109 protein-coding genes and 4 tRNA genes (1 of these 113 cut by a window edge) are annotated in these 114289 nt (G+C 61.3%); 70 read left to right on the top strand and 43 right to left on the bottom strand.

Annotated elements, in window-relative coordinates:
• Window positions 1–457 carry the 5' portion of a hypothetical protein gene (locus ABR989_RS07245; RefSeq protein ID WP_428127034.1) on the bottom strand. The gene continues 98 nt to the left of window position 1, outside the view, so the window shows 457 of its 555 coding nt (coding positions 1–457); its start codon is at window positions 455–457; the stop codon falls past the left edge of the window.
• Between the two features lie 140 nt (window positions 458–597).
• On the opposite strand from ABR989_RS07245, the gene ABR989_RS07240 reads away from it, so the two are divergent.
• Window positions 598–2043, top strand: a complete 1446-nt coding sequence (locus ABR989_RS07240; RefSeq protein WP_428127032.1) for an APC family permease — start codon at window positions 598–600, stop codon at window positions 2041–2043.
• 33 nt (window positions 2044–2076) lie between these two features.
• Here the strand turns inward: ABR989_RS07240 and ABR989_RS07235 are convergent, their stop codons facing one another.
• The 7 genes from ABR989_RS07235 to ABR989_RS07205 all read right to left on the bottom strand — a co-directional run bounded on the left by ABR989_RS07235 (window position 2077) and on the right by ABR989_RS07205 (window position 7302).
• Complete coding sequence (locus tag ABR989_RS07235; protein WP_428127029.1) at window positions 2077–2763, bottom strand: hypothetical protein; 687 nt, start codon at window positions 2761–2763, stop codon at window positions 2077–2079.
• Between the two features lie 80 nt (window positions 2764–2843).
• A complete protein-coding gene (grxD, locus tag ABR989_RS07230) occupies window positions 2844–3176 on the bottom strand; it encodes a Grx4 family monothiol glutaredoxin (protein ID WP_428127027.1) in 333 nt (110 codons plus the stop codon).
• Window positions 3177–3185: 9 nt separating this feature from the next.
• Window positions 3186–3431, bottom strand: a complete 246-nt coding sequence (locus ABR989_RS07225; RefSeq protein ID WP_428127025.1) for a BolA family protein — start codon at window positions 3429–3431, stop codon at window positions 3186–3188.
• Window positions 3432–3564: 133 nt separating this feature from the next.
• The gene (locus ABR989_RS07220) at window positions 3565–4158 is read right to left on the bottom strand and encodes a class I SAM-dependent methyltransferase (RefSeq protein ID WP_428127023.1); all 594 of its coding nucleotides are present in this window, start codon (window positions 4156–4158) and stop codon (window positions 3565–3567) included.
• Between the two features lie 104 nt (window positions 4159–4262).
• Entirely contained in the window at window positions 4263–4904 is a 642-nt protein-coding gene (locus tag ABR989_RS07215) for a TlpA disulfide reductase family protein (RefSeq protein ID WP_428127021.1), read from the bottom strand.
• Window positions 4901–6040, bottom strand: coding sequence for a thiolase family protein (locus ABR989_RS07210; RefSeq protein ID WP_428127020.1), 1140 nt, complete (start codon window positions 6038–6040; stop codon window positions 4901–4903). Before ABR989_RS07210 ends, ABR989_RS07215 begins: the two co-directional genes overlap by 4 nt.
• Before the next feature lie 59 nt (window positions 6041–6099).
• A complete protein-coding gene (locus ABR989_RS07205; RefSeq protein ID WP_428127017.1) occupies window positions 6100–7302 on the bottom strand; it encodes a CaiB/BaiF CoA transferase family protein in 1203 nt (400 codons plus the stop codon).
• A 278-nt stretch (window positions 7303–7580) separates the two neighbouring features.
• On the opposite strand from ABR989_RS07205, the gene ABR989_RS07200 reads away from it, so the two are divergent.
• Entirely contained in the window at window positions 7581–8375 is a 795-nt protein-coding gene (locus tag ABR989_RS07200) for an enoyl-CoA hydratase/isomerase family protein (RefSeq protein WP_428127015.1), read from the top strand.
• A 76-nt stretch (window positions 8376–8451) separates the two neighbouring features.
• On the opposite strand, the gene ABR989_RS07195 is transcribed toward ABR989_RS07200, so the two are convergent.
• The 9 genes from ABR989_RS07195 to ABR989_RS07155 all read right to left on the bottom strand — a co-directional run bounded on the left by ABR989_RS07195 (window position 8452) and on the right by ABR989_RS07155 (window position 16407).
• Entirely contained in the window at window positions 8452–8814 is a 363-nt protein-coding gene (locus tag ABR989_RS07195) for a phage holin family protein (RefSeq protein ID WP_428127012.1), read from the bottom strand.
• Window positions 8815–8847: 33 nt separating this feature from the next.
• Complete coding sequence (locus ABR989_RS07190) at window positions 8848–9132, bottom strand: hypothetical protein (RefSeq protein WP_428127011.1); 285 nt, start codon at window positions 9130–9132, stop codon at window positions 8848–8850.
• Window positions 9095–9436, bottom strand: a complete 342-nt coding sequence (locus ABR989_RS07185; RefSeq protein WP_428127008.1) for a hypothetical protein — start codon at window positions 9434–9436, stop codon at window positions 9095–9097. Before ABR989_RS07185 ends, ABR989_RS07190 begins: the two co-directional genes overlap by 38 nt.
• A gap of 17 nt (window positions 9437–9453) precedes the next feature.
• Window positions 9454–9693, bottom strand: coding sequence for a hypothetical protein (locus tag ABR989_RS07180; protein WP_428127006.1), 240 nt, complete (start codon window positions 9691–9693; stop codon window positions 9454–9456).
• A 233-nt stretch (window positions 9694–9926) separates the two neighbouring features.
• Window positions 9927–10124: a Thivi_2564 family membrane protein gene (locus ABR989_RS07175; RefSeq protein ID WP_428127003.1), complete on the bottom strand. Its 198-nt coding sequence runs from the start codon at window positions 10122–10124 to the stop codon at window positions 9927–9929.
• A 166-nt stretch (window positions 10125–10290) separates the two neighbouring features.
• The gene (locus ABR989_RS07170; RefSeq protein WP_428127000.1) at window positions 10291–10437 is read right to left on the bottom strand and encodes a DUF3309 family protein; all 147 of its coding nucleotides are present in this window, start codon (window positions 10435–10437) and stop codon (window positions 10291–10293) included.
• Window positions 10438–11248: 811 nt separating this feature from the next.
• Window positions 11249–11884 carry a hypothetical protein gene (locus tag ABR989_RS07165; protein WP_428126998.1) on the bottom strand — a complete coding sequence of 212 codons (636 nt, stop codon included), beginning with the start codon at window positions 11882–11884 and terminating at the stop codon, window positions 11249–11251.
• A 57-nt stretch (window positions 11885–11941) separates the two neighbouring features.
• Complete coding sequence (gene mgtA / locus ABR989_RS07160; protein WP_428126996.1) at window positions 11942–14653, bottom strand: magnesium-translocating P-type ATPase; 2712 nt, start codon at window positions 14651–14653, stop codon at window positions 11942–11944.
• A 50-nt stretch (window positions 14654–14703) separates the two neighbouring features.
• Complete coding sequence (locus tag ABR989_RS07155) at window positions 14704–16407, bottom strand: carbohydrate porin (protein WP_428126994.1); 1704 nt, start codon at window positions 16405–16407, stop codon at window positions 14704–14706.
• A gap of 688 nt (window positions 16408–17095) precedes the next feature.
• Between ABR989_RS07155 and ABR989_RS07150 the strand changes: the two genes are divergently transcribed.
• From ABR989_RS07150 to ABR989_RS07140, 3 genes are all read left to right on the top strand, one after another.
• Entirely contained in the window at window positions 17096–18256 is a 1161-nt protein-coding gene (locus ABR989_RS07150; RefSeq protein WP_428126992.1) for an acyl-CoA dehydrogenase family protein, read from the top strand.
• Window positions 18257–18297: 41 nt separating this feature from the next.
• Window positions 18298–19005, top strand: a complete 708-nt coding sequence (locus ABR989_RS07145; protein WP_428126990.1) for a TetR/AcrR family transcriptional regulator — start codon at window positions 18298–18300, stop codon at window positions 19003–19005.
• A 219-nt stretch (window positions 19006–19224) separates the two neighbouring features.
• On the top strand, window positions 19225–20400 hold the full coding sequence (locus ABR989_RS07140; protein WP_428126989.1) for a hypothetical protein: 1176 nt from the start codon (window positions 19225–19227) through the stop codon (window positions 20398–20400).
• A gap of 521 nt (window positions 20401–20921) precedes the next feature.
• On the opposite strand, the gene ABR989_RS07135 is transcribed toward ABR989_RS07140, so the two are convergent.
• Window positions 20922–22571, bottom strand: coding sequence for an Rne/Rng family ribonuclease (locus ABR989_RS07135; RefSeq protein ID WP_428126987.1), 1650 nt, complete (start codon window positions 22569–22571; stop codon window positions 20922–20924).
• Between the two features lie 310 nt (window positions 22572–22881).
• On the opposite strand from ABR989_RS07135, the gene ABR989_RS07130 reads away from it, so the two are divergent.
• Both ABR989_RS07130 and smc read left to right on the top strand, forming a co-directional pair.
• Window positions 22882–23481 (top strand): HNH endonuclease, encoded by a 600-nt coding sequence (locus tag ABR989_RS07130; RefSeq protein ID WP_428127150.1) that lies wholly within the window; start codon window positions 22882–22884, stop codon window positions 23479–23481.
• Window positions 23482–23673: 192 nt separating this feature from the next.
• Window positions 23674–27201 carry a chromosome segregation protein SMC gene (gene smc / locus ABR989_RS07125; protein WP_428126985.1) on the top strand — a complete coding sequence of 1176 codons (3528 nt, stop codon included), beginning with the start codon at window positions 23674–23676 and terminating at the stop codon, window positions 27199–27201.
• Window positions 27202–27278: 77 nt separating this feature from the next.
• On the opposite strand, the gene ABR989_RS07120 is transcribed toward smc, so the two are convergent.
• Window positions 27279–28127: an SDR family NAD(P)-dependent oxidoreductase gene (locus tag ABR989_RS07120; RefSeq protein WP_428126983.1), complete on the bottom strand. Its 849-nt coding sequence runs from the start codon at window positions 28125–28127 to the stop codon at window positions 27279–27281.
• 254 nt (window positions 28128–28381) lie between these two features.
• On the opposite strand from ABR989_RS07120, the gene ftsY reads away from it, so the two are divergent.
• The 9 genes from ftsY to ABR989_RS07075 all read left to right on the top strand — a co-directional run bounded on the left by ftsY (window position 28382) and on the right by ABR989_RS07075 (window position 34473).
• Window positions 28382–29608, top strand: coding sequence for a signal recognition particle-docking protein FtsY (ftsY, locus tag ABR989_RS07115; protein WP_428126980.1), 1227 nt, complete (start codon window positions 28382–28384; stop codon window positions 29606–29608).
• Between the two features lie 47 nt (window positions 29609–29655).
• On the top strand, window positions 29656–29904 hold the full coding sequence (locus ABR989_RS07110) for a cell division protein ZapB (protein WP_324095023.1): 249 nt from the start codon (window positions 29656–29658) through the stop codon (window positions 29902–29904).
• Between the two features lie 2 nt (window positions 29905–29906).
• A complete protein-coding gene (locus ABR989_RS07105; RefSeq protein WP_428126978.1) occupies window positions 29907–30179 on the top strand; it encodes a cell division protein ZapA in 273 nt (90 codons plus the stop codon).
• A gap of 255 nt (window positions 30180–30434) precedes the next feature.
• Entirely contained in the window at window positions 30435–31151 is a 717-nt protein-coding gene (locus ABR989_RS07100; protein ID WP_428126976.1) for a 5-formyltetrahydrofolate cyclo-ligase, read from the top strand.
• Window positions 31072–32631: a ribonuclease Y gene (gene rny / locus ABR989_RS07095; RefSeq protein WP_428126974.1), complete on the top strand. Its 1560-nt coding sequence runs from the start codon at window positions 31072–31074 to the stop codon at window positions 32629–32631. Before ABR989_RS07100 ends, rny begins: the two co-directional genes overlap by 80 nt.
• 96 nt (window positions 32632–32727) lie before the next feature.
• Complete coding sequence (locus ABR989_RS07090) at window positions 32728–33267, top strand: ferritin family protein (protein WP_428126972.1); 540 nt, start codon at window positions 32728–32730, stop codon at window positions 33265–33267.
• 58 nt (window positions 33268–33325) lie between these two features.
• Window positions 33326–33401, top strand: a tRNA-Gln gene (locus ABR989_RS07085).
• Between the two features lie 40 nt (window positions 33402–33441).
• Window positions 33442–33516: transfer RNA gene (locus ABR989_RS07080), tRNA-Glu, on the top strand.
• 591 nt (window positions 33517–34107) lie between these two features.
• Window positions 34108–34473, top strand: coding sequence for a GNAT family N-acetyltransferase (locus ABR989_RS07075; protein ID WP_428126970.1), 366 nt, complete (start codon window positions 34108–34110; stop codon window positions 34471–34473).
• 208 nt (window positions 34474–34681) lie between these two features.
• Here ABR989_RS07075 and ABR989_RS07070 read toward each other — a convergent pair whose 3' ends face one another.
• A complete protein-coding gene (locus ABR989_RS07070; protein ID WP_428126968.1) occupies window positions 34682–35887 on the bottom strand; it encodes a tyrosine-type recombinase/integrase in 1206 nt (401 codons plus the stop codon).
• A gap of 371 nt (window positions 35888–36258) precedes the next feature.
• Window positions 36259–36813 (bottom strand): hypothetical protein, encoded by a 555-nt coding sequence (locus ABR989_RS07065; RefSeq protein WP_428126966.1) that lies wholly within the window; start codon window positions 36811–36813, stop codon window positions 36259–36261.
• 72 nt (window positions 36814–36885) lie between these two features.
• On the opposite strand from ABR989_RS07065, the gene ABR989_RS07060 reads away from it, so the two are divergent.
• A complete protein-coding gene (locus ABR989_RS07060; RefSeq protein WP_428126965.1) occupies window positions 36886–37140 on the top strand; it encodes a hypothetical protein in 255 nt (84 codons plus the stop codon).
• Between the two features lie 163 nt (window positions 37141–37303).
• Here the strand turns inward: ABR989_RS07060 and ABR989_RS07055 are convergent, their stop codons facing one another.
• Window positions 37304–38170, bottom strand: coding sequence for a YihY/virulence factor BrkB family protein (locus tag ABR989_RS07055; RefSeq protein WP_428126962.1), 867 nt, complete (start codon window positions 38168–38170; stop codon window positions 37304–37306).
• A 239-nt stretch (window positions 38171–38409) separates the two neighbouring features.
• Window positions 38410–39366, bottom strand: a complete 957-nt coding sequence (locus tag ABR989_RS07050) for a TIGR03560 family F420-dependent LLM class oxidoreductase (protein ID WP_428126960.1) — start codon at window positions 39364–39366, stop codon at window positions 38410–38412.
• Between the two features lie 57 nt (window positions 39367–39423).
• Here ABR989_RS07050 and ABR989_RS07045 point away from each other — a divergent pair, with 57 nt between their 5' ends.
• Window positions 39424–39582: a hypothetical protein gene (locus ABR989_RS07045; protein WP_428126958.1), complete on the top strand. Its 159-nt coding sequence runs from the start codon at window positions 39424–39426 to the stop codon at window positions 39580–39582.
• Between the two features lie 10 nt (window positions 39583–39592).
• Here the strand turns inward: ABR989_RS07045 and ABR989_RS07040 are convergent, their stop codons facing one another.
• Together ABR989_RS07040 and ABR989_RS07035 are read right to left on the bottom strand one after the other, a co-directional pair.
• Window positions 39593–41047, bottom strand: a complete 1455-nt coding sequence (locus tag ABR989_RS07040) for a coniferyl aldehyde dehydrogenase (protein ID WP_428127148.1) — start codon at window positions 41045–41047, stop codon at window positions 39593–39595.
• 37 nt (window positions 41048–41084) lie between these two features.
• Window positions 41085–43487, bottom strand: a complete 2403-nt coding sequence (locus tag ABR989_RS07035; protein ID WP_428126956.1) for a glycoside hydrolase family 3 N-terminal domain-containing protein — start codon at window positions 43485–43487, stop codon at window positions 41085–41087.
• Window positions 43488–43706: 219 nt separating this feature from the next.
• Between ABR989_RS07035 and ABR989_RS07030 the strand changes: the two genes are divergently transcribed.
• The 6 genes from ABR989_RS07030 to ABR989_RS07005 all read left to right on the top strand — a co-directional run bounded on the left by ABR989_RS07030 (window position 43707) and on the right by ABR989_RS07005 (window position 49376).
• A complete protein-coding gene (locus ABR989_RS07030; RefSeq protein ID WP_428126955.1) occupies window positions 43707–45959 on the top strand; it encodes a molybdopterin-dependent oxidoreductase in 2253 nt (750 codons plus the stop codon).
• Window positions 45959–46420 carry a winged helix-turn-helix transcriptional regulator gene (locus ABR989_RS07025; RefSeq protein ID WP_428126953.1) on the top strand — a complete coding sequence of 154 codons (462 nt, stop codon included), beginning with the start codon at window positions 45959–45961 and terminating at the stop codon, window positions 46418–46420. Before ABR989_RS07030 ends, ABR989_RS07025 begins: the two co-directional genes overlap by 1 nt.
• A gap of 476 nt (window positions 46421–46896) precedes the next feature.
• Entirely contained in the window at window positions 46897–47232 is a 336-nt protein-coding gene (rbp, locus tag ABR989_RS07020) for an RNA-binding regulator (RefSeq protein WP_331961655.1), read from the top strand.
• Window positions 47233–47393: 161 nt separating this feature from the next.
• Window positions 47394–47717, top strand: coding sequence for an RNA recognition motif domain-containing protein (locus ABR989_RS07015; RefSeq protein ID WP_428126950.1), 324 nt, complete (start codon window positions 47394–47396; stop codon window positions 47715–47717).
• Between the two features lie 195 nt (window positions 47718–47912).
• Window positions 47913–48086, top strand: a complete 174-nt coding sequence (locus ABR989_RS07010; RefSeq protein WP_428126948.1) for a hypothetical protein — start codon at window positions 47913–47915, stop codon at window positions 48084–48086.
• Window positions 48087–48386: 300 nt separating this feature from the next.
• Entirely contained in the window at window positions 48387–49376 is a 990-nt protein-coding gene (locus ABR989_RS07005; RefSeq protein ID WP_428126947.1) for an alanine racemase, read from the top strand.
• 269 nt (window positions 49377–49645) lie between these two features.
• Here ABR989_RS07005 and ABR989_RS07000 read toward each other — a convergent pair whose 3' ends face one another.
• The gene (locus tag ABR989_RS07000) at window positions 49646–50110 is read right to left on the bottom strand and encodes a hypothetical protein (RefSeq protein WP_428126944.1); all 465 of its coding nucleotides are present in this window, start codon (window positions 50108–50110) and stop codon (window positions 49646–49648) included.
• A 126-nt stretch (window positions 50111–50236) separates the two neighbouring features.
• Here ABR989_RS07000 and def point away from each other — a divergent pair, with 126 nt between their 5' ends.
• The gene (def, locus tag ABR989_RS06995) at window positions 50237–50782 is read left to right on the top strand and encodes a peptide deformylase (protein ID WP_428126942.1); all 546 of its coding nucleotides are present in this window, start codon (window positions 50237–50239) and stop codon (window positions 50780–50782) included.
• 17 nt (window positions 50783–50799) lie between these two features.
• On the opposite strand, the gene ABR989_RS06990 is transcribed toward def, so the two are convergent.
• Window positions 50800–51090: an FtsB family cell division protein gene (locus ABR989_RS06990; protein WP_428126939.1), complete on the bottom strand. Its 291-nt coding sequence runs from the start codon at window positions 51088–51090 to the stop codon at window positions 50800–50802.
• Between the two features lie 240 nt (window positions 51091–51330).
• Between ABR989_RS06990 and ABR989_RS06985 the strand changes: the two genes are divergently transcribed.
• The 5 genes from ABR989_RS06985 (at window position 51331) to ABR989_RS06965 (ending at window position 55868) form a co-directional block, all read left to right on the top strand.
• The gene (locus ABR989_RS06985; RefSeq protein WP_428126936.1) at window positions 51331–52284 is read left to right on the top strand and encodes an ABC transporter ATP-binding protein; all 954 of its coding nucleotides are present in this window, start codon (window positions 51331–51333) and stop codon (window positions 52282–52284) included.
• Between the two features lie 46 nt (window positions 52285–52330).
• A complete protein-coding gene (locus ABR989_RS06980; RefSeq protein WP_428126935.1) occupies window positions 52331–53167 on the top strand; it encodes an ABC transporter permease in 837 nt (278 codons plus the stop codon).
• Window positions 53149–54585 carry a Gldg family protein gene (locus ABR989_RS06975; RefSeq protein WP_428126933.1) on the top strand — a complete coding sequence of 479 codons (1437 nt, stop codon included), beginning with the start codon at window positions 53149–53151 and terminating at the stop codon, window positions 54583–54585. The genes ABR989_RS06980 and ABR989_RS06975 overlap by 19 nt, the downstream gene beginning before the upstream one ends.
• Window positions 54582–55127 carry a DUF4340 domain-containing protein gene (locus ABR989_RS06970; RefSeq protein WP_428126932.1) on the top strand — a complete coding sequence of 182 codons (546 nt, stop codon included), beginning with the start codon at window positions 54582–54584 and terminating at the stop codon, window positions 55125–55127. Before ABR989_RS06975 ends, ABR989_RS06970 begins: the two co-directional genes overlap by 4 nt.
• 171 nt (window positions 55128–55298) lie before the next feature.
• A complete protein-coding gene (locus ABR989_RS06965) occupies window positions 55299–55868 on the top strand; it encodes a hypothetical protein (RefSeq protein WP_428126929.1) in 570 nt (189 codons plus the stop codon).
• Window positions 55869–55937: 69 nt separating this feature from the next.
• Here the strand turns inward: ABR989_RS06965 and ABR989_RS06960 are convergent, their stop codons facing one another.
• The 5 genes from ABR989_RS06960 to meaB all read right to left on the bottom strand — a co-directional run bounded on the left by ABR989_RS06960 (window position 55938) and on the right by meaB (window position 61206).
• Complete coding sequence (locus ABR989_RS06960; protein WP_428126926.1) at window positions 55938–56306, bottom strand: hypothetical protein; 369 nt, start codon at window positions 56304–56306, stop codon at window positions 55938–55940.
• A gap of 253 nt (window positions 56307–56559) precedes the next feature.
• Window positions 56560–56636, bottom strand: a tRNA-Met gene (locus ABR989_RS06955).
• A gap of 155 nt (window positions 56637–56791) precedes the next feature.
• Window positions 56792–59188, bottom strand: coding sequence for a spermidine synthase family protein (locus tag ABR989_RS06950; RefSeq protein WP_428126925.1), 2397 nt, complete (start codon window positions 59186–59188; stop codon window positions 56792–56794).
• 244 nt (window positions 59189–59432) lie between these two features.
• Window positions 59433–60152 carry a metallophosphoesterase family protein gene (locus ABR989_RS06945; protein WP_428126922.1) on the bottom strand — a complete coding sequence of 240 codons (720 nt, stop codon included), beginning with the start codon at window positions 60150–60152 and terminating at the stop codon, window positions 59433–59435.
• Window positions 60153–60165: 13 nt separating this feature from the next.
• Complete coding sequence (gene meaB / locus ABR989_RS06940; RefSeq protein WP_428126919.1) at window positions 60166–61206, bottom strand: methylmalonyl Co-A mutase-associated GTPase MeaB; 1041 nt, start codon at window positions 61204–61206, stop codon at window positions 60166–60168.
• A 124-nt stretch (window positions 61207–61330) separates the two neighbouring features.
• Here meaB and ABR989_RS06935 point away from each other — a divergent pair, with 124 nt between their 5' ends.
• The 8 genes from ABR989_RS06935 to ABR989_RS06900 all read left to right on the top strand — a co-directional run bounded on the left by ABR989_RS06935 (window position 61331) and on the right by ABR989_RS06900 (window position 70453).
• On the top strand, window positions 61331–61762 hold the full coding sequence (locus tag ABR989_RS06935; protein WP_428126916.1) for a hypothetical protein: 432 nt from the start codon (window positions 61331–61333) through the stop codon (window positions 61760–61762).
• 10 nt (window positions 61763–61772) lie between these two features.
• Window positions 61773–62684 carry a 4-(cytidine 5'-diphospho)-2-C-methyl-D-erythritol kinase gene (locus tag ABR989_RS06930; protein WP_428126913.1) on the top strand — a complete coding sequence of 304 codons (912 nt, stop codon included), beginning with the start codon at window positions 61773–61775 and terminating at the stop codon, window positions 62682–62684.
• A 292-nt stretch (window positions 62685–62976) separates the two neighbouring features.
• Window positions 62977–63052: transfer RNA gene (locus ABR989_RS06925), tRNA-Gln, on the top strand.
• Between the two features lie 64 nt (window positions 63053–63116).
• Window positions 63117–64076 (top strand): ribose-phosphate diphosphokinase, encoded by a 960-nt coding sequence (locus ABR989_RS06920; RefSeq protein ID WP_428126910.1) that lies wholly within the window; start codon window positions 63117–63119, stop codon window positions 64074–64076.
• 27 nt (window positions 64077–64103) lie between these two features.
• Window positions 64104–64829: a 50S ribosomal protein L25 gene (locus ABR989_RS06915; RefSeq protein ID WP_428126907.1), complete on the top strand. Its 726-nt coding sequence runs from the start codon at window positions 64104–64106 to the stop codon at window positions 64827–64829.
• Window positions 64830–64940: 111 nt separating this feature from the next.
• The gene (gene dnaE, locus ABR989_RS06910) at window positions 64941–68414 is read left to right on the top strand and encodes a DNA polymerase III subunit alpha (protein ID WP_428126905.1); all 3474 of its coding nucleotides are present in this window, start codon (window positions 64941–64943) and stop codon (window positions 68412–68414) included.
• Between the two features lie 71 nt (window positions 68415–68485).
• Window positions 68486–69808: a GTPase HflX gene (hflX, locus tag ABR989_RS06905; protein WP_428126903.1), complete on the top strand. Its 1323-nt coding sequence runs from the start codon at window positions 68486–68488 to the stop codon at window positions 69806–69808.
• Window positions 69809–69832: 24 nt separating this feature from the next.
• Window positions 69833–70453 carry a CDP-alcohol phosphatidyltransferase family protein gene (locus ABR989_RS06900; RefSeq protein ID WP_428126901.1) on the top strand — a complete coding sequence of 207 codons (621 nt, stop codon included), beginning with the start codon at window positions 69833–69835 and terminating at the stop codon, window positions 70451–70453.
• A gap of 33 nt (window positions 70454–70486) precedes the next feature.
• On the opposite strand, the gene ABR989_RS06895 is transcribed toward ABR989_RS06900, so the two are convergent.
• The 4 genes from ABR989_RS06895 to ABR989_RS06880 form a co-directional block, all read right to left on the bottom strand.
• Window positions 70487–71659 carry a CaiB/BaiF CoA transferase family protein gene (locus tag ABR989_RS06895; RefSeq protein ID WP_428126899.1) on the bottom strand — a complete coding sequence of 391 codons (1173 nt, stop codon included), beginning with the start codon at window positions 71657–71659 and terminating at the stop codon, window positions 70487–70489.
• A 268-nt stretch (window positions 71660–71927) separates the two neighbouring features.
• Entirely contained in the window at window positions 71928–72758 is an 831-nt protein-coding gene (locus ABR989_RS06890) for a hypothetical protein (RefSeq protein ID WP_428126896.1), read from the bottom strand.
• Between the two features lie 21 nt (window positions 72759–72779).
• Complete coding sequence (locus tag ABR989_RS06885) at window positions 72780–73598, bottom strand: carbon-nitrogen hydrolase family protein (protein ID WP_428126894.1); 819 nt, start codon at window positions 73596–73598, stop codon at window positions 72780–72782.
• A 186-nt stretch (window positions 73599–73784) separates the two neighbouring features.
• Window positions 73785–76937 carry a choice-of-anchor D domain-containing protein gene (locus tag ABR989_RS06880; protein ID WP_428126892.1) on the bottom strand — a complete coding sequence of 1051 codons (3153 nt, stop codon included), beginning with the start codon at window positions 76935–76937 and terminating at the stop codon, window positions 73785–73787.
• Window positions 76938–77492: 555 nt separating this feature from the next.
• Between ABR989_RS06880 and ABR989_RS06875 the strand changes: the two genes are divergently transcribed.
• Window positions 77493–78479: a glycosyltransferase family 2 protein gene (locus ABR989_RS06875; protein ID WP_428126890.1), complete on the top strand. Its 987-nt coding sequence runs from the start codon at window positions 77493–77495 to the stop codon at window positions 78477–78479.
• A gap of 84 nt (window positions 78480–78563) precedes the next feature.
• Here ABR989_RS06875 and ABR989_RS06870 read toward each other — a convergent pair whose 3' ends face one another.
• Window positions 78564–79832: an oligosaccharide flippase family protein gene (locus ABR989_RS06870; RefSeq protein WP_428126888.1), complete on the bottom strand. Its 1269-nt coding sequence runs from the start codon at window positions 79830–79832 to the stop codon at window positions 78564–78566.
• Window positions 79833–80101: 269 nt separating this feature from the next.
• On the opposite strand from ABR989_RS06870, the gene ABR989_RS06865 reads away from it, so the two are divergent.
• Window positions 80102–80359, top strand: a complete 258-nt coding sequence (locus ABR989_RS06865; protein ID WP_428126887.1) for a transposase — start codon at window positions 80102–80104, stop codon at window positions 80357–80359.
• Here ABR989_RS06865 and ABR989_RS06860 read toward each other — a convergent pair.
• The 4 genes from ABR989_RS06860 to ABR989_RS06845 form a co-directional block, all read right to left on the bottom strand.
• A complete protein-coding gene (locus ABR989_RS06860; protein ID WP_428126886.1) occupies window positions 80329–81186 on the bottom strand; it encodes a methyltransferase domain-containing protein in 858 nt (285 codons plus the stop codon). The genes ABR989_RS06865 and ABR989_RS06860 overlap by 31 nt on opposite strands.
• Window positions 81187–81199: 13 nt before the next feature.
• Complete coding sequence (locus tag ABR989_RS06855) at window positions 81200–81391, bottom strand: hypothetical protein (RefSeq protein WP_428126884.1); 192 nt, start codon at window positions 81389–81391, stop codon at window positions 81200–81202.
• Between the two features lie 44 nt (window positions 81392–81435).
• A complete protein-coding gene (locus ABR989_RS06850; protein ID WP_428126882.1) occupies window positions 81436–81687 on the bottom strand; it encodes a hypothetical protein in 252 nt (83 codons plus the stop codon).
• A gap of 571 nt (window positions 81688–82258) precedes the next feature.
• Window positions 82259–83119, bottom strand: coding sequence for a class I SAM-dependent methyltransferase (locus ABR989_RS06845; RefSeq protein WP_428126880.1), 861 nt, complete (start codon window positions 83117–83119; stop codon window positions 82259–82261).
• A 242-nt stretch (window positions 83120–83361) separates the two neighbouring features.
• Between ABR989_RS06845 and hemE the strand changes: the two genes are divergently transcribed.
• The 9 genes from hemE to ABR989_RS06800 all read left to right on the top strand — a co-directional run bounded on the left by hemE (window position 83362) and on the right by ABR989_RS06800 (window position 93048).
• A complete protein-coding gene (hemE, locus tag ABR989_RS06840; protein WP_428126878.1) occupies window positions 83362–85335 on the top strand; it encodes a uroporphyrinogen decarboxylase in 1974 nt (657 codons plus the stop codon).
• A 4-nt stretch (window positions 85336–85339) separates the two neighbouring features.
• The gene (hemH, locus tag ABR989_RS06835; protein WP_428126876.1) at window positions 85340–86266 is read left to right on the top strand and encodes a ferrochelatase; all 927 of its coding nucleotides are present in this window, start codon (window positions 85340–85342) and stop codon (window positions 86264–86266) included.
• Window positions 86267–86309: 43 nt separating this feature from the next.
• On the top strand, window positions 86310–87728 hold the full coding sequence (gene hemG, locus ABR989_RS06830; protein WP_428127146.1) for a protoporphyrinogen oxidase: 1419 nt from the start codon (window positions 86310–86312) through the stop codon (window positions 87726–87728).
• A 21-nt stretch (window positions 87729–87749) separates the two neighbouring features.
• Window positions 87750–89009, top strand: coding sequence for a DNA polymerase IV (dinB, locus tag ABR989_RS06825; protein ID WP_428126875.1), 1260 nt, complete (start codon window positions 87750–87752; stop codon window positions 89007–89009).
• A gap of 64 nt (window positions 89010–89073) precedes the next feature.
• Complete coding sequence (locus ABR989_RS06820; RefSeq protein ID WP_428126873.1) at window positions 89074–89550, top strand: MarR family winged helix-turn-helix transcriptional regulator; 477 nt, start codon at window positions 89074–89076, stop codon at window positions 89548–89550.
• Window positions 89551–89634: 84 nt separating this feature from the next.
• A complete protein-coding gene (gene leuC, locus ABR989_RS06815; RefSeq protein ID WP_428126871.1) occupies window positions 89635–91050 on the top strand; it encodes a 3-isopropylmalate dehydratase large subunit in 1416 nt (471 codons plus the stop codon).
• Between the two features lie 69 nt (window positions 91051–91119).
• Window positions 91120–91725, top strand: coding sequence for a 3-isopropylmalate dehydratase small subunit (leuD, locus tag ABR989_RS06810; RefSeq protein ID WP_428126869.1), 606 nt, complete (start codon window positions 91120–91122; stop codon window positions 91723–91725).
• A gap of 67 nt (window positions 91726–91792) precedes the next feature.
• Entirely contained in the window at window positions 91793–92011 is a 219-nt protein-coding gene (locus tag ABR989_RS06805) for a hypothetical protein (RefSeq protein WP_428126867.1), read from the top strand.
• A gap of 35 nt (window positions 92012–92046) precedes the next feature.
• Window positions 92047–93048, top strand: coding sequence for an RluA family pseudouridine synthase (locus ABR989_RS06800; protein ID WP_428126865.1), 1002 nt, complete (start codon window positions 92047–92049; stop codon window positions 93046–93048).
• 30 nt (window positions 93049–93078) lie between these two features.
• Here the strand turns inward: ABR989_RS06800 and ABR989_RS06795 are convergent, their stop codons facing one another.
• Window positions 93079–93546: a GNAT family N-acetyltransferase gene (locus ABR989_RS06795; protein ID WP_428126863.1), complete on the bottom strand. Its 468-nt coding sequence runs from the start codon at window positions 93544–93546 to the stop codon at window positions 93079–93081.
• A 403-nt stretch (window positions 93547–93949) separates the two neighbouring features.
• Here ABR989_RS06795 and rho point away from each other — a divergent pair, with 403 nt between their 5' ends.
• The 20 genes from rho to ABR989_RS06695 all read left to right on the top strand — a co-directional run bounded on the left by rho (window position 93950) and on the right by ABR989_RS06695 (window position 111437).
• Window positions 93950–95341 carry a transcription termination factor Rho gene (gene rho, locus ABR989_RS06790; protein ID WP_428126861.1) on the top strand — a complete coding sequence of 464 codons (1392 nt, stop codon included), beginning with the start codon at window positions 93950–93952 and terminating at the stop codon, window positions 95339–95341.
• Window positions 95342–95436: 95 nt separating this feature from the next.
• Window positions 95437–95766, top strand: a complete 330-nt coding sequence (locus tag ABR989_RS06785) for a hypothetical protein (RefSeq protein ID WP_428126859.1) — start codon at window positions 95437–95439, stop codon at window positions 95764–95766.
• 92 nt (window positions 95767–95858) lie between these two features.
• Window positions 95859–96641, top strand: coding sequence for a 30S ribosomal protein S2 (gene rpsB, locus ABR989_RS06780; protein WP_428126856.1), 783 nt, complete (start codon window positions 95859–95861; stop codon window positions 96639–96641).
• A 104-nt stretch (window positions 96642–96745) separates the two neighbouring features.
• On the top strand, window positions 96746–97366 hold the full coding sequence (gene tsf, locus ABR989_RS06775; RefSeq protein ID WP_428126853.1) for a translation elongation factor Ts: 621 nt from the start codon (window positions 96746–96748) through the stop codon (window positions 97364–97366).
• A gap of 61 nt (window positions 97367–97427) precedes the next feature.
• On the top strand, window positions 97428–98177 hold the full coding sequence (gene pyrH / locus ABR989_RS06770) for a UMP kinase (protein WP_428126851.1): 750 nt from the start codon (window positions 97428–97430) through the stop codon (window positions 98175–98177).
• 2 nt (window positions 98178–98179) lie between these two features.
• Entirely contained in the window at window positions 98180–98737 is a 558-nt protein-coding gene (gene frr / locus ABR989_RS06765; protein WP_428127145.1) for a ribosome recycling factor, read from the top strand.
• 27 nt (window positions 98738–98764) lie between these two features.
• Window positions 98765–99568 (top strand): undecaprenyl pyrophosphate synthase, encoded by an 804-nt coding sequence (uppS, locus tag ABR989_RS06760; RefSeq protein ID WP_428126849.1) that lies wholly within the window; start codon window positions 98765–98767, stop codon window positions 99566–99568.
• On the top strand, window positions 99555–100343 hold the full coding sequence (locus ABR989_RS06755; RefSeq protein WP_428126847.1) for a phosphatidate cytidylyltransferase: 789 nt from the start codon (window positions 99555–99557) through the stop codon (window positions 100341–100343). The genes uppS and ABR989_RS06755 overlap by 14 nt, the downstream gene beginning before the upstream one ends.
• A gap of 58 nt (window positions 100344–100401) precedes the next feature.
• Complete coding sequence (gene rseP, locus ABR989_RS06750; RefSeq protein ID WP_428126845.1) at window positions 100402–101754, top strand: RIP metalloprotease RseP; 1353 nt, start codon at window positions 100402–100404, stop codon at window positions 101752–101754.
• Window positions 101726–102547: a tRNA (adenosine(37)-N6)-threonylcarbamoyltransferase complex dimerization subunit type 1 TsaB gene (gene tsaB, locus ABR989_RS06745; protein WP_428126843.1), complete on the top strand. Its 822-nt coding sequence runs from the start codon at window positions 101726–101728 to the stop codon at window positions 102545–102547. Before rseP ends, tsaB begins: the two co-directional genes overlap by 29 nt.
• A complete protein-coding gene (locus ABR989_RS06740) occupies window positions 102508–102738 on the top strand; it encodes a DUF465 domain-containing protein (RefSeq protein ID WP_428126840.1) in 231 nt (76 codons plus the stop codon). Before tsaB ends, ABR989_RS06740 begins: the two co-directional genes overlap by 40 nt.
• Window positions 102739–102777: 39 nt before the next feature.
• Window positions 102778–103308: an acetolactate synthase small subunit gene (ilvN, locus tag ABR989_RS06735; protein WP_428126838.1), complete on the top strand. Its 531-nt coding sequence runs from the start codon at window positions 102778–102780 to the stop codon at window positions 103306–103308.
• Window positions 103309–103341: 33 nt separating this feature from the next.
• The gene (gene ilvC / locus ABR989_RS06730) at window positions 103342–104358 is read left to right on the top strand and encodes a ketol-acid reductoisomerase (RefSeq protein ID WP_428126836.1); all 1017 of its coding nucleotides are present in this window, start codon (window positions 103342–103344) and stop codon (window positions 104356–104358) included.
• A gap of 6 nt (window positions 104359–104364) precedes the next feature.
• Window positions 104365–105063 (top strand): phosphatidylserine decarboxylase, encoded by a 699-nt coding sequence (locus ABR989_RS06725; protein ID WP_428126833.1) that lies wholly within the window; start codon window positions 104365–104367, stop codon window positions 105061–105063.
• The gene (gene pssA / locus ABR989_RS06720; RefSeq protein WP_428126830.1) at window positions 105060–105995 is read left to right on the top strand and encodes a CDP-diacylglycerol--serine O-phosphatidyltransferase; all 936 of its coding nucleotides are present in this window, start codon (window positions 105060–105062) and stop codon (window positions 105993–105995) included. The genes ABR989_RS06725 and pssA overlap by 4 nt, the downstream gene beginning before the upstream one ends.
• A gap of 306 nt (window positions 105996–106301) precedes the next feature.
• Window positions 106302–107870, top strand: a complete 1569-nt coding sequence (locus tag ABR989_RS06715; protein ID WP_428126829.1) for a 2-isopropylmalate synthase — start codon at window positions 106302–106304, stop codon at window positions 107868–107870.
• A 244-nt stretch (window positions 107871–108114) separates the two neighbouring features.
• Window positions 108115–109230 (top strand): 3-isopropylmalate dehydrogenase, encoded by a 1116-nt coding sequence (gene leuB / locus ABR989_RS06710; RefSeq protein ID WP_428126827.1) that lies wholly within the window; start codon window positions 108115–108117, stop codon window positions 109228–109230.
• Window positions 109227–110213 (top strand): hypothetical protein, encoded by a 987-nt coding sequence (locus tag ABR989_RS06705; protein ID WP_428126825.1) that lies wholly within the window; start codon window positions 109227–109229, stop codon window positions 110211–110213. The genes leuB and ABR989_RS06705 overlap by 4 nt, the downstream gene beginning before the upstream one ends.
• Before the next feature lie 15 nt (window positions 110214–110228).
• Entirely contained in the window at window positions 110229–110960 is a 732-nt protein-coding gene (gene truA, locus ABR989_RS06700) for a tRNA pseudouridine(38-40) synthase TruA (protein ID WP_428126823.1), read from the top strand.
• A gap of 195 nt (window positions 110961–111155) precedes the next feature.
• Entirely contained in the window at window positions 111156–111437 is a 282-nt protein-coding gene (locus tag ABR989_RS06695; RefSeq protein WP_423947137.1) for an HU family DNA-binding protein, read from the top strand.
• 70 nt (window positions 111438–111507) lie between these two features.
• Here ABR989_RS06695 and ABR989_RS06690 read toward each other — a convergent pair whose 3' ends face one another.
• Window positions 111508–112872: a replication-associated recombination protein A gene (locus tag ABR989_RS06690; RefSeq protein ID WP_428126820.1), complete on the bottom strand. Its 1365-nt coding sequence runs from the start codon at window positions 112870–112872 to the stop codon at window positions 111508–111510.
• Window positions 112873–112996: 124 nt separating this feature from the next.
• Between ABR989_RS06690 and ABR989_RS06685 the strand changes: the two genes are divergently transcribed.
• Window positions 112997–113812, top strand: coding sequence for a BadF/BadG/BcrA/BcrD ATPase family protein (locus ABR989_RS06685; RefSeq protein WP_428126818.1), 816 nt, complete (start codon window positions 112997–112999; stop codon window positions 113810–113812).
• Window positions 113813–114289 lie beyond the last annotated feature (477 nt).

Below are 114289 nucleotides of genomic sequence, written 5' to 3'. Positions count from 1 at the left end.
CCGCGTGATGCTCTTCGCCGCGAATTATCTCGACCGCGCGATGCGCCGCTTCTCCCGCAAGCTTCTTCAGTTCCTCCGATTTGCGCGCCAGCTCCGCGGTCGTCCGCGACAACTGTGACCTCAGCTCCGCAGACTTCTTCGCATACTCCGCCCTGAGCTCCGCCATCTTGGCAATCGCCTGCTGGCGGGCCGCGTCGCGCTTGCTGGCGTCGCCCAGCGCCGACCTCAGATCCGTGGCGAGCTTGCGTCCCTGCTCGCGCAGCGCCGCAATCTGCGATGCCAGTCGCATGCGGGCCTTTTGCGCCTCGCTCTTGACGCGGGCTTCGATCTTTCGCGCCCTGGTCTCGCGTTCGAGCTTGACCCGCAGCATCTTGACGGTCTTGCGCAGTTGCTCGAGTTGCCTGAACGCGGGATTCACAGCCTTCTTCCGTTTCGCGGTCTTTTTCTTTGTCGGCATCCGTCGCCTCCCGTTGTAAAGCGTTTTCCTGGAACCAGTGCTAGCTAAGTCCTGTTTGCAACTAAGATCAACGAGGACTCAAAGCTGAATTTTTCCGGGCTGGTTTTTCCACACGACGCTAGTGCTACCATGCGTTCGCCATGGCGACCACCGTACCCGGACCTGCCCCTTCCTCCGAGCACTTGAAGCCGGGTCTTTCACTCTTCGACTCCGTGACCTTGGTGGCCGGCTCGATGATTGGCTCGGGCATCTTCATCGTTTCTGCAGATATCACCCGTCAGGTCGGTACTCCCGCCGCGCTGCTGATGGTCTGGTTGGTGGCGGGCGTGATGACCATTGCGGGGGCGCTCGCGTACGGCGAACTCGCCGCGATGATGCCCCAGGCGGGCGGGCAATACGTCTATCTGCGCGAGGCCTACGGCGGAATGTGGGCGTTCATGTTCGGATGGACGCTGTTGCTCGTCATCCAGACCGGCACGATCGCGGCCGTCGCAGTCGCGTTTGCGCGATTCGCGGGCGTTATGTGGCCCGTGCTCGGTTCGAACCTCTGGATCGGCGCCGGCGGCGCCGGACTGTCGGGCGAGCGCGCGGGCGCGATCGTTGTGATCGCGGTCCTCACCGCGGCCAATCTGCGCGGCCTCAATATGGGCAGGTGGCTGCAAAACTCCTTCACCACGGCCAAAATTCTCTCGCTATGCCTGATAGTCGTGGTCGGATGCCTGATCGCGCCGAATCCAGTTGCGATTCGCGCCAATTTCGGCAGCCCGACCGCATTCCTCGGCGCCGGTCCCATGTCAATTGCTGGTGCGGGCGTGTTCGGCGCCGCGATGGTGGGTGCGCTCTTCTCAGCCGACGCATGGGCGAGCGTCACCTTCGCGGCGGCCGAGGTCCGCAATCCCAAACGCGATCTTCCTCTGGCGCTTGCCTTTGGAACCGGCGTGGTGATTGCGCTCTATATCCTCACCAACGTCGCCTATCTCTGTGAGCTGCCCGCGTCGGGAAATGCGGACGCAGCGAGTGTAGTGGGGCGCGGAATCGCGCATGCATCCAGCGATCGCGTAGCCGCCGCGGCGATGCAAGTCGTGTGGGGCGGCGCGGGCGCGAAGATCACCGCAATCCTCGTGATGATCTCCGGCTTTGGATGCGCCAACGGACTGATCCTCACGGGTGCGCGCGTGATTTACGCGATGTCCCGGGACCGGGTCTTCTTCGCCGCCGCCGGACGTCTCAATCGCGCCAGCGTGCCCGCCGTCGCGCTGGTGATGCAGGGGATTTGGGCGGCGGTTCTAACCTTGTCTGGCACTTATTCCGAACTCCTGGATTACGTGATCTTCGCGCAGTTGATGTTTTACGTGCTGACAGTGTCGGCCGTGTTCGTGCTGCGCCGGCGGATCCCAGGCACCCTGCGTCCGTACCGTGCGTGGGGTTATCCTCTGGTGCCGGCGCTCTACGTCGTCGCGGCCTCGGCCTTGATGGTCGATTTGTTGATTCTGAAGCCCCGCTTCACTTGGCCGGGATTGCTGATCGCGCTGAGCGGCGTGCCGATCTATTACTGGACGACCGCCCGCTCCCGGGTAATTCAATAAGCCTTACCCCGGTGCAGGGACCGGGGCCCCTGCTCACCTGTTGACGTCGGGAGTCGAATTATCGGTGCTTTCCTGCGTCGTGGCGATCGGCGCCCCCGCCTCCGCGCAGTCGGATTGCGACAGTTTGCCGCTGCGGAACTCCCGCACAATTGTGGTCAGGATGTACGCGCTACGCTCGGGCGACTGATTGCCGGCGAGTTTGAAGAATTCAGCCGCGTTGTGCGCCGCTTCGGTCGCATCGTGGTCGTTCTTCGGCATTCCGTAGATCTGAAATACCTTGCACAGCGATTCGATTCCATCCTTGCGGTCGCCTTCGGTAGCCGGAACGCCGGAACTTTGAGCCGAAGGCGCATTTTCGCTCGTTCCGCTCGTCGCACCACCGAGGCCGCGCCACAGTACGCGAACGAAGAGAAAGATCAGAAGCAACACGACCAGCGCGGCGATCGATCGTCCTGCCCTCTGGGCGGGTGAAAGCTCGCTCCACGGAATTAACTCGAATCCGCCCTTGCCCTTGTCCTTGTCGCCGTCGCTTGGGGGTGGCGGCGGCGGCGTGTGGATCACCGGCGTGCGAATTTCCGGCTTGAACGGCTGCGGAGACGATCCGCGTATCGGCGGCGAAGAAATGGGATTGCCTGTCGGTCTCGCCAGCGGAGTCGCACAGTAACCGCAGAATACCATGCCCTCCGCGTTATCTTTGCCGCATTGCCTGCATGCAGCCATCAGATCACCTTGGCTTCATTACCAAATTTCCGCGCAACCAGTGAACCAGTGAGAAAGTGAAAAAGTGAACCTGGCCCCTGCTACTGATGCGCCGTCGCCGCGAGCACCGCCTTCACCATCGGCTCCAGCTCGCCCGTCTCGTGCATCTCGCGAATAATATCGCAGCCGCCGACGAACTTGCCGTCGATATAAACCTGGGGAATCGTCGGCCAGTTGCTGTAACGCTTGATCGCGTCGCGCAGTTCGGGATCGCTGAGCACGTCGGCGGTCGCGAACGGCACGCCCAACTGCTCGAAAATAGCAACCGTCGCCGCCGAGAAACCGCATTGCGGAAAGCTGCGGTCGCCCTTCATGAAAATCATGACCTTGTTTTCTTTGACTGCCGATTCGATTTTTTCGATTATGTCCGCCATTTGATTCCTCTACCTTCGGTTCTGATACTGCGCCGGCGTCAACGTCTTGAGCGTGAGCGCATGCACCTGCACCCGCATCGCGTCGCCCAGCGCCTGATAGACCAGTTGATGCCGCTCGATTAGACCCTTGCCCTCGAAACTTGGGCTCACCACAATCGCCTCGAAATGGTCTCCGCCGCCGGTGTAGTCGCGCACCTCGACCTGCGCGTCGGGAATCCCGCGCGCAATCATCGTCTCAATTTCCTTCGGGTCCATCGCTCAAAAAAAGAGAAAATATATCTCTCGCTCGATTCTGGGCCTTGCTGCGATTCAACCCAGCATCTTAACCCGCATCACAATCGCGAATCCACAAGCAGCGGCCAGCCCCTGCGGTTTCGGTAACTTGAAATTAGCTCCCTGCTTTTCTGAAGTTGATCGTGAATCCGAAGCGCATCGGAAACGTCTCCGCGTGTTCGAGATTCGCCGCTTTGGCAAGCGCGGCGATTTCGCGCTCGGTCATCGCGTCGGGATCGCCGGCAAGCTCGGTGATCGACAGGAGACCGCCGGGGCGGAGTGCGTCGCGCAATTGAGCCACGCAGGCCGCGGCATCGGGGACCTCGCCCAGCACCGCGACCAGAAAGGCGGCGTCGAAGACCTCGCGCGCAAACGGCAGCGCGGTCGCGCTGGCCCGGGCGAAACTGACGTTGGCGACACCCGCCCGCCGGATTCGCGCGCGTGCCTTCTCCAGCATCTCGCGTTGCAGGTCCACCAGGCACAGATGACCGCTGGGAACGCGGCGTGCAATGGAAACGCTGAAAAACCCGGGACCGGGGCCCAGCTCCAGCGCCCGCGAGTCCGCGCTCAGATGAAGACGCGCAGCCAACTCGCGCGGCGAGAAGATCAGATTGCGCAGCGGATTGAGCAGAATGAAGGCGAGCTGATGCGGGTACGTGCCGCGTCCCTTGAACCGGTCCCAGACCTCGCGCCACCCGCTCGTCGCCATGGAAACCTCACGCAGGTTTACAGGGACCAGCCCCTGCACCTTTCATAGGAGGTAAAATCACACAGGAAGCAACGAAAGCGAAACCCAGTGTGGGTTTCGCTCACTTAGAAATTAATGTCCACGACGTGGCCGTTGCCTTGCTCAGGTTTGCTCGACGAGCCGTGACCCTTGATGCCGTCGAGCAGCAGCTTTGCGTTCGCGCTGATCTCGCCCGGACGGCCTGCGCCTACTATTCGCGAAACCATCTTGCCGTCGGGCCCGAGGAACAGTGTCGTCGGTATCGCCTCGACTCCCATGTTATCGACCAGCCGCCCGTCGGCCAGCGCGATTGGATAATTGATCCGGAACTCTTTGACAAACGGCGCGACCGCACGCAGCCCGTCGCCCTGGATCAGGTCGCACGAGACCCCGATTATCACCAGGCCGCGCGACTTGTTGTACTTCTGGTAGAGCGCGACCAGTTCGGGAATCTGCTTGCGGCACGGCCCGCACCAGGTCGCCCAGAAATCGACGATCACAGGATGGCCCCGGTAATGGCTCAGGTCGATTTCTCTGCCGTCGAGGCCGGGCGCGCTGAAATCCAGGCCCTCATCCACCGGCGACGGGTTCGCTTGCGGCGTGTCGAGCCGCAGCAGGGGCTTGGGCTCTTCGCGCGTCAGGAAATTGAAGTTGAAGAATGCACCCACGATCAGCGCCAGCGCGATTGTTATGGCGAGCGAGCGGATTACCTGTTGCCTGCCGGTCATACCTGCTCGACTACCGTCGCGATACCCTGGCCCATCCCGATACACATCGTCGCCACTCCGAGCGCCACTCCACGCCGGCGCATCTCATGCGTCAAGGTCACCACCAGCCGCGCCCCGGAGCATCCCAGCGGATGCCCGAGCGCGACGGCGCCGCCGTTCACGTTGAGCCGCTGTTCGTCGATCTTGAGTTCGGTGTTGCAGGCGAGGACCTGCGCCGCGAACGCCTCGTTGATTTCGAACAGATCGATGTCGCCGATTTTGAGTCCGGCGCGCGCCAGCGCCTTACGCGTCGAGGGCACCGGACCCCATCCCATTATTTCCGGACGGACTCCCGCCACCGCGGTCGCGCGAATCTTCGCCATCGGTTTGAATCCAAGTGACCGCGCACGCTCCGCGCTCATCAGCAGCACGGCGGCCGCGCCGTCGCTCAACTGCGAGGAGTTGCCGGCCGTCACCTGGCCGTCGGGCTTGAATGAAGGCTTGAGCCCGGCCAGCTTTTCCAAAGTCGTTTCCGCGCGCGGTCCCTGGTCGATTTCCACGACGGCGCCGTCCGGCAGCTTGACCGGCGCGATTTCTTCTTTGAAGCGTTCGCGCGCCGCCACCGCACGCATGTTCGAGCGTAGCGAGAATGCGTCCGAATCCTCGCGCGTGATCTTGTACATCCCGGCCAGCCGCTCGGCCGTCAGGCCCATGAAGAACATGTCTTGCGGGAACATCTCGAGCAGCTTGGGATTGGGCACAATCCCCGATCCCATCGCGACGTGCGTCATGTGCTCGACGCCGCCCGCGATCGCGACTTCGCCCGCGCCGGTCATTATTTCCATCGCTGCGAAGTTGACCGCCTGCAGGCTCGAGCCGCATTGACGATCGAGCGTCGTGCCCGCGACTTCGACCGGCAGTCCCGACAGCAATCCGATCATTCTGCCGACGTTCAAGCCCTGCTCGGCGGTCTGATTGGCGCATCCCCAGACCAGATCCTCGATTTCTTTCGGATCGAGCTTCGGATTTTTTTCGAGCAGTCGGCGGATACAGATCACGCCGAGATCGTCGGCGCGGATGTCCCTGTAGTAGCCCTTGTCCTTGCCGGCTTTGCCAATCGGCACCCGGACTCCATCGACGATAACGACTTCGCGCACGCTGTTCTCCTCCTGCGGCCTTGCGTCGATTCGCGCGGCCGCTAATCGTTAAATTAGACCTATATGATACTACGCCGGCGCAGTTCTGACAGCCGCTGAGAGTCGTAGCCCAGCACGCTTGCCAGCACCTCGTCGGTGTTCTCGCCCAGCTGCGGCGCGCGAGTCGAGGGGATATCGGTGTCGCCATCGACAGCGCTCTTGAGCGGCGAGCCGGGCACGATCAGGCCGTCAAAATCCGGATGCTCCGCGTGCAGGATCATGTTGCGCGCCGCCAGATGCGGATCGCGGGTGACTTCCTCGACGTTGGCGATCGGAGCGCACGGGACCGACGCGTCGGCGAGCAGGCGCAACCAATGCTCACGCGGCCTGGTCGCGAAGATGCGCGCCAGGATGGTCTCAAGCTCGGGATGGTGCGCGGTGCGATCGGAGTTGGTCAGAAATCGCGAATCGTCTTTGAGTTGCGGCATCGCGATCACGTCGCAAAAGCGCAGCCAGATCGCCTCATTGCCGGCGCCCATCACAAAGTAGTCGTCGGCGGCGCGAAACTGTTGAAACGGCGTGATCGACGGATGCCGCGAGCCGAGCCGCCCCGGAATCTTGCCCGACACCGAGTAGCGCGCCAGCGCGTCCTCGAGCATCGCCACCTGGCAATCGAGCATCGCGATATCGATGTGATTACCGACCCCGTCACGATCGCGCACCCGCAACGCCGACATGATCGCAATCACGCCGTACAGCGCCGCCGACAGATCGCCCACCGAGACGCCGCATCGGACCGGCTCGCCGCCCGGATTGCCGGTGATACTCATGGTGCCGCCGAGCGCCTGCGCCACGATGTCGTAGGCGGGTGCGGAAGTCATCGGCCCGGTCTGTCCGAAACCCGAGATCGAGCACAAAATTATCTTCGGATTGGCGGCTTTGAGTTGCGCATAGCCGAGCTTGAAACGATCCATCGTGCCCGGCGAAAAATTCTCGACCACTACATCCGATTTTGCCGCCAGCTCGACAAAGATCGCGGCGCCCTCTTCGATCCGCAAGTCGAGCGTGACGCTGCGCTTGCCGCGATTGACGCTGTAGAAGTAGCCTGAGTCGCCCGACGGCATCATCGGCGCAAAGCTGCGCGAGTCGTCGCCGCAGCCCGGCATCTCAATTTTGATTACCTCGGCGCCGAGGTCCGCCAGATTCATCGTGCAGAACGGACCGGCCAATACGCGCGTCAGGTCCAGCACGCGGACACCGCGCAGCGGCTTTTGATCGATCATCGATGGTTATCCTTGCGCAAGGCCTGCCGGGTCCCGCTGAATGTTCCAGCTATGCCTTAAGCCGAACGGCGATTTCCCGTGCGGCGGTGCTCGACGCATCGTAGCCGACTCAATGAACCGAGAGAATCTTGTCAACTAAAGTTTCCGAAGGCGAAAACAGGCCCGCTCCGGCGCGATCGAAGCACGGCTGGCAGTCTGTGCCGGTGACATCGAAAGTACCACACGCTAGTCTTTCATCGACTGATTTTACTAAAGGTCGGCGACAAAGGATGGAGAACATGGCGGACCAAATCGTTTTGTATGAAACTCGATACCCGGCCGCGATAATCACGCTCAACAACCCGGACCATCGCAACGCCCTGAGTTCCGCAATGATCGACGCTCTCATGGCCGCGATTGCGCGCGCCGAAGAGGATCGGCGCGTGCGCACCCTTGTCTTCACGGGTACGGGTTCCGCATTTTCAGCCGGGATGGACCTCGGCGAGCTGCGCACAATCCTCGACCAGCTACGCATCGACGATTCCGGAAAGGTCTGGGAGGGTGCACTTCGCGGCGAGGCGTTGATCGAGCGCGTATATCGCCTGGGCAAGCCTTCCATAGCCGCCGTCAATGGAATCGCGGTCGGCAACGGCGCCGGCTTCTTGAGTGCCTGCGATTTGGCAGTCGCCGCCGATAACGCACGAATTGGCTACACCGAAATGAAGCACGGGATTCAGGCGGGGATGGTAATCCTCCATCTGATGCGATTGGTGGGTGAACGCGTCGCGAGATATCTGCTGCTCACCGGCGAACTGGTGACCGCCGATCAGGCGAAGGCGCTCGGACTGATCAATAAGGTCGTACCCCCCGGCCAGCTAATGGACTCGGCGCTTGCATGGGCAGATGCGATCGCGATGAATGCGCCAAAAGCGGAGGCCATTACCAAGTCACTGATGTGCAAATTTTCCGGCCAGGCGATAGCCATGACTATGACAGAGTACACCGCAGCGCCCCACATCAGCGACGAAACCCGTTCGGGACTCGAGTCCTTTTTTGATAAGAAACCGGTGCCTTGGTCGTTGAAGCCGTCATGATTTCTGATAGAGGGCGAGGCCCAACACTCCGAGCACGGCGATAATCACACCGACGATCACTATTGGCTTCGTTCGTTTATGACTCCGCGGATTTGAGCCCGGCTGGAGGCCTCATGATTGCGTGAATCGCGATCCCGATTAGCAAGATGGCGCCACCCGCGATTCCGAACGCCTGCCACAGCGGTAGCCATTCATGAAGCAGCAGTATCGCGGCGCACACAATGCATACCGCGCCGCAAATCATCACTGCGGTCACCGTTAGAGTAGCTATTGCATTAACTAGTTGCGTCTCCAGCGCCGCGCCCATGCTGGTCTGCAGCATACGGGCCTCGGACTGAAGGATGCGCGATACATCGTCCACCGCCCTGCTCACCAGCGTCGGCCAATCGTGCAAGGTCTCCGGCGCGCCGTCAGCGGCGTGAGATTGTTTCTCTGTCATAGGATCAGCCGTGCATCTCGTGTTCGCGACGCTTTAACCCTGGTCGTTTGACGCGTGTTTTGAGATTGCGAAGCCGAGCAATGCTGCGATCACGATCGGACCCGCGCCGCGGTTGTTGACGATCGAGCCGAACAGAAAGCCCAACGCCCCAGCCATCAGCGAGGCTCCTACGGGATGGCTCTCGATGACATGATCGGGACGCATCCCGCCTTCCGCGCGTCCAACTTTCGCATTGACCTCGGTCAAGGTGTCGCGCAGGTCCTGGCGCGCGTCGTTGCGTTCAATCTGGATCGCGGAAATCTGTTTTTCCGTCGTCATGTTTTCTATTGCCATGGCTTTCGCCGCGAGCTTTTGCGCGATCCGGGTTCTGGTTGTCGGGATTGTCGGTGACCAGACCGACGATGAAATTGGTGGCGGCCCCGCGCAGCGCGATCCGTCCCACGATAGCCAGTAGCGCAAGCCCGATGCGGCTGTTGAGTCCTCCGCCGAGGATGAATCCTGCTGCGCCGGCTATGGCCAGCGCGGTCAGCGGTTCCTCCCTGACGAATTCGCCGACGTCCCGTTCCCGGCGACGCAGCCTCTCATCCGCATCCGCCGAGATGGCCTCCGCTGAATTATTCACGGCACTCGCGCGCCCGCTCAGGAAATGCGCCGAACGATCCGCGCGGCGAAGTAGCCGACCGCAAACGCGGCTGCGATTGCAAGCCATGGTTCACGGCGCACGAACTCACGCAGGTCCAGGTCAAATCCCTTGTCCTTGACGAATTGCTGTGCCGCGTCGTAGCCCTCTTTGACTGCCTGGGCGGCTTTGTCTGCCGCTTCACGGCCCTGATCCATTGCGGTTCGGACGGTGGAATTTGCGGTTTCTTCGAACGTCATTCTTGTTACCCCTGATTCCTCGGGTTGCTATGCATCGTTGTTTGTTTCGATAGACTCCAGGCGCGAAAATATTTGGCGAGCACCGCGGGAGGGGGGAGTCTCCCGGATGCTCGCCTTTTCGCCCATCGCCTCGCGACGAACGCCGCTCGGCTGCTGGAAGAATGGCCGCTTATGGGGCGGCTGATTTGTTGCTTGCCGATTTACATCCAATTTCATTTGCGGGCGATCGCCGATCACTTCAGCGCCGGCATCTTGAGTCCGGGGATAGCTCCGATCAACCCGAACGTTTGCAAAATCCAAATCAACACAACCACGAACACGACAATGTTGAGTAAACTCTTGATAGCCGCGGCCATCGGGATGTAGCTGTTGATTAGCCACATCACCAAACCCACTACCACCAGGATCACAACAATATTGACTAAAGTCACCCGGGTACTCCTTGGGCACTTTCCGGACTATCACGACCCTAATCTATACGAACTTCTAAATTACGCCTGCGAGGCAAATAGGTCCACCGGACACCCTGCGGCTTAGTTACGTGGGTAACAAAACCCGACGAATTTAATTGATACCTGCCCGGCTCTAACCAAACCGTCAGAGCCCGCCGCGGCCGACCAGCAACCAGATCACCAGCACGACGAGTATGATCGGTACAACACCTCCAGTGGGACCATAGTTATTATAACCATAGTAACCACCGCCGCCTCCGAACAACAGGAGCAAGATAATGATTAATAGCAACATGACATTCTCCTTGGTCTCTTCTCTCTAGATCGACCCACCAAAATCCTCGTAGCGAACTGCGGTTGCGACGTACCCAACGAGTGCTTTACGGGGACGGATACGTCGTGGTGGTCTGCTTCTGTACGGTTCCGTTATTCGTATCAGTCGTTACCGTGGTTGTGCTCTGATTCGGAGGCGCGTAGGGCGCCGGCTGCGTATACGTCCGCTGCACGGTGCCGTTGTCATACTGGGTGGTCGTGGTCGTGCTTGAATTCGCGACCGGCGCCGGCTCCACCACCGGCGGATTCGTTGTATCGTATTCCCTGGTCGTCGTGGTTTCCGTGACATGAGTAGTAGGCGCACAGCCGACTAGCCACACCATCGCAATACCAACACAAATAGCCACTGCGGAATTAGCTGTGTATTTCATTATTCAAGCTCCTTTTAATCTTTTACTCTCTTGCCGGGCGAGATACATCCGTAGGTGCCGTGACCGAGTTAAATTGGGTTATATGAGGAACCAAAGATCGCTTCACGGGGCTTCTCACGGTCATCGCGAACTGATCCGCCGGTCGCCGTCGCCCAGCAGCTCGAGCATCTTGTGATGGTAGCGGGACAACCTCTGGCGGCCGCCCTGGTCGGGATTGTCGAATGCTCGGGTCGGAGCTGATTCGGTAGAAGGCGCGATTGTGGAAGCTCTTTCCCAGGAACTACTCGGTCAGCCATTGCCGCCAGTTAGTCATCAATCTCGGGGCGACGTATGCGTCGAGAGCGACGACCGGTTAATTGGCCGAGAAGCTTCGGGTGAAACCGTTCCTGCCGGTTCTGCTCATTTGCGTCCGCTGGCGCTGATTCGGGCCAGCTCGCTGTCGGCACAGGACTCGCCATTATCAATCCTGGCGATCAAATCGGTGAGGCGCTTCTCCTGCTGTTGACTGGTGGAGCAAAGCGCATATCCATCTAGTGACCCGCTCGGTTTGCTGAAGTCTTGGCCGAGCTCGTTTATACATTCAGGGTTCCCGTCGTGAAGATAGCGTTCCAGCTGCGGCTCGAGGGCTTTGCCTTTTCGCAGCGCCAGGCACTGATAAAGCTTTTCCGCGGGAGCGCCGAGGTAATAGCCGCTCAAGCTGGCAAACATACTGAGAGCTTCCGGCGAATCCATACGATCAAAAAGTAATAGCTCGCTGGTCACGTACTTCATATGGTCGGAATACCCGGTCCTGGGCTGCAGGTTGCGGTCCTGCGCGAAAAGGGCAAGATCCGAAACGATAGCTCGCTTGAGGAGCTCCGCCGTCGATGGCTCGGAAGCGCTGGGCGCAGCCGTCGTCGCAGTGGCCACCGGCGTGGCCTCCGGGACCGGATGATAGTGATACGACCACGACCGCGCCAAAACTGCGGAGATCCCGACCAGCAGGATGAACGATATCACCACCAAAAGCCGAATGGCGCTGGAAAGCGACCGCATGGCCTTAGCGCGCGATCTCGATATAGGCAGTGGCCATTTTCGTTTCAACCCGGCGGTTCAAATCCACCTCTTGCGAACCAGCCATACCTTCACCAGTTGAGTTAACACGACATAAAACAACAGCGTCAGCAGCAGCAGTGGCCAGTAGTGGAATGGAAGAGGCACCAGGCCCAGCCACGGTCCTATCGGGGAAGAAGGCAGCCATACCCCGACCAACATTATTGCCGCGGAAGTCATGATCAGCTGCCAACTGGCACGGCTCTGGATGAACGGTACCTTGTTGGTTCGGATGACATGAATAATCAGGGTTTGAGTTAGCAGTGACTCAACGAACCATCCCGTCTGGAACAAAGCCGCCGCATAAGTCGAGTCCGGATTGGCAAGACTCGCGTGGGCGAAACGGGCGGCCAACTCCGGTGGCGGCGCCAGTCCCAAATCGCCGCACTTAAAGATGAACCACATCATCAGATAGGTCGTATAGTCGAAAACCGAACTGCATGGCCCTATGAAGAGGATGAATCTGGCGATCTCGCTCATCGACCACGGACGGGGCTTCTCGACTTGCTCGGGATCGACCTCATCCGTTGGGATCGGCACTTGTGAGAAATCGTAGAGCAGGTTGTTGGTCAGAATCTTGATCGGCGACATCGGCAAATAGGGCAACCAGAGGCTCGCGCCGAGCACGCTGAACATGTTTCCAAAGTTGGAGCTGGCGCCCATCCGGATATATTTGAGAATGTTGGCAAAGACCTTGCGCCCCTCTATTACACCTTCTTCGAGCACCAGCAGGCTCTTCTCCAGCAAAATTGCGTCGGCGGCCTCCTTGGCGATGTCCACCGCCGTATCCACCGAAATGCCCACGTCAGCGACACGCAGGGCGGGCGCATCGTTGATGCCATCGCCCACAAACCCGACCACCCGTCCGATGCTCTGCAGCGCTCTTATGATGCGTCGCTTATCGAAGGGCGAGAGGCGAACAAACAAGATGGTGCTTTCCGCCGCCGTTGCTAACTCAGCATCACTCATGTTCTCAATCGCTGCGCCCGTCAGCACGTGGTCAATATGGAGTCCGACTTCGCCGCAAATTTTCCGTGATACTAGCTCATTGTCACCGGTTAGGACTTTGATCGTGACGCCGTGCGTTTTCAGGGCCGCGATCGCAGGGGCCGCGGTATCTTTGGGCGGATCGAGAAATGCGATGTATCCTTTCAGGGTCATCTTTTCCTCGTCCTCTTTGCTATAGACCGGCTTGGGCTCACAATCGCGATAGGCGATAGCCAGTACGCGGAAGCCGTCAGCCGATAGCTTGTCGTATTCTTCCTTGAGGTCTTCCAGAATGACTGGATCCATCGGGTAGGTCTCACCCTCGAGCTCGAACTGCGTGCAGCGGCTGAAGACCGACTCCGGCGCTCCTTTGCAGATCAAACGATGACCTCCGGCTGGAGTGGCCACCACCACGGACATCATCTTACGGCTGAAGTCGAAAGGGATCTCATCGACTTTGGAATACTCCGCAATCCGCAGATCCTCATGAAACTCGCCGTGCTGGAGGACCGCGCGGTCGAGAACGTTCTTCAAACCAGTCTGGAAATGGCTGTTCAGGAACGCCAGCTCCAGGACACCTTCGTCTTCCTGCCGGACAACGTCGCAATGTTGCTCGAGTATGACGTGGTCCATTGTGAGCGTGCCGGTCTTGTCGGTGCACAGCACATCCATCGCGCCCAGGTTCTGGATCGAGTTGAGCCTCTTGACGATCACCTTTTTGCGCGACATCAGCATCGCGCCTCTGGACAGGCACACGCTGACGATCATCGGGAGCATTTCGGGGGTGAGGCCGACCGCGACGGCAAGCGCGAACAGAAATGCTTCGCCCCATCGATGCTTGCTGAAGCCGTTGATCAGGAAGACCAGCGGCACCATCACCGCCATGAAGCGGATCATCAACCAGGTAAACCCTGAAATGCCCCGATCGAAGCTGGTCGGCGGCGGCGCCTGCGTGATCGCGCTGGCCATGGTGCCGAGATAGGTTTTCAGGCCGGTCTCTATGACTACCGCGGTAGCCGTACCGCTCTCGACGCTGGTGCCCAGGAAACACACGTTCTTGAGTTCGAGCGGCGACTTTTTGTCGGATGGCTCTGTAAGATCGAACTTTTCAACTGGAAACGATTCGCCGGTCAAGCTGGCTTGAATGAGGAAGAGGTCCTTGCACGACAGGACCCGGATGTCAGCCGGAATCATGTCGCCCGCGGAAAGCTTTACAACATCGCCGGGAACCAGCTCGGCGAGTGGAATCTCGCGCGCACTGCCCTCCCGCACCACGGTTGCGGTGACCCGAATCATCGCCTTGAGCTTTGCGGCGGCCGCGTCCGCGCGCGCTTCCTGAATGAATCGCAGAGAAACCCCTAGCACCACCATAACAACCATCAGGCCGCCACCGACCAGGTCAGACCCGGTCTCGGCTGTTGCGAAAGAGATCACCGCCAGAACTACCAGCAGGATCACCAAGGGATTTAAACAAGCTCTTAACAGCAGCGTTAGCCGCGTGAACCTACGCTCACGAGCTACAACGTTCGGACCGAACACTTCGATCCGATGCTCAGCTTCCTCTTCCGATAGTCCGTCCGGACCGCTCTGGAGTTCAGCCAGCGCCTGGTCCGCTGCAAGCGAGGCCGTTCTGGAAAGCTTGGGCGAAAACTCGGCCAAACCCTTGTCGCGCTTGGGGGCTGGGGTGATGTCTTTCGGCAGAACCGAGCTGGGAAAAGAGGCCATCGCTATCTCCACACAAGCCGTTCGAGTGTTACACTATCCTATCCGGTGCTTCACAATTCGATATGAAGCCGTAAGCCCGGCACTATGACGGGCCCCCGCGCGCGGTTATATCCTGGATTATTAATGTACTGCACATCGAACGCGCCAAACAGTCCGCGCGTGATCGGGAAGTTGTAGTAGGTCTCCATAATCTCTTCCGGACCGTACGACAGATTTCCGTCTCCTAGCAGGAACCCAAGGCCGCCCAGTGCTAGGTATTGCCGATGACGGCGCGATATGCCATTTACGACGAACGCGACTCCCCACTTGTCATTTGGGCGATGCCACCAGTCTCCGCGGACATCCCAGCCGAACAACGCGGTCTGATCGACCTCGGTATAAGCCCACGACTCATGCTGCCCTTCGTTCCAGCCCGCTCGCATGAATACCCTGACCTGTTCGTTCAACTGCTGCTCGAAGTTGAGTCCGACGCCGTACTTAAGCGCCTGGGTTCCGGGGTGTTCCTCTATATTCGGGACCGTGAGTGTTCTGTTCTTCTGGTTCTCGAACTGGTCGATCGCGAAATGGTAGTCGCCCATGTTTGCGTAGTTGGTGAAGCCAAGCACCCGGATCGCTCCAAACTTCCCCGGAATCAAGTGCAGATCGTATTCAAGTTCGTAGTTTTCGGCATGAGCGTTCTGCAGGTTCCACTCGAGGTTGATGCCGTTGGCGACCGTTGGCTCCAATGCCTCGGCAAAACGTGCGGCAAAATCGTGATCATAGTACTCGAGCACGATCGCATAGGTGTATCCACGCGTATCGGCCGCATAGTCCCATGCGCCATTGTTATCGACGGTCCAGTTCATGAACTGTAGGTGGCTGTCGCTGCCGACGGAGTTGAGGTCAAAAAAATCGGGCAGCGACACCTTGCCCACATGAATGTCGATCCGCCGAGCTGGAAGGGTCGTGAGCAATGACAGGGGAGTACGCTCTCCCTCCACGTTCTCGTCGCTCAACCGGATGACCTTGTGTAACCAGATCCGCGCCAGGTAAGGTTCGGCGCTCAATTGCGGATTCCTCACCACGTCGAGATCGACGAAACCCGCAAGCCCAAGTCCCTGGCTGAGGCCGCTCCACCCCGACGACTCCGCATCCAACACCAATTCGGTGCTGTCGTCGAACTGGAATCCGGTGTACACCGTCACGACTCGCGAGACAGATTGCTCCTCGGCGTGATCAAGGCTGTTGGGGCCACTGTACTGCGCATGAAAACGAGGGTGCAGTTGCGCGATAAAGTTAGCCTGCGCCGAGAGCCAAAATGGGCTGGTTTGAGAATGATGAAAAACCGTGTCCTGGTTGTCTGCGCCGTGATTGACCATGTCGTCCCACAGCGATTTGATTCGCGACGCTGCATTCGAGCTCCCAGCGTCCGTGGCGGGAGGCGCAGATGAATCTTCCGGTGTTGTAGCCGGCTGGTTTCCAGAAGTACCTGTCGCGCCGCCTTCAGTGACCAACTTCTCCTTTGCCGCTCGCAAACCCGCCTGGTAACCGGCGTCATAACCAAGATGGTATTCATCTTCCGGCTTGGAGCTGTCGCCCGTGCCGGTTTGCGCTCGCAGCTGAACCGCCGGCGCCAGAAGCACGCAAATCAGCATCGCCAGGCCGGTAGCGGCTGACGCACCTGTGAGGCGGATGGGTAGCAGTGCTCCCGGCTTTCGTACCTCAGACGCTCTGCCTGCTAATCCCGGCCGCTCGATAGGGCTCTGGTTCGGCATCGCGCGCTACCCTCCTTCGCTCACCGTACAGCAACACCAATTGCCACCGCACGGCGGTCGGGTCGTCGGGCTATTGACGGCAACACTTATCCCCGACACAGCGCCTGGGAGCAAATCGATAGTTGGAGCGAGAATCTGCCTTGGGCTTCTAAGAAAAAGAGCCTTCGCTTCGATATGCGGGACTACGACGAAATGGTTACGGATAGCTGCGGCTAGCTTCGACATCTTCCGGCCTCCGTGGCCGGGATGTCGTCGCTACAACGATAACTCGGTCAGGCTGAAAATTCTAAAAATACATAAAGCGGGAAAAAAATTATCTGGTTGGTTGCACCCTGTCAAGAAAAAAACACGTCGAGCTATGCATCTTATCCCCGACGTTGCGCCTGGGAGCAAATCGATAGTTATAGCGAGAATCAATCTCATTCGCGGGCGATCGCCGAACCATGACGGCAATCCCTCTCCGGGCCATCGACGCCTCCGATGGATACGCGTGGATCATTTTCCCTCAGAAGTGGACGGCATCTCCATGCAGGTCGGCGTCTTGCCTGAACCGGTGGGGCAACGCGTTTGACCAAAAGCGTCCCCTGCGGTATAGTGAGTACTCACTAATAAAGGAAAGGCGAGCACAAGGCGCGAGCACAAGGCGTGAGCACAAAGCGCGAGGGTGAAGCCCGCCGGGAGGTCGTCGATGGATTTCAACTATAGCCCCGAAGACGAGGCGTTTCGACGCGAGTTCCGCAACTGGCTCGAGGCAAATGCGCCCAAGGACCAGGAGGGCGGGAACCAGTGGCAACATCGCCTGGCATGGCATCGCAAGATGCACGCCGCGGGATGGGTCGGAATCGGCTGGCCCAAGGAATACGGCGGCCGGGGCGCTACGATCACTCAGCAGCTTATCTACAACCAGGAACTCGCCAAGGTCAATTCGCCGATGCTCGTCAACGGCCTCGGCATCATGCTGGTCGGTCCGACGCTGATGCACTGGGGTACCGACGAACAGAAGAAGCGCCACGTGCCGAAGATCCTCTCGGCCGACGAGATCTGGTGCCAGGGCTACTCCGAGCCCAACGCCGGCTCGGATGTCGCCTCGCTGCAGACCCGCGCCGTCGAGGAAGGCGATTACTTCATCATCAACGGCCAGAAGGCCTGGACCTCCGACGCGCATCGCGCCGACTGGTGTATCCTGCTCGCGCGAACCGACCCCGAGGCCCCCAAGCACAAGGGCATCAGTTATATCCTGGTCGACATGCACAGCCCGGGCGTGACCGTCCGGCCGCTGGTGCAGATAACCGGCGACGCGAACTTCAATGAAGTGTTCTTCGAGGACGTCAAGGCGCCCAAGGAGAACCTCGTGGGCGAGAAGAACCAGGGATGGCAGGTAGCAGTCACCACGCTGATGTTCGAGCGTTCAGGTCTTTTCAACGGGGGCGAGAGACTTGATACGGTGAGAGAGCTGGTGAAGCTGGCGAACACGGTCCATCGCCACGGCAAGTGCGCATGGGAAGACTGCGGCGTGCGCGAGAGAATCGCGCAATTTGCATGCGAGGCAACTGCACTGTTATACACTGGCCTGCGCCAGCTGACCCGCAGGCTCAAGGGATTGCCGCCGGGACCCGAGGGTTCAGTGATCAAGCTGGCGAACAGCGAACTCAACCTGCGGATGAACAGTTACGCGATGGAACTTTTGGGAGCCTACGGACCGCTCGAACCCGACGCACCCCACGCGATCGACCGGGGACGATGGTCATATCGGATGCTGGCGTCGCGCGCATTCACGATCGCCGGCGGCACCAGTGAAATTCAGCACAACATAATCGGCGAGCGCGTGCTGGGGCTTCCGAAAGGCTAACCGATTGGCCGGCCAAGGGCACAGGGAACCATCGAGGCTCAATGCTTGACCGTCGGTCACGCGCGACCCGCGCCGCACGGACTCGGCTATCGGCCGGGGAGCGTGAGCTTCAGATACTCCGCGCCGCGACCAAGGTCTTCGCCCGCTCCAACTATCGGGTGGCGGGCACCGCGGATATCGCTCTCGAGGCGGGAATCGCCGAGCCCACCATCTACAAGTACTTCCCCAGCAAGAAAGCGCTCTTCATCAGGATCCTCAAGCGGATAGGAGAACGAATCCTCGAGATCTGGCATCAGGAGGTTGCGGCCGATAGCGGGAACAGCCTGTCGGCGTTGAGACGGATAGGTCGCGTCTACCTGGAAAACCTGGGAACCCATTCTGATGAGCTCAAGATCCAATTCCAGGCGCTGGCCGAGTCCGACGATCCGGATATCACGCGTCAATTGCAGGAGAATCACAAGGCCTATGTCCGGTTCTTTGCCGCGCTGATCCATCGCGGGCAGTTGGAAGGTGTGGTGCGGGCGGACGTGGACCCCTACTCATCGGGATGGTTTCTCAACGGCTTCGGCTTCACTCTCACATTGGTCCAAATTTTGGGTTTCGATCAACGGATCGGCAAGCGGCAAGTCAGGCGGATGATCGATGCCTATCTGGATTGGCTCGCCGGGCAGGGGCCGTTGGCGGCGGCACGAAGGAAGAATCACCTGCGCGGTGGGCGGCAGGGGCCGCGGCCCCTGCACCCGCAGTGAAAAGACGTGAAAATCTGCGCAACGCATCTTTTCGCGACTACGCGATGGCAGGAGTGAGCAGGGCCGTTGGCACGGCTGGCCAGTGTTAAGAGACGCGCGCCCGCACACCGGCCCGCGCACGAGTAGCGAGGTCGCGCGGGGAAGGGGAAATCATTTGATTGAATGCGGAACCCGCCGTGGGTTCCGCACCTCCTTGGGCAGGGGTGACCCCTGCACCCAATGTTAAGAGAAGATGCGGGCTTCGCCCTGTTAGAAGGGGATTATGTTAGGTTCGAGACCCAAGCGAATATCTGGCATAATCCGACCGTGCCCAGAGTCGGCGATCTGTTTCTCCCGTTTTGGCGTCAACTCACGTCATTCGGGAAATTACTTCTAGGCGCGGTCGCAATGGTCGCAATCACCATCGCGACATACATCGCGGTTTTCATCAGCGACGAAATCCACGCGCATGGCGATCCTTGGTTGGTCAGCGCAACTGAGGCCCTTGTTCAGAGTCCTGAAGCGCGGGGTTATCTGAATAATGGCCTTCGTGTGGCTAGTCAGCATCCCTTCGGATTTTTTCTAATCGCGACATTTGTCGTTGTCGCCCTAAGTGCCGCGGTCAGCGCCTTTCAGGTATGGCGCGCAGTAGGACACGGTGTCGTGAACCTCTCCGAGAACGCTGCACCGACTCCAGCGACGGCGATTTCAGCCCCTGATCCGAATATCCGTTCATCGCTGCCGACTTTCAATCCAATACCCATCAGAGACCAAGAACTCTTTGCTCGTTCCGATTCGCCCATGCTTGAAGACGCTGGAAAGTGGTTACGCAAAATCGAACAGCAATGGAAGGAGTGCGTCGTATCTCTAAAGGCATTTGCTGCACAGTGGAATCAGTACGCGAGCGATTTCCCTGCTATTCAATTCCGAATTGGCATGCTCAAAGATGCCGAGCGCGACGTCGCACGATCGCGTGATGCTGTCGCGGGAGAGTTGGAATCCTTGTTGGAACTATTTGGCGGACCACAAGACCGTCATCCAAAGGAACTATGGGGACCGTTGCGAGATTATGAACGCAAAGCTCTGTATCGCGGTTTTCAGATATTAGGGAAACACTCCATCAATATCGCTTGTAGCGGAAAGACTGACTGCATCAAACGCGCGCAAGAGTTCGCCGAACTCTTTACGCAAGCGGGGTGGACGACAAAATTTTTGGGTTCGAATGCCTATGGGGCAACGGGTGCGAACGCGATTCTAGTGACAGGCAAAGAGGATGATTCCTTGGCACATAATCTGAGCAATCTGCTCCTTGCGATTCTGGGCGGAACAATAACGTCTAAACTAAATATGAGCGTGAACAGCGAGAATGACGTGTTGTTAGTCGTAGGGCCTAAGCCGCCATCAGATTGGCATTAGGCGGAAGCCTTCGGATGTTTACCACGAGCCTGCCGACGTTTGAGTTTCGTTCGACGCTTCGTCGTGATGCCGACTTTCTCAGGGTCAACGCTCAGATCGCCACAATGATAGCCGGGTATTAGCCGCGTGCCTGCGCAGGTTATTTTGGGATAGTGTCCTCGGCGTGTTCCGCCTAGCAGGAGAGCTTTGCGTAACCGGATGCTCGTGCTGAAGCGATACGCGCTGGCGCGCGAGATCCTTCGCTGCGCTCAGGATGACACAAAAAAAGTTCTAACAGGCCGGCCGTGGCGACGGCAGCGCAGTATTAAGCCATTGGCAGGGGACGCGCGCGACAACGGAGCGCGGCGTTAACACTGGGTGCAGGGGTCGCTCCTGCCATCGCGTAGTCGCGAAAAGATGCGCTGCGCAGATTTTCACGTCTTCTCACTGCGGGTGCAGGGGCCGCGGCCCCTGCCGCCCACCGCGCAGGTGATTGTTCCTTTATGTCGCCGACAACGGAGCGCGGTCGGGCAGAAAAGGGGTTAGGCGGCGGCGGGGGCGCTGGCGAGTTCGAACGCGCCGAGTTCGATGCCGTCGTGGGAGCGCAGCACTATCTTGGTCGAGAGCCGATGCTCGAGCGTCTCGAGGTCCTTCGCACCGTTATTATAGAGGTAGCGCGCGACTTCGGGATTGAGCTTGACGATCAGCATATCGCCCGCGGACTTGGAAACCGCCTCGCGCTGAATCCCGCGCAGCACTTCGGCGGCGAGAGTCGGCACCGATTTGACGACGCGCCGCCCGTCGCATCGCGGACACGTATCGGTCAGCAATTTCTCCAGGCTCTCGCGGGTGCGCTTGCGCGTCATCTGGACGAGCCCCAGTTCGGAAATTTTGAGCGCGGAGGTGCGCGCCTTGTCGCGCTTGAGCGCAATCGCCAGCGCGTCGCTGACCTTCTTGCGATCGGCCTCGCGATCCATGTCGATAAAATCAACTATGATGATTCCGCCGATGTTGCGCAGCCTAACTTGGTTTACTACTTCCTCCACTGCTTCGAGGTTGGTCTTGAAGATGGTCTCGTCCTGGCTGCGCTTGCCGACGAAGCGTCCGGTATTCACGTCGATCGCGGTCAGCGCTTCAGCTTGATCGAAAACCAGGTAGCCGCCCGACTTGAGCCATACCTTGCGGTCCAGCGCGCGCTCGATCTGCGGTTCTATATTGAAGCGATCGAACAGCGGCGCGGCCCCGTCATGGAGCGTCACCCGCGCGCGCAGCCGCGGCATATAGTTCTGCACGAACTGTACGATCCGGCTGTAGGTAGTCGGATCGTCGCACCATAGCCGGTCCACCTCGCTGGAAAAGAGGTCGCGCACGATACGCAAGGCCACGTCGAGATCGCTGTAGAGTATCGACGCGGGCGGCATGCTCTCGTTCTTGCGCACAATCGAGCTCCACAGCTTGGTCAGAAAGGCGACGTCGCGCTGGATTTCGCGCCGGCTGACGCCCTCGCACGCGGTGCGCACGATGAAACCGCCCTGCGGCGGCCTGAGTTCTCCCACGTCAGCGCGCAACCGGGCGCGTTCCTCGGCGCTGGCGATTCTACGGGACACTCCGATGTGATTGCTGGCAGGGGTATAGACGAGATGGCGCCCAGGCATCGAAATCGACGACGTCAGCCGCGCGCCCTTGGTGCCCATCGGTTCCTTGGCGATCTGAACCATGATGTCCTGGCCGCGGCGCAACTGCTGCTCGATGGGAAGCCGCGAGCGCTGCGGCGCCTGAGTCCGGCGGCCTCGGCCGCGGCGGCGTCCGCGCGATGGCCGCGCCCTGCTTTCATCGCCGTTGGCGCCGGCGCCGGCTTCGTCAGTGGAGTTCGTCTCGGCTTCGGCAAACTCGTTGTCGCCGATCGGCTCGGTCTCGACATCTTCTTCGCCGATCACTTCCGCCACGATGTTGAGTGCGGAGACTCCGTCGTAAAAATCCGAGACGTGCAGGAAGCCCGCTTTCTCCAGGCCGATATCGACAAACGCCGCTTGCATCCCGGGCAGCACGCGGGTGACCTTGCCCTTATAGATGTTACCCGCCAGTCCAACCTGGCGATTGCGCTCGAGGTAGAATTCGGCGAGTTGGTTATCCTCGAGCAGCGCCACCCGGACCTCGAGTGCGGACGCGTTAATTGCGATTTCTCGTTTCACAGATGGACTCTCTATTCTGGCAAATCCGATGTGATTGCATGTGGAAGAGCGATTGCCGGGAGTTCTCGCGCGGGCATCGCGAGCGATGAAGAAAACGCTCGCGTCCAGTGGGACATCGTTTTACCCTTTGCGTCGACAACTTGCCCACGATCATACGAGGCACGCCCGACCACCGCAAGCAAGCTTGATTAGCGCATCAATAACGGTCTTTTAATCCACCAGTATCTTGACATGGTATCGGGGGGCCGATACTCGTCATGTGATGTCTGCTGCGGCCTTCATGGTTGCGCCCAGCCTCCCGGGAGCGGGCCTGCTCAACAGCAAGGTCCTGATTCTCAATCGCTCGTACCTGCCGGTTCACGTTACGTCGGTAAAACGCGCGTTTGCGCTGCTTTATCAGGGCGTTGCGAAGGCCGTCGATGAGCAGTATCACACGTTTGACTTCGACAGCTGGCGCGACCTGTCGATAGAAATTCAGCATGAGCGGCTGGGGATAGTAAACGGCTTCATCCGGGTGCCGCGGGTCCTGTTGCTGACGGCGTACGAGCGGGTGCCCAAGCGCCACGTGCGATTCTCGCGCTTCAACATCTTCGCCCGCGACGGCAACACATGCCAGTATTGCCACAAGAAATTGCCGCGCACCGAGCTCAACCTGGACCATATCATTCCGCGCTCGCGTGGCGGGATGTCCACGTGGGAGAACATCGTATGCTCGTGCCATCACTGCAATCGCCGCAAGGGTGGCCGCACGCCTGACGAAGCCGGGATGCATCTGTTCCGCAGGCCGCGCCGCCCCGAGTGGACTCCGTTTTCGTCCGAGATGTTCAGCCTGCGGCGGTACCGGGAATGGATGCCGTACCTGTCGCAGGTCGATAGCGCTTACTGGAATACCGAGCTAATCCAGGATTAGTTTTTCACTTTTTTAACACTGGCCTCCCGTGCACGCGGTCTTAATACTGGCCAGCCGTGCCAACGGCCGAGACCCACAATTTACTGGGGTACCTGTCCTGCGACACACGATATGTTGGGGGTGCTCTTGACCCTCTGAGGGTACTTTGGGATAAGCTTGGGAAGGCGGTGGTGTGGTGGAGGCGAAGGCAGCATGCGTCTTAAGAGCCTTGAACTACTAGGCTTCAAGTCATTTCTCGATTCGACGACGATCGGCTTCGCGCCGGGGATGACGGCGGTGGTCGGTCCCAACGGATGCGGCAAATCGAACGTCGTCGACGCGATCCGATGGGTGCTCGGCGAGCAGGCGCCGACGCGGCTTCGCGGCAAGAGCGTCGAGGACCTTATCTACGCCGGCAACGAGTCGAATCCGGCGGCCGGAATGGCCGAGGTTTCTCTGGTGCTGGAGGCCGAAGAAGGCAGCCGGCTTCCCGAGCCGTATGCGGCGCTCAGCGAAGTCGCGGTGACGCGGCGCGCGTATCGCTCCGGCGAGTCGGAATATCTGCTCAACAAAATTCCGTGCCGGTTGAAGGATATCACCGAGTTCTTCATGGCGGCGCAGATTCACAGCCGCGGCTATTCGCTGGTCGAGCAGGGCCGAATCGAGGAAATTATCCAGGCCAAGCCGCACGAGCTGCGCACGCTCGTCGAGGAAGCTGCCGGCTTGTCGCTGTTCAAAGGCCGGCGCGAGATGAGCGAGCGCAAGCTCGAGCGCGTGAAGGAAAATCTTGCGCGGGTGGACGACGTGCTCAGCGAAATCGAGCGTCAACTCAGCTTCGCACGCCGGCAAGCCAAAAAAGCCGAGACCTACAAGGTCGTCAAGGCCGAGCTCGGCGAACTGGAACGTTACGCCGCGGCACGGCGGCTGATCGATCAGCGCGAAGAACTGGCGATACAAACCGGCCGCGACGCGGAGCTGAAGAGCCGGCTCGACAGCGCCCGTACCGGCGCTAGCGCGATACGCGAGCAGGCCGACGCGGCCGCGTCGGCCGCGCAGTCGGCGCGGTCCGAACTGGGCGGTGCTCAGCGCGAACTCGAGAATCTTCATTCCGGCGCTCAGGAACGCGCCCGCACGCGCGGATTTTTGCAGCGGCGGCTCGACGCGACCTCGCAGCTCGAACTCGAGCTGCGCGCGCGCCTCGTCGAACTGGAATCGAAGGCGACGCTGGCGCGCGCGAACCGCGCCGCGGCGGGCGCGATGCTCGCGCGCGAAGTTGCAGCGGGCGGCGGCGACGCCGACGCTGTCCTCAAGGAAATCTCCCTCAAGCACGAAGCTGCCAATCGCGAACTCAAGCAGGCCGAGCGCCGCGGCGAGGAATGCAAGGACGACTTGTCCGACGTCGTTCGCGAGGCGGCGGTAATTCGGGGCAGGCTGGGCGATCTAGCCGGCGAGCGCGCGGAACTCGAAAAACGCCTCGGCGCGACCACGGTTGAAACACCGGCGCTGGCAGCCGCGCTCGAGGCCGCGCGCGAACTGATGCGCGCGGCGGAAGCGGACCTGGAAGCGTCGCGCGCAGCGGCGGCCGAGCTCGAAGGAGCGCGGCGCGAGGCCGCGGAGCGCGAGATCGAGGCGCGCACGGCGCTCGATCATCTGACCGCGCGCGTCAATTCGCTGCGTGGCGTGCTGGGCGCGCGCGGCGAACTTCAATCCAATCTTTCCTCGAACGGCATCGATCTGAGGCTGCGCACGATACTTGAATCGCTCAACGGCGATCGTCCCGCCGTCGACCCTTCGATCCTCAAACAGGTCGTGCGAGCACCGCTTGGGCTGGAGCCGGCTCTCAAAGCCGTGCTTGGCGATCAGATGGACGCGGTGATAGTCGAATCGCCGGACTTCGCGCTCCGCGCAATCGAGATCCTCAAAGAAAATCGCGCGGGCCGGATGGACTTCGTGCAGGAACCCGATGCCGCCGTCGCGGCGCATCCGGCGATCGACGCACCCGGTATCGCGGGACGACTGGTCGAGATGCTCGAATTCGAGCCGCGCGTCCGGCCGGTTGCCGAGGCGATGCTGGGTCATGTGATGCTGGCCGACGACCTGCGTTCCGCGCTGGCGGCGTCGAATCTCAATGGTCACGGGACCGTTTTTGTAACGCGCGACGGCGACCTCGTATGGCCCGGCCGAATGATCAGCGGAGGCAGCGCCGAAGACAATCACGCGGCGGTGGACCTGGCGGCAACTGAAGCGGAGACGCGCGAACTGGCGCGCGCCGAAGAAGAACATCGCACGCGAGTCGGCCAATTCGCCGCGGTGCGCGCTGAACGCGAGCGCGCGGACGCCGAGCTCGAGCAGGGACGGGGGATGGCGCGCGAAGCAGAACGAGTCGCCATCGAGCGTCGCGGCGCGCTGGCCCGCGGCGAACAATCGGTCGCGCTCGCGGAAGCCCACGGCGGCAATTCCCGCCGCCGGCTGAGCGAGCTCGCCGCACTGGTGATCACGTCAAACGCGCGCCTGGAAGAACTGGCGATGGCCGAGCAAGAGGCGCGAGCGCGGCTGGGCGCGATAGCCGGCGAGATCGCGGCGCGGCGCGCGACCGCGGAGGAGATTGGCGCCGTGATGCTCGAAGCGGCCTCCAAGGTGGAGGCGCGCAAGTCGCGGCTCGGCGCGCTCGAAAGCGAACTGGCGCATGCGCGGCGCGAGGCGGGCGATCTGGAAGCGCAGTTCGACGAGCATCGCGCAACCCTGGAACGCTCGCACCTCGAACGCGCCGAGTTCGCGCGCGAACTCGAGACGCTGTCGGCGCAGGACACTGCGGCGCGCGCCCGCGAAGGCGAACTCGAAGCGGAACTTTTGCGCCTGCGCGCGGGTTGCGACGCATCCGAGCGTGCGCTGGAGGGGCGCCGCGCCGACTACAAAAATGCACAGGAGAGCTTGACGGTTCTGGAAGCCGAGGCGACAGAGTGCGGCCTCAAGCGCGAACGCGCCCGCGCGCTCAGCGAGGAGTTGGCGCGCGCGTTCATCGAGAAATTCGGCGCCGAGTTCGACGCGATGGCGGCCGAGATAATTCCCGCCCTCGACGGCAGAATTGCGGCGCATGACGACGCGCGGATCGTCGAGTTGCGCGCGAAGATGGAACGAATCGGCGAGGTGAATCTCGCCGCCGACAGCGAGGTCAAGGAGCTCGAGGAGCGCGCCGGCGTGCTCGGCGCCGAGCGCGCCGATCTGCAGAGTGCGCTCGACGATCTGACCAGGACGATCACGCATCTGAATCGCGAGGCGCGAAAACGTTTCGCCGAGACGTTCGAGGGCGCGGCGAAAAACTTTGCCGAGCTGTTCCCCAAACTGCTGCGCGGCGGCAAGGGCCGGCTGGAATTGACCGACGCCGGCGACGTGCTCGAGGCGGGAGTGAACGTGCTGGTGCAGCCGCCGGGCAAGAAGGTCAAGGAGATCGGGCTGCTGTCAGGCGGAGAGAAAGCGCTGTCCGCGATGGCGCTGATTTTCTCGCTGTTCCTGCTCAACCCGAGCCCGTTCTGCGTGATGGACGAAGTTGACGCCCCGCTGGACGAGTTCAGCCTGGCGGCGTTCACGACGCTGATGGCGGAGCTGAAACAGCGCTCGCAGTTTATCGTGATCACGCACAACCAGCGCACCATGCAGCGCGCGGATCAGATTCACGGCGTGACCATGGATCGTCCGGGCGTGTCGCGGATTATTTCGCTCAGAATCCCGCAAGCGGCGTAAGAAAACAGTGACGCAGCGGCGCGGCGATCATCCGATTGCCGCGCCGCTCTTTTGCGCTCAAAATCTTGGGGCGGCGGCTAGATCAAACTGTAGCCGCTGCCGGTGCGGCCGAATCCGATTCCGACGCCCTTTTCGATCACGCCGTACTGCTTGAGCAGCGGCTGACTGTAGGTCACCAAACCCGTCACCTTGTCGAGCGGTTCGGTGGCGAGAATGAGCGCCGACTGCGCCATCCATTGCACCGGCTCGCCGCTGGGGTCGTCGGGTCCTGTGACCAGATGATGATGAACCGTGCCCGGGGTCGCGACGACTTGCGATGGCGACACGCAAGTTACCGAGATTCCATCGTCGTAAACTTCTTCCGCGAGGCCTTGCGTGAAGCGCTCGAGCGCGGCCTTTTCGGCGCCGTAGCATACGCCGCCGCGAAAGACGGTGGCGTTCTTGTATGGTCCGCGGCCGGGTCCGATCGCCGCGCCTGAAGAAATGTTGACGATCGATCCGGACTTGCGCGGGATCATGTCCTTGAGCACCAGATGGCTCAGCATGAACGGGCCGTGAACGTTGACCGCGAACGAGCGCATCCAGCGCTTGGGAGGGAAATCCTTGACCGGGATGAAGTAGCTCAGCGCCGCGTTGTTCACCAGTACGTCAACCGGTCCGTAGAGCTGGTGCGTTTGCGCGACCAGTTTCTCGCAGTCGGCTTCCGACGAGACGTCGCAGGTGACTGCGGTTGCCTCGCCGCCCGTCTTCCTGATGCCGGCGACGGTGGTCTCAAGCGAGCCTTCCAGTGGATGCTCGCCCTCTTTGAGCGTGCGCGCGGAGCACACCACCCTGGCGCCCTCTTTGGCGAACAGTTCGGCGATTGCCTTGCCGATGCCACGGCTGGCGCCGGTTACGATTGCCACCTTGCCTTTGAGCTTGGGCATTTCCAGATGATCTCCCTTCGTGATCGAGGGTCCGCGTGATTTTGCGATCTCGTCGCGGCCCATATTTCTTATAGCCGGGAACGTAATCGAATGTGAAACCCGCCGTGGGTTTGCAGGGGGTGACCCCTGCACCCAATGTTAAGGCCGCCCGCCGCTGGCGGGCGCTCACTCTGCCAACGGCCTAATACTGCGCTGCCGTCGCCACGGCCAGGGGTCACCCCTGCGGTTTCGGAGCGGGAGCGCGACTGTTATTCTTGGCGCAGAAAAAAATTCTTCAGGATTATTTTTCCGGGCGACGCAACGTGCATCCTTTCGACATCGCGCTCATTCTGATTATCGCCGCCGGCGCCGGTTCGGGCCTGGTTTTCATTGGAGTCCTGATTCAGTGGAGCCTCCGCAAGGCGCGCCCGTCGCGTCCGCCCCGTCTGGAAGCCGAGCTGCCGCCGGCTGCCGAGATCGCGGCTGAACCGACGCCCGAAACCGCCGAGCCGGCCGTCGCTGAGCCGGCGCAATACGTCGCGCCGCCTCCGACGGTTCGCGAACCGGTCAGAATCGGGTTGGGTCTGCGCAAGACGCGCGAAAACTTTCTGGCGCGCATCAGAGCCGCGCTGACCGGAAGCGCAAAGATCGACGACATTTACGAGGGCCTTGAGGAAGCGCTGATTGCCGCCGACGTTGGCGTCGAGGCGAGCATGAAGATTGCCGCCGCGGTGCGCGCGAAGTTGGGCAACGACAATCGCCCCGACGCGATCCGCGACGCGCTCAAGGCTGAGATCGCGACGATCCTGATGTCCGCAGAGCGCCGGCCTGCCGACTCGGGCGATGCGCCGCTGGTGATCATGCTGGTCGGCGTCAACGGCGTGGGCAAAACCACGACGGTCGCGAAACTCGCGGCCCGGTTCAAGGCCGAGCGCGGCAGCGTGATCGTTGCCGCGGCAGATACGTTTCGCGCGGCCGCAATCGAGCAGCTCGAGGTATGGTGCGATCGCGCCGGCGCCGACATCATCAAGCAATCGCCGGGATCGGATCCCGCTGCGGTCGCCTTCGACGCGGTCAAAGCCGCGGTCGCGCGAAAGACGCGCACGGTCCTGATCGACACGGCGGGGCGCCTTCAAACCAAGGTCAACTTGATGGAGGAGCTCAAGAAAATTGCCCGCATAGTCGCGCGCGAGTTGCCCGGCGCCCCGCATGAGACGTGGCTCGTGCTCGACGCCAATACGGGCCAGAATGCGCTCAGCCAGGCGGCGATTTTTGGCGACGCAGTGCCGCTTACCGGAGTGGTGCTGGCAAAGCTCGACAGCACGGCGAAGGGCGGCGTGGTGGTCGCGGTCGCGGATCGGCTTAAAATTCCGGTGCGGTTCGTGGGACTGGGCGAGGCGATCGAGGATTTGCGCGAGTTCGACGCGCGTGAGTTTGTCGATGCGCTGTTTGCAAGTGACGGCGCAAGGGAGCAGAGTGCCAGCGGTTCTTATGCAGCTTGACAGGTCAGTTAATCGAAAATTAAACTAAAAGTAGAAGATTCTTTCTCATGGCGACAGATGTATTAAAGCAATTAGACGAGCGGATTCAGGCTTCCGTGGCGCGCATCCACCAATTGCGCAAGGAAAATGAGCAACTCGCCCAGAAACTCGCGGAAACCGAAAAACGCTATGCCGATGCCGCCGGCCAGGTGAAGCAGTTGAACGCCGAGCGCCAGCAGCATGAAAACGAGCGCAACGACGTGCGAAGCAGGATCGAAAAGATTCTCACCCGCTTCGACGGGATCGATCTTGGCTGAAGATGAAGGGCGTCAACGTCCAGATCATGGGACAAAGCCTGACGGTCGCCAGCGATGGCGGCGATGAGTGGGTCAAGTCCGTGGCCGAGACGGTGGACGAAAAGATCAAGGATATCCGCGCCGGGAGCCAGACGGTCAATTCAGTGAACCTGGCAATCCTGGCTGCGTTAAATTTCGCCGAAGAGCTCGAACACCTGCGCCGGGAGCATCAAGAGCTGGTGGATCGAATCGCGGCGATGAATAAACGGCTGTCCGCGGCCATCGACGGCGAATGAGCATGAATCGTCGTGACGGCGCGCGGCATCCCAGAGGTGAGCGATTTCGGACGGGGACGGGAATGGGAATTGTGGATCTCGAAAGTGGCCTAAGCGCGGTGCTTACAAGCATGGGGCCCTTGCAATATTTTTCAACCGCAACGAAGGCTTTCGCGATGGAACGTATCGCGGATACAGGCCGGCTGTCAGCCGGATCGAGAACGACAGGCGTGCGCGATGGCGCCGCGCAATCGAGTAGTTGAGCCCGCTCCCGCCATGGCAACGACTGTGGCGGACGAAAAGAAAAATCTACGCGCGATCATGACCGCGTCCCGCGATGCGCTCCCCGGCGAGCGCGCCGCGGCATGGTCGGAAATCATCGAGCGGCAAATGATCGCGAGCGAGTTCTACCGCGCCGCATCCGCGATCGTCCTCTACAAAGCTCACGGTAACGAAGTCTCGACCGACCGCATCCTGTCCGACGCGCTGGCCGCTGGTCGCGCCGTCTTCTATCCGCGCGTTGACGCGGCGGCGGGCACGATCGTCGCGCGAAGGATTCGCGATCGATCCGAACTCGCCCGCGGCGCGTATGGAATCCTCGCGCCGTCCGAGTCGTCGGAGCCTCTCGACAGCAAAAAGTTCGCGAAAATTCTCGTATGTGTTCCCGGCGTCGCCTTCGGACTCGAAGGGCAGCGGCTGGGCCGTGGCGGGGGTCACTATGATCGTTTCATCGGCCAGATGGGCCGCGAAGCGATCAGCGTGGGACTCGCCTATTCATTCCAGCTGCTCGATCGAATCCCCGAAACGGGGCTCGACCGGCGGCTAAACATCATTGTGACTGAGTCCGCCGTTCATCGAGCCTGCGAAGCGCCACTGCCAGCTCGCGGAACGCGGACCAAGGAGGTAAACCAGGGTGGCTCTAATCACCGCAATCCTGGGATTCATAGTTGGTGGCGCGGTCTTTTTCATTTGGGGAATAACGAAACAGCGTAGGGACGCCGTTAACCTGCAGGCCGCGCGCGCTCAGGCCGAAGAAATAACCAAGGAGGCTCAAACCAGGAGCCAGCTAGCAGCAAAGGAGGCCGAACTCAAGGCAAAGGATATCGTGGTCGGCGCGAAAGCCGACGCCGAGCGCGAGATGCGCGATCGCAGGCGCGAAATAGCTGCGATCGAACAGAAGCTCGAAGCACGCGAGGAGACTTTCGAAAAGCGCCAGGAAGCCTTCGAACGGCGCGAAGCCGACCTCAACCGGCGCGATCAAAGTTTGCGCTCGCGCGAGAAAAATCTCACCGATAAAGAAGAACTGCTGCAGTCACATATCGACGAGGCGCGCACCAAGCTCGAAGCCGTCGCCGGCCTGACCCGCGAGGAAGCCAAGCGCTCGCTCATGGACGAGATGATCGGCCAGGCGCGCACCGACGCTGCCAAGCACATACGAATCGTCGAAGAAGAGGCGCGCGAGGAGGCCGACCGCCGCGCCAAACGAGTCATCGCAATCGCGATCGAGCGGCTGGCCGGCGAGTTCGTCGCCGAGCGCACGGTCTCGGTGCTGGCGCTGCCCAACGACGAGATGAAGGGCCGCATCATCGGCCGCGAAGGACGCAATATCCGGGCGATCGAGGCGGCCACCGGTGTCGACATAATTATCGACGATACTCCCGAGGCGGTCGTGATTTCGTGCCACAACCCCATCCGGCGCGAAATAGCGCGCGTCGCACTCCAGCAGCTCATCTCGGATGGCCGCATTCATCCCGGTCGTATCGAGGAAGTCGTTCGCAAGGCCGAGCAGCAGGTCGAGGAATCGATCCGCGAGGCCGGTCAGCGCGCGATCATCGAGGTCGGCGTGCACGGAATCCATCCCGAACTGGTCAAGCTGCTCGGGATGCTCAAGTATCGCTACAGCTACGCGCAGAACGTGTTGATGCATTCGATCGAAGCTGCGTTCATCTGCGGCGCGATGGCCGCCGAGCTGGGGCTGAACGAAAAGCAGGCTCGTCGCGCTGCCCTGCTGCACGATATCGGCAAGGCGCTGACTCACGAGGTCGAAGGCTCGCACGCGTTGATCGGCGGTGAGATCGCCCGCAAATACGGCGAGTCGGCGAAAATCGTAAATGCGATCGCGGCGCATCATGAGGAAGTCAAGGCCGAGACGATTCTGGCGCCGCTGGTCGATGCGGCCGATGCGCTGTCGGGCGCGCGTCCGGGGGCGCGGCGCGAGGTGCTCGAGAGCTACGTCAAGCGGCTGGAGGACCTCGAGACGATCGCGAAGTCGTTCAAGGGCGTCGAAAAATGTTTCGCCGTGCAGGCCGGGCGCGAGATGCGTGTGATCGTCGAGCCCACCCAGATTTCGGACGAGGACACCGCGATGCTGGCGCGCGACGTGGCGCGCAAGATCGAAACCGATATGACCTATCCCGGGCAGATTCGGGTCACCGTCATTCGCGAGACGCGCGCGACCGAGCTCGCGAAATAACAGTTGCGCAATTCCATCCGGAGGCCCGATCGCTCGAGCGCGGTCGGGCCTCCGCGCTTTACCGCCCGCGAAGATAGAAGGTATCATCGGTCCACGATGCCCACGACGCGCGAAGTTCTCGATGCGACGATCGCATTGGAAAAACAAAGCATGGCGCTGTACGCACGCTTCGCGAAGATCTTTGCGAGCGAGCCGGGCCTGCAGGATTTCTGGTTCGCGATGGCGCGTGACGAAGCGCGGCACGTCGGCGCGCTGGACCTGGTCACCACCGTGCTCGATCAGGAATCGATGCTCGACAAGCCCAGTCCGATCTCGCTCGAAGACGCCACCATCGTGCGGCTGCGGTCGCTGCTCGAAAAGTCTCAGGGCGAGGCGATGCCCGGAATCAAGCTCGAACGCGCGCTGGAGATCGCGCTCGACGTCGAGGAAACCGAACTCGAAGATGTGGTGTCGGATCTGCTGAAGGCTTTGCAGGCGCCCGATGAGTACGAGCGATGTTTGCGCTTGCTGGTCCACGACCTGGGCGAGCTGAGCTACATGATCGAACGCCACTCGGCCAACCCGGCGTTGCTGTCGCGATGCGACGCGCTGGTCAATCGTCACGCCGAGACGCTCCGCCACACCGCGATCAAGTAGCGTCGCACGGGCTCGGTGGCGCGGGTGAGGGCCGTTGGTTATATTTGCAGACCTGCGCTGAGGAGTGGCCAAATTGGTAAGGCACCTGACTCTGGATCAGGCGATTGCAGGTTCGAGTCCTGCCTCCTCAGCCAACGATTTTTGCAAAGCGCGCGCTGCGGCGCGCGCGACGATGGTCCCATCGTCTAGTGGTTAGGACACCGGCCTCTCACGTCGGGAACGCGGGTTCGACTCCCGCTGGGATCACCAAGTAGATAAAGGGTTTTTTCACTACTTTGGCGGCTCCCAGGCCATTTGACAGCCACATTTGACAGCCACGGGATTTCAGTGAGAGTGAAACGAATTCAGGTGCTTTCAGCTGGATCACGAAAGCGCTGAACGACGCATTGCTAACGCGGTTCGTATGAGAAGCGCTCCGCGCAGAGCTAAAGAGAAGCGCAATTGAAGGAACCCGTTTCCAGCGAAGCAGAGGCCGACGATCTGCGGCTCCTGCATGTCGATGTCGAGACGACTTTTGTGATCTCCAACTCAGAGCGCATATAGCGGGAGAACGACCCAGATTGTTCATCCGGGCCGCGCCTATTCTTCGCGGGGTGCCCACAAGGCAACATCGCACGCGTTCGGCACGACGTTGGGGATCAGATCGCTCTGAGCTTACTTGCCATAGCCACGGAGGAGCCCTCATGGCGCGATCCTGATGTCCTGCCTCAATGTCTGGGAAAAGTCATCGATCTGTTGTCGCGTGGCCAACCCGTCGTGACCATCGCTCAGGGCGTCATTTACAGACTCCCGAACAGTCTGAAATGCGAGCACCCCGCGAGGATCGTGCGAGGAGATTCGGTGGAGGGCGAGCAGATGCTGGCTCGCCTCGCTGACCGGGGTCTGCCTCAGCCCATGCTTGACGCAGGTTTTAAGGGGGGCGGCGACTTCTGGGAGCCTTGGTGCGTCGCGCTCGCCGACGACGAAATTGCGTCCATCGCGTTCGCAGCTCGCATCGGCGACATCGGCGCGGAGATCGGCGTGGTGACGTTTCCGAGATCCCGTGCTCAAGGATTTGCGGCCGCCGTTACCGCCGGTTGGTCATCGCTGCCGAACCTCAGTGCCCGCGCACTCTTCTACAGCACGGCAAGGTCCAACCGATCATCTCAGCGCGTCGCCGCAAGGCTTGGTCTGCGTCTGATTGGCGCGAGTGTTCGCATCGGCTGATGACTAACCTAATGGGTTTCTATGTGCGGCAAATTTCAAACTGCGTCACTACCGAAAAACCGGGCTGGAAACGGGGCGCCTAACTTTCCTGAGAAGTGACCGGGGCGCCGTCTCCCATCCAAGTCAGCGTTCAAATTTTGCGCGAGCGCCGCGACTGTCCAGATTGGCCAAAGGGAGTTTAGGGCGGTCGCGCGCGATCGGATCGGAACTAAGCGCCGCCGAGAATCGCGTCCATCTTGTCGGCCGCGTCGCGCATCATCGCCGGCATGACGTGGCCGTACACGTTCATGGTGACGGTGATCGGGCTGTGCCCGAGGAGCTTCATGATCGCGCGCGGATGGATGCCTTGCGCGAGCAGAAGAGATGCCGCGCTGTGCCTCAGATCATGAAATCGCAAGGTGGTCGGAAGCTCGGCTTTCTTGAGCAACGCTTTGTATTCACGATGAAGAACTTTTGGCTCCACCGCTCGACCGGTCGCGCTTGTGAATACGAGTCCGGAATCTTTCCATTCGGAGCCTGCCGCTAGGCGCTCTTCGGCCTGTTTGACGCGTCGGGCCTTCAGCGCTTTGACCACTGAATCCGGGAGAGCGATCGACCGCCGGCTCCCGTCGGTCTTGGTCTCGGTTGCTTGGAGAGCACTCTTCTTTCCCTTTATGTCGGAGCCGGTGAGCAAACGCTGCAGCGACTGGCTGACGTGAAGGGTGCGCTGTTCCATATCGACATCGCTCCAGCGCAGTCCGAGCACCTCGCCTCGTCGGAGACCAAGCGTAAGTGTCGTCACGTAAACTGGCTCAAACCTCGAACCCTTTGCCTCTCCAAGCAGCTTGCGAGCGCCCTCCGGATCGAGCGGTTCGATCTGCTTTCGCGTAATACGCGGAGGAGTAACGAGCGCGGCGCTATTGCGGGCGACCAGCCCCCACTTCAATGCCTGTGCTAACGCGCTTCGCAATACGGTTCCGATATTCGCAACAGTTTGTGGCGAGCGTCCCTGCTTATTCTCCTCGGTACCGTTCTTTTTCTTTACCTTGTACGGCTGGCTCTTCTCGTCCAGCAGCTTCTGGACATGCTGAGGCGTGAGCTTGTGGAGCTGAATCTTTCCCAACGTTGGTTTGATGTGAAGGCGGGCGATTGCTGAAAAACTCTCATGGCTTCGCGGTTTCGCCTTCGCCTTGAGAGTGTGCTTCAGCCAATGATCGAGAAACTGTGCGACGGTCTGTCGCTCGGTCCGGACCGGAAGGCCACGAGACTGATCGGAACGAGCTTTGAGCAGTTCATCTCGCACCTCCCCGGCTGTTGCGGCGTAGAAATGTCTTCGCTTACGCTTGCCGTCTTCCCAGCCCATATTGAGAGAGCCGACCCAGCGCCCATCTTTGCGCTTGAAGATCGATCCCTCGTTTGTTCCGCGCTTCGCCATCAGACTAGCGCTCGGCGATCCACCTCTTGACCTGCTCGATTCCGGTGCCGAGGCGCTTCGCAATTTCCCGGACAGACAGCTTTTGATCGCGCAGCTGGCGAGCCTCGAGCTTCCGGCGCGAGTACAACCTGATGCGACATGCGTTCGAGCACGTCTTTCGGTTCGTTCGGTAACCTGATCCTTCCGGCGCCACGAGCATCGGCTTCTTGCAACCCTCGCAAAGGCGGAACTTGCGAAAATCAGCGATTGCGCTTGCGAGCTGAAGCCAGAGACAACCGATCAACGTATCCGGGACGATGAAGAGGCCCATCTTCTTGCGATCCGGAGCTATCCAAAGGAGCCGGGGAGCGACCAACTCATCCAGAGATTTGTTAACCTGTGTGTGGCGAATTACTGATTTCCCCAAGAATCAGCAATTCGCCACACACACGGCTCGCCAGCAGTATGCTGAGGTAAATCACGTAGGCGTTCAGGCCCAGGCAGCTCAGTTCCAGCGACGAGCCTTTCACAAGATCGAAAAAACCGCCCAGCGATCCAGCGGTGCCGATGAAATACCACAACGGTGCAATCGCGCGGTGCGGCGTACGGTCGACGGCGCGGCTCAGGCACAAAAGCGAGACGCCCGAGGCGATCGCGGCTATATCGCCGTCTATCCTCATTTTGGCCATCGCTGTGCCGATGAAAACGGTCCAGAACAGGATACTGAAAAAGCCGAGACTGCTGCGCCGCCAAGCGATAAAACCCATGGCCTGCTGCGCCAGCATGACGCCGGAAACGGCCAGCACAGGCAGCGATGTGTCGGCTGAGTGGGGAAAGTACTCGTTCAGGCAAACAAACATTCCAAAGGGCTGGAGGAAAGCGGCGACGAGAAAAAACGGCGTGGCGGCTTTCTCAGAGCGTTGGTCCTTCAGGCACAGCGCGCCCATGATGCCCCTGGCGGGCGCTCCTCCCTATTACGGGACCGCTCAGTTGATCGTCTGGGTCGGCGGGGAAAAGCCATGAGCGCTGCGCGAGAGGAAGCGCTGGAGCAGATTGCGGCGCTGGTCCGGCAGCATGGCATCGGCATTGGCGAAATCGCCGCCCGCCTGAAAGAAGACGAACCGTCAACCGTCATAGACACGGGCGGCAGCGTTTTGAAAACCTCGCTCGGCTATGCCAGCGGCAAGGCGGCGCCCGCCACCAAAACCACGTTTTCCTTCAAAAATTGCTTCATGTCAAAGCGCCCCAGTAAACCAAAAGCCGCATGGCTCTAGCTGCAACCGTGTTTCGCCGTCCGCAACGGCAGCGCCGCGATCTTCCGCAGCATGCTACCAAAGAGCCGTCCCGTCAGATGCCCCTCGGCCAACAGCAACCGCGATACTTCGGGGTCACGCGCAAAAGGCACGCTAGAGGCCCGTGCTTTCGATGAATTGACTCTCATGAAGCCTGCTCCAGGCGGACAGCGCCTTGCTTCGGCGGGACTTCGCGTCCCTGGCTGCGTACCCATACCTGAGTCAATTCGACTCCCAGCAGAAAGATCAGCGCTGAGTAGTAAGTCCACAGTAGAATCACAGCCAGGGACCCCGCAGCCCCATAGGCGCTGGCTTTCCCGGCGTGCGCCAGGTAAATCCCGATCAGAAATTTCCCGACTACAAACAATACGGCGATAAACAGGCCACCCACCCAAACGTCGCTCCAGCGCAATTGGACATCCGGCATCACCTTCAGAATCGCCGCGAAAACTACCGTAAACATGACCAATGATGTGACAATCTCCCCAACATGCGCAGCGCCGGGGAAAGGCAACATATGCGCCAGCGCCGAAATCGCGGAACTCGCTGCCACCGAAACCATCGCCAGGATCCCGGCTCCAATCAGCAGAAGAATTGAGCGGACGCGTTTCATCGCGAAATGCCTTATGCCGGAACCAACCACCCTTACTTTCCACGCTTTGTTGAGACACTGCTGAAGTTGCAGCAGCACGCTGGTTGCGGAAAGTATGAGCCCGACAAGTCCCAACGCCGTCGCGACCAATCCACCAGTATGGTTCTGAGCCACGTTGCTCACCATGGTCTGGATTTGCGCGGCGGCCTGTGGGCCCATCGCGCCGCTCAGCTTCGATTCGATCTGGCCGCTCGCAGCCTGCGGACCCAGAACGAGGCCCGCAATGTATATGACGATTAGTAAGAGAGAAGGCAGCGAGAACAGCGTCGCGTATGCCAAAGCCGCGGCCATCGACGGGCATTCGTCTTTGGAGAAATCGCGAAACACCTGCTGAAGGAACTCTTTTGGAGTAGCTAGCATCTGAGGCCTACCTCAGAGTAGCTTCCCGAGAAAGCTACTCTTGAAAATCGTCACCGGTTGTTCAAAATCTATGACGCGGGAAAACGCTGGCATATTCGGCCGGGTTCAAAGCTAGGACATCCACCCGTGGCTCGCCAGAAATTCCGAGACTGCGGCTTATGATGTGTTTGTCCGACAACAGAGTCATTGTCAAATGTTGTGGATCGGGTGGTATGGCAGGCTTCGCGCGGAGCCGGTCCTCAATGCCGGCGGACCGCCGGAATCACTTCTTCGGCGAACGCCTGAAACTCTTGCTCGACGAGAATCGGCCAGCGCAAGCTGAAGATGAAGTGCGTGACGCCGACCTCGGCGTACTGCGCGATTTTGTCGAGGCATTCGTCCTTACCGCCGATCATGATTCGATCGCGCGCCTGCTCCGGCGTGATCCGCGCCATGCTCGCCACGCCCCCGGAGATCAGCCGCTCGCGCTCTTTGGACGCCTTGTAGCACAGCGGCATCATGATGGTCTTTTCGATTTCATCGGTGTTGCGACCGACCGCGTCGCCGTGCCGTTCGATAACGTCGATCAGGCGCTTCATCTCGGCGGGATTCGCATGCATCGTATTCCACATATTGGCATGCTTTGCGACGATCTTGAGCAGGGATTTTTCTCCGCGTCCGCCGATCATCAACGGGATGTGCGGCTTCTGGAGCGGCTTGGGATTACAGACCGCGTCGACCACGTGGTAGTGCTTGCCCTCGACGGTGGTTCTGTCCTGAGTGAACATTTCCTTGATGATCTGGCACGACTCGTCGAGCGCCTCGAGGCGCCCGCGGACGGTTTTGAATTCGATCCCAAAGCTCCGATGCTCCAGTTCATACCATCCGGCGCCGAGACCGAGATTGAGTCTGCCGCCGCTTACGTGGTCGAGCGTCGCCGCCATTTTCGCCGTCAGGCACGGATTGCGATAAGTATTGCTGCTGACGAGCGCGCCGATGCGGGCGCGCCTGGTGTGCTGGCTGAGCGCGCTCAGCAGCGTCCAGTTCTCCATGCAGGGACCGGCCGGGTCGGGCGTGAAGATCGGATAGAAGTGATCGAAGGCCCAGAGCGAGTCGTAGCCCCAGGCGTCGATTTTCCCCCAGACGTCGCGCATCCGCTCCCACGTGACGTTCTGTTGTCCGGACTGGAATCCAAATCGAATCGGAGGCTTGCTCATTTTCCTTGTGACCTCCCTTATGTGCCTTATATGGAAACTCTGAAAAGGGTCTAACCTTTGTACATTTCGCAGCTTGCGGAATTGTTGGAAGCCACAAGCTATTTCCCCTTCTTCTTGCGCTCCGCCCAGCGCTTCTTCATCGTCTCCGATAAGCGCCTGCTGCGCGGCGAACGCGACGATGTGACGATCGACGCCGACGCGAATATGCCGGTTTAGCCCCTGCGCGCTACCGCAGCATCAAAAGCTTCAGCATGAAATCGGCGAGTTTGCCGAAGGGCGGACGCAGCATCCACGCGCTGTTGAAGCGGCTCTGCAAAAACACGCCCTTGCGGTGCGAGAAGGTCTGGAAGCCGAACTCGCCGTGATAGGCGCCGATGCCGGAGGCGCCGATGCCGCCGAACGGCAAATCATCGACCGCGAGATGCATCAGCGTCTCGTTGACCCCCACGCCGCCTGAAATCGTCCTCTGTAGAACTTCATCGCGCTGCTTGGGGTCGAGGCCGAAATAGTAGAGCGCCAGCGGACGCGGCCGGCGATTGACGTACTCGATCGCTTCCTCAAGCCGGTCGTAGCTTTTGATCGGCAGGATCGGGCCGAAAATCTCGTCGCGCATCAGGCCGAGCCCGTCGTCCGGATCGAGCACAAGGGACGGGGTGAACTTGCGCGCGCCCGGCTCCAGCGCCTCGCCAGCCGGATTAATTTCGACGACTGCGGCGCCTTTCGCCCTGGCCTCGTCGATATAGTTTGAGAGGCGGCGGTAATGGCGTTCGTTGACGATACTGGTGTAGTCGGGATTTGACTTGAGGCTTGGATAGAACTTGCGAACCGCGGCCTCGGCCTGCCGGACGAATTCCTCTCGCCGCGCCCTGGGCACGAGAACGTAATCCGGTGCGACGCACGTCTGACCGGCGTTCATCAATTTGCCGAAGATGATGCTTTCAACCGCGGCGGGCATCGATGCGTCGTCGCCGACGATGCACGGCGATTTGCCGCCAAGCTCCAGCGTGACCGGCGTCAGGTTCTCCGCGGCCGCGCGCATCACATTGCGGCCCACCGCGGTCGAGCCGGTATAGAAAAGATGATCGAACGGCAGCCGCGAAAACGCCTCGCCGACCTCGGGCCCTCCTTGCACCACCGCGACCTGATCGGCGGGAAAGAGACCGGAAAGAAACTCGGCCAGGAATGCCGAGGTGCACGGCGTCAATTCCGACGGCTTCAGCATCACGCAATCGCCGGCGGCAATCGCCGCCATCAGCGGCAAAATCGAAAGCTGAAACGGGTAATTCCACGGGCTGATGATGCCGACGACGCCGACCGGCTGATAAATGATACGCGCCTGTCCCGGCATCAGTTCCAGGCTGACCGAAACCCGCTTTGGCTTCATCCATTTGCCGAGATGACTGCTGGTATGGCGGATTCCTGCCAGCGTAGTCCAGATCTCGGCAAACCGGCTCTCATGCGTCGAGCGATTGCCGAAATCCGACGAGATTACCTCGGCGATCCGTCCCGTATTTTCCTTAATCGCTTGCTTGAGCTTGGCGAGGTCCGCGCGCCGCGCTTCGAGCGAAGGCGCTCCGTTGCGAAGAAACGCCTCGCGCTGGCGGGCAAGGATCGCGCCGAGATCGGTTGCGCCATTGGATTGCGGGAAGTGCTGTACAGTTGCGGCCGTCATGATCGGGATTATCGATCTTTCCCGATTAGCAAGCGAGACCCAGACCTTATGAGATTGCGACGGTAGTTGGCTTTACGTCGAGAAGCGCGAGCCGCCGGCGCGGTCCCACGATTCGAAAACCGGCGCGGAAGCGAATGTCCTCCGAAGAGGCGCCGACGAGAATTTCCATCTCTCCCGGCTCGACCGAAAATTCCATGTCGCGGCCATGAAACGCGGCCTGACTCGTGTCGAGCGTGAACACTACCCGGCGCTTTTTGCCCGCGAGTATCGGCACCCGCGCGAATCCTTTTAGCTCTTTCACCGGCCGGGTCACACTGCCCGCCACGTCGCGCAGATACAACTGAACAACTTCTTCGCCGTCGCTCGGCCCATCGTTTGCGACGCTGATCGAAATTGACAAACAGCCGTCCGGCGGAACCTCGGTCGCATCAAGGCTCCCATCCGAATAGGTGAAGCTTGAGTAACTAAGGCCATGTCCGAACGGGAACAGCGGCTTGCAACTCATGTCGGCGTAGTCGCCCCAAAACTGGCTGCGCTGGCCCGATGGCTTGTGCGAGTAATACAGCGGCATCTGGCCTTGATCGCGTGGCAGCGAAACCGGGATGCGTCCGGCGGGATTGACGCGGCCCGTCAACACATCGGCAATGGCAGTCCCGCCTTCTTCGCCGGGAAGGAAGGCGAAAAGCGCGGAATCGGCCTTTTCAACCGCCTTCGTCAGTGCGAGCGGGCGCCCCTCGATCACCACCAAGACGATCGGCTTTCCGGCCGCGCCAACAGCGGCGACCAACTCCTCCTGCACCCCGGGCAGACCTAGAGTCGCGCGATCGGTCGCCTCGCCACTGGAGCATCCTCTTATCAGGCCCGACTTTCCGCCAACACACAGCACGACGACTTCCGCCCAGCGGGCGATTTCCACTGCTTCGGCGATGCCGGAACGGTCGTCGTCGAAAGCATTGCAGCCGTAAGTCGAGCGGATTTCGGTCTGCGGACCGACAGCGGCGCGGAGGCCCTCAAGCGGCGTCACCATGCGCGGGAATCGATCGCCGAGAGGCCGCTTTGGCGCCTCCAAGAATGGCTTAATTTCTCCGGATGCGCCCAAGCGGCCGGATCCGGGCGGAGCCGACTTCTGTGGCGCCGGCCGCTCGGCAATCGGGCCAAACAGAATCTCCTGATGGCTCGGGAAGTGGTAGTCGCCTTGCAAGAGCCGCTTGGAATCGGCCGTCGGTCCAATCAGGGCGATACGCTTGAGATTGGCGCGCAGCGGCAGAAGCCCGCGCTCGTTTTTCAGCATCACAATTGATTTGCCCGCGAGTTCCCGCGCAAGCGCGCGATCATCGATGGTGTCAAACATGGCCGGCGCCGCCGCGGCATCAACGTACGGATTCTCAAACAGGCCGAGTTCGAACTTGGCGCGCAAGACGCGCCGGACGGCGCGATCGACCAGCTCCATCGGCACTTCGCCGGCTGCGATGGCCTCCTTTAGCGGCGCGCCGTACACGTCAAGCTGCGGCAACTCGACATCGAGGCCAGCTTCGAGACCGAGCTTCGCAGCCGCCCGGGGGCTCGCCGCGATGTTGTGGTATCCGTGCAGGGCAGGCAACGTGAAGTAGTCTGATACCACAGTGCCGGTGAAGCGGAGCCCGCCGCGAAGCAGATCGTTGAGAAGATAGGTGGACGCGCCGCACGGGATTCCATCGATTTCCTGGTACGCGTTCATGATCGATCGCAAATTGGCTTCGCCGATCATTGCGGCAAATGGCACAATGAACGTATCGAGCAATTCCCGCGACCCGATATGCGAGGGCGCCCAGTTGAGTCCCCCCTCGGAAAGACTGTAGCCGGCATAGTGCTTGCCGGTGCAGATCACGCCGGCCGCGACATTGCCGCCCTGCACGCCCCGCACGTATGCGACGGCCATCCGCGAGACGAGATAGACATCCTCGCCGAAGGTCTCCTCGCAGCGGCCCCATCGCGCGTCGCGCGCGACGTCGGCTACGGGGGCCAGCGTGTGGCGCGCGCCGACGGCGGTCATCTGGCGGCGAATCGCCGCGCCCATCCGCTCGACCAGATCGGGGGCGAAAGTGGCAGCTAGGCCCATCGGCATCGGAAAGCACGATGCGTCCTGCGCTTGATAGCCCGCGCAACTCTCCTCATGGAAGATCGCGGGAATGCCGAGCCTGGTCTGCTCGACCAGCACGCGCTGGATCGCATTCATGGTGCGGGCCGATTCAGCTGGACCCATCAGTTCGGCGGGACGCGAAATGTGCGCGATGCCATTCTTCAGCAACTCGCGCGCCCGATCGCCGTCAATCTCGCCGCCTTCTTTGAGCAGGAAGCGACTGAACATTCCGCCCAACTGGGCGATCTTCTCATCGAGCGTCATTCGCGACAGCAGGTCTTCGATCCGCGTCTCGAGTTGCAGGGAAGAATCTTTGTATTTGTCCGCCATTGGATATTCCGCTCCCACTACCGAGTCATCCGGGATTTTTGTTTTGCCTCTCCGATTCCAACTCGCCGTGTAGACCAGACGGCCTCCCTCTGCAAGGTTTTAGCCCTGCTCAGTATGCTACCCTGTCGCTTCTGTTAAGTTCCGATTGCCTCCCGCTGAATTAGAGTTCATTCTCTTGTTGAACTATGTAGTTCGGTAGATGAACTTAGGAGAATCGCCATGAGCGACGACTGGCAAAAGACCGTGTGCATCCTGTGCAGTGTTAACTGTGGAGTCGAAGTGAAGCTCGACGGGCGCCATATCACTCGCGTACGTGGAAATCGCGAACACGTCGCGTCGCACGGGTACGCCTGCGAGAAAGCGCAGCGGCTCGACTACTACCAGAACGGACGCGATCGGCTCACATCGCCGCTGCGGCGCAGACCCGATGGCACGTTTGAGGAGATCGACTGGGACACCGCGATTTGCGAGGTCGCCGCAGGTTTCGTTAGCGTTCGCGATCGATGGAGCGGCCCCAGCATCTTCTATTACGGTGGTGGTGGCCAGGGAAACCATCTCGTCGGCAGCTACGGTACATCGACCCGGCGCGCCCTTGGCTCGGTATTCAGCTCCAACGCGTTGGCCCAGGAAAAGACTGGCGAGTTTTGGGTGGACCATATGCTCTTTGGAACGGGCCTCAGCGGCAGCTACCAGCAGGCGGAGGTCGCGGTATTCGTCGGCAAGAACCCATGGCAGTCGCATGGCTTTCAGCGCGCCCGTCCGATCCTCCGCGACATTGCGGCCGACCCGAACCGTGCGCTTATTGTGATCGATCCGCGTCGCACTGAGACAGCGGAGATGGCGGACTACCATTTACGGGTACGTCCCGGGACCGACGCTTTCTGCCTCGCAGCGATTCTTGGGGTCCTCGTGCAAGAGGATCTGATCAATCAAGACTTCATTCGAGGCCGCACTCAAAATGGCGATGAACTGTTCGCAGCGTTAAACGACGTACCGGTCGCGGACTACTGTGGGCGCGCAGGCGTCACCGAGGAATTAGTTCGCGACGTGGCGCGCCGAACCGCCCGGGCTTCGAGTGTTTCGGTCTACGAAGACCTCGGCATCGAGCAGTCGCTCCACAGCACGCTCAACTCCTACCTGGAGAAACTTCTCTTCGCCGTGACCGGGAATATCGGGAAACCCGGCGCCATGAATGCGGGGACAAGTTTGACCGGGATGTTCGGCGGCGCGCTCTCGTCTGTGGCCAGTCCGGTCGGCGGACATCGCATCATCGGCGGGATGATCCCGGCCAACGTGATCCCTGATGAAATCCTGACCGACCATCCCAAGCGTTTCCGCGCGATGCTGATTGAAAGCGAAAATCCCGCGCACTCGGTCGCCGACAGCACCCGGATGCGCGAAGCGTTACGTGCGCTGGAATTCGTCGTCGTCATTGATGTTGCGATGACCGAGAGCGCGCGTGAGGCGCACTATGTCCTGCCCGCGTCGTCACAATACGAAAAATGGGAAGCCACCTTCTTCGGGGCGGCTTCCCATGCTGAGACGCAATACGCGAACACGTTCACACTCCGCGCCCCGATTCTCGATGCGCTGCCTGGAACGCTTCCCGAAGGGGAAATTCATCGCAGGCTGGTTCGCGCGATTGGCGCGATGACCGATGACGACGTGGCGCCTCTGCATGCGGCCGCAGCGAAAGGAATGGCCGCCTATGCGAGCGAATTGATGCGAGTCGTTTCAGAGCGGCCGCATTTGGCGGAGGTGATGACCGTGCTTCTGTATGAGACCCTCGGCCCGACGCTCGGAGCTGGAAACGAAAATGCCGCGTCGGTCTGGGGTATCGCGCACAATTTCGCGCGCAGGTATCCGGAGTCGCTGCGCCGCGCAGGCTTCATCGGCGAAGGTGGCGAGCTCGGTAACGCCTTGTTCGACGCGATGTTGAAGAATCGCTCGGGAGTGGTCGTCAGCATTGATCCGTATGAGGAAACCTGGCGGAGAATTCACGGGGGGCGGATTGATCTTGCGATCCCCGAGTTGATGCCCGAACTTAAGTTACTTCGCAACGAGCATCCGTCCCGCGACCCCGAGTTCCCGTTCGTACTCTCCGCAGGCCAGCGGCGCTCCTCTACCGCGAACACCATCATCCGCGATCCGCAATGGCGTCCGAAGGATCCAGCGGGCGCCCTCTGGATGAACCCGGCGGACGCCTCCGCACTTGGAGTCCAAAGCGGTGGCCGCGTACGGATCATAACGAAGCGTGCGAGCGCCGAGAGTGTAGTCGTGCTGACAGATACAATGCTGCCTGGTCATGTCGCGCTGCCGAACGGAACCGGCCTGTGGTACCCCGACCGCGAAGGCCAGGAATTTCAGCACGGGGTGGCGCCTAATGAGCTTACGGTGACCGAGGACCGCGACTGGTTCGCGGGCACCCCTTTTCACAAGCACGTGCCGGCGCGAATCGAGGCGGTTGCCTGATGCGGCGAACTCGCTTCGACCGGTGGCCGTGCCCCATCGCACGCACCACGGACCTGGTTGGCGATTGGTGGACGCCGCTCGTGATGCGCGAGGCATTTGCCGGTCGCCGCCGCTTCGAGGATTTCCAGCGCGCGCTAAAAGTTCCGCGCGCGGTGCTCGCCCGTCGGCTCGATCGACTAGTCGATGAAGGCCTTCTCAAGAAAGTTTCTTACGAAGAGCATCCGCCCCGCTACGAATACCGGCTGACGGACAAGGGCCGCGCGTTCTGGGACGTGCTAGCCGCGATGTGGCGATGGGGTAGCGATTGGCTGTGGGGCAAAAACGGTCCTCCGGTGATTCTCGTGGACAATGAAACGGGCCGCGAAGTTCGCCCGCTGGTGGTCGACGAAAACACCGGGATTCGCCTGACGGGCCGCCGCCTGCACATCGGTCGCAAGCAGGACGTCAGGCCACCTTCATGATACTCTGTGTGAGCCACCCACCGGTCTTCAAAATCAAAATCGGCTATGGGGCTGCCGGCGGAGATTGCCTGCGGGTGCGTGGCCGCGCCTTTCGCGAAGTATTTGACAGCCAATTTGACAGCCACGGGCTTGGACAAGGGCGGATAAAGGGTACGCGGGCGGAAATAAAATCCCGCTGTTTCGTTTGATTTGGACGCCCGCGGACGCCTTTCCCACCACCTCTCACGTCGGGAACGCGGGTTCGACTCCCGCTGGGATCATTCAAGAAAAAACTTCGGATCGTCGGACCCGGATCGACCTCCTGCCGCCGGCGTTAACATTGTGCTGGCAACGCGTTTAGACCCCCCTATCTTTGTCCGCGCAAATAGCGTACGGTAATTATCTAAACGCTCGGATTGTTCCTTTCTCTAAGCCCGGGAATTAGCCCGGGTTTTCTGTACGAGAGCTTCCCGGCAAATACTTACGGAGGGGCAAAAATGCCCAGTAAATTGTACGTAGGCAATCTGGCCTACTCGGTGTCGAACAGCGATCTGGAAGAACTGTTTTCACAAGCAGGCCAGGTTCAGAGTGTGGCGGTAATCACGGATAAATTTTCCGGCCAATCGAAGGGCTTCGGCTTTGTCGAGATGGCGAATGCGGAAGATGCTTCCAAGGCAATACAGACCCTGAATGATACGGATCTGAAGGGCAGGAACATCAAGGTTAGCGAGGCCAAGCCCCGCGAGTCGAGCTTCGGCGGCGGCGGCGGTGGCGGCGGCAACCGGCGCGGCGGCGGTGAGAATCGCGGCGGCGGTGGCGGCGGCCGCTGGTAAATTAGTCTGAGACTGAGCGGGCACGCGATGCCCGCTCAGTCGTTTTCAGGGGTCGCGGAAACTCCGAGTCCCGCGGCCTCTGCAATTTGTCAATTTTTCAACTGTCTTCGAGCTCCCGTTCTGGGAGACGAAAGACGCTTGCACGTCCACGAGGAGGCCCGGTGCCCAGAATATATGTAGGAAATCTCGCCGAGTCAGTCACGCGCGACGATCTGCGGGCGCTGTTCTCCAAAATCGGCCGAGTAGGCGGCGCGCTAGTGATCACCGACAAGCTCACCGGCAAATCCAGGGGATTCGGCTTCGTGGAAATGATCGAAGTTGACGACGCGATTAACGCCGCCGTCTTCTTCAGCGGCGCCGAACTCGAGGGCCGCAAAATTCACGTCGATCCATACCGTCCCCAGGAACCCGGTGCTCAAAAATATCGCGGCGAACGCAAGCGCCGCGCTCCTGCCAAGCGCAGCACCGGCAATGGCGCCGCGTAGCCGGGTCACAGTGTCGGGGCCGAGCTGAACCATGAAAAGTGAAAAAGTGAAAAGTGAACAATTCAATCGGGAGACGATATGCGCGATGAAGGGCTGACGCCGTGGAGAACGCACGACTGGAAAATTCGTACGATAGAATCGATTGCTCCGGGAGGCGGTTCGCGGCTCGCCTTTACCTGCAGGAGTTGCGCCAGGGTGTTCAATCAAACCACAATCAATAGCCGGACCTGGGCGGTTGATGCGAGCGGCGTTGCGCTGTCCGATACGGTTACGACGCGATGGCTCGCGGAAAGCTGCCAGCATCGCCCGGCGGACGGCGACGAGGACGACCGCAGGCAATTCAAGAACGGCCCGGCGCTGCAAAATTAAAATATTTTTCCGAGCGATGCCGCGATTGAAATTGACAATCCGGGCAATCGCGCTTGGAGCGCTGATTTCAAGTGCGGTCGCTGCTTCCGCCGCCGCGCAAGCGACCGGCCTCTCCCCGCGGAAAAAGCCGGATCGGGGACCATAAAAAAACTTCGAAATAGGGCGTAGCCGCCGCCGCGCGGCCATCTGGTCCGGCATCGGCGAGGTCATCGCCGCCGGCGCCGCGAAGCGCGGAAACCGCCGCCTCATCGCGGCGCGAGCTTTTTCGCTTTTCATGAGCGTATTTGTTAAACCGCAAGGATGACGAACATCCACGACATTCAGACCCCGGCGCTGCTCGCAGATGCCGACGCCCTCGAACATAATCTCAAGACCATGGCGGCCGCTGTCCCGGGGCCGCGACTGCGCCCGCACGTCAAGGCACACAAATGTACGGCTCTTGCCAAAATGCAGGCACGCGCCGGCCATAAGAGCTTCACCTGCGCCACAATCCGCGAGATCGAAGGGATGGCGGCGGCCGGACTCGGCGACGATCTGCTGCTCGCCAACGAAGTGCTCGATGCGCGCCGCCTGGCGGCCGTCAAGGCCCGCGTCACGGTTGCGGTCGATTCCGCGCCCACTATTCTCGCCGCCGCGCAGGCCGGGATAAGGGAAGTTCTCATCGACGTGAATGTCGGCTTGCCGCGATGCGGTTGCCCTCCTGGCGATGCGGGGCGGCTCGCGGACCTGGCGCGCGGCAAAGGTCTCAAAGTCCGCGGTGTGATGGGCTACGAAGGACACGTTGTGGGCCTCGACGATCGAACGACTCGTGAAAAGCTGACTGCGGATGCAATGGGATTGCTGCTTCAAGGTCACCAGGCCGCGGGCGGCGACATAATCTCGGCCGGCGGTACCGGGACATACGACATCAACGTCTGGGCAAATGAAATCCAGGCCGGCTCCTACGTACTGATGGATACGACTTACGCCAAACTGGGTCTGCCCTTTCGTCAGGGGCTTACCGTGCTGGCCACGGTCATCTCCGTCTCATCCTCATACGCGGTAGGGGATTGCGGATTGAAGGCGCTTGGAATGGATCATGGCAACCCGTCGATCGACGGCGGTCATCAAGTGTTGTTCGTATCCGACGAGCACATCACTTTCGTGCCTTCTTCACCGATGAAGCCGGGCGACCGGATTCGCGTCATGCCGGCCCATATCGATCCGACAATCGCCTATCACGAGCGGATGCATCTGGTCCGCGGCGAAGAGATCCTCGAAACATGGCCGATCGATCTGCGGGGATGGTAGGGGGTTGCCGTTGGGTGCTCGGAGCCGGCCGCGAGCCTCAGCCGGGCGACCTTTTGCGTTTGAACGGTAGATGCCGGAATCATCTGCGCGATTGTTCTGCTGAGCGCGGCTATCGACTTAGCTCAGACCTATCGTTCTCAACGGGCAATCGAACAACTGCGCGAACGAGTTGCCCCGACGGCAACCGTCCTACGCGGCGGCGAGTCACCAGCATCGCGCGACATCGCGATCCGCTTCAATCTTCTCGAAACCTGATCGACGCGCGCGGGTCAGGTTTTGAGGAGCCACCACCGATGGCGCCACACGTAGATGATCAGGAACGGCCCGAAGGTCAGCGAGAAAAGATTGATCATCACTTCGACCGCCATCGCACCGTCAATCGACGCATACTTGCCGTTTTCGAGGTCGTAGAGCACGTCGAGCAGCCCGAGGTAAACGAACGAGCTGCCCGCGATCAGTCCCCACAACAGCGCACGTGGGTCCCGCCGTGCAAGCATCAACGCGCAGGCCGCCGCCGCGATCGCAAGCCACGCATCGGCGGCCGGAAACGCGCGTTCGAAAGCAATGTAGGCGGCCCCGCTGCTGGTCTGCACCGCGCCTGAGGTGAAGAAAGTCATCCAGTACAGCACAGTGGCGCCGGCGCTCATCCAGAGCATCACAGTTACCGCGCGCAATGCCGCAGGCGCATCCGCCCCGGTCTCACTCCTGCCGATCTGTCCGGCTTGAACTCGCATGGCTCTCCGAAGTGTGGCGGCCGCAGGTCATTCATCGGCTGCCAGCGCCGGTATAATCTATGCGACAGCACGGCGTTGCTACAATCGTGTCTTTTGCTCGGCGGCACGGCGAAGTGAGGTTGCGCGATGATTTTGAAAGTTGCCCGTCTCGGATTTCCGTCGCTGAGAATCGTATCCGGTCCGGTGCCGGCCGATCGGATCAAAACCCGCGAGTTTCAGCGGCTGATCGATGACATGATCGAGACGATGCACGAGTACAACGGCGTCGGGCTCGCGGCTCCGCAGGTACATCTTCCGATTCAACTGGCGGTGCTCGAAGTCCACGACCATCCGCGCTATCCCGACATGCCGGACGTGCCGCTTACGGTGCTGATCAACCCCGTGGTAACGATTCTCGACAGGACATTGGTCGAAGAGTGGGAAGGATGCCTGAGCGTGCCGGATCTTCGGGGGCGGGTGCCGCGATTCAAGCAGCTCCGCGTGACGGCGCTCGGGCGCGATGCGGAGATGGAAGAAATTGTCGCGTCTGATTTCCACGCGCGGGTGATACAGCATGAGACCGACCATCTGAAGGGCGAAGTTTACCTGGACAGGATGCCGGATATGCGGGCGCTGGGGTTTCTCCAGGAATGGCAGCGCTTCATGGTGAAGGCGGAGAAGCAGGAGGAGTGAGAGGGCACCGCGCGTGCCTACTTGGGGGGCGGGGGAATCTCCGGCATCTTGCCGGTGGCCTTGAACGACGCGATCGCCTTGCGCATCTCTTCGTTCTGTGCGGCGAGAATGTTTTGCTCGCCCTGAACTTTCGTGAGCTCGGCTTTGAGCTGCTCGTTTTCATTTTGAAGCTTGAGCAGCTCGGCGTTGAGTTGCGAGACCTGCTGGCTCTGCTCCTCGATGCGCGTGCGGTAACTGCTCGAATAGAGAAAGAAGAGTAGAGCTGCGACTATCGCGACGATCAATCCGCCTATGAGCAATCGTGCCATCTATGCACCCTTCCTCAGGAGTCACGAGCCGATTTTGCAAGCGCGCGCATCAGACAGATTAGCCGATCGGCACGCGAAAAAACTGAATTGACTTCCCTGGCCGGCCGTCCCTAAAATGCCGTGGTTCGCACTTCTGGTCGGGAGCCATTTGCACTACATTAAGAATTATGCACGATACCCGGCGCCGATGAACGTGGGGATCGCTGAATTTCGCACACCGGCCAAAGCAGGCTTTTTTGCATGATAGAGGTCCAGGAGCTAACCAAGTATTTCGGCGCCACGCTTGCCGTAGACGACGTTTCGTTCAAGGTCGAGAAGGGCGAGATCATCGGATTGCTGGGCCCCAACGGTTCGGGCAAGACGACGATCATGCGGGTTCTGACGGGATTTTTCCCGGCCACCTCGGGACGCGCGCTAATCGGCGGCCTCGACGTGGCGGAACATTCGCTCGAAACGCGCCGCCGCGTCGGCTACCTGCCGGAAAACATGGTGCTGTACCCCGATCTCAGCGTCGATGCGCTGCTCGAGTTCGGCGCGCGCGTGCGTGAGATCGATCCCGGGACGACGCGCGATCGAATTGAATATTCGCTCGATACGTGCGGGCTCAAGGACGTGCGGCGCAAGCTGATCGGCAAGCTCTCGAAAGGCTATCGGCAGCGCGTCGGAATCGCGCAGGCAATCCTCAGCGATCCCGAGGTGCTGATTCTCGACGAGCCGACGGTCGGACTCGATCCGCGCCAGGTGGTCGAAATCCGCGATCTGATACGTTCGCTGGCCGGGCACTCGACGGTGCTGCTGTCGACGCACATACTGCCCGAGGTCAACATGACGTGCCGGCGCGTCGTGATTATCGACCGCGGACAAATCGTCGCGCAGGACACGCCCGAGCACCTGACGGCGAAACTGCAGGGAAGCGACCAGACGATGATCACGGTCGGCGGTCCGTCGCCGGCGGTGCGCGAGGCATTGACGGCCGTCAGGTTCGTGCAAAGGCTCGAGGATCGTCCGGTCGAAGCCGGCACGACGGGCGTGTGCTCATTTGTCGCGTACTCGAGCGGGCACGGCGAAGAAGTCCGCTCGGCGCTCGCCGCTTGCGTCGTGCAGCACGGATGGAATCTGCTCGAAGTCAAACCGATGGCGCTCAGTCTCGAGGATCTGTTCATGCGGCTGGTCACCAGGGAGGAGCGGGTTTAGGTGCGCCGCAAGCGAAGTTCAATGTGCATTGAGGTAGTCGTAGTCGATGTCTAACCGTGCGGGCACGCTGGAAGTCGCTGGCGCCGCCGCCGAGTCGCGACGCGCCGCGATCCGCGCCGCGGGGACGGGCTTTTCAGTGGGCAGGATGCTCGCGGTGACGCGCAAGGAATTGCGCTCGTACTTCGCCTTTCCCCTGGTCTATGTGCTGTCGGGCGTGTTCCTGGTTTTGGCGGGATACTATGCGTACACCGACCTGGTTTTCTTCGTCACGATCGCGTTCGCCCGCGATATCATCCAGAACTACTGGCAGTTGCTGTTCTCCGATATCCGGCTATGCCTGCTGCTGACGCTGCCGTTCATTACGATGCGGCTGTTCGCCGAGGAGCGCAAGCTCGGCACGATCGAATTGCTTTACACCTATCCGCTGCGCGACGGTGAAATACTTGGCGGCAAGTACCTCGCGTCGGTCGCGATCTTCATCATGATGCTCGTGCTGACGACGCTCTACCCCGTTTTCATTTACAGCATCCACTGGTTTCCGCTGTTCCCGCTCATCGCGGGCTACCTGGGCCTGCTGCTGCTCGGATGCGCGTTTATCGCGTGCGGCGTGTTCATTTCGTCGCTGTGCGAGAGCCAGGTGATGGCGGGGATGGGCACGATCACGCTGCTGCTGTTCTTCTGGATTCTCAACTGGAACGAGGCGGCGTTCACCAACTCGTGGCTCGAACTGCTGCGCGCGTTCTCGTTGTTCGATCAGTTCGGCGGCTTCGCCAAGGGCGTGATCGATCTCGATCACGTTACTTACTTCATCTTTTTCACCGTCTTTTTTCTGTTTCTCACGCAGCGCTCGATGGAGGCGCGCAAGTGGACCGGCCGGCGCTAAAGTATTCGCCCGCGGCCGCGCGCCGATCGATCTGGATTAACTCCGCGGTGCTGTTTTACACCGTGATCGCATTCGGCGCCGTGCTGTTCGTCGCCAATGCGATAATTTCCACCCGTAACATCCGATGGGACCTGACGCCGTCGAAACGATTTTCGCTCTCGGATTTCGACAAGCGCGTGCTCGGCGGACTGACGCACGGCGTCAAGGTGATGGCGTTTGTGCGCACCGAGGATCCCGCCTACCTCGAACTCGCGGATTTGTTGTTTCAGGCGGCCGCGTTCACCCCGCGCCTGACCTACCAGGTGATCGACGTCAACAAGGCGCCCGGGCTGGCGCGCGAGTACGGCGTGTCGAGTTACGGCGAGGTGATCGTGGAATCGCAGGGGCGGCGCCGCGACTTCGACAACGCGCGCTCCGACGAGCTGATTCCGGCGATCCTGCAAGTCTCGTCGGAGGCCAACAAGCACATCTATTTCACCATTGGGCACGGCGAGCGCGACCTGTTCGATTCCGATCGCAGCCTGGGCTACTCGCAATGGCGCGGGCTGCTCGAACAGAACAACTATCAGATCGATAACGTGTCGCTGTTCGCAAGCGGCGTGCCCGAGGACGCCAGGGTGGTCGTGTCGCTTGGGCCGCGCAAGGATTTCCTGCCCGAAGAATTGGCGGCGCTGGCCGCGTACCTGGGTCACGGCGGGCATTACATCGCGATCATCGATCCCTATGGATCGCCGACGCTGGCCGGGTTCCTGAAAAAGTACTACCTCGATTTTATTCCGCAGGTCGTCGTCGATCCCGCGTATCGCCTGACCGCCGGCGAAATCCTCACCACCCAGATTCCGCTGCGCTCGGAAGAAAATCCGATGAGCCGCTCGATGGCCGCGCCGGCGGTCTTCTCTTTGGGACGCGGCGTGATGATAACCGGGGCGGTCGGCGCCGGCGCGCCCAATGACTTGAGGATCGCGCAAGAGGACAAGTTCCTCTCGTCGTCGCATGAGAGCTGGGCGTCGAACGATCCCAATGCATTGACGACCGGAATCACCGAGTACCAGGCGGGTCGCGATATCAAGGGTCCGATTCCGGTGGCCTCCGAAATTGACTTCGCTCCGGCGTCAAATCCGCACATCCCGGTAACGCAGATGACCCGGCTGGTGGGGATCGGCAGTTCGGCCTTCGCGTCGAACCAGTTTATCGAGATGCTGGGCAATCGCGACCTCGCGGTGAGCCTGATCAATGAGCTGGCCGGCGATGAGATGCTGATCGCGAGCCGCGAACGGCTCAACAAAAACGAAACCGCCGCCTTCTATATCAGCGATCGAGAGGCGCGTCACATGCTGATTTTCGGATCGGTCGTCGAACCGGCCATCCTGTTCCTGATCGCAATCACGGTCATGGTGCGCAGGAGGTTTTTTGCGTGAGCGCGCGTCCCGCAATCTTCTACACGATCGTTTTCTTCATCCTGTTGCCGATCTATTTCTGGATTCAGCCGAGCATAAAGCCGGCGACCGCCTTGGAGCAGAAAGAAGAGAGCCTCTTGAAGCTTGGCGGCGGTATCGACGCTATCGCCATTTCGAGCGGATCGGAATCGCTGCGTTTTCAGAAGACCAAGGACGGCAAGCTCTACGAACTCGTCGCGCCGCCGGGAAAATTCGTCCCCCATGACCTGATGGACGCGATGGTGTCGCTGCTGATGAATGCGAAGTCGGTCGAAGTGGTCGCGGAGAATTCAAACGACCTAGCGCAGTTCGGACTCGACCATCCGAAGTCCGTGATAACCGTCCAGGGGCCTGACCAGCCGCAGCCGGTCAAGCTCGCGTTCGGCAATGAAAACCCCACCCATACCGCAATCTACGCGCAGATCGAGGGAATCCCCAAAGTGTTTCTGCTCGGCGAGAACATCGAGTACTACCAATCGCTGATGTTCCAGTGGATCGAGGGCAAGCAGGGCAAGAACGCCTAGCGCACCGCTGCTAGTGCGCGAGTCCCTTTTCATCCAGCAGACGCTCGAGGACAAAGCGGGGGCACGCGGCGGCTCGGGCAATGTCGGGCGGCGCTGCCGGCCGCGTCGCTGGATGATAATTTAGCAACTCTTGTTAGGTCTTGTGTTGCTCTGATAGGCTCGGAACCTCCGATGGAAACCGATCGCCAATCTCGCCAATCACTGCGCACCCGTCGCAACGGGCCGCAAGCTGCGTGGCCCTTCGATCTTCGGGTCTTCGCCGCCATGGCCGGGCTATGGGCGCTGTGTCTGGCGCTCAGGGCGTTCGTTCACATCGGCGATTTCGACGTCGTCGATCCGATCGAGACTATTTTTGCCGGCATGCGATTTAACGGCGACGATGCGCGCGTGGTGCTGATCGTCGAGGCGGGAATATTCGGGGTGATGGCGATCGGAGTTTTTGCGCATCGCCGATGGGGTCTGTTGCTCGCGCTTTGCTACATGGTCCAGGTCGTGATGAGCCATCTCGCGTTCGTGATCGCGTACCTGCCAATTCGATCGGAGTGGATGAGCGTGCGCGTGGTCGCGTCGCAGGGGCCGATGATGGTGCTGATCGCGCTGTACCTCTGGATTCGCGCGTGCGATTTGATTTTCGATTCGCAGCCCGCAGAGGCGCGCCCGCGGCAATCGTCGGACGCGAATCATCAGGCGGCGGTTCGCGCGGCTTCCGGCGCCGGCGATGTCGCCGCTGTCGCTGAATAAGTATCTCAGTGGTGGCGACGGTGGGAGTTGGTCTATCCCGCCTCTACGAGATCACTGGAAGGCGGCTTTTTAGCCCCAGACCGCAATTCGCTGCAACTCCACGCGCATATCTTGATGCGTGTCATGTCTCTGACCGAACATTTCCACGACAAGATCCGTAGGAAGGACGCCTTCCGGCACGTCTCCGTGAATATCAGGCAAGTCCCATGGCTTATCATCGACATCCGTTATCGACTGAGATGGGCTCGCTATGAGGAAAACTTTAACCCGAGCGACGACCGAGTTCCCCTTGTCTTCAAATTCTCCGAGGAAGCAGCTCAGATTGTCCCCACCATAAATCTTCCCGTCCTTCAGGAACATGACGCCGTAGCCGGGTTTCGGGTCCGCGTCCAATCCTTCGTATCGCGCGATGTAGAAGCCATCGAATCGTGTTGGCATTCTAGTCTCCTCAATTTTCCACAGACTCTCAGTTGCGGATATCGAACTGGAAAGCGGGTTTTCGCCCTACCATTTGCTGATGTCAAGACACTTTTTGAACTTCGCCTTCAGAACCGGAAGCTGCTCCATCAGCCATCCAAGTTCCGTGCTTTTGATTTCGGCTATTTTCTTGGGGTCATAATCGGCAGCACGAATGTACCATAACTGGCGCGCGAAGATGATGAGTCAACGAAGCCCAATGGAGAGGGGGAATTGGTGGCGACGGTAGGAGTCGAACCTACGACACTGCGGATATGAGCCGCATGCTCTAGCCAACTGAGCTACGTCGCCACCGGGAATCGTCAAATGTAGCGTGAGCGCGCAAGCCGCGAAAGACCCCGGGCAATTCAAAGCTTTTAACCGGGATAACTCCGAATCTCAATCAGTTATTCGATTTCGTATACGTACTTCAAACTCAGGACCGTAGGGCGGTCTCCGCCCTTCTCTTATTCTGCTCGCTGAGTTGCGAGAGCGGTGGAAACGGGTTCCGCGTCTGCGGCAGGTTCTTGACCGCTTGCCCACAGGATTCGCGCCGGAATGACGAGTCCGGCGTAGCAAGCTACGGCAAGATAAAGACTCATATGAATTCCCACCCACATCGATAGCGCCACCGCAAGAATCGACGACAGCACCCCCATCGCGCCGCTGACCCCCCACATCCATGGCATTGCCGATTCCGATACTCTTCCCACCAGTCGCATGCCAATCGGAAAACAGAAGCCGAGCAAAACAGACAGCGGGCCGATCATCGCGACCACGATCATGCATCGGGCCAGCGTCGGGAGTTGGATCGTCCTGTCGATGATCGATTGAGTTGACAGCGTAATCACCAGGATAGCGGCGGCGATGACGAGCGCAATTCCATATATTAGTGAGGGACGAGTTTCGACAGGCGCATGGTCAGATATCCAGCTCCCGATACCGGTGAACAAAATCATTGAAAACAAGATAACCGCAATCGCATATGTCGGATGACCCAGGTACACCGAAAACCTCTGCATGTAAGGAATTTGGATCATCATGAAGCCGAATCCGATCAGCGAGAAGTAGAGTATCGCGGCCGCAAAGGTCCCTTTGCGCATATTTGGGACGCCGAATCTCCACAGCGGCCAGAGAATCATCGCCGCCACCAGCGCCAGCGCTAGTACTGTTAAGATCAGCATGGTGGCGGTCGCGATTATATTTCCTCCGGCGTTCACACCCCAGTGTTCTTTGAGGCCGCCGATGGTTAGCAGAACGCGCGGCTTCAGCACGCTGAAAAAATACGGGCGCTCGTCGGTGGGTGGCGAAAAATCATACGACGGATCCTGAGTCGTCGCGGCCAGCTCGGCGCGCGAATGTGATCTCGCGATCGCACCGAGCAACGGAATTGCCGGCGTGTGACCGGGTGCCAGTAGCAGATCGAAGCCGTAGAGCCTTGCTGCCGAAGATAGCGCTTGTAGATCCGCGGCCGTAAATGGTTCATTGGAAACCAATAGGGTCGCAATCTTTCCGGCCGATGCCATCGCGAGATGATCGGAGGGGTTACGTACGCCTCGATCGATCAGGGCGGCAGTCGCGAGCGCCTCGATCCGGCTGGTCTCTAAAACGTGCTGTGGCGAGAACCAGCGCGACACGCTGAAGATTCCGTCGGGCTTGAGCGCATTGAGAAAGACCCGCCACGCCTCGACAGTGTACAGTCCGTTTTCCGAAAGCGTTAACGCGCCGGCGCCCGTCGCCGCAAAGGTGTCGATCAGTGACATCTGGAGAACGTCGAAACGCTTGGACGAGCGGGTCAGATAGGAACGCGCCTCATCGTTCACCAGTTCGACCTCGGGCTGCTGCACGATGCCGGCAAACTTGCGCATCGGACCCTCTAACAAGTACACGAAGATTTGGTTCAGCTCGATCCCGGTCACGGACTTGCTGTTTGCCCATAGCGCGGTCAGAACATCGCGACCGCCGCCGACTCCAATGATTCCAACATCGCCGCCCTTGCGCAGATGATAAGGCAAAGACGTCACATCGAAGCGAACCCAGGCGAGTTCCGATGCGTCGCCGTTCCACTGGGTCATCGCTGTCGCGGCGCCGCCATCGATGTACATTTGTGCAAGAGTGACCGACTTCTGCGGGATTCCGCTTCCAGGACCCCAGTAGTAAGGCTGGGAAGCGACCGGCTTCTTGACCGTCACCTGCGAGTAGGTATTCCAAGCCTCGAATTGAAGTTCGGAGGCCAATTGTGCCTCGCCCTTGGTGAACATCACGCGGAACCCGTGCAGCGTGAAACTGTTCAGAAGCGCGAGCCCGAAAAGGATGGGCACTGCCGCCAGCATCGAGCGGCGAAGTCGCATGTCCGCGAATCGGCAAAAGCAGAGCGCACCTATGCCGGCGAGCGCTGCGACAAAAAAGGTCGCCGAGGCGATGTTCGCCCAATGTAATAGTGGAATAACGAGGATGCTGCCGAGCGAGGCGCCCACCATGTCAGCGGCGTAGGTTAGCCCGATCTTCCCCGGGACCCGCGTGAGCATGAGTGCGACCACGATGCCCGACAGGTAAAACGGCACAGCTACCAGAATCATCACGATCAGCAAAGCGAAAATAGCAATCAGCGAGGAATCCAGTTCGATCGGAATCATAAGGCTGAGGACGTGCGTTACCGGAATGGCAAGCGCGAACCAAACCGATGTGGAAACCAATTCTGGCGCGATCCGGTGACTCTCGTAGCGCTCAGGTTTGATATAAACCTGCACGGCGCCTGCCGACATGCCGAACATCGCCATCGAGATCGCGAAAAATGACAGATGATACCAGGTCAGCACTGACAGCAGCCGGGTATCGAGCATTTCCAGCGATAGCGTTGCCAACGTGGTCAGGAAGAGTCCTGTCAGAGACCAACCACGATGCCCGAGAGGAGCAAACCAACGCTTAGGTATTGATTTGGGCGGTAATTCCGTATTAGGCGCCAATCCCTTTATGCTTCAGTAAACCGGAATTTCCGTCCTGACTCTCCGATTCCAACCCGCCCTATAGACCGAACGGCCTTCCTCTGCAAGGTTCTAGCCGGTTTTGGTCAACCGGTTTTTCCAGCGGCGCCAATCCGGGTTCAATTCAGCGCAGCGGGATGCTGCGTGTCTTGACCGCCTGATGCCCACGCTGGACCTGGTAGAGCACGCCCTCGGTGAACTCGACGCAGGTCAGCTTGCCGCCGTACACCAGGCCGGTGTCGATGCCGAGTTTGTACGGCAGATCGATCATCACGCCACGCATCGGAGTATGGCCGAACACAACGGTCGCGTCGATTTTGTGCGGATTGAAAATGAACTCCTGCCGAATCCACAGCATGTCCTCGGGCTGCTGCTCCTCGAGCTGGCGGCCTGGCTCGATGCCGGCGTGGACGAACAAGTAGGGCGGGCGCAGGTAGCTGGTGGCGAGGCGGCTCATGAAGTTCAGGTGCGCGTCGGGCAGCCGCGCAAAGGCATCCTCGAGGTCTTCCTCGTGCACGCCGTAGCTGTCGAGCGTCGCGATGCCGCCGTTGAACAGGAACGACTCGCCGTAATTTCCCGGCATGCCGAGGAACGACAGCATCATGTCCTCATGATTGCCCTTCAGGAACACGCATTCCGCATCGCCCCGTTCGAGGTCCAGCGCGAGCTCGATAACGTCGCGCGATGCCGGGCCGCGATCGACGTAGTCGCCGACGAATACCACCGTGTCGCCGGCGGCCGGCGCGATCGACTTGAGAATCGCGCTCAGTTCATCGGGGCATCCGTGGATATCGCCGATCGCGAACAGGCGTCCTTCGGTTTTCGATTTTCGGTTGGCCGTCATCGCGAGGCCGGCGTCAGTCGGCGCGTTTGGAGCTGCCGTTGTGGAGCAAATCGATCAACGACTTGCGGTCTTCAATTATACGGCGCGCGGCGCTGTAAGGGTTCAGTTTGCCCGCGCGAATCTCGTCGAGCACGCCCTGTGCGCCACCGTCGGCGACGGCGCGTGCGGCGCGCTCCTCCAGTTCCGCCGACAGAACCTCCACGAACTCGCGGGTGCGGCGCTCGGACTCGCGCGCCGAATCGATATGTGCGCGCAGGTATTCGCCGTGCTTTGCAATCGCGCTGACGACTGCGTCGACACCTTTATCGGTTGCGGCCTGCGTGAGCAGCACCGGCGGCCGCCATCCGTCGCCGGAGCGCAGGTGCACGCCAAGTTCCAGCTCGGCCTTGACCCGATCGGCCCCTTCGCGGTCGGCCTTGTTGACGACGAAGACGTCGGCGATTTCGTTCAGCCCGGCCTTCATCACCTGCACGGCGTCGCCCGCCTCGGGCACGGTAACGACAACGGTGGTGTCGGCCAAATCCATTATCGAAAGTTCGGTCTGTCCCACGCCGACGGTCTCGATAATGATCACGTCGCTGCCGTAAGCGTCGAGCAGTTTGACGATTTCGCGCGCCGCGCGGCTGAGTCCGCCGTGGCTTCCGCGTGATGCGAGGCTGCGGATATACACGCCGGCGTCCTTGTAATGGTCGGTCATGCGGACGCGATCGCCAAGGACGGCGCCGCCGGAGAACGGGCTCGACGGATCGATGGCGAGGATGGCAATTTTTTTGCCGAGCGCCCGATACTTCGCGATCAGATGGTTGACGAGCGTCGATTTTCCAGCGCCCGGCGGCCCGGTTATTCCGACCACCTGTGCGCGGCCGGCTTTTGCGTAGATTCGCTCGATGATCGCGCTCGACTCGGGAGCGCGATTCTCGACCATCGTGATCAGCTGAGCCAGCGCGCGCATCTCGCCCGCCTCGAAACGCTTGAGCAGCGCGTCCAGCCGCGCGTTTGTGGTCTGGACAGTCGCGGCGGACTCGGCGGAATTGGGTCGGGATTCAGCAGGCATACGAGCTTGTCCAGTCATGATAGCGGCTTGCGATCGGGCGGCGCAACAAAACCCCCGCCGGTGAATAGATCGCGGCGGGCGGCATTGTTTTCCCTGCGTCCGCGCTTTAGTCTCAGTTCACGGAATGAAGCTTCCTGACATCTACACTGACTGGAAAATCGTGACCGGCCTCGCGCTGATCCTGCTGGGCGCCGCCAACTGGGGCATCGGGCTGGAACGGACCGAGACTTACAGCCGGATGATCATCGCGCGCACGCAACCGGCCGCCGCAACGGACTATCGGAGTTTCGACGAACTCGATGAGGGCGCGGGTGGCGCTGCGGTCCTCGAACCGCTCACGGCTGAGCAACGGCAGGCGTCGTACGCGACGGCGCGGACGGATTTTTATCACGCGGTATTTCTGGCGGGTCGCGCGATGGTGTTGCTTGGACTGCTGGTCACCTTGCTGGGCTTTATCAGCGTGATTCAGCAGGATTCGCGCCGCGCGTTTCGCCGCCCCGAGGAGGACGCGCGGCTGCCGCGCGGGTTGCCGGGCGCTCCACGGGCTCCGCAATAGAATTTCTACAATGGTAACGGAGCTGTCCGGGCGCTCGTGCGCGAAGATCAATTTGTTCCTGCGCGTGACCGGGCGCCGTGGCGACGGCTATCACGAACTCGACTCGGTGTTTCTGCCGGTCTCGCTCGCTGACGAAATTCGCGTCGAAATCCGCGCCGCGGACGATCCCTCGGTCACCGTCAACTGCGACTTGCCGGAACTCGCCAGGAGCCGGAACAATCTGGCGGCACGCGCCGCGCGCTCATTCATGAGCGAATTCGATTTGATCGCCGACGTGTCGATCGATTTGAAAAAACGCATCCCGGTGGGCGCTGGACTCGGCGGCGGATCGAGCGACGCCGCCACGATATTGTGCATGATGGCGGCGGCGGCGCAGCTCACCGACGAAGCCGCGGCGAGCAGGCTGCGTCGAATCGCGCTTTCGCTCGGCGCCGACGTGCCATTTTTTCTCGATCCGCGCCCGTCGCGGGTAACGGGTATCGGCGAGCGGATTGTGGCCATCGCGGGAGTCCCGCGATGGCCCATAGTTATCGCCGTGCCGCCGTTCGAGGTTTCGACCGCCGCAATCTTTCGCGCGCTCGAGCCCGCGGGATGGAGCGGTGCGGCGCCCGACGCGCACATCGCGTCGATCGCGCAGGGCGATATCTCCGCAGAGATCGCGGTAAACGACCTGGCCGCGGTCGCGATCGCGCAGTTTCCCGAGATTAGCCGCCTTAAAGGATTGCTTGAAGATTCGGGCGCTCGCGCGGCGCAAATGTCGGGCAGCGGCGGAGCGGTCTTTGGCGTATTTGATTCGACCAACGCGGCCGAAAGCGCGGCGATGAAGATCCGCCGGCGTGCGCCGTTCGCAAAGGTGATTGCGGCGACGACCCTGGATGGTAATACCGACGGCGAATCCGATGGCGAATCTGACGCCAGGTAGCCTGAAATCCAGCAAGCGCACCGGGGCTGTGCATGGTCGCAGGGGCGACGGATTGACAGCGAAAAACCGCATCAATAACATCGCAATTCCTGCACACCGGCTGCTAAAGTCGAAGTCCGGGCAGGTTCGCCGCGACAGTTGTGCAGTGCGGTCCCGCGGCGGTTCGGTCCGAATAGATTGGATTGCTCGAGATTCGCCGGCTGAGCGCCCATACATGGCGTTTCGCCGGCGGTTAGTTTTAACTGTCTGGTTGGGAGAAGCGCGGGCCCTGAGCCTTTGAATCCAAATGCGCTGGGCGGTCGCCAAGCTGGTAAGGCACCAGGCTTTGGACCTGGCATTCGAAGGTTCGAATCCTTCCCGCCCAGCCAATCTGCGCGATAATTTGAGGTACTTGAGGAATCGCATGATGATCACGACGCGGGGGAATTGAAGATGTCGGACAGGGTCAAGGACCAACTCGAAGTTTTCGCCGGGAACTCCAACCCCGCGCTCGCGCGCGAGGTGACGGAGCATCTCGGCGTGAAGATGGGTGAAGCCGAGGTTGGCCGCTTTCCCGACGGCGAAGTGATGGTCGAAATCCGCGAAAACGTGCGCGGTGGCGATTGCTTCGTCATCCAGTCGACATGCACGCCGCCCAACGAGAACCTGATGGAGCTGATCCTGCTCACCGATGCGCTGCGGCGCGCGTCGGCCGGGCGCATCACGGCGGTGATCCCGTACTTCGGCTATGCCCGGCAGGATCGCAAGGTTGCGCCGCGCGTGCCGATCAGCGCAAAGGTGGTAGCCGACCTGATCACGACCGCGGGCGTGAATCGCGTGCTCACGGTGGATCTGCACGCCGGGCAAATTCAAGGCTTCTTCAACATTCCGGTGGACAACCTGTACGCGATGCCGGTGTTGATCAGCTACCTGCGCAAGCGCATCGAAGGAAAGAAGGTTTCGGTGGTGTCGCCCGACGCGGGCGGCGTGGAACGCGCGCGCGCCTACGCGCGGCGGCTCAACGCGAACCTCGCGATCATCGACAAGCGCCGCCGGCGTGCGAGCGAAGTCGCCGAGATGCAACTGGTCGGCGAAGTGAAGGACTCGATCGCGCTGCTGGTTGACGACATGATCGATACCGCCGGCACCATCACGGAGGCGGCCAAGGTGGTCGCCAACGCCGGCGCGTCGGAAGTAATCGCAGTCGCGACGCATCCGATCCTGTCGGATCCGGCCTGCGATCGCCTGAATAAATCGAACATCACTGAAATTGTTACGACCAACACTATCCCGCTGCGCGCCAAGGCACAGGCCGAACTCACCAAGCTCCGGGTGCTGTCGGTCGCGGGCCTGCTGGCGGAAGCAGTCAAGCGAATTCATAATGAGGAGTCGGTAAGCTCGCTCTTTGCATGAGCGCGCGAACCATCAAGCGAGGACACAATGGAGACCGGTGAACTAGCCTGCGAGAAACGCGCCACCCGACCCAAGGGTCAGAACAACGCGCTGCGGCGCAATGGCCGCGTGCCCGCAATATTGTACGGACCCACGACTGCGCCGATGCCCCTGGCGATCGATCGCCTGGAACTGAAGGCCAGGATTTCGGCGGCCGCGCACACGCGCATCATCAAGCTCAAGTCGAGCACCGCGGAGATCGACGGCAGGTACGTGATTTTCAAGGACGTGCAGCGCGCGCCGGTGTCGGGCGAGATCCTGCACGCGGATCTGTACGAGGTGGATCTCAAGCGGCCGATTCGCGTCGAAGTGGCGCTCAAGTTCACGGGCAAGGCCAAAGGCCTCGCCAACGGCGGGATACTGGCGCCGCTCGAGCGCACCGCTACGGTGGAATGCCTGCCGCTGGAGATTCCAGATTCGATCGAGGTTGATGTTTCTGAAGTTGACATACACGAGGTCGTTCACGTCTCGGCGGTCAAGTTCCCCGGCAACGTCAAGCCGATCTTCGACACCGATTATCCAGTGGTCACCGTGCTGCCGCCGACGGTTGAGGAAGTGGTAGTCGCCGCGGTGGTGGAACCGGTCGAAGGCGCGGTTGTCGAGGGTGCGCCGGTCGAAGGCGCCGCGGCAGCGCCCGCGGAGGGTGCAGCCAAAGAAGGCGGCGACAAGGACAAGGCTGCGAAGAAGCCCGAGGCGGCGGAAAAAAAGAAGTAGCAGTTGGCGCTCGCGCGCGTCGCGAAACAAGCGGCGCGCGCGAGCAATACAGATGTGAGGGGAACGGGCGGGCAGCGCAGGCTGCAAGTCCGGTGCAGGGGGAGGGCCGCTATGAGTTTCGTCCATCTTCACGTCCACACGCAGTACAGCCTCCTCGACGGCGCCAACAAAATCGGGCCGCTCATCGATCACGCCAAGGCGTCGGGGATGGAAGCGATCGCGATAACCGATCATGGCAACATGTTCGGCGCGGTCGAGTTTTATCAGAAGGCCAGGGCAGCCGGAGTCAAGCCGATCATTGGATGCGAGGCGTACCTCGCGCCGGGCAAGCGCACCGATCGCACGCAAGTTCCGCGCAGCGACGACTTCGACGGCGGCGGCAACTTTCATCTGATCCTGCTCGCGCAGAATCGTGAAGGTTACCGAAATCTCTGCAAGCTGCTCACGACCGCGTACCAGGACGGGCTCTACTACAAACCGCGCATCGACAAGGAAATCCTCGCCGAGCTGTCCGGCGGATTGATCGTGCTGTCGGGCTGCCTGTCAGGCGAGATCGCGCGATGGCTCCGGCAGGATCGCATGGACAAGGCGCGCGAGACCGCCGAGTCGTACGCTAAAATGTTTCCGGGCCGCTACTATCTCGAACTCCAGGACAACAAGCTCCATTCGCCGTACAACGAGGCGCTGCGCGAAATCGGCAAACAGGTCGGGCTGCCGCTGGTCGCGACCAATGATTGCCATTACCTGCATCGCGAAGACGCCAAGGCGCACGAAGTCCTGCTCTGCATCCAGACCGGCAAGACGATGGCCGATGAGACGCGATGGCGTTTCGATACCGACGAACTTTACGTCAAGACGCCCGACGAGATGGCGAGCGCATTCGGCGCCGACGCTGAAGAGTTGCGCAACAGCGTCGAGATTGCGCGGCGAATCGATTTCGAATTCGAATTCGGCAAGTTTCATTTCCCGGTTTTCAAGTCCGGTCCGGGCGTTGACCTCGACGCCGAGATGGAGCGGCGAGCGCGCGAGGGGTTGACCGCCCGCCTGGCGGAGATCCGCGCGCGCCGCGCCGATTTCGACGAGTCGCAGTACCAGGAACGCATCGATCGCGAGATTCCGGTAATCCGCGACATGGGCTTCGCGGGCTATATGCTGATCGTCGCCGACTTTATCGGCTACGCGCGCGGGCTTGGAATTCCGGTCGGTCCCGGCCGCGGCTCGGTGGTCGGCAGCCTGGTCTCGTACGCGCTGGGAATCACCGAGGTCGATCCCGTCGAGCATCGGCTGCTGTTCGAGCGATGGCTGAATCCGGGGCGTAAGTCGATGCCCGACATCGACGTGGACTTTTGCTTCGAGCGGCGCGACGAGGTGCTCGATTACGTGCGCAAGAAGTACGGCGACGATCACGTCGCGCAGATAATCACGTTTGGAACGATCAAGGGCAAGCAGGCGATCCGCGACGTCGGCCGTGTGCTCGGACTGTCGTTCGCCGAGACCGACAAAATCGTCAAGCTATATCCGGCGCCCAAGCAGGGCCGCGATTTTCCGCTCGCCGACGCGCTTGAGATGGAGCCGCGGCTCAAGGCCGAGCGCAAACTGCATCCCGATCTTTTCAACTACGCGTTCAAGCTCGAAGGCCTGCTGCGCCACGCGTCGCGCCACGCGGCGGGCGTCGTCATTTCCGATCAGCCGCTCACCGACCTGGTGCCGCTGTACGTGGACAAGGAACGCGACGAAGCCGCGCTGGCTATCACGCAGTATTCGATGAAGGGCGTCGAGGAAATCGGGCTGATCAAGTTCGACTTCCTCGCGCTCAAGAACCTGACGCTGATCGCCGACACGCTCGCGCTGATCAAGGCCGGCGGCAAGGCGCCACCGGACCTGAACCGGCTGCGCCTGGACGACGCCGACACCTACAAGATGCTCTCGCGCGGCGACACGGTCGGCGTGTTCCAGCTGGAAAGCTCGGGGATGCGCCGGTTTATCACCGAGCTCAAGCCGACCTGCTTCGACGACGTGATCGCAGCGGGCTCGCTGTTTCGTCCCGGTCCGCTCGACGCGATCCAGGACGGCAAGACGATGGTCCAGCACTACGTGGATCGCAAGCACGGCAAGGAGCCGGTTGAGTACGATCACCCGCTCCTGGAGCCGGTGCTGCGCGATACTTACGGCGTTATCGTGTACCAGGAACAGGTGATGCGCGCGGCGCAGGCACTGGCGGGATACTCGCTCGAACAGGCCGACATCCTGCGCGCGGCGATGGGCAAAAAGAACCATGCCGTGATGGAAAAGGAGCGCGAGCGGTTTATCGAGGGCGCGAAGAAAAATGGCGTCAATGCCGTGCTCGCCAATTCGATCTTCGAAAAGATCGAAACGTTCGCATCGTATGGATTCAACCGGTCGCACGCCGCCGCGTATGCGCTGACCACCTACACGACCGCATACCTGAAGGCGCACTACCCGCACGAGTTCATGGCGGCGCTGATGTCGCTCGACATGGACGACGTCGACAAGACCTACAAGAACATCGCGGCACTGCGCGACATGAAGATTGCGATCCTGCCGCCCGACGTTAATCAGAGCCGGGTGAAATTCACGGTGGCGGGCGGCGCGATTCGCTTTGGCCTGGCGGCAATTCGCGGCGTCGGCAGCAAGCCGGCGGAGGCGATTATCGCGGAGCGCGAGGCAAACGGTCCGTTCGAGAGCATGGCGGATTTCTGCATGCGCGTAGGCACCCAACTGATCAGCCGCCGCGTGCTCGATGCGCTGATCAAGTGCGGCGCGTTCGATTCAGTGAGCGCGGTGCGCGCCGCGCTGATGGCCGAGGCGGAGCAGGCGATCAAACTCGCGCAGAAGGCGCAAAGCGACGCGGAGAAAAACCAGATTGGCCTGTTCGGGGGCGCAGTAAAAGTGCCCAAGCTGGCGGCGCGCGAGCCGATTCCCGAATGGGATGCCAGAGAGAAACTGAAATTCGAAAAAGAAGCGCTCGGCTTCTACATCACGGCGCATCCGCTGGACAAGTACGATCGCGACCTCGCACGAATCAGCAAAGTCACGACCGCCGATCTGTCCGCCGCGCCCGACGGAAGCCCGGTCCAGATAGCCGGCGTGATCCACGCCGTGAAACTGAAGAACAACAAGTCGGGCAAGCGTTACGCGACTTTTTCGCTCGAGGATCGCGAAGGCGCGGTCGAGGCGATCGCATGGTCGGAGACCTATCAGAAGTTCGAGGCGATTATCATGGGCGACGAGCCGGTGGTCGCGCGCGGCAAGCTCGACGTTGACGACGAGCGCGCGCAGATAATCCTCGAAAGCCTGGTGCCGCTGGATTCGGCGCTGCTCGATTCGATCCGCGAGGTGCGGATCACGGCTCCGATGAGCCGGCTCGAAAACGGCGGCCTCGATGCGCTCAAGGCGATGCTCTCGCGGTATCGCGGCAAGTCGATGACGTACCTGCATCTGAGCCTGGAGGACGGCCGCGAGGCGGTGATGCTGCTGGGCGACAGCTATCGCGTGACGCCGACCGATACGTTCATCGCGGAGATGGAGCAGATTTTCTCTCCCGGCGCCGTCGAGTTGAGATGAGAGCACGGGCACGCTGGTCGAGCGAGCGGGGCGGGGGCGTACCGAGGATCGCGAATATCTGATAGACTGAAATGATAAGTTTTACGCGATCGAGGTATAACAATCTGGCAAAATCCTACGACGTCGCCCACGAGCATCACGAAAGCGCCATCCTGGTCGGGATCGAACTCGGTACCGAAGCGGGAATCGGCAGCGAAGAATCGCTCGACGAACTCAAAGCCCTGACCGAAAGCGCCGGCGCGGAAATCGCCGGAGTCGTTCGCCAGCGCCTGAAAGCCCCCGACCCGCGCACCTTTATCGGCAAAGGCAAAGCCGCCGAAGTGCGCGAGCTGGCGCTTGCGAAGGGCGCGTCGCTTGCGATTTTCGACGATGCGCTCAGCCCCGCGCAGGCGCGCAATCTAGAAAACGAACTCAAGATCCGCGTGATCGATCGCAGCCAGCTGATTCTCGATATATTCGCGCAGCGCGCGCATACGCTCGAGGGCAAGCTGCAAGTCGAGATCGCGCAGCTCAGCTACCTGCAGCCCCGGCTGACGCGGCAGTGGTCGCATCTTTCGCGCGTTCGCGGGGGCGGCGCGGGAGGCGGCGGCGTGGGTACGCGCGGACCCGGAGAAACGCAGCTCGAGGTCGACCGGCGGCGGCTGCGCGAGCGGCTCACCCGCCTGAAAGCGCGGCTGGGTGAGGTCGAACGCACGCGCACGATTCAGCGCCAGCGCCGCCTCGAGGTTCCCTATCCGACCGTCGCGCTGGTGGGTTACACGAACTCGGGCAAGTCCACGCTGATGAACGCGCTGACCGACGCCGGCGTTGAGGTCGCCGATCGTCCGTTCTCGACGCTCGATCCGACGATTCGGCGCCTGAAGCTGCCGGGCAAGATGAACGTGATGATTGTCGATACGGTAGGCTTCATCCATCGCCTGCCCCATATGCTGATCGACGCGTTCAAGGCCACGCTCGAGGAAGTGCGTACCGCGACGATGCTGCTGCACGTGGTCGATGGGAGCTCGCCGCTGGTGGCAGAAAGGATGACGATTGTCGACGAAGTGCTCCAGGAAATCGGCGCGGGCGCGGTGCCGCGTATCGTCGTCATGAACAAAGCCGACCTGGCCGAAAACCCGCCGCATGGAAACGGCGCGCACGACACAGTCTCGATCTCGGCGCTGAAGGGCGAGGGTCTCGACGATTTGCTCGACGCTATCGGGCGCCATCTCGGCGGCTCGCGCGAGGAAGTGTCGGTCACGTTCCCGGCCCGGCGCGGCGACCTGGTGGCAATGGCGCGACGGGATGGAGAAGTGCTAAGCGAGGAGTACCGCGACGGCCTGGTTTCGGTGCGGGCCCGCGTCAGCGCGCCCGTCGCGGGGCGCCTGCGCAAGGCTGCGGACGCCGTAATCTGACCGCGCGTTGAAGCCGATTCAACGATGGCAGCGCCTTCACATACTCGCGTCCATGCGCATCACAGCGCGCAGCCCGCGCCCTCGTACGGCAATCTGCTGAATCTGCCCAACTTTCTGACCCTGTGCCGGATCGGTTCGATTCCGATCTTCCTGACATTTCTAACCCGCCAACGCTACACGGCGGCGCTGTATGTCTTTGTCGCGGCCGCGGTGACCGACGGACTCGACGGCACGCTCGCGAGGTGGTTCGACTGGCGCACTGAACTGGGGGCGTTTCTCGATCCATTCGCGGACAAGTTGATGCTGGTGTCGGCGTTCGTCGTTCTGACGATCGGCGGCGAGTTGCCCGGCTACCTGCTGAGCGTGGTCCTGATCCGCGACATCGTAATCGTCGTCGGCTACTTGATGATTTCGTTCTTCACCGGCGAGCGGGTGCCGGTCCGGCCGAGTTTTATTGGCAAGCTGAGCACGGTTCTGCAGTTGGGGTGCGTGATCGCCGTGCTGGCGCGAGCCGGAAACCACTGGCCCGAAGATTTCAATGCGCTGCTAATCGCAACGGTCGCGGTCACCGCGGCGTCGTTCGTACACTATATGTATCGCGGGCTGGTGTGGCTGCGATCGCGCGAGCCGGAGATGTTCGCGTAGCAGGGACCAGCCTCTGCTGCGGATAAGCGCGGGTCAGACGATCACTTTGGCGGCGCGAAGTTCCTCGACCTGACTACGTTCGATCCCGGCCTCGCGCAGAATCTCGTCGGTATGTTCGCCGAGTTTGGGCGGCACGCGCCACATCTTCATCGGCGTTTCCGAAAATCGCGCACCGGGATTCACGGTGCGCACGCGGCCGGCGCTGGGATGCTCGTAAATCGAGAAACTCTCGTTTTCGACGATTTCCGGATCCTGCAGGAGCGTTTCATAATTGTGGACCGGGCCGCATGGAATGTCGGCCTTCTCGAGCACGGGCAGCCATTCGGCGGTGTTTTTTTCTGGAAAGACCTTTGCCAAGCCGCGCATGAAATTACGCCCGCGCTCGGCGCGATCCGAGGTCTCAGGCCAGAATTCGGGATGCCCAACCGCCTCGGCCAGCCGCTTTGACTGCGCCTCGGTGAAGGGCGCGATCGTGAGCCATCCGTCTTTCGTTTTGAAAGGATCGAGCGAAGTGCTCTTGGGCGCAAGGTGCTTGAACTCGTCCTCGGGCAGCAGCGTGTAGCCGTAGATCGAATCGTTGGCCGTGAAGGCCATCATCGCCTCGAGCATCGGGACCTTGATGTACTGGCCGACGCCACGGGCGCGCGCGGCGTGCAACGCGCTAACTACGGACAGCGCCGCAGTCATCCCGCTCACTTTGTCCGCCAGCGCCATCTTGACGGCGGTTGGCTGGCCGGTTTTGACGCCCTGGAGGTAGGCCATGCCAGAGTAGCCTTGGATGACGGGATCGTAGGCGGGAAAATTCGCCAGGCGGCCCTTGGGCGGAAAGCCGCAGATCGAGCAATAGACGACCTTGGGATTGGCGCGACGAATGTCGGCGTAGCCGATTCCGAGGCGCTCGACGACACCGGGGCGATTGTTCTCGACGAGAGCGTCGGCCTTAACCGCGAGCCGGCGCACCAGGTCGCGGCCGTGCTCCTTCTTGATGTCGATCACGATGCTGCGCTTGTTGCGGTTGAAGTTCAGGAACGCCGCGGTGAGGCCGCCGCGCTGTGGGCCGACGCCCCGGCGCATCGAGTCGCCGTCGGGCGGTTCGATTTTGATCACGTCGGCGCCAAGGTCGCCGAGCAGCTGCGTACAGAACGGCCCCGAAATGACGGCGGTCAGGTCAAGAACGCGAAAACCAATCAGCGGTCCATCAGCCATGACAAAAATCCTTCAAGCGCAAGCCCTTGGGCGTCTGAGATAGTAGCTGCGATAGCGCGGCGAGTCACGCAGCCCGCAGTTCAATGCGGTTTTAATCAGCTATTGAACCGAAATTTTATCTGTCGCCACAATTCCCCAGTTTACCCGTCCCAGTTCGTCAGATCACCGACGCGAAGCCTGCTTAACCCGCCCAGCGCGCGGCGTCAAGGCGAATCTGGCCGGCGGCGGAGACCCGCGCCACAGAAGGAAAGCTCGCGGTCAGGGTAGCTCAGTTGGCGGGAGGCTTCGGCACGCTCATGCCGAATGCAACTTTCAAGTCGTCGCCGTTGAACGGATAGACGTGGACCATCCAGCCGAACGCCTGTTTGAGGAAATGACCGCCCGCGGCTTCACACTCGGCGGCGTCAGCGATTTTGCCGGTGAACCCGAAGCGTCCGTCGGCCAGGAAACCCAGGCGGCGGTTGATTGCGGGTGCGGACCGACTTGACGCCGCCGGCATCATGCCCGGCATGTCGAGATGCGTCGCGCCGATGTCGCCGCGCAAGACGTCGTCGAGCGTGATTCCGTTGGGCAGACAGATGTTGGTGTGAGCGTGCCAATGCGCCACGCTGAGCGGAACCAACGCGTCGAGTTGATCGGGCGTGTAGTCGGCGGGCGCGCTATACATCGCGCCGACCAAAACGTAATCACCGCTCGGATTTTTCACGTAAAGCAGCGAGCCGGGACGGGTTGGATCGAAATGGCCGCTGTATTCCTGTGATGCGGCGCCGTAGTCGGTAAAATGGTAAACCTCCTGCGGAACCGTCGGCAGAAAGATCTGATAGCCCTGCGATAGCGCCACTCTGGAATCGTGATACTTGGTGAGCGCGCGGCGAAGCGTGCCGATCAGGTCATGCGCGCGTTCGATGTCATTGGGCGTTTGCGGACGCGAAGATGTCATCACCATGTGCGCATTCATGCCCATCTGACCGCCCATCGCGTTGGGCGCCATGTCGTGGCCGTCCATTTCTTCCATCTCGGCCATATCGTGCGCGAATGCAGGTGCGTTGATTGAAAGAGCGAGCGTGACAATTAGAAAACCGAGCCTCTGTCTGTTCATGCGATCCCCCGACGTATAGCTTCAGTCGCGATCGGCCCGGATGCGCGCGTGTTCCAACGCCGGCAGTTCGCGCCGCACGCGGTCCTGATACTCGAGGTCGATAGGCGCCACCACGACGCCTTCCTGATCCGCCGCGCGAGCAATCACGCGTCCCCATGGATCGACGATCATTGAATTGCCGTAGTCGCTGTAGCCGTAAATGTTGGGACCGAACTGCGCGGGCGCGATCACGTACGCCTGGTTCTCGATCGCGCGGGCGCGGAGCAGCGGCTCCCAATGCGCCTCGCCGGTGGGGAACGTGAACGCGCTCGGCACGGCGATAACTTGCGCGCCGGCAAAAGTCAGCCGGCGATAGAGTTCCGGGAAGCGGAGATCGTAACAGATGCTGAGTCCAATCGCGCCAAGAGGAGTTCGAGCGGAGACGAGCTGCGCGCCGCCGAGTTTGGAATCCGATTCGCGCACCGTCACGCGGCCGGGAAGATCGATGTCGAAGAGGTGAATCTTGCGATACACGGCGATTCGGCCGCCGTCGGGGCCGAGGATCGCGGACGTGTTGTAGCATCGCGACTCGCCGGCGGCCTGTTCGGTGATCGATCCCGCGACGAGGTGGATTCGCAGCTCGCGCGCCAGGCGCGACATCAGCGTGAGCGATTGACCGTCGAGCGTTTCTGCCGCAGCCGCCTGCTCGTTACGCTTGCCGCGCCAATTGAAGACCTCGGGCAACGCGACGAGGTCTGCACCGCGAGCGGCGCCGACGCGGACGAACCGTTCCGCGCGTTCCAGGTTTGCCGCCTTGTCTGGTCCGGCGGTCATCTGGATTGCGGCTGCCAGGTAGGTCATCGCGGGATTTCCATTGGGCATTATGACGGGTTGGGCGTCGGGTTAGTAGCGCCGCGCCCGCGAATTACCGCGCGCCGCGCGGCTCGGTACGAGTCCCGAAATCGCCTTTGACTAGACGCCCTGTGCGGTCACGATTGCCGGACAGGGCGTTTGCTCCTGTTGCGATGGCTGCGCGGTCTCAGCCGGCTACTCTCCGACCCCCGTCAGCCTGATGGTATGGACGCCCGGCGCGTTCGTGCCGCCGGCGCAAGCGTTGGCGTAGGTCCCCGGATCGCTCGCGACGGTTACGTTGACGCAGGCGCTCTCCGTCACGTGGCTGCTCAGGGTGCCCTCGGTCGCCGTGAATGTCACCGGGTAGCAGGTCACATTCGCCGCCGCCCCAACCGGGCAGGTCCCCGGAGTCGAGCTGACGGAGAAATCGGCCGCGTTATTGTTGCTCCCGCCACTGTACGGCGCGGGGTTGGCCGTGCTGCCAATGCGGACGCCCAAGGCCCCGATCCCGAACGTCGGAGATGCCAGGTCGGCCACCTCCAGGACATTCGCCGTCACTGGCGACCCCACCACCGCCGTGCCCACCGCGGCGGTGGCGCCCACCGTGTCGGGCACAGTAGTGGCCGAGAGCGTAACGGTGTGGTACGGAGACGGCGCCAAGTCGGGGCTGGTGGTGATCGTCAAAGTGCCGGACTCGCTTGGCGGCGTCAAAGCGCTCGGCGAGTAGGTGTAGGCAATCGTGCACGGGTCGCCCGTATTCCCGGCCGCCGGCACGACCGGCGGCGAGCCAACACAGGTACCGCCGCCAGCCAGAGCGAAGCCGGTCGCGCTTTGCGTGATGCTCGGGGTCAGCGTGACGGGCTGCGACTGCTTGTTGGTGATCGTCACGTACTGCGTGACCGTTTTGCCGAAGTCCTCGTTCGTGATCGTCACGCTAGCGGGTGAAGTAGTCACATCGGCCGTGCCGGTCCCCTGCATGCTGATGGTCTGCATGCCCGCCGGGGCATCATCGATGATCGTCAGCGCTCCGGTGCGGCCATTGGCCGCACTTATCGCGCTCGGCGTGAAGCTGACGGTGATTGTGCAAGTGTCCGGCGACGGCCCCACGGTGTACGGGTAACCCGTTGAGCCGCACGACCCGCCGCCAGTAACGTTGAACTCGGCGGTTGCAGAGCCGTCAGCGCTTGACGGGGTCACGCTGGAGATGACCAATGGCGCCTGGCTCTTGTTCGTCACCGTGACGGTCATGGTCGCCGAGGTCTGTCCGGCGACTTCGGAGCCGAACGAAAGCGTTGCCGGCGCGGCGCTGCCGTTGGGGGTCGGCGTTGCGGTTGGTGTGGCCGTCTTCGTTGCCGTTGCAGTCTTCGTTGCCGTTGCCGTCTTGGTTGGCGTGATGGTTGCCGTCGCGGTCGCAGTCGCAGTCGGGGTTGGCGTCGGGGACAGGGTGGAATCGCTGATGAGAAGGATGTGCGCCTGGTAGGGCTGGAATGCGTCGGAGAAGGTTGTGCTGGTGTCCGGCGCACTGCTGACTCCGGTGTCGTAGTCGAGAATGCTGGCCGCCGGCTGCGCAAGCGTGAACTCGGCGGTGACAGGAGACGCGGTGTAGTTGTACGAGAACAGGTAGCGGGTTCCATTGGCCCCGACCTTCGTCTTGGTGAACACGGTGCCCTGCGCGGAGTTCGCGGTGATCACTGCGGCGTCGGGGCTGAGCAACACCGGCTCCAACGATTTGATCTCGGTGGTCACGTTGATCAGTTCCTGGTAAAGCGCCGCGTGCTCGACCGGATCGCTCACCCAGCCGAGTCCGCGCTCGCCGTATGACCAGTAAAAGAGGCCGGTCGCGCCCTCCACGATCGCCATCCAGCTCATGTCGTGCAGCTGCTGCTGGGTCGGCCATGCGGATTCCAAGAACGTCTGGAAGAACTGGATGACGGTCCACACCGGGCGCGAGCCGCGTCCGGCCTGAAACGCCGCGCGAGTCCATTTCGCAACTCCGGCGAGATCGTTTCCGCTGGCCGCGGTGATCGGATAGGGGTCAACACCCAAGACATCCACCGTGTCCTTCCAGAACGGGAGATCGGGCGGGAGGGCGAGCACCGCCAGGTTGAAGCCCGAGGGATCGTTCGCCTTGATCAGCGAATACTGGTGGAACGTTTCCGGCTGCAGGCTGATCGGCGGCTCGTCCTGAACGTAATATCCCACCACCCCAGGGTCGGACGACAACGCGGAGGCGTAATCGGAAATCAGCTGATCCTGATCGTCGGTTCCAAACTCTTTGGCGAGAGTGGTCGGAAAATCCCCGTTGTTCGAATAGAAGTTGCCCACGGTTGGCAGAAACGTCATCCCGAATTCCTGCGTTGCAGTGGTGTAGGCGGTAATCGCGCACGTCGGCGCATCGGCAAGAAAGTAGTTGATAATCATGTTGATCGGCGCCTGCGCGATCCCGGCAAGCTCCTTCACATAGTCAGCCGTGCCGCACGACCACCCGGTCGTGTCGTAGATTCCGAGCACGAAGTGAGGATTGCCATCGATGAAATGCGCGAGGTTGGCCGGGTCGATCCACGCCTTCATGCCCGAGCGCACCGATGCATCGAGCTTCACGATCGAGTAGGGGCTCTGCGCCATCAGCACGTTGCCGCTGGAGTCCTCGAGCATTCCCGCAACCTGGTAGGTCCCAAGTGGCAAGGATGTCATGTCGAGGGTGCCGGTGAACTCAGTCGACTCGGGAGTGAAGGTCTGACTGGCAACCGTATTGCCCCCCGCGTTGACCGCGACGATTTCGACGCGAAGGCTCTCCAGCGACGTCCCCGCCGGCGGAGTGACGATCAGGTCCATGCTTGCGACCTGGCTTTGATCCGAAAACATCAGTCCGCGGTAGTTCGGGTATAGCAGGAACATCTGTAGCCCCGGCGGCATCTCCTGCTGCAGCGACATGTTTGCAAACCATGCGTTCCCGGTCGGCTTTGAGCCGTAGACCTGCGCGCGAACAGACGAGGTCACCCCTGAGGCGACGACCAGATGCTGCAGAGTCGCGCTGGTCCAGTTGGTGGTGCCGCTGATGATAGGAGAACGGACAACCTCGAATAGATCGAACATCGGGCCGGTTGACTCCGTGCCCGCAAACTCTTCCGTCATGATCTGGCCGCTGAGCGTGTACGCCTGTCCGCCGCTAACCTTGAGCGAGTTCATTGCGACCGGATCGCCGCAGGAGGTTGCGGACTTGAACTCCAGGCTAGCGGCGCCGTTGGGTGCTAGCGTGGTCGGATCGATGCCGAAGCAGGGGCTCCCAAATATCCACCCCGCCTTTCCTTGCGAGAAATCGCCGTTAACCAGCAGATTGGAACTCAACGACCAGCCCACTTCTGGAGCGGTCAAGCCGCCGTCGACAATTGTTTGGGCAAAGGCGGGAGATCCGCATATCAGTGAAAGAGTATACAATATTAGTACCAACACAGAACATTTAGCTAATGATATAGTAGCTAATGATGCAGTAGCTACTGATGTACAGTAATAGTATCGATGCGACATGATCGTTGCCCCCGCTTGAGTCGATGTGCACTTCGCCATCACTCATAGAGCAACTTCTCTGCCACTGGAGGTTTGTCATCCGTCGATACTCACTGGATACTCACTGATGCTCCAAGGCGGGACATTCTGTCGCGTAACAACGCACGCTCTTCACGCCGATGACACATTTCACTTGACGAGCGAGCTGGTCGAGGTTCTCCGCTGCTTCAAGAGCGGTTGAAAGTTGAGATAAGGTGCGACATGGAATTGCCGATACTGTCCAAAACTGGACAGCACCGAATTGCCCTCAGTGCCGGCTTCCCTAAGATTCGAGGGACCGCGTTCGGGCCTTGCCCCGCGCGGCCTATTCTGTTCTAAGGTAGGGGGGACGACCAAATGTCCAAGGTCACGGTTATAATTCCGACCTACAATCGCGCCCACATTCTAAGCCAGGCGATAGAGAGCGTGCTTGCCCAGACGATGGGGGATTTCGAACTCGTTATCGTCGACGATGGGTCAACCGATGGCACCGCTGAAATAGTTCGTGGTTTCTCGGACTCGCGGATCCGTTACATCCAGCAAGCAAATGCGGGCCCAGGGATGGCAAGAAATCGTGGCGTCGCGGAGGCCACGTCTCAGTACGTTTCATTTCTCGACTCAGATGACCTTTGGACACCCGACAAACTCTCGTCCTGCCTCACCTTTCTCAGCAACCATCCAGAAGTCGGGGGAATATTTCATGATCTTGAGTGGCGCAGTGGCGATGAGGTCAGGCCTTCGTTCGTGCGCGCTCATTCGGCCCGGATGCTGGCATGGCTTGCGGGCGGAAGCTACCCCGAAGGCACACTCATACCAGATCGCGAACTACACCTATTGCTACTCCAAGAAGTTCCAATCAAGCCCACAGCACTGATCGTTGACAAGCTCGCTTTCAAAACAAGCGGTGGCTTCAACAGTTGGGTATGGGGCGAGGACTGGGAATTTCTGCTTCGGTTTGCAAAACAGAACCGTCTGGCTTACTTGGACCGTCCCCTTGGTGTGAGAAGAACCACACCTGATTCGGCGCAGTTGAAGGAGATCAAGCGAAATTTCACGGTCGCGTGCGAACTCCTAAGTAGCCAACGGTCGCTCATCTCGTCTCAAGACACCGAGGCACTCGCTGCAATTTCAACCGGCATAACACAGATAGCGAAGGGGATGAGCTGGGAATACCTCAAACGAGGAAAGCGACTTCCGGCTATAAACACTTGTCTCATCGGCTTTGCAAAGACCGGCAACGTCGAACTGCTCTTTAGGGCGCTCGGTGTGTGTCTACCTATTTCACTGTTCCGAGCCGCGAAAACCTTATATCGAGGGCGCTCTCGCGCGTCGTGGATCGCATAAATTCGAGATAACGTGACTCGCCTGCACCCGTCCGGATTGCGTGGATGGCGCCGTCGCCGTGCTGGAGGACCTCATCTCACCTGCCTAATCCGTTTGCTGCAGCAGGTAGCCCATTATCGGCAGTGAGACCAAAATCGATAGGACGCCTGCGGCCGCGGCGCCGGTGGGCCCGTGCCATGCTGTGAATGGATAGATCACGATGGCTAGAACCCCTGCGCGGGCAGCCGACATAATGGCGGTTCGTTCCGGTTTTCCCAGACCGTAGAGAAAGGTTCGCCCGATCACTAGGAAGCCCTGAAGGAGGCCGTAAATGCACAGAACCTTGAGCGGAGTAACCGCATCAACCCAGGCTGGTCCGAATAACCGGAGAACGGTCTTCGCGCCAAAGGCGAAAATGAATGCGACGTACGCCAGCCCGACCACGGCCACAACCGCGTTCACCGACCAGAACAGGCGCGCTCTCGCGTGGCGATCCCTGCGCAATCGCGCCACCATCGGAAACGTCACCACGGAAGCGGCCGTCGTAAATTCCGCGACCGGCATCTCACCTGCGCGAAAGGCTATTTGGTAGTTGCCGAGCGCGCTGGGGCCGAGCAGGTGGCCTACGACCAGATTGTCGAGTTGCTTTGAAATGAAATCGCATAGCGCGCTAAAGCTGGCCCACAATCCGAACGAAAGCATGGTTTTCGCGCGAGCCATGCTGAAACCCAGCCGCGGCCAATGAGGAAACAGCCAGTAAGTCAAAACGACCCGCACTGCGCCGCCCATGAACATCGAGAATACGATACCGCGCCAGTCCCGCCAGTAGAGCACAGCCATAAGACCGAATATTAGGCTCGCCACAACCTCCGAAACGTTCAAGATGGTCATAAAATGGAAGTCGAGACGCCGGTATAGAGATATTAGGCGCGGACTCTGAATCGATTGCAGGATTGGAAGCGCGGCTATAGCCCAGAAAACCGTGTAAGCGTCGCCCAGATGGAAGAAGGCGCCCAGCGGACGCGAGAACACAACCAGTATCAATCCAATAATCAGGCCTCGGACGACGGAGGTCGTGAATAAAGTGTCAAGATAGGGGTCGATCTCATCTTCTTGCTGGACGAGCGCCGATCCTATGCGCGGATCGGTAGCGGCATTGATTGCTGCAAAGATCAATGTCGCACTGGCGATCACGCCGAAGTCGAACGGTTTGAGCAATCGCGCGAAGACGACGTACCGCAGAGCGGCACCAATTGAGCTGAGTCCGCGCGCCGCGGTGGTCCAAGAAAGACCGGTGAAAAAGGTCTTGAGTACAGCCCCTCCGAGTTCTTGAGGGGTCTCCGCGCTGTGATCGCTTGCGTCCGCGGCGTTCATCTTTGGCGCCGCCTCAGCCGATGGTGCCGCTTGGCCTACCGCTTCATGGGGCATTTTGGGATTTTCCCGTGTTTCCCTTTTGTATGCGGCCATCGGGAAACAGCGGTACCTGCGAATGAAAGGCTAGACTTCCTAATCGACCGGACCTTCTGTACCAAAACTGTCATTCACTGCGATGTTACGGACGCAATTCGCACGATGCGGACCGTGTGGAGAGTAGCGCGGCCAGCGTGCGGTGTCGACCATTGGGTGCTATAGCCCTTGCCACGTTGGCGCAGCGCCAGCACGACCTCCGCGCACACACGCTGGGCGTGTGCACCAACGGCCATCGCGTGGTGCGCGATTTGCTGCTGCCCGGGGCCGAGAGTGAGCAAGCCTGGCTCGAGGCGGTGCGCGCGCTGGCCACCCGTAATCTCGGCGCTCCGGTGCTGGCGGTCATTGATGGCAATCTGGGGCTGAGCGCGGCGCTTAAGGTGCAATGGCCTAAATTCGCGATTCAGCGCTGCGCCTCTTCGTTTCTCATGTAGCGTGACTGGTTCGTCTTGGCCAAGCGAGCAACAACAACTATTTCATTTCCCAGCTTCGGCCTGAGACGTGTGAGCACGCGCAGGGGCCAATCCCGGCGCCTTGAAGAACTAAATCTTACCCGATACAGATATCGTTGAACCTGGAAGCCGCAGTGCTCTAGAACATCCCGAAGCTCGGTGTACGAATATTCCCGGACATGCCCCATGTGCCCCAGATTATCCAGCTTGGACCACTCTGTTATCGGATCGGGGCCTGTGCGGCCGTGCCGTATAATCCTGCGCAACGCATCGATGCCGATCCCATTCGGCATCGTCAAATACATAAATCCATCCTCGTCCAAGAGGCTCCTGATGAACGACATCGTTTTTAGAAGATCAATGCGAAGATGTTCGAAGATCTCGCAGAACACTACGCACTGGAATTGTCCGACCATCTTCGCCGCGGCGGGGCACGGCCGCTCCACATCAAGCTGCGCGACCTTTATCCCGAGTACTCGCTCTACGTGGCGAAATCGGTTCGGATGCAAATCCACGCTCACGACTTCCATTTCCGGGTGCGCCTTCTTCATGAGGTATTCAAAAACGAAGGGTGCGCCCCCGATATTCAGGCACCTTGAAAATTCATAGTTGCGGGTTAAGAAATCGACGTCCCATAAAGCCCGGCCGGCGTGATACCGGGCATAGTTCTCCGCCCACAGCCAGAGCTTCCTGTCCAGGCCGAGTTCCGGGACTAATTTGAGGTAATCGGCGGTAGCGTCCTTTGCCTGCCCCCAACCATAACATTTCGCAGGCTTTGGTGAGCCACTCCTTTTGCCTGGAATTCCCATTTTGAATCCTGCTTTAGACTCGCAGCAACTTGCCGAGATTGTCAACGAGCACTCTCAGCCTCGGCAACCTCCACAGCGCCGAGGGCTGGGCTGCTCCAAGCTGCTCAGCGACTACCGGCGCTCCAGCCGCGCGATGAAGCACGACGATGCCCACCTGGATCTCGTGATCGAAGCGCTCGCGCACCGAGTTGAACACCGCTGCCATAGAGCGACTGCTCGTAGGTGGCGCCGGGTTGATACTTCCAGGAATCAACCAGATGGAGCCGGCCGGCGCGGGCGATGAACAGGATTCGCTCCGAGAAGTAGCCGCGGAACAAGGAACCGCACTATTGCGCTAAAGTCGCATATCGGATCGAGGTACTTTTGCGCGCCCGCCTCGAGGTCGTCGTAGAAGCCGGCTAGCACGCACTCGCTTGCGAACGTCTCGCGCCACTTCTTGAGCTTCGCCGCATGATGATGCCATTGATCGGGCACGTACGATTCGATGGCCTCAGCTCGCAATCGCTCGGCCGTGCAGTTACCGATCGACCACCTTGAGCACCATCGGCCTCGAAAAATAACTCTGTTCCAGCACCAAATGTGCGGTCCCCGGGGATTCCCGCCGGAAGTAGAACACCTGCGAGCTGTACATCCAAGGTGTCCAATTTCGCGGGCGTCGCTCGTCAGGCCCCCCTATCAATTTCAGGACCCCGCCAGAATTGTGAGACACATACCAGTAATTGTCATCGTAGGGCCGCATTGAAAGCGTCACGACTAGTTGCTGCCCGACCGAAAGCGCAACCGTCTGGCCAGTATTCTGCAGGTTGACATGCAGGGTAACCGGGCGCGGCGGGCGCGCTGGCTGCCCGGCGGATAGCGCAGAAGGCGCAGCGGAGAATAGTCCGGCAGCAATCGCGAAGCACGCGAGCAGGCACGACTGACGGAGCGATGGTTTGACCATGATTGCGCGAAGCCTTTGAATCAGAATACTACCATACGAGCAGCCGGGGCAAAAAGCGGGAATTAAGTTGCATTAGGAAAGCCCGTACTAGCAGAGCCCGCGGTTCCCGCGGCGACGACTGTCCGCCGCGCGCTAGCGGATTTTTTCGCCCGCCGCGATTGCCGGCGTTTTCGTGAACTTGAGCATGAAGCGATCGGTCTGACCGCGATGCTTGAACACAATCCAGGTGCGATCGTCTTCAGGGTGGCGCAGTGCGCTCGACGCTCCGGACAGCCTGAAGCCCGCCTTCTCCACATCCTTGATTAGAAAATTCTCGTCGATTCGGTGGAGCGTGGTGGTCACCGTATTGTTGGCGCCCGGCTGCGCGCTGTGATCGACGATCCCGTAAATCCCGCCTGGCTTGAGCGCCCTGAACACCGCCGCGTTCACGTTCTCGCGATTGAGCTTGAAGCCGACCATGTCGTGGTAGTTGAGATGGATGATCACTGCGTCGAGCGACTCCGGCGGCACTGGCAGCAGGTCGGGCGCATCGAAGGGTTTGCTGACCTTGACGACGCTCTTGAGCGCCGGCTCTTTCAGCCGTTCGTTCCATGTATCTTCGATTTTCTTGAACTGCTCAGGGAACGGACCGTTCTGCGAGTAAACCGTACCGGTCGATCCGACGATTCGCGCATACAGCTCGGTCATGTACCCGCCGCCCGCGAATATATCGGCAATCTTCATCCCGGGCTTGATTCCATAAAACGCCATGATCTGATCGGGCCTGCGTCCTGCGTCGAGCGCCTTGTCCGCGGCTGGCCGATCGGGCGAGTTGATCGCGTTGGTAATTTCCTTGGGAATCTGCGAGGCGGGGACTGGTGCGCTTTCAGCCACGCTCACCGCAACCGGCGCAAGCGGATTCTGCGCGCGCGCCGGCGGTGAGATCCACGCGACTCCGGCGAATGCGACTATCGTTGACAGGACCAACCGCCACGTTCCAATACGCATTGCCATAGTCATCTCGATTCTCCGCGTGACGTTTGATTCCTCTTCCACGAGCGACAGGTAACACACCGATCGCAAAACGGGCAATGCGGTTTCTCCCGCCCGTCCTGCGCGCCCCGCAAACCGCAAAGGCAGGCGGCGGGGGAGTGGACGTGGCTATCGTGCACGCGGCAAGATTAACCATACGGCTTTTTGTTGCTCGCCATGAACCCAGAGACCGAATCCAATTCCTGAGACACCCCCAGCTTCAGATGAACCCAGAGACAGAATCGAATCCCTCAGACATCACGCCCGGCTTCGGCGGACTTCGCGTCGTCGCGTTCGAGAGCCGCATGGCGGCGGAAGTCGCGACGATGATCGAGCGGCGCGGCGGCGTCGCGATAGTCGCGCCGGCGATGCGCGAGGTGCCGCTCGAGGACAATCACGCGGCGCTGGATTTCGCCGATCGCCTGCTGGCCGGCGAAAACGAATTCGAGGTGGTCATTTTTATGACCGGCGTCGGCACGCGCGCGCTGTTCCAGGCGATGGAAACGCGCCATCAGCGGGCGTCGATAGCGGCTGCCCTGGCCGCAATCACAACCGTGGCGCGCGGCCCGAAAGCGATTCGCGCGATGCGCGATCTTGGGGTCGAACCCTCGATAGTCGCGCCGGAACCGAATACCTGGCGCGAAGTGCTGAGCACGCTTGCGTCAAAGATCGAGCTCAAGGGCAAGCGCGTCGCGATCCAGGAATACGGAGTTTCCAATCACGAGCTGACCGCGGGGCTCGAGGCGCGCGGCGCCCGGGTCACGATTGTTCCGGTCTATAGATGGACGCTGCCGGCCGATCGCGCGCCGCTACGGGCGGCGTTGAACGCGATTGCGGCGGGCGCGGCGGACGTGGCTATCTTCACCAGCTCGAACCAGGTCACAAACGTCATTCAGCTCGCGGAGGCCGAGGGAATCGGCGACGGCGTCAAGCGCGGATTCGCGCGCATGGCGGTTGGCTCGATCGGGCCGGTATGCTCGGAGCAGATTCGCGCCTACGGGCTCCGCGTGGACTTCGAGCCGGAGCATTCGAAGCTCGGCCATCTGGTTAAAGCGGCGGCGGCGCAAGCGGCTTCAATTCTCATCGCGAACCGCGCTGACACGCATCGAATTGAAGCGGGTGCGGCGCCAAATCCGCGGCGCAGGGCGATTTCCAACGCGCCGCGGTCTCCCCTCGCCGACCATCCGATGCTCAAGGCGTGCCGGCGCGAAGCTGCCCCCTACACTCCTATCTGGCTGATGCGCCAGGCGGGCCGCTATATGCCGGAGTATCGGCGCGTTCGCGAGCGTCATGATTTTCTCGAGATGTGCAGGCGGCCCGAGTTGGCCGCCGAAGTCACCGTCACGGCGGTCGAGCGGCTCAAGGTGGATGCGGCGATCATTTTCGCCGATATCCTGCTGCCTCTGATCCCGATGGAAGTCGGGCTGCATTTCGAAAAAGGCGACGGGCCGGTGATCGATCGCCCGATTCGCACCGAGGCCGACCTCGAACGGCTTCCGGCCGTCGATGTGGCGGCGCTCGGCTTCGTTGGCGACGCGATCAAGCTGGTCCATCGCGCGATCGGCGCGACGACTCCGCTGATCGGATTTGCCGGGGCGCCGTTCACGCTCGCGTCGTACCTGATCGAAGGCGGCTCGTCGCGCCAATACCAGGCGACCAAAACTTTCATGTACATGCAGCCCGAAACGTGGCATCGCCTGATGGAGCGGCTGGCGCGCACGACGGCGGATTATCTGAAGATGCAAATCGCGGCGGGCGCCGACATCGTCCAGATTTTCGACAGCTGGGTCGGCAGCCTTGGCCCGGACGACTATCGGCGCTTCGTGCTGCCGCATACCGCCTCGGTGATCGCGGCGATTCCCGCCGACGTGCCCGTGATCCATTTCGGAACCGTGACCGGAAACCTGCTCGAGTTGATGCGCGAGGCGGGCGGCGACGTTTTAGGTCTCGATTGGCGCGTCAGTCTCGCCGACGCGTGGGCGCGGCTCAATTACAGCGTGGCGGTACAGGGCAATCTCGATCCGATCGCGCTGTTCGCGGACGTTTCCGAAATCCGCACACGCGCCCGCGCGATTCTCGATCAGGCCGGCGGACGCCCCGGACATATCTTCAATCTCGGCCACGGAATACTTCCGGATACGCCGGTCGATCACGTAATCGCGCTCGTCGATGCGGTTCACGAGATGAGCGCGCGCTGACGCTATGACCGCGAAGGCAAGGTGCGACGCGGTGTTGATGATTGGATTCGGCGGACCGACGCGCGCCGACCAGGTGCGGCCGTTTCTCGATGGCATGCTGCGCGGGCGGCCAATCCCGCGCGAGCGCTACGAGGAGGTGGTGCGTCACTACGATCTTCTCGGCGGGCGCTCGCCGTACAACGATCTCACGATGCGGCAGGCGGCTGCGCTACGCGAGCAGCTTGCGAAAAAAGGCGCGTGCGTGCCGGTCGCGGTCGGGATGCGCAACTGGGAACCGTATGTTGCCGACTCGGTCCGCGCGCTCGCTGACGGTGGATCGCGGCGCGTGCTCGGCTTCATCATGGCGGCGCATCGCAGCGAAGCCAGCTTCGAGCGATACCAGGCAACCGTCAACGACGCGTGCGCTGCGTTGAGCGAAGCGGCGCCCCAGTTCGTATATCCCCAGCCGTGGCACGACCATCCGCTGTTCATCGCGGCGGTGGCGTCGCGCACGCGCGAGGCGTACACGCGACTGGACGAGCAAGAGCGATCGCGCGCGCGGCTGATCTTCACCGCGCACAGTATTCCGCTCGCGATGGCGCAGGCCGGGCCGTACGTCGGGCAGCTTACGCAGTCGGCGCGGATGATCGCGGCAGAGCTTGGGATCGGCACATGGCAATTCGCGTATCAAAGCCGCAGCGGGAGTCCGCGCGAGGCGTGGCTCGAACCCGACATCAAGGATACGCTTCGGAGCCTGGACGCGAAGGCAGCGGTGGTCGTGCCGATCGGTTTTTTGTGCGATCACGTCGAAGTGCTGTACGATCTCGATATCGAGGCGGCGCAAATCGCACGCGAGGCGGGAATCAGGATGGAGCGCGCGCCGACCGTCGGGGACCATCCGTTGTTTATCGAGATGATGGCTTCGATAATCGCGCCGTACGCGCGCGGCTGACGGATCGAACGAGGGAGAAGCTCAAACGGACTCCGGCACGCATATCAAACGGGTTGCGGTAATAGGCGGGGGAATCACCGGTCTCGCCGCCGCGTATCGGCTTCGCGAGCTCGCGGCGACGCGCGAATTTCCGCTTGAAGTGGAATTGCTGGAACGCGGCGCGAGATGCGGCGGAGCGCTCGAGACGATTCGCCGCGACGGATTCGTAATCGAGACCGGCGCCGATTCATTTTTGTCGGAAAAAACATCGGCCGCCGAGCTCGCGCGACGGCTTGGTCTCGGCGCGGAACTGATTCCGACTCGCGAGATCTACGGCAAGACGTTCGTGGTGCGCGCGGGGCGGCTGGTCGAGGTCCCGGCGGGATTTATGATGCTCGCGACGGCGCATTTCGGGCCGGTTTTTCTAAGTCCGCTTTTCTCGCCGCTCGGAAAATTACGGATGGCCCTGGAACCATTCATCGCGGCGCGAACCAGCGGCGACGACGAGAGTCTGGAGTCATTCGTGACGCGGCGACTGGGGCGCGAGGTGCTCGATCGCGTTGCGCAGGCGCTCGCGGGCGGTATCTACACCGCGGATCCGAAACGGCTCAGCACCACGGCGACGATACCACGCTTTGTCGAGATGGAGCGGCGCCATGGCAGCCTGTTCAAGGGAATGCGCGCGGCAGAGCGGGCGCGGGCGTCGAAGGGTCCGGAGGTGAGCGGCGCGCGATGGAGCCTGTTCCAGAGCTTCAGGAATGGGATGGCGACGCTGCCCGAGACGATCGCGGCGCGGCTGGGCGGGTCGATTCGCACGGGAGCGGAAGTTATCGCGATGTCGCCAACGGCGGACGGATGGCGGCTCGCTTTGGCCGGTGGCGGCTCGATCGACGCCGACGCGGTAATCTGCGCCGCGCCGGCGTACGCGGCCGCGCGCATCGTGTCGCCGCTTGAGCCCGCGGCTGCGAAGTTGCTCGGTGGGATCAGTTACGCATCGGCAGCGACGGTCAACCTGACGTTTCGCGAGAGCGACTTCGAGGGTCCTCCGCGCGCATTCGGCTTCGTGGTGCCGGCAATCGAGCATCGGCGCATAATCGCGGCCAGCTTTTCGAGCTTCAAGTTCGAGGGACGCGCACCTGCGGGCGCAATCCTGGCGCGCGCGTTCATCGGCGGCGAGCTGCATCGCGAAATGATGAACCTTGGCGACGACGAGATGATCGCCGCAGTGCGTGACGAGTTTCGCGCACTGCTCGGCGTGACCGCGGCGCCGGGAATCACTGTAGTCAGGCGATGGCCCGATGCGATGCCGCAGTACGACGTCGGGCATCTGGCGCGGGTCGCCGAGATCGAGCGCCTCGTCGCTCCAATTCCCGCCTTCGCAATCGCGGGCGCGGCTTATCGCGGCGTGGGGAGTCCCGATTGCGTGCGCAGCGGCGAGGCTGCCGCGGATACGATCTTCGCCAAACTCTCGACGCCGAAATAAGACTCCGATGATGGCGCGGCCGTGAGCGTCGAGGGAGATCCCGGAGCCGAGGGCGCGGCGCATCGGCCGCGAGTGATCGCGCACGCGGACATGGACGCGTTCTTCGCGTCGGTCGAAGTGCTCGACAATCCTGCCCTGCGCGGCCTGCCGGTAATCGTGGGCGGGCGCAGCGCACGCGGGGTCGTGACGTCGGCGTCGTACGAGGCGCGCAAATTCGGCGTGCGTTCCGCGATGCCGACCGGGCAGGCGCGCAAACTGTGTCCGCAGGCGGTCTTTGTGCCGGGCAGGATGGATCGCTACGTGGAAATCTCGCGGGTGGTGCGCCGCGTATTCGAGAGCTTCAGTCCGATCGTCGAACCGCTCTCGCTGGACGAGGCTTTCATCGATCTGACCGGCACGGAGCGTCTGCTCGGGCCGCCGCTGAACGCGGCGCGCGATCTCAAGCGCCGGGTGCTCGAAGAAACCGGGCTGGTCGCGTCGGTGGGCGTGGCGCCGACCAAGATGGCGGCGAAGATTTTGAGCGACATGTCGAAGCCCGACGGATTGCTCGCGGTGGAATTGGAAGAATTGCGCGATTTTCTGACCCCGCTGCCGGTCGAAAGGCTGTGGGGGGTCGGACGGGTGACGCTCGCGCGGATGCATGAGTGCGGGATCAAGACAGTCGGCGACCTTGCGCGGCGCGACCCGGCAGAGTTGAAGAGCCTGTTCGGCACAATGGGACCGCATCTGCATGAACTGGCGTCGGGCAACGACACGCGACCCGTAATCGCCGACTGGCAGCGCAAGTCTTACGGCGAGGAAAATACTTTCGCGCAGGACCTGGCGCTCGACTCGGATGAAATCCGGCGGGTTCTGATCGCGCATGGCGACGCACTGGCGCGCCGGCTCCGCGCCGACGGGGTGCGCGCGCGCACGGTGACGCTGAAGCTGAAGTTGGCGCGTCCACTCGGCGGCGGGCGCTATCCACTGATCACGCGGAGCTTCTCGCTGGACGGCACGACCAATGACGGGCCGGAAATCTCGCGCGTCGCGACGCAGTTGCTGTCGAAGGTCGGCGGGGATGACCAAATCCGTCTCGTCGGCGTGCAGGTGCATCAGCTGGAGCGCGTGGACAGCGCGCAGCTCGGGCTGTTCGACACAGGGCCCGCGGACGATCGCGATCGCAAGCGCGACCGGCTCAATCGGGCGCTGGATTCGGTGGCGAAGAAGTTCGGCGACGAGGCCGTGACGCGCGGGCTGGCGCGCGCCGAGCGCGCCGCGCCGACGCGGCGGATCAAATGACCTGACTCCCGGCAGTGGCGCGCCGCTTGCAAAGATTGCTTAACTATGGTTAATATCTTGCCTGATGCAAGCAGTTGGACGCCGCGACCCCATCTTCCGCGCGATCGAAGCGATGACCGCGCTGGCTGAAATCTTCGAGCGCCGGCGCGAGGTGCTGGCGCGCGACGCGGGTATCACGATCGAGCAGTGGCGGGTGCTCGAGGAAATCTCGACCCAGCATTTTATTCCGTCGATGTTCGCGCGCAGCCGCGACAGCTCGGCGGCGGCGGTGTCGAAAATATTGCGCCAGCTTCTCGACAGCGGGCTGGTCTCGGCCGCGATTGGGCGGGCCGACCGCAGGAAGCGGCGCTACAAGCTGACGGCGAAGGGAAGCAGAACGCTGGGCGAGCTGCGCGCCTCGCGGCAGGCGGCGATCGAGGCGATCTGGACGGGATTTTCGCGCGACGAGCTGGCCGCATTCAGCGCGTTCGCGATCAAGCTGTCCGATCGGATCGAAGGTTATTCGCGCGGGAAAAGTGCGCGGCGAGCGGCGGCGGTCTGATGAGCTTCAACGGCGCTCTTTTAGTAATTTAGAAATTGTTACGCGGCCGGATGCAGATCCGACGCGGCGGGAGTTGGAAACGCAATGGCCGCAAAGACCCTGTTCGAGAAAATTTGGGAAGAGCACGTGGTCCGCGAAAAGCAGCATGAGCCGTCGCTGCTCTACATCGACCTGCACCTGGTTCACGAGGTCACGTCGCCGCAGGCGTTCGAGGGCCTGCGCCATTCGGGGCGCAAAGTCCGCGCGCCGCATCGGACCTACGCCACGCAGGATCACAACGTGCCGACGACAGATCGGAGCAAGCCGATCACCGATCCCGATTCGAAACTGCAGATCGAGACGCTCAGACACAACTGCGCGGAGTTCGGGCTGCGGCTGTTCGATATCGGCTCGCGCGAGCAGGGGATCGTGCACGTCATCGGGCCGGAGCTCGGCCTTACGCAGCCGGGCATGACGATCGTTTGCGGCGACAGCCACACTGCAACTCACGGCGCATTCGGGGCGCTCGCGTTCGGAATCGGCACGAGCGAGGTCGAGCACGTGCTGGCGACGCAATGCCTGTGGGAAGAGCGACCGCAGACGTTTGAAATTCGCGTCGATGGAAAGCTCGGCGCGGGAGTCGGTGCGAAGGATTTGATCCTCGGCATCATCGGCAGGATCAAGACCAACGGCGCGACCGGACACGTGATCGAGTACCGGGGCGCGGCGATCGAGGCGCTGTCGATGGAAGAGCGCATGACGGTGTGCAACATGTCGATCGAAGGCGGCGCGCGAGCCGGGATGGTCGCGGCGGACAAGACGACGGTCGAGTATCTGCGCGGGCGCCGGTACATTCCGGCCGGCAAGGACTTCGACCAAATCGCGGCGCGATGGCTCGAATGCCGCAGCGACGGCGGCGCGAAGTTCGATCGCAGCGTAGTATTCGACGCCGCGACGTTCGCGCCACAAGTGACGTGGGGCACGAATCCCGGGATGGTCACCGACGTTGGAGGAAGCGTGCCCAATCCCGCGGAGATTGCCGACAAGCAGCAGCGCGAGACGGTCGAGCGGGCGCTCACCTACATGGCGCTTCGGCCGGGCACGAGAATCGAGGACATCAAGATCGATCGGGTGTTCATCGGATCGTGCACGAACTCGCGGCTGAGCGATCTCAAGGCCGCCGCCGGTATCGTCAAGGGACGCAAAGTCGCGCCGACCGTGCGGGCGATGGTCGTGCCGGGATCGCAGGAGATCAAGGCGGAGGCGGAGAGCCTCGGGCTGGACAGAATTTTCACGGAAGCCGGCTTTGAGTGGCGCGAATCGGGATGCAGCATGTGCCTGGCGATGAATCCCGACGTGCTGCAGCCGGGCGAGCGATGCGCCAGCACGTCGAATCGCAACTTCGAGGGGCGTCAAGGCAAGGGCGGGCGCACGCACCTGGTGAGCCCCGCGATGGCGGCGGCGGCGGCGATTGCAGGGCATTTCGTCGATGTGCGCGAATGGGCGAATCGGCCGGGGTGACCTCTGCACCCAATGGTAAAGACAGGATGCGGGACTTCGTCCCTGTTGGAAGTTAATCAGGAGACACAGATGCAGGCATTCAAGAATTTCACCGGGATGGTCGCGCCGCTCGATCGCGCCAACGTCGATACCGATCAGATCATCCCCAAGCAGTTTCTGAAAGCGGTGGTACGGACCGGCCTCAAGAAGGGCCTGTTCATCGACTGGCGGCTCAATCCCGACGGCGCCGAGAACAAAAATTTCGCGCTGAACAAGCCGCGCTTCCAGGGCGCGTCGATTTTGGTCGCGCGCAACAACTTCGGATGCGGAAGTTCGCGCGAGCATGCGGTGTGGGCGCTGGATGACGCGGGTTTCCGCGCGGTGATCGCGCCGGAGTTCGCCGACATCTTCCACAACAACTGTTTGAAGAATGGTTTTCTTCCGATCACGCTGCCGGCCGACGAGGTCGAGCATATTTTTCGCGCCACCGGCGACTACGAGGCGTACCGGCTCACGATCGATCTCGAAAAGCAGACAGTGTCCGATGATTTCGGATGGACGGCGCATTTCGAGATCGAGCCGTTCCAGAAGAAGTGCCTGCTCGAAGGTCTCGACGATGTCGCGCTGACGCTCGCGCACGAGGACCGGATCCTTGCGTACGAGAAGGCGCATCCACTACCGCATCGCTTCGAGTAGATGCGTCGCCGGCGACGCTGGCGCCGCGCGCGTCGCGGGGGGAAACTGATCGCAGGCGGCAAATCGCATGAAACCAATCTTCTCGATGACAATCGTCGCGCTGTTCTCGACCGCGCTGGCCGGATGCTGGTTTTATTCGAGGCCCGACGCGGCGGGATGTCAGAAGACCACCTACGGGGTCGCGATAGCCACGACCACCAGCGAGAACTGCCCTCCTTCTGACGCCAGCAAACCGCCGACGCCGCCGCCGATCGCACCGCCGATACCGCCGCCCTCGATGCCGTGATTCGTGCGTCGAGGCGGTAAGTCACGCTCGTGATTTTGCCAACGACAATCACCGCGGGCGCGGAGCACGATCGCATGCGGCTGGACGTGTTCGTTTCGATGCGGCTGGCCCCGGAGTACTCGCGCTCGCAAGTGGCGCGGATGATTAAGGCGGGACTGGTTACAGTCAACGGCGCTGCCGCGCGCGCGTCGAGCGGGGTGCGGACGGGAGACAGTATCGACGTCGCCGCGGCGCCCGCCGGTGCGCCGTACGATCCTTCAAATTACAAAGAAGGTGACGCGCCGGAGATTTCCGTAATTTTCGCCGATGACGAAATAATTGTCGTGAACAAGCCCGCCGGCATGACGGTGCATCCCGCGCCCGGGCATCCCGCGGGCACGCTGGTTGACGCTCTGCTGGCGCGATTTCCCGAACTCGCCGCGATGGCCGAGCCCGACGGCGTGCTGCGTCCCGGCATCGTGCATCGCCTCGACAAAGACACCTCGGGCGTGATGGTGGTGGCGCGGACGCCATTTTCGCGCACCGCGCTTTCGCGGCAGTTCAAGGAACGCAGCGTCAGAAAGATCTATCTCGCGATCGTCAAGGGCATCGTCGCGCGCGATCGGCTGACGATCGAGCGTCCCGTCGGGCGCCATCCCGTCGAGCGCAAGCGGATGTCGGTGCGATCGCATGCACCGCGCGACGCGGTCAGCCATCTGACGGTGCTCGCGCGGTTCGATCCCGCGGAAGCGGGCGAAGCGGGAGCGTCGCTGGTGCGCGTGAAACCGGACACCGGCAGGATGCATCAGATTCGCGTGCATCTCGCGTCGATTGGTCATCCGTGCCTGGGCGATCCCTTATATGGCGGCAAGGCGGGAGGCGGTGGATTTTTTCGACGACAGGCGCTGCATGCGCTGGCGCTTTCGATCGCGCATCCAAGGTCAGGCGCGCGGCTCGAATTTGTTGCGCCGCTGCCAATCGATTTCGTCGAATTTCTCGCGCTGAAGTCATTTGCGGCGGATGCGCGCGAGATTCGGCGATGGATCGAACTTACTTGAGGCCCGCTGACACGGCGGCGTGCGTAGCTGCTACTTTGACGGCCCGTACTTCTGTGCATCCATGAGGGCGAACGAGTACCCGACCATAGCCTTACTAAGCCCGTCAGCCCCTTCGGTCCCACCGACCGATGAATAGAGCTCCATAGCGGAGACATTGCTTCGATCGGTCAGGACCCATGCCAGTGTGCAGTTGCGGGTTCGGCCCACCTCGAGCAAAGCCTTCAGCACGGCTTTGCCCAACCCGCTACGCCGATGCGACGGCGCGAGCCCGACCTCGTTGATCCACAGTTCTGGCCGCTTGTCGGGATGGACATAGTGGACCGCGGACGCGAAACCGACGACCAACCCATTATCGATAGCAACAGCGATATGATGTCGAGGGTCTTCGAGAAACTCCCTGGTCAGGTCCGCGTCAATCGGATTGTCGAACACCTCTGCGGCGACGTTCATAAGAATGCTGTCATCGCCGGGCCGCAAAACCTTGATTTCGATGGCCATCACCTCGCCTCCGTCGTCCAAGTTATCTGCCAGGACGGGTGCCAATCGCGTTTTTCTCACGGACTTTATATGCGAAAATCAAATTAGATCACTACCGGCGGCCTGAACCCCGTTGACACGGCGCCATCGCTTGGGTAGCGTTTTGGTTGAGCTTCCGCACTGAGGACGCTGAGACGGGTGGGGTGTTGAGTCCCGTTTCCCTGCGGTCCGTAATTCCGAACTCGAACTCAAGGCGTTAGTTGTTCCGAATCCCGGCCGCTCGAGCACTCATGAATCTATAATGGTATCTCCCGTCGTGGGAGGCCATTTTTACAAACGACCATAGCCTGCGGCGTGCGCGCATAAACGGCGGCGAATTGCAGCAGTCAAGAACATGATGGAGTCCAGGTTGCGGGGAAGGCATATGGGCAAGAGCAGAGGGGTTGCGAAGAGCGACGAAGGGCGTTTCGACGACTCGCGATCGTCGAACGGAGCGCCGCGCCAGGTAAATCTGGATGGCAATCCGAATCTTCCGCCGCTGGCGCCGGTGATCAGCGAGGAAGGGGTGCTCAACCTCAAGTCGCTGAAGCGGGCGAAGATAACAGAACTGGCGCAGATGGCGCGCGACTTCAACGTCGATGGCGCCACCAACATGCGCAAGCAGGAGATGATTTTTGCGGTCCTGCAAGCGCAGGCGGCCAAGAACGGCTCGATCCTGGGCGAGGGCGTGCTGGAAATTCTGCCCGACGGCTTCGGTTTTCTGCGCGCACCGGACTACAACTACCTGCCCGGTCCCGACGACATTTATATTTCGCCGAGCCAGATTCGCAAGTTCAATTTGCGCACCGGCGACGTGGTTTCCGGCCTGATTCGCCCGCCGAAAGAAGGCGAGCGCTACTTCGCGCTGCTCAAGGTTGAATCGATCAACTACGAGGATCCTGAAAAGGCGCGCGACAAGATCCTGTTCGACAATCTGACGCCGCTCTATCCCGAGGAGCGCATCAAGCTCGAATACAATCACGAGGATTTGACCACCCGCATCATCGATTTGATCGCGCCAATCGGCAAAGGCCAGCGCGGACTTATCGTCGCGGCGCCGTTCACGGGCAAGACGATGATGCTGCAGGCGATCGCCAAGGCGATCGCGCACAACCATCCCGAGATCGTGCTGATCGTGCTGCTGGTCGATGAGCGGCCCGAGGAAGTCACCGACATGCTGCGTTCGGTGCAGGGCGAGGTCGTAAGCTCGACCTTCGACGAGCCGGCCACGCGTCACGTGCAGGTGGCCGAGATGGTAATCGAGAAGGCGCGGCGGCTGGTCGAGCACGGGCGCGACGTTGTGATTTTGCTGGACTCGATCACGCGGCTGGCGCGCGCGTACAACACGGTGGTGCCGCCGTCGGGCAAGATACTGTCGGGCGGCGTCGATTCCAACGCGCTGCACAAGCCCAAGAAGTTTTTCGGCGCCGCGCGCAACACCGAAGACGGCGGCAGTCTGACGATTATCGCGACGGCGCTGGTCGATACCGGCAGCCGAATGGACGAAGTAATTTTCGAAGAGTTCAAGGGCACCGGCAATCAGCAGATAGCGCTGGACCGGCGCTTGCTGGAAAAGCGGATTTTCCCGACGATCGATATCCAGCGCTCCTCGACGCGCAAGGAAGAGCTGCTGCTGCCGCGCGCCACGCTCAATCGCGTGTGGATACTGCGCAAGCTGCTGACCCAGCTCAACGCGGTCGAGGCGATGGAATTCCTGATCGACAAGATGGACAAGACCAAGACCAACGAGGAATTCCTCGAGTCGATGAACGCCTAAGGGGCGCGGCAACCAACCGGATAGCGCCTCAGGTGGCCACAGATAACGGCTGGGTCGATGACTCTTTTGCCCGCAAAAAGCGTATAACTTGCCGGGTGGGCCACCTGAACTCCCGCCACGCGGCTGCGTTGGCGTTGGTGGGCTGGTATCTGATGATGCCGCCCGATTCCAAGGTTCCTCATTCGGTTGATTCGGAGGCTCCACTTTCGCACTGGATCACCGTCGCCACGTTCGACGCTCCGGAGAGTTGCGAGAAGGCGCTCGCGGAACTTCAGAACAAGAGCCAGGACCCGATCGAGCTCGACAAAACCGGGAAACTCCGGCGTTTACAGAAACGGGGGCCTGATCCTGCGTTGGGACGCGCGCGCGCGATTAACGCCGGCTGTGTCGATAGTGACGATTCCCGGCTGAAGGGAAAAAAATAGGAGAGCGGCATGGCGCTTTCTTACTTCGCGGCGGCCTGATATTAATCCAAGGTTACCCCGCGTAAGGGGCCAAGAGGCAGGAACAAAATTCTATGACTGAAATCAGCATGAAGCAGCTTCTGGAGGCCGGCGTTCATTTCGGCCATCAGACCAGCCGCTGGAACCCGAAGATGAAGCAATACATCTTCGGCGCCCGCAACGGTATTTACATTATCGATCTTCAGCAGACGGTAAAGATGTTTCGCGCGACCTACGACTTCGCGCGCGACCTCGCTGCGGCGGGCGGCACGATGCTGTTCGTCGGCACCAAGAAGCAGGCCCAGGACATCGTCAAGGAAGAGGCCGAGCGATGCGGGATGTTTTACGTCAACAACCGCTGGCTGGGCGGGATGCTGACCAACTTCCAGACTATCCGCGCCTCGATCGACAGGCTCAAGAAGCTCGAAGAAGTCATGGCCGACCCGGAGATGATTCGCGCGCTCAGCAAGAAAGAGATGAGCGACAACGCGCGCGAGCATGAAAAGCTGATGAACACGCTGGCCGGGATCAAGAACATGCGCAAACTCCCGGACGCGCTGTGGGTGATCGATACCAAGAAGGAAGATATAGCCGTTGCGGAGGCGAACCGCCTCGGTATCCCGGTCGCCGCGGTGGTGGATACCAACTGCGACCCCGACCTGATCGCTTATCGAATCCCCGGCAACGACGACGCGATCCGCGCGATCAAACTGTTCACGGCGGCGGTCGCCGACGCGATCATCGAAGGCAAGCAAATGGCCGAGGAACGCGCCAAGGGGCAGCAGGATATCCGCTCGGACGCCGGCGCGGCGGCAGACACGGGAGCATCGCCGCCCGATTCTCCAAGCGCGGTCTAGCCGATAAATTCGACCTTCAGGCCCCGAAACGGAGCGGGTCAGTCGTGGCCGTCGCTTGCAGTATGCCGACCGGCCAAGAATACTAGCTCAACTCAGGAATTGTGATGGAACTAAACGCGAATCTGGTTAAAGAACTGCGCGAGAAGACCGGCGCCGGCATAATGGATTGCAAGAGAGCGCTGGCGGAGACGGCCGGCAATCTCGAAAAGGCCGTCGTATGGCTGCGCGAGAAGGGAATCGCCGCGGCGGCAGGGCGCGCCGGCCGGGTCGCATCCGAGGGATCGGTCGGTTCGTATATTCATGCGGGCGGCAAGCTTGGCGTGTTGATCGAAGTCAATTGCGAAACCGATTTCTGCGCCAAGTCGGAAGCGTTCCAGGCGCTGGTGAAGGAACTCGCGATGCAGGTGGCGGCGGCCAATCCGCGCTGCGTGCGACGCGAGGAGATGTCCCCGGCCGTTATCGAGCAGGAGCGGCAGATCTACGCGTCGCAGGCCGAGGGCAAGCCGGCGGCGGTCGTGACCAAGATCGTTGATGGCAAGATCGAGAAATTTTACAAGGAAGCCTGCCTGCTCGAGCAGGCTTACGTCCGCGATCCCAACAAGACTGTCAACGATCTGCTTGGCGAGGCCGCCATCCAGATGCGTGAGAAGATCGACGTGCGCCGCTTCATGCGCTACCAATTGGGTGAGGCGCTCGAGGGCAAGGCAGGCACCGCGGCCGCCTGACGCGGGCGGATTTGCGGACGCGACCGGGCTTCAACGGGAGCATCGACGGGGGCTTCGAGAGATGGCTGAAGTTCAAAGTGCGCCGAACGGCAAGCCGCGCTTCAGCCGTATCCTGCTTAAATTATCCGGCGAGGCGCTCGCTCCCACGCAGCGGTCGGGCCTCGATCTCGACGCGCTGGCCGAGATTGCGCTCGAAATCAAGGAAGTGGCGGCGATGGGCGTTCAGCTCGCGCTGGTAATCGGAGCCGGCAATTTTATCCGCGGCAGCGACTACGAGGCGCGCGGGATGGATCGTTCGACCGCCGACCAGATGGGGATGCTGGCGACGGTGATCAACGCGCTCGCGCTGCAAAACGCGCTCGAGCATGCCGGCGTGGTCACGCGAGTGCTGTCCGCCATCGAGATGCAGGCGCTGTGCGAGCCGTACATCCGCCGCCGCGCCGTGCGCCATCTCGAAAAGGGCCGCGTGATCATATTCGCCGCCGGCACCGGCAATCCCTATTTCACCACCGACACGGCGGCGAGCCTGCGCGCGATGGAAATCGGCGCGGAGGTAATCCTGAAGGCGAGCCATGCCGTGGACGGCGTTTACGATCGCGATCCGATGCGCGAGCCGGGGGCAAAGCGCTTCGATCGGCTCACTTACATCGAGGTGCTGCAGAAGAACCTGAAGGTGATGGACTCGACGGCGATCTCGATGTGCATGGATAATCGCCTGCCGATCATCGTGTTCAATTTGCGTAAAGCGGGTAATATAAGAAGGGCCGTGATGGGTGAGCAAATCGGGACCCGGGTGGAGAGCGGACCGTGAGCATGCTTACGGACACAATCGAGGACGCGCGCAAGGAAATGGACAAGACCGTCGAGGCGTTTCGCCACGAGCTCGCCCGCGTCCGCACCGGCCGCGCTTCAACCGCGCTGGTCGAAAATCTGCAGGTAAATTACTACGGCTCGAAGACTCCGCTGCGGCAATTGGCCGGGTTGGCGGCGCCCGAGCCGCGCTTGATAGTGATCACGCCGTACGACAAGGGCGCGATGCACGACATTGAAAAAGCGATCCAGACTTCCGATCTTGGCCTGATGCCGATGAACGACGGCAAGTTGATCCGGATTCCGATCCCCGAGCTGACCGAGGAGCGCCGCAAGGAGCTGGTGAAGCACGTCCGCAAAATAGGCGAGGAATTCCGCGTCGGCATCCGCAACCATCGCCGCGACGCCAACGACATGCTCAAGGAACTGCACAAGGAAAAGCAGGCCACCGAAGACGAGATGCGATCGGGCGAGGCCAAGGTGCAGCAGTACACGACCGAGTTCATCGAGAAAATCGACAAAGTGCTGACCGCCAAAGAAGCGGAAATCATGGAGGTCTGAACTCGCCCGTCTACGGCGCGACCTTCTGTGAAACCTGAACCCCAAGTGGCCATCTCACTACCACTGAGCGATTTCCCAAACCTGTCTTTGGATCCATCGCGGATGCCGCGCCACGTGGCGATCGTGATGGACGGCAACGGCCGCTGGGCGAATCGGCGCGGGCTCTCGCGCCACGAGGGCCATCGGCGCGGCAAGGATTCGGTGCGCGCGGTCGTCGATGCGGCGCGCGAACTCGGCATCCCGTACCTCACGCTGTACGCATTTTCGAGCGAGAACTGGCGCCGGCCGACCACTGAAGTCAGTTTCCTGATGCAGCTGTTCCATCGCTATCTCATCACCGAGACCAAGCGCCTGATGAAACGCGACATCCGCGTGGTGGCTTTGGGAGACACCGAGCGGTTACCGCCGCGGGTGCGCGAGGCGTTGGCCGAGACCGTCGCGGCGACGCGCGAAAATCGCACGATGACGGTGGCGCTGGCGTTGTCGTACGGTGGGCGCCAGGACATCGTGAACGCGGCGCGATCGATCGCGCGCGCGGTGGCAGAAGGCGCGATTTCACCCGATCAAATCGACGAGCATCTGCTGGCGCGCGAACTGACTACTGCCGGGCTTCCCGATCCCGACCTGCTGATTCGAACCTCGGGAGAACTGCGAATCTCCAATTTTTTTCTTTTTCAACTCGCCTATACCGAACTTTATTTCACCGACACTCTGTGGCCCGATTTCCGCGAGCGCGAATTCCTGAGCGCGATCGCCGCCTACCAGCTTCGCGAGCGCCGCTTCGGCGCGATCTCGAACGGCTCCGACACCCGGCTGCGTGCTCAGAACTAGGCTCCTGACAGCGGCGGTCCTGCTGCCCGCGGTGGGGGCGCTGGTAGTTTTCGCGCCGGACTGGTTCTTCACGATTTTTGTTGCGATCGCCGCAATCTGGGGACTCTACGAAGTCGCCGCGATGACCGGCGCTCTGCACATGGTCGCGATACCGCTGTTCGCCGTCGTCGGTGGCGTGCCGTTGTTCGGGCTTCTCTACGGCGGCGACGTGGGATGGCTCGCGCCGGTTTTGGTCATCCTCATGATGCTTGCGCTGGTGGCGCGAGTTGCTGTTGCCGGCGGCGCCGACGGAGCACTCAGAGGCCCGCGACTCGCCTTCATTGGCGCGGCGTATGTCGGAGTTCTGTTCCCTTATTTCGCGCTACTGCGCAATGGTCCCGGCGGCATCGGCATGCTTTTGCTGGTCATCCTGTTGGTGGTGGTGAGCGACAGCGGTGCATACTTCGTCGGGATGTATCTGGGCCGGACGAAGCTCGCGCCCAACGTCAGCCCAAATAAGACGGTTGAAGGCGCGGCGGGCGGCTTGATCGCGACGATGGCGGCCGGGTTGTTGCTGTTTCAGATACGCGGTGGCTCGTGGGATGCGGGCCCTGTCCTGCTATTTTCGGCTATGATTTCCCTTCTCGCGCAGCTTGGCGATCTGGCCGGCTCGGCATTAAAGCGAGCCGCGGGAGTCAAGGACTCGGGCTGGATTTTCCCGGGGCACGGCGGTCTGCTCGATCGAACTTGTTCGCTAGTCTTCGCGGTGGTTTTCGCCTACTATTGGTCTCGCTGATGCGGCTTTGGGAGCCGCATTTTCAGGCTCTGCATAAGGACTCCCGGGTAGAAATTAAATGATACAGTCGATTCTTTACGCAGCACTGGTCTTTGCAGTGTTGGTGGTCGTGCACGAGGCGGGACATTTCGCGATGGCGAAGAAGGTCGGCGTCCGCGTGTTGCGATTCTCGATCGGCTACCCGCCAAAAGTATTTGGATTCCGGCGCGGCGAAACCGAGTACTCGATCGGCGCGACTCCATTCGGCGGCTACGTCCGAATGCTGGGCGATGAAGTCGGCGAGAAGCCCACGGCTGAAGAAATCACCGTGTATCTTCACGAAGTCGGGCTTGACCTGATTGGCGCGGCGCGCGAGCGCGGCGTGCTTCGAGCCGCGTCAGGATTCGACGACAATTTGCGCTTGATTGCGGATCGCCTGGGCGAGTCGGGCGCTGGCGTTGCATACAGCGTCGTCGGGCGCGAGCTCAAGCCCGACGAAGCAATCCTCCTGGGCGAAGTGCGCCGCCAGCCCAAAGTTGACGACGCGATCAAATCGCTGGCGGAACATCCTCCCATTAAGCTGACCGAGGCGTACTGCAAGCGGGCGTTCCCGACTCAGCCGCTCGGCAAGCGCGTTCTGATAGTGCTGGCGGGACCGCTGGCGAATCTTATCTTCGCGCCGATTCTGCTCACATTTGTTTTCATGACCGGCGTGCCGGAGTTGCTGCCGGTCGTCGGCAAGACCACGAACAATCTCCCGGCGGCCAAGGCCGGACTTCGCGCCGGCGACCGGATTCTCGCGGTTGACGGACGGCCGATGGAAACCTGGGCCGATTTCTCGAAGACGGTGAAGGCGGGAGACGGCTCTCCGGTCAAGCTGGAAATTGATCGGCCGCAGAAGGGCGCGTCCGCGCGCAGCACTATCGTCATCAAGCCGACCCGGCTCGACCAGAAGACCATTTACGGCACCAACGCGACCACCTGGGTAATAGGGGTGCAGCCGCGCGGCGACGAGACAACCAAGCGGTACGGTCCGTTCGCCGCGGTGAAAGAGGCGGGCCAAACCTCGGTCGAAATGAGCGTCCAGATGGCGGTCGGAATCGCCAGCATTTTCTCCGGCAGTACTCCCGTGCGCGAAGCGCTCGGCGGACCAATCATGATCGCGCAGATGGCCGGGCAGGAGGCGCATCGGGGGATGGCGAACCTCGCGATGTTTACCGTGATGCTGAGCCTCGAGCTCGGCATCATAAATCTGCTGCCGGTGCCGCTGCTCGACGGAGGACATTTGCTGTTTTTCGCCTTCGAGGGCATAAAGGGCAAGCCGCTCGAACTTCGTTACCGGGAGGCGATGCTCCAGGTGGGACTGTTCTTGCTCGTGGCACTGATGGCGTTCGTAATTTTCAATGACATCTCGCGTATTGTGCAGGGTTAATCGGCTGCTCGAACAGGCGGCCGCGACGCGCCCGGTCCTGGGACTCGACACCTCCACTCCGATGGCAAGCCTTGCCCTGATTGCAGGCGGCAAAGTCGCCGCGTCTTTGGCGCGGCCTGTCACCTCACATGGCGCCGCATTGCCGGGCGCTGTCGATGAACTTCTGAACGCGGCGGGACTGGCGATTGGCAGCCTCGGCGCGATCGCTGTCGGGACCGGGCCGGGATCGTTCACGGGACTTCGCATCGGGCTGAGCTACGCCAAGGGAATCGCGATGGCGACACGATGCGCACTGGTCGGCGTGCCCAGTTTCGACGCGATGGCGTTGGCTGCGCTGGAGCGCGACAATACCGATCCGGGGCGGCTGATCTGCGTGGTTGCGGATGCCCGAAAGGGCGAAGTTTACGCAGCCCTTTACCGGGTCGTGGCCGATGGGCTAGAAAAACTGTCAGAGGAACTGGTAATCACGCTGGATCACCTGGCATCGCGCATCACCGAGGATGTAATGTTCGTCGGTGACCAAAGAGTGAAGGAAGCGGCGGCCCTTGCACAATCGCGGGGCCGTAGGGTGGCGCTTTCCGAAACAGGGATGCTCGATTTGCGTGGAGTTTGCGTCGCGGCGATTGGCGGGGCGCGGTTTGCCCGTGGTGAAACGGATCGCGCGGATTCGCTGGAGCCGCTATATATCAGGACGCCGGAGGCTACGTTCAAGCCCACTAAGAAAAATCCGGCGGACATAGGCACGGAGGGCGTATGGAGCATCGAGAGGAAGAACTCATTCGGCAGCATCTGAACCACGACGAGGAACTGAGAGGCCTCTACACGCAGCATCAAGAGCTGAAACAAAAGCTCGAAGTTTTTAGAAATAAGCTTTACCTGACCAACGAAGAGGAAATCGAAGAAAAGCGGATCCGGAAGCTTAAGCTGGCCTCGAAAGACCGCATGATGGCGATTCTCGGCCGCTATCAACAAGAGGCTCGCTGACGCCACAGGTCCGGGCCATGAGCGCGCGCACTCCACCGCATGACAAGTCATACAATATCGGTTCTGGTAGAAAACGAATTCGGCGTGCTCGCACGCGTCGCCGGACTGTTTTCGGGCCGCGGCTTTAACATCGAGTCACTGACCGTCAACGAGGACCCGCTCGATCCGACGGTGTCGAGGATCGTGCTGGTGACTAGTGGCGACGATCAGATCGTCGAGCAGATCAACAAGCAGCTCAACAAGCTCGTCTCCGTCATCAAGATAACCGACTTCAAGGACGTCGAGACGATCGACCGCGAGATGGTAATCGTCAAGGTCGCGGTGGACGAGCGCACGCGCTCCGAGCTCGACTCGATCGTAGCCGCGTTCCGCGCCCACGTAATCGACATCGGCCCGCGCGCAATCACCGTCGAGCTGACCGGCGACTCCGAAAAGATCAAGGCCTTCATCGCGATCGTGCGCCCGCTCGGAATCAAGGAAGTGGTCCGTTCGGGCAAAGTCGCGATGGCGCGCGCGGTCCAGCTGAGCCACGACAATCATCAGAGTCGCCGGGCGCGCGAAGCTGAATAATCTGATAGCGGGAAAATTCAGGAGAACATTCAAATGAAGGTTTATTACGACCGCGACGCGGACCTGTCCGCGCTCAAGGGAAAGAAGATCGCAGTCATTGGCTTTGGAAGCCAGGGACATGCGCACGCGCTCAACCTGCGCGACAGCGGAATGGACGTATGCGTCGGGCTGAGCAAAAGCTCGCCGTCGCGCGAAAAAGCCACCAAGCAGGGTCTGCCGGTGTTCGACACCGCCGACGCCGCCAAGCGCGCGGACGTAATCATGATGCTGGTGCCCGACGAGATGGGTTCGGAGATTTATGAGGCCGAGATTGCCCCGCATCTCACCAAGGGCAAGTACCTGGCCTTCGGTCACGGCTTCAACATCCATTTCAAATTCATCAAGCCGCCCGCCGACGTTAACGTCTTCATGATCGCGCCCAAGGGACCCGGTCATCTCGTGCGCTCCGAATACACCAAGGGCCGCGGCGTGCCGTGCCTGCTCGCCGTGCACCAGGATCCGTCGGGCGACACCACCAAGGTCGGGCTCGCGTACGGCAGTGCGATCGGCGGCGGCCGCGCGGCGATTATCGAAACCTCGTTCAAGGAAGAAACCGAAACTGACCTGTTCGGCGAGCAATCCGTCCTCTGTGGCGGACTTACCGAACTCATCCGCGCCGGCTACGAGACGCTGGTCGAGGCCGGCTACGCGCCCGAGATGGCGTACTTCGAGTGCCTGCATGAAGTGAAGCTGATCGTGGACCTGATTTACGAGGGCGGAATCTCGAACATGCGCTATTCGATCAGCAACACCGCCGAGTACGGCGACATGACGCGCGGCAAAAAGGTGGTGGGCGCTCAGTCGCGCGAAGCAATGAAACAGATCCTGGCCGACATTCAGTCCGGCAAGTTCGCCAACGAATGGATCGGCGACTACAAAGCGGGGCTGCCGCGTTTCCGCGAACTGCGCAAGGAAGCCGGATCGCATCCGATCGAAGAGGTCGGACGCAAGCTGCGCGCGTTCATGCCGTGGCTCGCGAGCGATCGGCTGGTCGATAAGTCGAAGAACTGAACCGCCGTGGCGGGCGAAACCGACAGCGGGCGCCCGGCGCCGGGCGCCGTTCTTGCGCGCATCGCAGGCGCGATCGGAATAGCGGCCGAAGGCGCGGCGCTGTCGCTCGGATTGGCGGTAGTCGGAATCATACTGATTGCGCTGGGCCTCAAGTCGCTGGGTGCGATCCTGGTACTGGTTGCAATCCCGATTGCGCTTTTCTTTCGCGATCCGGATCGCTATCCGACGCGTACCGAGAACGTCGTGATTTCAGGCGCCGACGGCAAAATCACAGACATTTCCGACGTATCCTTTCCGGGCTCGACGGGCCGGCTCGGCCATCGTGTGTCGGTGTTCATGTCGCCGCTCAACGTCCATGTGAACCGCGCGCTGGTCGGCGGCGAGGTAACAATGGTCGAGCACACCGCGGGCGAGTTCCGCGCCGCGTTTCGCGACGACGCCAGCGAGCACAATGAGCGCAACCTGATTGCGATGACCGACGCGTCGGGGCGGATGTTCGCAGTCCTGCAAGTGGCCGGATATCTCGCCCGGCGAATAGTTTGCCGGCTTCGCGTGCGTGATAGAATACAGCCGGGTCAGCGGATCGGCCTTATCATGTTCGGAAGTCGCGTCGATCATTTTTTTCCGTCCGAGTACCGGGTCATGGTGGCGCTCGGACAACGCGTGCGCGCCGGAGAATCCATCATCGGAGCAATCGAGCAATGAGCCGCAATTCCCGCCGCTCGCGCGAAGAGCGCGCCCGGATGGAGCTCTATTCGGGTCAGAGCCGCGACGCGGGCCTCAAGGCCGAAGGCGCGCTGCGCCGCGGCGTCTTCCTGCTGCCCGCGACAATCACCTCGATCGGCCTGCTGTCGGGCTTCTACTCGATGGTCTCCGCGGTGAGCGGACACTTCGAGGTGGCCGCCGTGATGATCATAATCGCGTTCGTGTGCGATGGACTCGACGGGCGCATCGCTCGCGCGTCGCGCACCTCGAGCCAGTTCGGGGTCGAGTATGACAGCCTCTCCGACGTAGTCGCGTTCGGCGTCGCACCCGCGATGCTGGCCTATTCATGGGCGCTGAAACCGATCGGTTCGCTCGGAATCGGCGTCAGCGGACTGTTCGTGCTGTGCTCCGCGTTGCGCCTGGCGCGCTTCAACGTACAGACCGCGACGGCGGACAAGAGCCGTTTCGTCGGCCTGCCCGTCCCCGGCGCGGCCATGATGATCTCCGGGCTCGCGCTGGCCTACAGCTACTTCGAATTCGATTCGCCGCGCACGCTGTGTACCTTCATGGTGCCGATCACGCTTGCACTCGGCGGCCTGATGATCTCGCGTGTGCCCTACCCCAGCTTCAAGGCGATCAAGCTTGAAAAACGCGCGCAGGTCGAACTGGTAATCACGATGATGGTGCTCGCCGCGATGCTGTTCGCGATGCCGCAGCTCACCGCCTTCCTGCTCTCGACTGCGTACGTGCTGTCGGGTCCCGCGCTGATGCTGCACGGCGAACGGCTGAGCGCCAAGGTGCCGGTGCTGCGCCCGGTCGCGCCCGCCTCCAGCTCGAACGACAAGTCCCGTGGTGCGACAGGGACCGCGCAAGCATCCGAGCCCGCCCGAGGCACCAGCGCTCTCAGCGAGAATCCACGCGCGCAGCAGTAGAGCGCTTGCCGGGCACAACCGGTCCTATCCGCCATCGACGACCGCCTTGACTGACGTATCCGCCGCCGCTTAGAATCCGTACAAGATGTATTGCAACCTGCTACCGGAGCTGCTGCTGAGCCTGGCCCTTACAGGGGCCCACGCCAGGCGCGCGTCCGGGCAGGTCTAACGGCCTGATTAAACTGAGACACACGCCCCGGGCAGTGGGCCGATCGCAGCCGCCCGGGGCGTTTTCTTTTTTCACTTTCCGCTCATGGCGAACGATCGGCCCGCTGATCCCCCGGCGACAACGCGGGAGGAATGACGATGGCACAAGCGAACACGGCCCCGAAGGACGCCGACTACGTCCGAATCTTCGACACGACGCTGCGCGACGGCGAGCAGTCGCCCGGATGCACGATGAACGTCGAGGAGAAGATAGCGCTGGCGCGCCAACTCGAACGCCTCAACGTCGATATCATCGAGGCCGGTTTCGCTGCTTCTTCGCTTGGCGACTTCGAATCCGTGAATCGGGTCGCTCAGGCGCTGACCCAACCCGTCGTGCTCAGTCTCTCGCGCACCCGCGAAGAGGATGTCGATTCGGCGCTGCGCGCAGTCGACAAGGCCGCGCATCCCGGAATTCACATTTTCATCGCGACCTCGGAAATACATCTCAAATACAAACTCAACATGAATCGCGAAGACGTGCTCGACGCCGCCACCTGGGCCGTCACGCGCGCAAAAAAGCATCTCGACTACATCGAGTTCTCGTGCGAGGACGCTTCGCGCTCCGACTGGGACTATATGGTCGACGTTTGCAGCGAGGTGATTCGCGCCGGCGCCACCGTGATCAATCTGCCCGACACCACCGGCCACGCGATGCCGGAGGAATTCGGCCGGATGTTTGCCTACATGCGCGAAAAAGTTCCCGGCGCCGACAAAGTCATCTGGAGCGCGCACTGTCATAACGATCTCGGCCTGGCGGTCGCGAATTCGCTGGCGGCGGTCCGCAACGGCGCCCGTCAGATCGAATGTACTATCAACGGAATCGGCGAGCGCGCGGGTAACTGCTCGATGGAAGAAGTCGTGATGGCGATGAAGACGCGCCGCGACCTGATGGGCGTGGGTTCGCGGGTCAACACGCGGCAGATCTATCCGGCCTCGCGCCTCCTGTCGCAGGTCATCGGCCAGTCCGTGCCGGCCAATAAGCCAATCGTGGGCGCCAATGCGTTTGCGCACGAAGCCGGAATCCATCAGGACGGCGTGCTGAAGTACAAGCTCACCTACGAAATCATGAAGCCCGAGGATGTCGGTATCCCCTCGAACAAGCTGGTGCTGGGCAAGCATTCCGGGCGCCACGCATTTACCAACCGGCTCAAGGAGCTTGGCGTCGATATCGACGAGGTGGATGTGAACAAGGCGTTCGCCGAGTTCAAAACGCTCTGCGACAAAAAGAAAATTGTGTACGACGACGACATCCTGGCGCTCGTAACCGAGGAGGCGCGCCGGACAATCGATCACTTCGAGCTGGTCGATTTGAAAGTCGGCTCGTCCAGCAAGAGCACGCCGCACGCGGAAGTCACGATGCGTGTGGATGGAAAAGAGTGCTCGGCCGAAAGCGAAGGCGACGGGATGGTCGACGCGTGCTACAAGGCGATTTACAAAATTGCCGCAATCAATCCGGCCCTGGAACGTTACGCGGTCAAAGCGATTACCGGCGGCACCGACGCGCTCGGCGAAGTGAGCTGCATGATTCGCGACAACGGCGTGACCGTCGCCGGTCAGGGCGCGCATAGCGATATCGTGATGGCCAGTGCGCTCGCGCTGGTAAACGCGCTCAACCGGCTGAAGTCCCGCAAGCATGCTCCGCTGAAGCCCACCACCGACGTCCCATGAGCCGGCCTGGGGCTTGCCCGCAACATTCACTTGGGCTACTGCTTTGAGGGCTTGAGTTTGAACTTGAATTCGCTCTTCACCCTGTGCGACGTGTGGCTTTTGGCGGCGCCCGCCATTGAGGCGAGGTTTGCTACAGCGCCGTCGCGCCAATCTGCGCTCTTGATTTTCGAGGCGATACACTGACGGGTCGAGACGGTCTGACGCTCCTCCCGATCATTCACGTCCAGGCGTTCAGCGCTTTCGCATGGCCTATAAAATTCTAGTTCTCAAAGGTGACGGCATCGGCCCGGAGGTCGTCGGCGAAGGCCTGCAGGTTCTCAAGATCATCGCGCGGCGATCCGCCGTCGATCTCGAGTTCAAGGAGGGCATGATTGGCGGTCACGCACTCGACACCACCGGCACTCCGCTGCCCGATGAAGTGCTCAAGCTCGCGCAGGACAGCGATGCGATCCTGCTCGGCGCCGTCGGCGGACCGAAATGGGACAAGCCCAATGCAGAGAAGCGTCCCGAGCAGGCGTTGCTTGGATTGAGAAAAGCTTTGGGCCTGTTCGCCAACGTCCGTCCCGTCAAAACCGTCAAAGAGCTGGCGGCGGCGTCGCCGCTCAAGGCCGATGTGATCGGCGGCGTCGACGTGGTCCTCATTCGCGAGCTGACCGGCGGTATCTATTACGGAAAGCCAAGCGAAAAGCGCATGGCGAAGGACGGCCGCGAGGCGGTCGATACCTGCTTTTACACCGAAGCCGAGATTACCCGCGTGCTCAAGTTTGGCTTCGAGCTGGCTCGCGAGCGCCGCAAAAAACTGACCTCGGTTGACAAGGCCAACGTGCTCGCGACGTCTCGCTTGTGGCGCGAGATCGCGACCGAGTTGAGCGCGCAGTTCAAGGACGTCGCGTTCGAGAATCAATTGGTCGATTCGATGGCGATGCATCTGATACGCCGTCCCAGGGACTTTGACGTGGTCGTCACCGAGAACCTGTTCGGCGACATCCTGACCGACGAGGCCTCGGTAATCGCCGGCTCGATGGGCTTGTTGCCGTCGGCGTCGCTCGGCGAGGAGCTCAACAGCGCGGGGTTCCGCATCGGGCTCTACGAGCCGATTCACGGCAGCGCGCCGGACATCGCGGGCCGCGACGAGGCCAATCCGCTCGCCGCAATCCTGTCGGCGGCTCTCCTGCTCGAGCATTCACTCGGGATGCGCTCCGAAGCCGAGCTGATTTCGCAGGCCGTCGATTCTGTCGTGCGCGACGGCTATCGCACTCGCGACCTTCACGGCGGCCCCGGAACGCAGACCGTGGGATGCAAGGCGATGGGTCGTCTGGTGCGGGAAAAGCTCGAGAGCACCGAAAGCGAAGGCGAATGAGTATTTCCCGCGAGCCGAGAGTGGCGGTTGTCGGCGCCACCGGCGCGGTCGGCAACCAGCTTATCGAACTGATCGTCGCGCGCGGATTCCAGCTCAGCGAACTGAAACTCTTCGCCACCGAAGCGGGCGCCATGCAGACCCTCGACGCCGCCGGTGAAGAGCGCCTCGTCGATGCGCTCGAGAGTCCCGCCGATCTTCGGGATTTCGATGTCGCTTTTCTCGCAATCCCTGCTCCGCGCGCCGGCGAAATTGTCGCCGCACGGCCGGGACCGATTCTGATCGATCTGAGCGCGGCGAATCGCTCACCCTCGGATGTGCCGATGGTCGCGCCCGGACTCACTTCGCGCGAGGCGATCGCGCAATTGCGCAATGCGATGGTTTTCGCAACTCCTCATCCCGTCGCCCACGTTCTTGCCACCTGTTTGAAGGCCCTTGGCGCCCGCGGTGGATTCGCCGCCGCCACCGCGATGCTCGGCGCAAGCGCCGGTGGCAGGGACGTGCTGACCGCCACGGTCGATCAGACCACGGATCTCCTGAGCGCGCGCCTCGAGCTCGACGATGATGAAGTCCAGCGCGGCTTCAATGCCTTCATGCGCGAGCATGAGCGCTCCGTCGCGACTGCAATCGCTGCGCAAGTCGCGACGCTACTCGACGGCTCGCCCGTGCTTTCCGTGCAGGTCGCCGCAATTCCCGTCCTTCACGGTTCCGCGTTGACCGTCGATATCCCGCGGCCCCGCGATGGCAGAGGCAACGGCGATGACGCGGTCGAGCTGCTGCGCGTCGCCCCCGGTATTCTGATCGCCGAAGAGGGCGAGCCGCTCGGCGTGATCGACGCCGTAGGCCAGGAGGCAATCGTCGTCAGCGTCGAGACACGCCCCGACTCGCTGTCGCTATGGTGCGTGTTCGACAATACGCGCCTGGTGGCTCTGGGAGCGCTCTGGATCGCCGAGACGCTGGCGCTCAGCTCGCCGGCGCTGGCCTGACCCGGCCGCCGCGCGATGGTCCTCAAGCTCACGCTCGAGTACGACGGCGGCAACTATTCCGGATGGCAGCTTCAGCCGCGCCACGATTCCATACAGGGAAGGATCGAAGCCGCGCTCGAGCGGATTTTCTTAACCCCGGTGCGCGTGTACGGTTCGGGCCGCACCGACGCCGGCGTACATGCGCGCGGGCAGGTCGCTTCGATTTCAATTCCACGTCCGTTCGACCCCGCCGAATTGCAGCGCGCTCTCAACGCGATGCTGCCGGCCGACATCGTGGTGCTCGACATCTCACCCGCGCCCGATCATTTCGACCCGCGCCGCGCCGCCCGCTCGCGCGTGTACGAATATCGCGTGTTGAATCGCAAGGTCGCGTCCGCCTTCGAGTATCGCTACAGCTGGCTGGTCCGCGACCGTCTCGATCTTGCGGCGATGAACTGCGCCGCGCGCATCTTTGTCGGCGAGCACGATTTCGCCGCGTTCCGCTCTCTCGGCACCGAAGTAAGGACCACGGTCCGCCGCGTGATTGCAAGCCGATGGACGCGCGACGCCGACGTTCTTCTCTACCGCGTCGAGGCAACCAGCTTCCTGCGCCACATGGTGCGCGCGATGGTCGCGGCGATGGTCGACGTGGGACGCGGCAAGCTCACGGCTGATAAAATCGCCACGATTCTGGCCGGACGAAATCGTCAAGCGGCTCCCGCCAACGCGCCGCCCGGCGGCCTTTACCTCGTTGAAGTCCGCTACTGACGGCGCGATCGTGCAGATTGCGCGATCCGTCGGCGCAAAACCCTTGGGGCTCAACGCGCACGCGACGGGCCTGTGCAAAAACCATCACGATCCCTAGAAAAAATCGCGATTTTCGTCCCGTCCGCACTTGAAATTGTCGCGCTACTGGTTCACCCTCACTGAAAGCCCGCAACCCGGGACGCAAGGAGGAGGATGATGACGCAGTCGCAGGTAGCAGCCTACATGGCTGAAAAGCTCGGACTCACCAAGAAGCAGGGGAAGACCGTGCTCGAGGAACTCAACGCGCTGGTCGTCCGCGAACTCAAGAAGGAAGGATCGCTGCGGCTGGCCGGCCTCGGTATCTTCCGCAAGCGCAAGACCAAGGCGCGCATGGGCCGCAATCCGGCCACCGGTCAGGAGATCAAGATTCCGGCGCGCACCAGGCTTCGCTTCACCGCCGCCAAAGCGCTGAAGGACTCGGTTCTCGGCGCGAAATAATCTCTTGGCCTGACTTTTGTGAACCGCGGGAACGGACACGGTCCGGTTCTCGTGGTTCGCTTTTTTCCTGTCAGTCCTTCCCGGCGGGCTTGCGCCGCGATGCGGTGTTGCGTGCCTCGCGCGCGCGGGCAAGAAACTCGCGGATCCTGATTTCGTATCCGCGCTCGGACGGTTCGTAATATATCTTTTCTTCCAATTCGTCCGGCAAGTAGTTCTGCGCGACCAGCGCGCCTTCGAAATCGTGCGGATAGCGGTAGTCCTTGCCGTAGCCTAGTCCTTTCATCATCGGCGTCGGTGCGTTGCGCAAATGAAGCGGCACCGGCAAGGCGCCAAGCGTTTTCGCGTCTTCGTCCGCCTGGCGCATCGCGCGATACGCAGCGTTGGACTTGGGCGCACTGGCCAGGTACGTCACGCCCTGCGCAAGCGGAATCACGCCTTCCGGCATTCCGACGAAGTCCACCGCCTCCTTGACCGCGATCGCTATTTGCAACGCGCGCGGATCGGCGTTGCCGATGTCTTCTGACGCAAACACGACCATCCGCCGCGCGATGAACAGCGGATCCTCGCCCGCCTCGACCATCCGCATCATCCAGTAAATCGCGGCGTCGGGATCGCTGCCGCGCATGCTCTTGATGAAGGCCGAGATGACGTTGTAGTGCTCCTCGCCCGCGCGATCGTAGAGCAGCGCCTTCTGCTGCGCCGACTCGCGAATATGTTCGGGCGTGATCAGCGTCGCGCCGGCGTTTTGCGCGAACTCCGCCGCAATTTCGAGCGTGCCGAGCGCTCGCCGCGCGTCGCCGCCGGCGTGTCGAACTATCTCGTCGATCGCGCCGACTCCCAGCTTGAGTCCGATCCCGCCGAGCCCGCGCTCCTTGTCGGCGAGCGCGCGATGCACCAGCGTCGCAAGGTTTTCCTCCGAGAGCGGATACAACACGAGCAGCCGCATCCGCGAGAGCAGCGCCGAGATCACCTCGAACGAAGGATTTTCCGTCGTCGCGCCGATCAGCGTGATCAGCCCGCTCTCGACATGCGGCAGAAACGCATCCTGCTGCGCGCGGTTCCATCGATGGATCTCGTCGATAAAGACCACGGTGCGTTTGCTCGCGTCGAGATCCTGGCGCGCCGCTTCCACCGCCTCGCGCAGATCGGCGACGCCCGACGTTACCGCGGCAAGTTTGCGGAACACCGCGCCCGATTGTTCGGCCAGCACTAAAGCAAGCGTCGTCTTACCCGTGCCCGGCGGGCCCCACAGGATCATCGAATGAAGCACGTGCGCCGCCACCATCTGGCTCAGGAACTTTCCCGGACCCAGCAGATGCTCCTGGCCGACAATTTCGTCGAGCGTGCGCGGACGCATCCGATCCGCCAGCGGCTGGCTGAGCGGCGTGCGCGATGGAAACAGACTCTGCGACGAATCGGCTTTGCGCCGTGCCATTTTTGAAAAGTATCACAGTAACCGGGTCCGGCTAAGGCGGCTCTTACCCCTGTCCCCGCGTCGTTGCGCGGGTGGCTGGGCTGATCTAGCTTCAAGACGGGCTGGACAGGAGCCGGCACCAGTTATGATCGTTGGCATCGATATCGGCGGTTCGACCACCGACGCCGTCATCCTCGAAAATGGCGGCCTGCACGTCGTAACGATCGAGGCCAACGACCCGGTCGCCGCGGCTGCCGGCGCGCTCGGAAAACTCGCCGCCGACTTCGGCATCAAACTCGAAGACATCGAATGCGTCGCCGCCACCGGCGCGGGCTCGCGGGTACTGGCGAACTCCCTGCTGGGCAGGCCGGTCGTCAAGGTCAACGAGTTCACCGCAATCGGAATCGGCGGCACTTCGCTGGCCGGAAAGGAAAGCGCGCTGGTCGTCTCGCTTGGCACCGGCACCGCAATCGTGTCGGTCACGCGCGACAAAATCGAGCACTTCAGCGGCACGGGGGTCGGCGGCGGCACGCTGCTGGGACTCGCCAAGCACATGCTCGGCGTCTCGACGATCGAGCGGCTTGAAAAACTCGCGCGCAAGGGCGACCTGCGCCGCATCGATCTCAGCGTTCGCGACATCGCCGGCGGCGCGATCGGCGACCTGCCGCCGTCCACCACCGCCGCCAACTTCGGCAAGATAAGCGCCGACGCGACGCCCGAGGACAAGGCGCTGGCGATCATGAACATGATCGTGGAATCGATCGGCGTGCTGGCAATGGCCAGCGCGCGGGCCTGTGGCCAGGAAAATATCGTGCTGACCGGCAAGTTGTCGCGCCTGTTCCGATTCATGCAGGAGATGAGGCGGCTCACTTTTCCGTTCGGCCGGCGCTTCGTGATTCCCGAGCATGCCGATTTCGCGACCGCGATCGGCGCTGCGCGCCACGCCCGCACGCACGAATAGCCCGCCGCGCATCGCCGTTTTGCACGGGTGCGGTTAATTTCAGGGATGCGGCGTGATCGCCACGATTGTCATTTGGCCAGTTTCAGGACCGTAGTACCAAAATACGCGAAATGCCGCCGGCGTCTTGTTTTCAGCGTATGCCTCGAAGACTTTTTGGCCTTGTGGGCCAAAAAGCCTCGAGTATTCATGTGTCCGCGGACTCGGATGGCGGGGAGTGCTTTCCAAAAGCCCTAGTGTCTTGCGAACAGCGCAGAGTCTTTTTGCCGCACCTGGGTCTTTGGTTAGAGCCACAAGTGATCCTTGTGCTTCCGGCGTGAAAAGGAACTTGAACTTCCCCACCGGATCGCTCCCCTAGGGAACCTCTGCACAGGTGGTTGAGCGCAGATCGTTTGGAAAGTGAGTCATGAAAAGTATCGCTGGAGGTGAGAACTCTGTAACGGTTGTTGCGCGGGAAGCGGCCGCGCGGGATTACTCGGA

Source organism: Binatus soli (SeqCode), assembly GCF_050015535.1.
GTDB lineage: Bacteria > Desulfobacterota > Binatia > Binatales > Binataceae > Binatus > Binatus soli.
This window is presented reverse-complemented; position numbering and strand designations above follow the sequence as displayed.

What these genes read in the sequence shown, in the direction of transcription:
- ABR989_RS07155 (WP_428126994.1), bottom strand. Translation starts at nt 16,407, where the DNA reads ATGCCGAACCAGAGCCCTATCGAGCGGCCGGGATTAGCAGGCAGAGCG.
- ABR989_RS07215 (WP_428127021.1), bottom strand. Translation starts at nt 4,904, where the DNA reads ATGACCGGCAGGCAACAGGTAATCCGCTCGCTCGCCATAACAATCGCG.
- ABR989_RS06875 (WP_428126890.1), top strand. Translation starts at nt 77,493, where the DNA reads ATGTCCAAGGTCACGGTTATAATTCCGACCTACAATCGCGCCCACATT.
- ABR989_RS07005 (WP_428126947.1), top strand. Translation starts at nt 48,387, where the DNA reads ATGACGAACATCCACGACATTCAGACCCCGGCGCTGCTCGCAGATGCC.
- ABR989_RS06845 (WP_428126880.1), bottom strand. Translation starts at nt 83,119, where the DNA reads ATGGCAATGCGTATTGGAACGTGGCGGTTGGTCCTGTCAACGATAGTC.
- ABR989_RS06685 (WP_428126818.1), top strand. Translation starts at nt 112,997, where the DNA reads ATGATCGTTGGCATCGATATCGGCGGTTCGACCACCGACGCCGTCATC.
- ABR989_RS06915 (WP_428126907.1), top strand. Translation starts at nt 64,104, where the DNA reads ATGGAGACCGGTGAACTAGCCTGCGAGAAACGCGCCACCCGACCCAAG.
- ABR989_RS06855 (WP_428126884.1), bottom strand. Translation starts at nt 81,391, where the DNA reads ATGGCAGCGGTGTTCAACTCGGTGCGCGAGCGCTTCGATCACGAGATC.
- ABR989_RS06890 (WP_428126896.1), bottom strand. Translation starts at nt 72,758, where the DNA reads ATGAACAGACAGAGGCTCGGTTTTCTAATTGTCACGCTCGCTCTTTCA.
- ABR989_RS07105 (WP_428126978.1), top strand. Translation starts at nt 29,907, where the DNA reads ATGAAGGGCGTCAACGTCCAGATCATGGGACAAAGCCTGACGGTCGCC.
- ABR989_RS07120 (WP_428126983.1), bottom strand. Translation starts at nt 28,127, where the DNA reads ATGCCCAAGCTCAAAGGCAAGGTGGCAATCGTAACCGGCGCCAGCCGT.
- ABR989_RS07140 (WP_428126989.1), top strand. Translation starts at nt 19,225, where the DNA reads ATGTTAAGAGAAGATGCGGGCTTCGCCCTGTTAGAAGGGGATTATGTT.
- ABR989_RS07035 (WP_428126956.1), bottom strand. Translation starts at nt 43,487, where the DNA reads ATGGCGGACAAATACAAAGATTCTTCCCTGCAACTCGAGACGCGGATC.
- ABR989_RS06945 (WP_428126922.1), bottom strand. Translation starts at nt 60,152, where the DNA reads ATGACGGCCAACCGAAAATCGAAAACCGAAGGACGCCTGTTCGCGATC.
- leuD (WP_428126869.1), top strand. Translation starts at nt 91,120, where the DNA reads ATGCAGGCATTCAAGAATTTCACCGGGATGGTCGCGCCGCTCGATCGC.
- ABR989_RS07110 (WP_324095023.1), top strand. Translation starts at nt 29,656, where the DNA reads ATGGCGACAGATGTATTAAAGCAATTAGACGAGCGGATTCAGGCTTCC.
- ABR989_RS06885 (WP_428126894.1), bottom strand. Translation starts at nt 73,598, where the DNA reads ATGACCTACCTGGCAGCCGCAATCCAGATGACCGCCGGACCAGACAAG.
- leuB (WP_428126827.1), top strand. Translation starts at nt 108,115, where the DNA reads ATGGCCTATAAAATTCTAGTTCTCAAAGGTGACGGCATCGGCCCGGAG.
- ABR989_RS07195 (WP_428127012.1), bottom strand. Translation starts at nt 8,814, where the DNA reads ATGACAGAGAAACAATCTCACGCCGCTGACGGCGCGCCGGAGACCTTG.
- tsf (WP_428126853.1), top strand. Translation starts at nt 96,746, where the DNA reads ATGGAACTAAACGCGAATCTGGTTAAAGAACTGCGCGAGAAGACCGGC.
- ABR989_RS06870 (WP_428126888.1), bottom strand. Translation starts at nt 79,832, where the DNA reads ATGAACGCCGCGGACGCAAGCGATCACAGCGCGGAGACCCCTCAAGAA.
- hemE (WP_428126878.1), top strand. Translation starts at nt 83,362, where the DNA reads ATGAACCCAGAGACAGAATCGAATCCCTCAGACATCACGCCCGGCTTC.
- ilvN (WP_428126838.1), top strand. Translation starts at nt 102,778, where the DNA reads ATGACAAGTCATACAATATCGGTTCTGGTAGAAAACGAATTCGGCGTG.
- rseP (WP_428126845.1), top strand. Translation starts at nt 100,402, where the DNA reads ATGATACAGTCGATTCTTTACGCAGCACTGGTCTTTGCAGTGTTGGTG.
- truA (WP_428126823.1), top strand. Translation starts at nt 110,229, where the DNA reads ATGGTCCTCAAGCTCACGCTCGAGTACGACGGCGGCAACTATTCCGGA.
- rbp (WP_331961655.1), top strand. Translation starts at nt 46,897, where the DNA reads ATGCCCAGTAAATTGTACGTAGGCAATCTGGCCTACTCGGTGTCGAAC.
- grxD (WP_428127027.1), bottom strand. Translation starts at nt 3,176, where the DNA reads ATGGCGGACATAATCGAAAAAATCGAATCGGCAGTCAAAGAAAACAAG.
- ABR989_RS06965 (WP_428126929.1), top strand. Translation starts at nt 55,299, where the DNA reads ATGGAAACCGATCGCCAATCTCGCCAATCACTGCGCACCCGTCGCAAC.
- smc (WP_428126985.1), top strand. Translation starts at nt 23,674, where the DNA reads ATGCGTCTTAAGAGCCTTGAACTACTAGGCTTCAAGTCATTTCTCGAT.
- rho (WP_428126861.1), top strand. Translation starts at nt 93,950, where the DNA reads ATGGGCAAGAGCAGAGGGGTTGCGAAGAGCGACGAAGGGCGTTTCGAC.
- ABR989_RS06690 (WP_428126820.1), bottom strand. Translation starts at nt 112,872, where the DNA reads ATGGCACGGCGCAAAGCCGATTCGTCGCAGAGTCTGTTTCCATCGCGC.
- ABR989_RS06985 (WP_428126936.1), top strand. Translation starts at nt 51,331, where the DNA reads ATGATAGAGGTCCAGGAGCTAACCAAGTATTTCGGCGCCACGCTTGCC.
- ABR989_RS07070 (WP_428126968.1), bottom strand. Translation starts at nt 35,887, where the DNA reads ATGGCGAAGCGCGGAACAAACGAGGGATCGATCTTCAAGCGCAAAGAT.
- ABR989_RS07205 (WP_428127017.1), bottom strand. Translation starts at nt 7,302, where the DNA reads ATGATCGATCAAAAGCCGCTGCGCGGTGTCCGCGTGCTGGACCTGACG.
- rpsB (WP_428126856.1), top strand. Translation starts at nt 95,859, where the DNA reads ATGACTGAAATCAGCATGAAGCAGCTTCTGGAGGCCGGCGTTCATTTC.
- ABR989_RS07030 (WP_428126955.1), top strand. Translation starts at nt 43,707, where the DNA reads ATGAGCGACGACTGGCAAAAGACCGTGTGCATCCTGTGCAGTGTTAAC.
- ABR989_RS07055 (WP_428126962.1), bottom strand. Translation starts at nt 38,170, where the DNA reads ATGCTAGCTACTCCAAAAGAGTTCCTTCAGCAGGTGTTTCGCGATTTC.
- ABR989_RS07060 (WP_428126965.1), top strand. Translation starts at nt 36,886, where the DNA reads ATGAGCGCTGCGCGAGAGGAAGCGCTGGAGCAGATTGCGGCGCTGGTC.
- ABR989_RS06705 (WP_428126825.1), top strand. Translation starts at nt 109,227, where the DNA reads ATGAGTATTTCCCGCGAGCCGAGAGTGGCGGTTGTCGGCGCCACCGGC.
- ABR989_RS06805 (WP_428126867.1), top strand. Translation starts at nt 91,793, where the DNA reads ATGAAACCAATCTTCTCGATGACAATCGTCGCGCTGTTCTCGACCGCG.
- tsaB (WP_428126843.1), top strand. Translation starts at nt 101,726, where the DNA reads ATGACATCTCGCGTATTGTGCAGGGTTAATCGGCTGCTCGAACAGGCG.
- ABR989_RS06795 (WP_428126863.1), bottom strand. Translation starts at nt 93,546, where the DNA reads ATGGCCATCGAAATCAAGGTTTTGCGGCCCGGCGATGACAGCATTCTT.
- ABR989_RS06740 (WP_428126840.1), top strand. Translation starts at nt 102,508, where the DNA reads ATGGAGCATCGAGAGGAAGAACTCATTCGGCAGCATCTGAACCACGAC.
- ABR989_RS07100 (WP_428126976.1), top strand. Translation starts at nt 30,435, where the DNA reads ATGGCAACGACTGTGGCGGACGAAAAGAAAAATCTACGCGCGATCATG.
- ABR989_RS06820 (WP_428126873.1), top strand. Translation starts at nt 89,074, where the DNA reads ATGCAAGCAGTTGGACGCCGCGACCCCATCTTCCGCGCGATCGAAGCG.
- ABR989_RS06930 (WP_428126913.1), top strand. Translation starts at nt 61,773, where the DNA reads ATGGTAACGGAGCTGTCCGGGCGCTCGTGCGCGAAGATCAATTTGTTC.
- ABR989_RS06715 (WP_428126829.1), top strand. Translation starts at nt 106,302, where the DNA reads ATGGCACAAGCGAACACGGCCCCGAAGGACGCCGACTACGTCCGAATC.
- mgtA (WP_428126996.1), bottom strand. Translation starts at nt 14,653, where the DNA reads ATGGCCTCTTTTCCCAGCTCGGTTCTGCCGAAAGACATCACCCCAGCC.
- ABR989_RS07235 (WP_428127029.1), bottom strand. Translation starts at nt 2,763, where the DNA reads ATGGCTGCATGCAGGCAATGCGGCAAAGATAACGCGGAGGGCATGGTA.
- pssA (WP_428126830.1), top strand. Translation starts at nt 105,060, where the DNA reads ATGAGCCGCAATTCCCGCCGCTCGCGCGAAGAGCGCGCCCGGATGGAG.
- ABR989_RS07190 (WP_428127011.1), bottom strand. Translation starts at nt 9,132, where the DNA reads ATGACGACGGAAAAACAGATTTCCGCGATCCAGATTGAACGCAACGAC.
- ABR989_RS07225 (WP_428127025.1), bottom strand. Translation starts at nt 3,431, where the DNA reads ATGGACCCGAAGGAAATTGAGACGATGATTGCGCGCGGGATTCCCGAC.
- ABR989_RS07220 (WP_428127023.1), bottom strand. Translation starts at nt 4,158, where the DNA reads ATGGCGACGAGCGGGTGGCGCGAGGTCTGGGACCGGTTCAAGGGACGC.
- ilvC (WP_428126836.1), top strand. Translation starts at nt 103,342, where the DNA reads ATGAAGGTTTATTACGACCGCGACGCGGACCTGTCCGCGCTCAAGGGA.
- hemH (WP_428126876.1), top strand. Translation starts at nt 85,340, where the DNA reads ATGACCGCGAAGGCAAGGTGCGACGCGGTGTTGATGATTGGATTCGGC.
- ABR989_RS07025 (WP_428126953.1), top strand. Translation starts at nt 45,959, where the DNA reads ATGCGGCGAACTCGCTTCGACCGGTGGCCGTGCCCCATCGCACGCACC.
- pyrH (WP_428126851.1), top strand. Translation starts at nt 97,428, where the DNA reads ATGGCTGAAGTTCAAAGTGCGCCGAACGGCAAGCCGCGCTTCAGCCGT.
- ABR989_RS07145 (WP_428126990.1), top strand. Translation starts at nt 18,298, where the DNA reads ATGCTTGACCGTCGGTCACGCGCGACCCGCGCCGCACGGACTCGGCTA.
- leuC (WP_428126871.1), top strand. Translation starts at nt 89,635, where the DNA reads ATGGCCGCAAAGACCCTGTTCGAGAAAATTTGGGAAGAGCACGTGGTC.
- ABR989_RS07165 (WP_428126998.1), bottom strand. Translation starts at nt 11,884, where the DNA reads ATGCGGTCGCTTTCCAGCGCCATTCGGCTTTTGGTGGTGATATCGTTC.
- ABR989_RS06960 (WP_428126926.1), bottom strand. Translation starts at nt 56,306, where the DNA reads ATGCCAACACGATTCGATGGCTTCTACATCGCGCGATACGAAGGATTG.
- ABR989_RS07180 (WP_428127006.1), bottom strand. Translation starts at nt 9,693, where the DNA reads ATGACGTTCGAAGAAACCGCAAATTCCACCGTCCGAACCGCAATGGAT.
- ABR989_RS07150 (WP_428126992.1), top strand. Translation starts at nt 17,096, where the DNA reads ATGGATTTCAACTATAGCCCCGAAGACGAGGCGTTTCGACGCGAGTTC.
- ABR989_RS06895 (WP_428126899.1), bottom strand. Translation starts at nt 71,659, where the DNA reads ATGGCTGATGGACCGCTGATTGGTTTTCGCGTTCTTGACCTGACCGCC.
- ABR989_RS06980 (WP_428126935.1), top strand. Translation starts at nt 52,331, where the DNA reads ATGTCTAACCGTGCGGGCACGCTGGAAGTCGCTGGCGCCGCCGCCGAG.
- ABR989_RS07090 (WP_428126972.1), top strand. Translation starts at nt 32,728, where the DNA reads ATGCCCACGACGCGCGAAGTTCTCGATGCGACGATCGCATTGGAAAAA.
- ABR989_RS07240 (WP_428127032.1), top strand. Translation starts at nt 598, where the DNA reads ATGGCGACCACCGTACCCGGACCTGCCCCTTCCTCCGAGCACTTGAAG.
- meaB (WP_428126919.1), bottom strand. Translation starts at nt 61,206, where the DNA reads ATGCCTGCTGAATCCCGACCCAATTCCGCCGAGTCCGCCGCGACTGTC.
- ABR989_RS06860 (WP_428126886.1), bottom strand. Translation starts at nt 81,186, where the DNA reads ATGGGAATTCCAGGCAAAAGGAGTGGCTCACCAAAGCCTGCGAAATGT.
- ABR989_RS07050 (WP_428126960.1), bottom strand. Translation starts at nt 39,366, where the DNA reads ATGAGCAAGCCTCCGATTCGATTTGGATTCCAGTCCGGACAACAGAAC.
- ABR989_RS07065 (WP_428126966.1), bottom strand. Translation starts at nt 36,813, where the DNA reads ATGGGCGCGCTGTGCCTGAAGGACCAACGCTCTGAGAAAGCCGCCACG.
- hflX (WP_428126903.1), top strand. Translation starts at nt 68,486, where the DNA reads ATGATAAGTTTTACGCGATCGAGGTATAACAATCTGGCAAAATCCTAC.
- ABR989_RS06900 (WP_428126901.1), top strand. Translation starts at nt 69,833, where the DNA reads ATGGCAGCGCCTTCACATACTCGCGTCCATGCGCATCACAGCGCGCAG.
- def (WP_428126942.1), top strand. Translation starts at nt 50,237, where the DNA reads ATGATTTTGAAAGTTGCCCGTCTCGGATTTCCGTCGCTGAGAATCGTA.
- frr (WP_428127145.1), top strand. Translation starts at nt 98,180, where the DNA reads ATGCTTACGGACACAATCGAGGACGCGCGCAAGGAAATGGACAAGACC.
- ABR989_RS06935 (WP_428126916.1), top strand. Translation starts at nt 61,331, where the DNA reads ATGAAGCTTCCTGACATCTACACTGACTGGAAAATCGTGACCGGCCTC.
- ABR989_RS07000 (WP_428126944.1), bottom strand. Translation starts at nt 50,110, where the DNA reads ATGCGAGTTCAAGCCGGACAGATCGGCAGGAGTGAGACCGGGGCGGAT.
- ABR989_RS06695 (WP_423947137.1), top strand. Translation starts at nt 111,156, where the DNA reads ATGACGCAGTCGCAGGTAGCAGCCTACATGGCTGAAAAGCTCGGACTC.
- ABR989_RS07200 (WP_428127015.1), top strand. Translation starts at nt 7,581, where the DNA reads ATGGCGGACCAAATCGTTTTGTATGAAACTCGATACCCGGCCGCGATA.
- dnaE (WP_428126905.1), top strand. Translation starts at nt 64,941, where the DNA reads ATGAGTTTCGTCCATCTTCACGTCCACACGCAGTACAGCCTCCTCGAC.
- ABR989_RS06990 (WP_428126939.1), bottom strand. Translation starts at nt 51,090, where the DNA reads ATGGCACGATTGCTCATAGGCGGATTGATCGTCGCGATAGTCGCAGCT.
- ABR989_RS06920 (WP_428126910.1), top strand. Translation starts at nt 63,117, where the DNA reads ATGTCGGACAGGGTCAAGGACCAACTCGAAGTTTTCGCCGGGAACTCC.